The organism is Ruficoccus sp. ZRK36 (assembly GCF_019603315.1).
Classification (GTDB): Bacteria; Verrucomicrobiota; Verrucomicrobiia; order Opitutales; family Cerasicoccaceae; genus Ruficoccus.
Map to the genome: position 1 here is coordinate 2,966,576 of NZ_CP080649.1, position 114,431 is coordinate 3,081,006.

107 protein-coding genes and 4 tRNA genes (1 of these 111 cut by a window edge) are annotated in these 114,431 nt (G+C 57.7%); 51 read left to right on the forward strand and 60 right to left on the reverse strand.

What is annotated here, in order from left to right:
• Positions 1-46: 46 nt before the first annotated feature.
• The gene (locus tag K0V07_RS13030; RefSeq protein WP_220621824.1) at positions 47-1,090 is read left to right on the forward strand and encodes a LacI family DNA-binding transcriptional regulator; all 1,044 of its coding nucleotides are present in this window, start codon (positions 47-49) and stop codon (positions 1,088-1,090) included.
• 24 nt (positions 1,091-1,114) lie between these two features.
• Here K0V07_RS13030 and K0V07_RS13035 read toward each other — a convergent pair whose 3' ends face one another.
• From K0V07_RS13035 to K0V07_RS13045, 3 genes are all read right to left on the reverse strand, one after another.
• On the reverse strand, positions 1,115-1,666 hold the full coding sequence (locus K0V07_RS13035) for a hypothetical protein (protein WP_220621825.1): 552 nt from the start codon (positions 1,664-1,666) through the stop codon (positions 1,115-1,117).
• Positions 1,667-1,833: 167 nt separating this feature from the next.
• The gene (locus K0V07_RS13040) at positions 1,834-5,136 is read right to left on the reverse strand and encodes a hypothetical protein (protein WP_220621826.1); all 3,303 of its coding nucleotides are present in this window, start codon (positions 5,134-5,136) and stop codon (positions 1,834-1,836) included.
• Positions 5,137-5,447: 311 nt separating this feature from the next.
• On the reverse strand, positions 5,448-5,837 hold the full coding sequence (locus tag K0V07_RS13045; protein WP_220621827.1) for a DCC1-like thiol-disulfide oxidoreductase family protein: 390 nt from the start codon (positions 5,835-5,837) through the stop codon (positions 5,448-5,450).
• Positions 5,838-5,982: 145 nt separating this feature from the next.
• Here K0V07_RS13045 and K0V07_RS16560 point away from each other — a divergent pair, with 145 nt between their 5' ends.
• Positions 5,983-6,114 (forward strand): hypothetical protein, encoded by a 132-nt coding sequence (locus tag K0V07_RS16560; RefSeq protein WP_255567983.1) that lies wholly within the window; start codon positions 5,983-5,985, stop codon positions 6,112-6,114.
• 62 nt (positions 6,115-6,176) lie between these two features.
• Here the strand turns inward: K0V07_RS16560 and K0V07_RS13050 are convergent, their stop codons facing one another.
• Positions 6,177-6,980 carry an AraC family transcriptional regulator gene (locus K0V07_RS13050; protein WP_220621828.1) on the reverse strand — a complete coding sequence of 268 codons (804 nt, stop codon included), beginning with the start codon at positions 6,978-6,980 and terminating at the stop codon, positions 6,177-6,179.
• Between the two features lie 84 nt (positions 6,981-7,064).
• On the opposite strand from K0V07_RS13050, the gene K0V07_RS13055 reads away from it, so the two are divergent.
• From K0V07_RS13055 to K0V07_RS13070, 4 genes are all read left to right on the forward strand, one after another.
• Positions 7,065-9,539, forward strand: a complete 2,475-nt coding sequence (locus K0V07_RS13055) for a glycoside hydrolase family 2 protein (RefSeq protein WP_220621829.1) — start codon at positions 7,065-7,067, stop codon at positions 9,537-9,539.
• 215 nt (positions 9,540-9,754) lie between these two features.
• A complete protein-coding gene (locus K0V07_RS13060; protein WP_220621830.1) occupies positions 9,755-10,783 on the forward strand; it encodes a LacI family DNA-binding transcriptional regulator in 1,029 nt (342 codons plus the stop codon).
• A gap of 181 nt (positions 10,784-10,964) precedes the next feature.
• Complete coding sequence (locus K0V07_RS13065; RefSeq protein ID WP_220621831.1) at positions 10,965-13,130, forward strand: ABC transporter substrate-binding protein; 2,166 nt, start codon at positions 10,965-10,967, stop codon at positions 13,128-13,130.
• A 258-nt stretch (positions 13,131-13,388) separates the two neighbouring features.
• Entirely contained in the window at positions 13,389-13,874 is a 486-nt protein-coding gene (locus tag K0V07_RS13070; RefSeq protein ID WP_220621832.1) for an MgtC/SapB family protein, read from the forward strand.
• Positions 13,875-13,993: 119 nt separating this feature from the next.
• Here K0V07_RS13070 and K0V07_RS13075 read toward each other — a convergent pair.
• A tRNA-Pro gene (locus K0V07_RS13075) sits at positions 13,994-14,070 on the reverse strand.
• A 164-nt stretch (positions 14,071-14,234) separates the two neighbouring features.
• On the reverse strand, positions 14,235-16,187 hold the full coding sequence (locus K0V07_RS13080; protein WP_220621833.1) for an ABC-F family ATP-binding cassette domain-containing protein: 1,953 nt from the start codon (positions 16,185-16,187) through the stop codon (positions 14,235-14,237).
• A 195-nt stretch (positions 16,188-16,382) separates the two neighbouring features.
• Here K0V07_RS13080 and K0V07_RS13085 point away from each other — a divergent pair, with 195 nt between their 5' ends.
• Positions 16,383-17,486, forward strand: a complete 1,104-nt coding sequence (locus K0V07_RS13085; protein WP_220621834.1) for a glycosyltransferase family 4 protein — start codon at positions 16,383-16,385, stop codon at positions 17,484-17,486.
• Positions 17,487-17,513: 27 nt separating this feature from the next.
• Here the strand turns inward: K0V07_RS13085 and K0V07_RS13090 are convergent, their stop codons facing one another.
• Positions 17,514-18,962: a sulfatase-like hydrolase/transferase gene (locus tag K0V07_RS13090; protein ID WP_220621835.1), complete on the reverse strand. Its 1,449-nt coding sequence runs from the start codon at positions 18,960-18,962 to the stop codon at positions 17,514-17,516.
• A gap of 410 nt (positions 18,963-19,372) precedes the next feature.
• On the opposite strand from K0V07_RS13090, the gene K0V07_RS13095 reads away from it, so the two are divergent.
• The 4 genes from K0V07_RS13095 to K0V07_RS13110 all read left to right on the forward strand — a co-directional run bounded on the left by K0V07_RS13095 (position 19,373) and on the right by K0V07_RS13110 (position 28,383).
• Positions 19,373-21,448 carry a DUF4962 domain-containing protein gene (locus K0V07_RS13095; protein ID WP_220621836.1) on the forward strand — a complete coding sequence of 692 codons (2,076 nt, stop codon included), beginning with the start codon at positions 19,373-19,375 and terminating at the stop codon, positions 21,446-21,448.
• 302 nt (positions 21,449-21,750) lie between these two features.
• Positions 21,751-24,867: a hypothetical protein gene (locus K0V07_RS13100; RefSeq protein WP_220621837.1), complete on the forward strand. Its 3,117-nt coding sequence runs from the start codon at positions 21,751-21,753 to the stop codon at positions 24,865-24,867.
• A gap of 270 nt (positions 24,868-25,137) precedes the next feature.
• Complete coding sequence (locus K0V07_RS13105; RefSeq protein ID WP_220621838.1) at positions 25,138-27,168, forward strand: DUF6259 domain-containing protein; 2,031 nt, start codon at positions 25,138-25,140, stop codon at positions 27,166-27,168.
• 153 nt (positions 27,169-27,321) lie between these two features.
• Positions 27,322-28,383, forward strand: a complete 1,062-nt coding sequence (locus K0V07_RS13110) for a glycosyltransferase family 47 protein (RefSeq protein ID WP_220621839.1) — start codon at positions 27,322-27,324, stop codon at positions 28,381-28,383.
• A 26-nt stretch (positions 28,384-28,409) separates the two neighbouring features.
• Here K0V07_RS13110 and K0V07_RS13115 read toward each other — a convergent pair whose 3' ends face one another.
• The 6 genes from K0V07_RS13115 to K0V07_RS13140 form a co-directional block, all read right to left on the reverse strand.
• Positions 28,410-30,155 carry an arylsulfatase gene (locus K0V07_RS13115; protein WP_220621840.1) on the reverse strand — a complete coding sequence of 582 codons (1,746 nt, stop codon included), beginning with the start codon at positions 30,153-30,155 and terminating at the stop codon, positions 28,410-28,412.
• Positions 30,156-30,264: 109 nt separating this feature from the next.
• The gene (locus K0V07_RS13120; RefSeq protein ID WP_220621841.1) at positions 30,265-31,026 is read right to left on the reverse strand and encodes a DUF6250 domain-containing protein; all 762 of its coding nucleotides are present in this window, start codon (positions 31,024-31,026) and stop codon (positions 30,265-30,267) included.
• Between the two features lie 184 nt (positions 31,027-31,210).
• Complete coding sequence (locus K0V07_RS13125; RefSeq protein WP_220621842.1) at positions 31,211-32,068, reverse strand: hypothetical protein; 858 nt, start codon at positions 32,066-32,068, stop codon at positions 31,211-31,213.
• A gap of 101 nt (positions 32,069-32,169) precedes the next feature.
• Positions 32,170-32,922, reverse strand: coding sequence for a hypothetical protein (locus tag K0V07_RS13130; RefSeq protein ID WP_220621843.1), 753 nt, complete (start codon positions 32,920-32,922; stop codon positions 32,170-32,172).
• An 85-nt stretch (positions 32,923-33,007) separates the two neighbouring features.
• Positions 33,008-34,090 carry a hydroxyacid dehydrogenase gene (locus K0V07_RS13135; RefSeq protein ID WP_220621844.1) on the reverse strand — a complete coding sequence of 361 codons (1,083 nt, stop codon included), beginning with the start codon at positions 34,088-34,090 and terminating at the stop codon, positions 33,008-33,010.
• 92 nt (positions 34,091-34,182) lie between these two features.
• Positions 34,183-35,232, reverse strand: a complete 1,050-nt coding sequence (locus tag K0V07_RS13140; RefSeq protein WP_220621845.1) for a LacI family DNA-binding transcriptional regulator — start codon at positions 35,230-35,232, stop codon at positions 34,183-34,185.
• A gap of 76 nt (positions 35,233-35,308) precedes the next feature.
• Here K0V07_RS13140 and K0V07_RS13145 point away from each other — a divergent pair, with 76 nt between their 5' ends.
• Positions 35,309-35,989: a prepilin-type N-terminal cleavage/methylation domain-containing protein gene (locus K0V07_RS13145; RefSeq protein WP_220621846.1), complete on the forward strand. Its 681-nt coding sequence runs from the start codon at positions 35,309-35,311 to the stop codon at positions 35,987-35,989.
• Between the two features lie 63 nt (positions 35,990-36,052).
• Positions 36,053-38,929 (forward strand): DUF4962 domain-containing protein, encoded by a 2,877-nt coding sequence (locus K0V07_RS13150; protein ID WP_220621847.1) that lies wholly within the window; start codon positions 36,053-36,055, stop codon positions 38,927-38,929.
• A 268-nt stretch (positions 38,930-39,197) separates the two neighbouring features.
• Here the strand turns inward: K0V07_RS13150 and K0V07_RS13155 are convergent, their stop codons facing one another.
• Positions 39,198-39,944: a rhamnogalacturonan acetylesterase gene (locus K0V07_RS13155; protein ID WP_220621848.1), complete on the reverse strand. Its 747-nt coding sequence runs from the start codon at positions 39,942-39,944 to the stop codon at positions 39,198-39,200.
• 177 nt (positions 39,945-40,121) lie between these two features.
• Between K0V07_RS13155 and K0V07_RS13160 the strand changes: the two genes are divergently transcribed.
• From K0V07_RS13160 to K0V07_RS13170, 3 genes are all read left to right on the forward strand, one after another.
• Positions 40,122-41,102, forward strand: coding sequence for a LacI family DNA-binding transcriptional regulator (locus K0V07_RS13160; protein WP_220621849.1), 981 nt, complete (start codon positions 40,122-40,124; stop codon positions 41,100-41,102).
• Between the two features lie 43 nt (positions 41,103-41,145).
• Entirely contained in the window at positions 41,146-42,363 is a 1,218-nt protein-coding gene (locus tag K0V07_RS13165; protein WP_220621850.1) for a Gfo/Idh/MocA family oxidoreductase, read from the forward strand.
• Positions 42,364-42,454: 91 nt separating this feature from the next.
• Positions 42,455-43,873: an alkaline phosphatase gene (locus tag K0V07_RS13170; RefSeq protein WP_220621851.1), complete on the forward strand. Its 1,419-nt coding sequence runs from the start codon at positions 42,455-42,457 to the stop codon at positions 43,871-43,873.
• Between the two features lie 14 nt (positions 43,874-43,887).
• On the opposite strand, the gene K0V07_RS13175 is transcribed toward K0V07_RS13170, so the two are convergent.
• From K0V07_RS13175 to K0V07_RS13185, 3 genes are all read right to left on the reverse strand, one after another.
• A complete protein-coding gene (locus K0V07_RS13175) occupies positions 43,888-45,096 on the reverse strand; it encodes a LuxR C-terminal-related transcriptional regulator (protein ID WP_220621852.1) in 1,209 nt (402 codons plus the stop codon).
• Between the two features lie 239 nt (positions 45,097-45,335).
• On the reverse strand, positions 45,336-46,175 hold the full coding sequence (locus K0V07_RS13180) for a hypothetical protein (RefSeq protein WP_220621853.1): 840 nt from the start codon (positions 46,173-46,175) through the stop codon (positions 45,336-45,338).
• A 210-nt stretch (positions 46,176-46,385) separates the two neighbouring features.
• Entirely contained in the window at positions 46,386-47,405 is a 1,020-nt protein-coding gene (locus K0V07_RS13185) for a LacI family DNA-binding transcriptional regulator (protein WP_220621854.1), read from the reverse strand.
• A 94-nt stretch (positions 47,406-47,499) separates the two neighbouring features.
• On the opposite strand from K0V07_RS13185, the gene K0V07_RS13190 reads away from it, so the two are divergent.
• Entirely contained in the window at positions 47,500-49,497 is a 1,998-nt protein-coding gene (locus tag K0V07_RS13190; RefSeq protein ID WP_220621855.1) for a heparinase II/III family protein, read from the forward strand.
• An 18-nt stretch (positions 49,498-49,515) separates the two neighbouring features.
• Here the strand turns inward: K0V07_RS13190 and K0V07_RS13195 are convergent, their stop codons facing one another.
• The 4 genes from K0V07_RS13195 to K0V07_RS13210 all read right to left on the reverse strand — a co-directional run bounded on the left by K0V07_RS13195 (position 49,516) and on the right by K0V07_RS13210 (position 54,335).
• Positions 49,516-50,550 carry a LacI family DNA-binding transcriptional regulator gene (locus K0V07_RS13195; RefSeq protein WP_220621856.1) on the reverse strand — a complete coding sequence of 345 codons (1,035 nt, stop codon included), beginning with the start codon at positions 50,548-50,550 and terminating at the stop codon, positions 49,516-49,518.
• A gap of 87 nt (positions 50,551-50,637) precedes the next feature.
• On the reverse strand, positions 50,638-52,065 hold the full coding sequence (locus K0V07_RS13200) for a hypothetical protein (RefSeq protein WP_220621857.1): 1,428 nt from the start codon (positions 52,063-52,065) through the stop codon (positions 50,638-50,640).
• Between the two features lie 43 nt (positions 52,066-52,108).
• Complete coding sequence (locus K0V07_RS13205) at positions 52,109-53,518, reverse strand: hypothetical protein (protein WP_220621858.1); 1,410 nt, start codon at positions 53,516-53,518, stop codon at positions 52,109-52,111.
• A 73-nt stretch (positions 53,519-53,591) separates the two neighbouring features.
• Entirely contained in the window at positions 53,592-54,335 is a 744-nt protein-coding gene (locus tag K0V07_RS13210) for a hypothetical protein (RefSeq protein ID WP_220621859.1), read from the reverse strand.
• A 27-nt stretch (positions 54,336-54,362) separates the two neighbouring features.
• Between K0V07_RS13210 and K0V07_RS13215 the strand changes: the two genes are divergently transcribed.
• On the forward strand, positions 54,363-54,626 hold the full coding sequence (locus K0V07_RS13215) for a hypothetical protein (protein WP_220621860.1): 264 nt from the start codon (positions 54,363-54,365) through the stop codon (positions 54,624-54,626).
• A 70-nt stretch (positions 54,627-54,696) separates the two neighbouring features.
• Here K0V07_RS13215 and K0V07_RS13220 read toward each other — a convergent pair whose 3' ends face one another.
• The 9 genes from K0V07_RS13220 to K0V07_RS13260 all read right to left on the reverse strand — a co-directional run bounded on the left by K0V07_RS13220 (position 54,697) and on the right by K0V07_RS13260 (position 62,705).
• Positions 54,697-55,554 (reverse strand): PEP-CTERM sorting domain-containing protein, encoded by an 858-nt coding sequence (locus K0V07_RS13220; RefSeq protein ID WP_220621861.1) that lies wholly within the window; start codon positions 55,552-55,554, stop codon positions 54,697-54,699.
• A 137-nt stretch (positions 55,555-55,691) separates the two neighbouring features.
• A complete protein-coding gene (locus tag K0V07_RS13225) occupies positions 55,692-56,393 on the reverse strand; it encodes a prepilin-type N-terminal cleavage/methylation domain-containing protein (RefSeq protein ID WP_220621862.1) in 702 nt (233 codons plus the stop codon).
• Between the two features lie 220 nt (positions 56,394-56,613).
• Entirely contained in the window at positions 56,614-59,193 is a 2,580-nt protein-coding gene (locus tag K0V07_RS13230) for an alginate lyase family protein (RefSeq protein WP_220621863.1), read from the reverse strand.
• A 490-nt stretch (positions 59,194-59,683) separates the two neighbouring features.
• Positions 59,684-59,760: transfer RNA gene (locus tag K0V07_RS13235), tRNA-Val, on the reverse strand.
• A 129-nt stretch (positions 59,761-59,889) separates the two neighbouring features.
• A complete protein-coding gene (locus K0V07_RS13240; protein WP_220621864.1) occupies positions 59,890-60,486 on the reverse strand; it encodes a hypothetical protein in 597 nt (198 codons plus the stop codon).
• Positions 60,487-60,641: 155 nt separating this feature from the next.
• Positions 60,642-61,082 carry a single-stranded DNA-binding protein gene (gene ssb, locus K0V07_RS13245; protein WP_220621865.1) on the reverse strand — a complete coding sequence of 147 codons (441 nt, stop codon included), beginning with the start codon at positions 61,080-61,082 and terminating at the stop codon, positions 60,642-60,644.
• A 66-nt stretch (positions 61,083-61,148) separates the two neighbouring features.
• The gene (locus K0V07_RS13250; protein ID WP_220621866.1) at positions 61,149-61,454 is read right to left on the reverse strand and encodes a 30S ribosomal protein S6; all 306 of its coding nucleotides are present in this window, start codon (positions 61,452-61,454) and stop codon (positions 61,149-61,151) included.
• Complete coding sequence (pth, locus tag K0V07_RS13255) at positions 61,451-62,041, reverse strand: aminoacyl-tRNA hydrolase (protein WP_220621867.1); 591 nt, start codon at positions 62,039-62,041, stop codon at positions 61,451-61,453. The genes K0V07_RS13250 and pth overlap by 4 nt, the downstream gene beginning before the upstream one ends.
• 31 nt (positions 62,042-62,072) lie before the next feature.
• Complete coding sequence (locus tag K0V07_RS13260; protein WP_220621868.1) at positions 62,073-62,705, reverse strand: 50S ribosomal protein L25; 633 nt, start codon at positions 62,703-62,705, stop codon at positions 62,073-62,075.
• 242 nt (positions 62,706-62,947) lie between these two features.
• Between K0V07_RS13260 and K0V07_RS13265 the strand changes: the two genes are divergently transcribed.
• Positions 62,948-63,022: transfer RNA gene (locus tag K0V07_RS13265), tRNA-Asn, on the forward strand.
• Between the two features lie 1,263 nt (positions 63,023-64,285).
• On the opposite strand, the gene K0V07_RS13275 is transcribed toward K0V07_RS13265, so the two are convergent.
• From K0V07_RS13275 to K0V07_RS13345, 15 genes are all read right to left on the reverse strand, one after another.
• Positions 64,286-64,492: a helix-turn-helix domain-containing protein gene (locus tag K0V07_RS13275; RefSeq protein ID WP_220621869.1), complete on the reverse strand. Its 207-nt coding sequence runs from the start codon at positions 64,490-64,492 to the stop codon at positions 64,286-64,288.
• Positions 64,489-65,082 (reverse strand): hypothetical protein, encoded by a 594-nt coding sequence (locus K0V07_RS13280; protein WP_220621870.1) that lies wholly within the window; start codon positions 65,080-65,082, stop codon positions 64,489-64,491. The genes K0V07_RS13275 and K0V07_RS13280 overlap by 4 nt, the downstream gene beginning before the upstream one ends.
• 58 nt (positions 65,083-65,140) lie before the next feature.
• A complete protein-coding gene (locus K0V07_RS13285) occupies positions 65,141-65,824 on the reverse strand; it encodes an RloB family protein (RefSeq protein ID WP_220621871.1) in 684 nt (227 codons plus the stop codon).
• Positions 65,814-67,190, reverse strand: coding sequence for an ATP-binding protein (locus tag K0V07_RS13290; protein ID WP_220621872.1), 1,377 nt, complete (start codon positions 67,188-67,190; stop codon positions 65,814-65,816). Before K0V07_RS13290 ends, K0V07_RS13285 begins: the two co-directional genes overlap by 11 nt.
• A gap of 190 nt (positions 67,191-67,380) precedes the next feature.
• Positions 67,381-67,791 carry a putative toxin-antitoxin system toxin component, PIN family gene (locus K0V07_RS13295; protein WP_220621873.1) on the reverse strand — a complete coding sequence of 137 codons (411 nt, stop codon included), beginning with the start codon at positions 67,789-67,791 and terminating at the stop codon, positions 67,381-67,383.
• Entirely contained in the window at positions 67,788-68,102 is a 315-nt protein-coding gene (locus K0V07_RS13300) for a type II toxin-antitoxin system prevent-host-death family antitoxin (RefSeq protein ID WP_220621874.1), read from the reverse strand. Before K0V07_RS13300 ends, K0V07_RS13295 begins: the two co-directional genes overlap by 4 nt.
• Before the next feature lie 124 nt (positions 68,103-68,226).
• On the reverse strand, positions 68,227-68,673 hold the full coding sequence (locus K0V07_RS13305) for a hypothetical protein (protein ID WP_220621875.1): 447 nt from the start codon (positions 68,671-68,673) through the stop codon (positions 68,227-68,229).
• 56 nt (positions 68,674-68,729) lie between these two features.
• Positions 68,730-69,878, reverse strand: a complete 1,149-nt coding sequence (locus K0V07_RS13310) for a replication endonuclease (protein WP_220621876.1) — start codon at positions 69,876-69,878, stop codon at positions 68,730-68,732.
• A gap of 342 nt (positions 69,879-70,220) precedes the next feature.
• On the reverse strand, positions 70,221-71,561 hold the full coding sequence (locus K0V07_RS13315) for a site-specific integrase (protein WP_220621877.1): 1,341 nt from the start codon (positions 71,559-71,561) through the stop codon (positions 70,221-70,223).
• Complete coding sequence (locus K0V07_RS13320; RefSeq protein WP_220621878.1) at positions 71,558-71,746, reverse strand: helix-turn-helix domain-containing protein; 189 nt, start codon at positions 71,744-71,746, stop codon at positions 71,558-71,560. The genes K0V07_RS13315 and K0V07_RS13320 overlap by 4 nt, the downstream gene beginning before the upstream one ends.
• Complete coding sequence (locus tag K0V07_RS13325) at positions 71,743-72,072, reverse strand: hypothetical protein (RefSeq protein ID WP_220621879.1); 330 nt, start codon at positions 72,070-72,072, stop codon at positions 71,743-71,745. The genes K0V07_RS13320 and K0V07_RS13325 overlap by 4 nt, the downstream gene beginning before the upstream one ends.
• A 119-nt stretch (positions 72,073-72,191) precedes the next feature.
• Complete coding sequence (locus K0V07_RS13330; RefSeq protein WP_220621880.1) at positions 72,192-72,959, reverse strand: DUF1883 domain-containing protein; 768 nt, start codon at positions 72,957-72,959, stop codon at positions 72,192-72,194.
• A gap of 33 nt (positions 72,960-72,992) precedes the next feature.
• Positions 72,993-73,493, reverse strand: coding sequence for a hypothetical protein (locus K0V07_RS13335; protein ID WP_220621881.1), 501 nt, complete (start codon positions 73,491-73,493; stop codon positions 72,993-72,995).
• A gap of 483 nt (positions 73,494-73,976) precedes the next feature.
• Positions 73,977-74,321 (reverse strand): hypothetical protein, encoded by a 345-nt coding sequence (locus K0V07_RS13340; protein ID WP_220621882.1) that lies wholly within the window; start codon positions 74,319-74,321, stop codon positions 73,977-73,979.
• On the reverse strand, positions 74,318-75,139 hold the full coding sequence (locus K0V07_RS13345) for a hypothetical protein (protein ID WP_220621883.1): 822 nt from the start codon (positions 75,137-75,139) through the stop codon (positions 74,318-74,320). Before K0V07_RS13345 ends, K0V07_RS13340 begins: the two co-directional genes overlap by 4 nt.
• Before the next feature lie 614 nt (positions 75,140-75,753).
• On the opposite strand from K0V07_RS13345, the gene K0V07_RS13350 reads away from it, so the two are divergent.
• Both K0V07_RS13350 and K0V07_RS13355 read left to right on the forward strand, forming a co-directional pair.
• Positions 75,754-76,311, forward strand: a complete 558-nt coding sequence (locus tag K0V07_RS13350) for a sugar O-acetyltransferase (RefSeq protein ID WP_220621884.1) — start codon at positions 75,754-75,756, stop codon at positions 76,309-76,311.
• Positions 76,312-76,532: 221 nt separating this feature from the next.
• Positions 76,533-78,368: a BCCT family transporter gene (locus K0V07_RS13355; protein WP_220621885.1), complete on the forward strand. Its 1,836-nt coding sequence runs from the start codon at positions 76,533-76,535 to the stop codon at positions 78,366-78,368.
• A gap of 221 nt (positions 78,369-78,589) precedes the next feature.
• On the opposite strand, the gene K0V07_RS13360 is transcribed toward K0V07_RS13355, so the two are convergent.
• Positions 78,590-79,351 (reverse strand): AraC family transcriptional regulator, encoded by a 762-nt coding sequence (locus K0V07_RS13360; protein ID WP_220621886.1) that lies wholly within the window; start codon positions 79,349-79,351, stop codon positions 78,590-78,592.
• A 103-nt stretch (positions 79,352-79,454) separates the two neighbouring features.
• Here K0V07_RS13360 and K0V07_RS13365 point away from each other — a divergent pair, with 103 nt between their 5' ends.
• The gene (locus K0V07_RS13365) at positions 79,455-80,237 is read left to right on the forward strand and encodes a phytanoyl-CoA dioxygenase family protein (RefSeq protein ID WP_220621887.1); all 783 of its coding nucleotides are present in this window, start codon (positions 79,455-79,457) and stop codon (positions 80,235-80,237) included.
• A gap of 174 nt (positions 80,238-80,411) precedes the next feature.
• Here the strand turns inward: K0V07_RS13365 and K0V07_RS13370 are convergent, their stop codons facing one another.
• Together K0V07_RS13370 and K0V07_RS13375 are read right to left on the reverse strand one after the other, a co-directional pair.
• On the reverse strand, positions 80,412-81,452 hold the full coding sequence (locus tag K0V07_RS13370; protein ID WP_220621888.1) for a glycoside hydrolase family protein: 1,041 nt from the start codon (positions 81,450-81,452) through the stop codon (positions 80,412-80,414).
• Positions 81,453-81,495: 43 nt separating this feature from the next.
• The gene (locus K0V07_RS13375) at positions 81,496-82,821 is read right to left on the reverse strand and encodes a sulfatase (RefSeq protein ID WP_220621889.1); all 1,326 of its coding nucleotides are present in this window, start codon (positions 82,819-82,821) and stop codon (positions 81,496-81,498) included.
• Positions 82,822-82,977: 156 nt separating this feature from the next.
• On the opposite strand from K0V07_RS13375, the gene K0V07_RS13380 reads away from it, so the two are divergent.
• The 3 genes from K0V07_RS13380 to K0V07_RS13390 all read left to right on the forward strand — a co-directional run bounded on the left by K0V07_RS13380 (position 82,978) and on the right by K0V07_RS13390 (position 87,288).
• Complete coding sequence (locus K0V07_RS13380) at positions 82,978-84,009, forward strand: LacI family DNA-binding transcriptional regulator (protein WP_220621890.1); 1,032 nt, start codon at positions 82,978-82,980, stop codon at positions 84,007-84,009.
• 156 nt (positions 84,010-84,165) lie between these two features.
• The gene (locus K0V07_RS13385) at positions 84,166-86,124 is read left to right on the forward strand and encodes a PEP-CTERM sorting domain-containing protein (RefSeq protein ID WP_220621891.1); all 1,959 of its coding nucleotides are present in this window, start codon (positions 84,166-84,168) and stop codon (positions 86,122-86,124) included.
• A 330-nt stretch (positions 86,125-86,454) separates the two neighbouring features.
• On the forward strand, positions 86,455-87,288 hold the full coding sequence (locus K0V07_RS13390) for a heparin lyase I family protein (protein ID WP_220621892.1): 834 nt from the start codon (positions 86,455-86,457) through the stop codon (positions 87,286-87,288).
• Positions 87,289-87,613: 325 nt separating this feature from the next.
• Here the strand turns inward: K0V07_RS13390 and K0V07_RS13395 are convergent, their stop codons facing one another.
• Positions 87,614-88,225: a hypothetical protein gene (locus K0V07_RS13395; protein WP_220621893.1), complete on the reverse strand. Its 612-nt coding sequence runs from the start codon at positions 88,223-88,225 to the stop codon at positions 87,614-87,616.
• Positions 88,226-88,302: 77 nt separating this feature from the next.
• On the opposite strand from K0V07_RS13395, the gene K0V07_RS13400 reads away from it, so the two are divergent.
• Entirely contained in the window at positions 88,303-88,644 is a 342-nt protein-coding gene (locus K0V07_RS13400) for a thermonuclease family protein (RefSeq protein WP_220621894.1), read from the forward strand.
• Between the two features lie 7 nt (positions 88,645-88,651).
• Here K0V07_RS13400 and K0V07_RS13405 read toward each other — a convergent pair whose 3' ends face one another.
• From K0V07_RS13405 to K0V07_RS13450, 10 genes are all read right to left on the reverse strand, one after another.
• Positions 88,652-89,338 (reverse strand): hypothetical protein, encoded by a 687-nt coding sequence (locus tag K0V07_RS13405; RefSeq protein WP_220621895.1) that lies wholly within the window; start codon positions 89,336-89,338, stop codon positions 88,652-88,654.
• A 108-nt stretch (positions 89,339-89,446) separates the two neighbouring features.
• The gene (locus K0V07_RS13410; protein ID WP_220621896.1) at positions 89,447-90,091 is read right to left on the reverse strand and encodes a hypothetical protein; all 645 of its coding nucleotides are present in this window, start codon (positions 90,089-90,091) and stop codon (positions 89,447-89,449) included.
• Positions 90,088-90,327: a hypothetical protein gene (locus tag K0V07_RS13415; RefSeq protein ID WP_220621897.1), complete on the reverse strand. Its 240-nt coding sequence runs from the start codon at positions 90,325-90,327 to the stop codon at positions 90,088-90,090. Before K0V07_RS13415 ends, K0V07_RS13410 begins: the two co-directional genes overlap by 4 nt.
• On the reverse strand, positions 90,324-90,671 hold the full coding sequence (locus K0V07_RS13420) for a MazG nucleotide pyrophosphohydrolase domain-containing protein (protein ID WP_220621898.1): 348 nt from the start codon (positions 90,669-90,671) through the stop codon (positions 90,324-90,326). Before K0V07_RS13420 ends, K0V07_RS13415 begins: the two co-directional genes overlap by 4 nt.
• Positions 90,668-91,417: a class I SAM-dependent methyltransferase gene (locus tag K0V07_RS13425; RefSeq protein WP_220621899.1), complete on the reverse strand. Its 750-nt coding sequence runs from the start codon at positions 91,415-91,417 to the stop codon at positions 90,668-90,670. Before K0V07_RS13425 ends, K0V07_RS13420 begins: the two co-directional genes overlap by 4 nt.
• A gap of 50 nt (positions 91,418-91,467) precedes the next feature.
• The gene (locus tag K0V07_RS13430; RefSeq protein ID WP_220621900.1) at positions 91,468-91,674 is read right to left on the reverse strand and encodes a ribbon-helix-helix domain-containing protein; all 207 of its coding nucleotides are present in this window, start codon (positions 91,672-91,674) and stop codon (positions 91,468-91,470) included.
• A 65-nt stretch (positions 91,675-91,739) separates the two neighbouring features.
• On the reverse strand, positions 91,740-92,294 hold the full coding sequence (locus K0V07_RS13435; protein WP_220621901.1) for a hypothetical protein: 555 nt from the start codon (positions 92,292-92,294) through the stop codon (positions 91,740-91,742).
• 68 nt (positions 92,295-92,362) lie between these two features.
• Positions 92,363-92,884 (reverse strand): hypothetical protein, encoded by a 522-nt coding sequence (locus K0V07_RS13440; protein ID WP_220621902.1) that lies wholly within the window; start codon positions 92,882-92,884, stop codon positions 92,363-92,365.
• Between the two features lie 43 nt (positions 92,885-92,927).
• Positions 92,928-93,200 (reverse strand): hypothetical protein, encoded by a 273-nt coding sequence (locus K0V07_RS13445; RefSeq protein ID WP_220621903.1) that lies wholly within the window; start codon positions 93,198-93,200, stop codon positions 92,928-92,930.
• On the reverse strand, positions 93,197-93,682 hold the full coding sequence (locus K0V07_RS13450) for a hypothetical protein (RefSeq protein WP_220621904.1): 486 nt from the start codon (positions 93,680-93,682) through the stop codon (positions 93,197-93,199). The genes K0V07_RS13445 and K0V07_RS13450 overlap by 4 nt, the downstream gene beginning before the upstream one ends.
• 108 nt (positions 93,683-93,790) lie before the next feature.
• Here K0V07_RS13450 and K0V07_RS13455 point away from each other — a divergent pair, with 108 nt between their 5' ends.
• The 8 genes from K0V07_RS13455 to K0V07_RS13490 all read left to right on the forward strand — a co-directional run bounded on the left by K0V07_RS13455 (position 93,791) and on the right by K0V07_RS13490 (position 97,840).
• Positions 93,791-94,027: a hypothetical protein gene (locus K0V07_RS13455; protein ID WP_220621905.1), complete on the forward strand. Its 237-nt coding sequence runs from the start codon at positions 93,791-93,793 to the stop codon at positions 94,025-94,027.
• A gap of 258 nt (positions 94,028-94,285) precedes the next feature.
• Positions 94,286-94,361: transfer RNA gene (locus K0V07_RS13460), tRNA-Met, on the forward strand.
• 98 nt (positions 94,362-94,459) lie between these two features.
• Positions 94,460-94,654 (forward strand): hypothetical protein, encoded by a 195-nt coding sequence (locus K0V07_RS13465; RefSeq protein WP_220621906.1) that lies wholly within the window; start codon positions 94,460-94,462, stop codon positions 94,652-94,654.
• Positions 94,655-94,656: 2 nt separating this feature from the next.
• Complete coding sequence (locus tag K0V07_RS13470; RefSeq protein WP_220621907.1) at positions 94,657-94,893, forward strand: transposase family protein; 237 nt, start codon at positions 94,657-94,659, stop codon at positions 94,891-94,893.
• Between the two features lie 11 nt (positions 94,894-94,904).
• Entirely contained in the window at positions 94,905-95,609 is a 705-nt protein-coding gene (locus K0V07_RS13475; RefSeq protein WP_220621908.1) for a hypothetical protein, read from the forward strand.
• A gap of 285 nt (positions 95,610-95,894) precedes the next feature.
• The gene (locus K0V07_RS13480) at positions 95,895-96,398 is read left to right on the forward strand and encodes a hypothetical protein (RefSeq protein WP_220621909.1); all 504 of its coding nucleotides are present in this window, start codon (positions 95,895-95,897) and stop codon (positions 96,396-96,398) included.
• Positions 96,399-96,400: 2 nt separating this feature from the next.
• Complete coding sequence (locus K0V07_RS13485; RefSeq protein WP_220621910.1) at positions 96,401-97,300, forward strand: hypothetical protein; 900 nt, start codon at positions 96,401-96,403, stop codon at positions 97,298-97,300.
• Positions 97,301-97,480: 180 nt separating this feature from the next.
• Complete coding sequence (locus tag K0V07_RS13490) at positions 97,481-97,840, forward strand: hypothetical protein (protein WP_220621911.1); 360 nt, start codon at positions 97,481-97,483, stop codon at positions 97,838-97,840.
• Positions 97,841-97,842: 2 nt separating this feature from the next.
• Here the strand turns inward: K0V07_RS13490 and K0V07_RS13495 are convergent, their stop codons facing one another.
• A complete protein-coding gene (locus K0V07_RS13495; RefSeq protein WP_220621912.1) occupies positions 97,843-98,022 on the reverse strand; it encodes a hypothetical protein in 180 nt (59 codons plus the stop codon).
• A 146-nt stretch (positions 98,023-98,168) separates the two neighbouring features.
• On the opposite strand from K0V07_RS13495, the gene K0V07_RS13500 reads away from it, so the two are divergent.
• The 17 genes from K0V07_RS13500 to K0V07_RS13580 form a co-directional block, all read left to right on the forward strand.
• The gene (locus K0V07_RS13500; protein ID WP_220621913.1) at positions 98,169-100,130 is read left to right on the forward strand and encodes a toprim domain-containing protein; all 1,962 of its coding nucleotides are present in this window, start codon (positions 98,169-98,171) and stop codon (positions 100,128-100,130) included.
• Positions 100,131-100,134: 4 nt separating this feature from the next.
• On the forward strand, positions 100,135-101,019 hold the full coding sequence (locus K0V07_RS13505) for a DHHA1 domain-containing protein (RefSeq protein ID WP_220621914.1): 885 nt from the start codon (positions 100,135-100,137) through the stop codon (positions 101,017-101,019).
• The gene (locus tag K0V07_RS13510) at positions 101,019-102,953 is read left to right on the forward strand and encodes a hypothetical protein (RefSeq protein WP_220621915.1); all 1,935 of its coding nucleotides are present in this window, start codon (positions 101,019-101,021) and stop codon (positions 102,951-102,953) included. The genes K0V07_RS13505 and K0V07_RS13510 overlap by 1 nt, the downstream gene beginning before the upstream one ends.
• Positions 102,954-103,018: 65 nt before the next feature.
• Complete coding sequence (locus tag K0V07_RS13515) at positions 103,019-103,168, forward strand: hypothetical protein (protein WP_220621916.1); 150 nt, start codon at positions 103,019-103,021, stop codon at positions 103,166-103,168.
• Complete coding sequence (locus K0V07_RS13520) at positions 103,155-105,437, forward strand: hypothetical protein (RefSeq protein ID WP_220621917.1); 2,283 nt, start codon at positions 103,155-103,157, stop codon at positions 105,435-105,437. The genes K0V07_RS13515 and K0V07_RS13520 overlap by 14 nt, the downstream gene beginning before the upstream one ends.
• Before the next feature lie 26 nt (positions 105,438-105,463).
• Entirely contained in the window at positions 105,464-105,976 is a 513-nt protein-coding gene (locus K0V07_RS13525; protein ID WP_220621918.1) for a hypothetical protein, read from the forward strand.
• A 254-nt stretch (positions 105,977-106,230) separates the two neighbouring features.
• Positions 106,231-107,580 (forward strand): hypothetical protein, encoded by a 1,350-nt coding sequence (locus tag K0V07_RS13530; RefSeq protein ID WP_220621919.1) that lies wholly within the window; start codon positions 106,231-106,233, stop codon positions 107,578-107,580.
• 28 nt (positions 107,581-107,608) lie between these two features.
• Positions 107,609-108,625, forward strand: coding sequence for a DUF5309 family protein (locus K0V07_RS13535; protein WP_220621920.1), 1,017 nt, complete (start codon positions 107,609-107,611; stop codon positions 108,623-108,625).
• 45 nt (positions 108,626-108,670) lie between these two features.
• Positions 108,671-109,132 (forward strand): hypothetical protein, encoded by a 462-nt coding sequence (locus K0V07_RS13540; RefSeq protein ID WP_220621921.1) that lies wholly within the window; start codon positions 108,671-108,673, stop codon positions 109,130-109,132.
• 78 nt (positions 109,133-109,210) lie between these two features.
• Positions 109,211-109,726: a hypothetical protein gene (locus K0V07_RS13545; RefSeq protein ID WP_220621922.1), complete on the forward strand. Its 516-nt coding sequence runs from the start codon at positions 109,211-109,213 to the stop codon at positions 109,724-109,726.
• The gene (locus K0V07_RS13550) at positions 109,726-110,598 is read left to right on the forward strand and encodes a hypothetical protein (protein ID WP_220621923.1); all 873 of its coding nucleotides are present in this window, start codon (positions 109,726-109,728) and stop codon (positions 110,596-110,598) included. Before K0V07_RS13545 ends, K0V07_RS13550 begins: the two co-directional genes overlap by 1 nt.
• Positions 110,599-110,642: 44 nt before the next feature.
• A complete protein-coding gene (locus tag K0V07_RS13555; RefSeq protein ID WP_220621924.1) occupies positions 110,643-110,933 on the forward strand; it encodes a hypothetical protein in 291 nt (96 codons plus the stop codon).
• Complete coding sequence (locus tag K0V07_RS13560) at positions 110,933-112,633, forward strand: LamG domain-containing protein (RefSeq protein WP_220621925.1); 1,701 nt, start codon at positions 110,933-110,935, stop codon at positions 112,631-112,633. Before K0V07_RS13555 ends, K0V07_RS13560 begins: the two co-directional genes overlap by 1 nt.
• A gap of 3 nt (positions 112,634-112,636) precedes the next feature.
• On the forward strand, positions 112,637-112,849 hold the full coding sequence (locus K0V07_RS13565) for a hypothetical protein (protein WP_220621926.1): 213 nt from the start codon (positions 112,637-112,639) through the stop codon (positions 112,847-112,849).
• 34 nt (positions 112,850-112,883) lie between these two features.
• The gene (locus tag K0V07_RS13570) at positions 112,884-113,576 is read left to right on the forward strand and encodes a hypothetical protein (RefSeq protein ID WP_220621927.1); all 693 of its coding nucleotides are present in this window, start codon (positions 112,884-112,886) and stop codon (positions 113,574-113,576) included.
• Positions 113,577-113,638: 62 nt separating this feature from the next.
• Entirely contained in the window at positions 113,639-114,019 is a 381-nt protein-coding gene (locus tag K0V07_RS13575) for a hypothetical protein (RefSeq protein WP_220621928.1), read from the forward strand.
• Positions 114,020-114,199: 180 nt separating this feature from the next.
• Positions 114,200-114,431 carry the beginning of a hypothetical protein gene (locus K0V07_RS13580; RefSeq protein WP_220621929.1) on the forward strand. Its footprint extends 2,078 nt past the window's final position, so the window shows 232 of its 2,310 coding nt (coding positions 1-232); it begins with the start codon at positions 114,200-114,202; its stop codon lies beyond the right edge, outside the window.

Genomic DNA, 114,431 nt, shown 5'->3' on the forward strand with positions numbered 1-114,431 from the left:
ACATGTAAATGCCCGACTACTGTACCCACTTGATGCTCTCCCCCGAATGGATAAGCCACGTAGAAACCCGACCCTGAAAGATATCGCTGAGCACACCGGCTTTGGGCGTTCAACGATATCGCTGGCCCTGCGCGACTCTCCGTCTCTGCCGGAGAAGACGCGCCGAATCATCCAGAATGCGGCGAAGGAGCTTGGATATCGCCCCAACCCGCTTTTTTCGGCGTTGATGACCCGGGTCCGTCAGCGCAGCCAGTCCATAAAGGAGAATATAGCTCTGGTCACCCGTCTCTCTGAGCATCCTAGAAACAGCAGCAACAAGTTCTTTAGCATCCTCTATGAGGCCATCTCCACGCAGGCTGAGAGGCATGGCCTCGGGACCGAGGTTTTTACCTATGAGCCTGCCACGCCGCTACCGGATCAGCGCCTTTCTCAGATACTGCTCGCGCGCGGCATCCGCGGCCTCATCCTCTTCCCTGGAGGTAGTGGGAGCAGAAAAGAATACCCGGAGCTGAAGTGGGAGGAGTTCGCCACAGTCCTCGTCGGCTTCGGAACGCGCCGCGAGTCGATCCACCGGGTCGCCGCTGACTACATGTACGACATGGACTATGCGATCCGGAGATCTGAAGCGGTCGGTGGCAAGCGTATCGGCCTGGTCCTCCAGACGGCCACCGACAACCTGACCGATAACGCCTGGTTCTCACGCTACCTGTTCTACCAAAGCCAGCTACCCGCCAAACAACGCCTTAAGCCTTTTTTCAACAAAGAGAGCGTATCGGCGAGTAAGCAAAGCCTGCTACGCTGGTATAACCAGGAAAGACCGGATGTCGTTATCAGCTCGGACAGATACCTCATCGGGGCATTCCGTGATGTGGGCGTCCGCATCCCGCAGGACCTTCGCGCCATCAACCTCACGAAGCATGAGCAAGACGACTCCCTCGCGGGCATAGACCCGGTAACGCATGAGGTCGGCTACGCCGCCGTGGACCTGCTCCTGTCACTGATGCAGACCAACCAGATCGGCATCCCCCAGCACCCACGCACCCTCACCGTAAAAGGCGCCTGGTCCCCCGGCAAATCATTCCCGGAGTAAGGGGGGATAAGGCAATGGCCACACTCAGATAGACGCGTCTAATGTAGTGATGCGGTATTGGTTATTACGCGGTTCGTGCAATAAAATAATTAGGCGTCCGTTTTTATCCACGAGCATATCCTCATCGATCTTCTTCTTCCACTGCCCATTGTCATTCTTTACGGCCAGACGCACGTGGAGGAGACGGTCTTTTGCCTGTGACAGACGAACATCGCCAGACTGACCACGCTCGAGTAGCATCTGATCGGAACCCATCTCAACTGCTACAGGTTTCTGGCACATATTGATCACCAAGGCTTGCCCACGATTAATCTTCTCCGGGGAAGCTTCGATTGGCAAAATTCGATACTTTTCGCCGTTTCTGCCACCCGGGAAGAAAAGCAACAGGACCTGGCGCATCGACGGCTTAAGATTAATCGTTGCGAGAGTACTCCCACCCATTTTGTCCGTAAATGTAAGAGGATTTGGGCCGCGATAAGTATACCGGGGGGATATCTGCCCCTCGACAACATCCATCTCTCTGAAGCCTTCCTCCATATTAACATAGCCGATGGTGGGAGGGACATAATCAGGCAAGATCTCTGTCGAGCCGGGAACACTAACAGGAGTAGTAGATATCAACCTCCATAAGTATACTCGGAAGTTGACACGCAACATCTCCGGGGGAGTCACTTGGGCAGTGACAATACCAGGTAAAATAAAACCTATGAGAATCAGGAATCTAAAAGATAATCTGCGATATGTCATAATTCGCTTTCTTGAAGCCAACGGAATGCAACGACCTTAAAGCGTCGACCAAAAGTATCGTTATCGCCTGCCGCAGTGTCTTCGGGGTTTTGAGTGGCAGAAGGAGTTACGTACTCAGGAGTACGTTGTACAATCGCTTCGCACCAAGCCTCTCCGATGACTCTCTCAGTCATCGGGTCTGTGGCTTGTCCATAGGCACGTATGCGGAAGGTGTCCGAGCGAGCACTCAGCACACTACCGAAACGAGCCAGCAGGTCCGCTTGGGACAACCACCCAGGAACATTTTCAGCTTTCCAGTGGTTCGCATCTGATTCCACCGTCGTATTAAAGCCCGTGACACCGGATCGGTCTGTCGTCTGGTAGTTAGACTCCAGGTTACTGTTGATGCCTGAGTCAATGATCGCCTGAGCCAATAAACCACGCAGACGGTCATCCCGGGGGGTACCAGCATCATTTGTCAATGAGCGGTTCACAAAGTCAGCAAGCGATGTAAAAGGCCCACGCTGCCGGACCAAGGTCACGATAGCTATTGCCAAGTCAGCGATTTCGCCTGTCCCCGCAGCGGCATCGTAATCTAATGCTTTATAGCCGGTATACGCCTGGTCCGAGTCCGGGTTTCCGTCACCGACTTCTACGTCTGTCGGTTCTTTGAGGCGAGCGATGGGCGATTGAGTCGGGTTCAGATCATCATTCCCATCTGACATGGTAATACTTTTACCATAATAGGAAGCCAGCAAAGCTTTCCATGCTTCCACAGACGTGGAGTTCACATTGAAAGCACCGTCAATCATCATCTCACTGGCACTCGCCGTGTAGTCCGGATTGTTCAGGGAACTGCCATTCTGCAGAATAATGCGCGGATTTAACGTAGTCCCATTATCGAGGGTTGAGAAGAAGTATTCATCCCACAGAGCTTTATTGAGCAGGTATGAATAGTCATAGTGCAGACCATCGAAATTGAAATAGATGTCCCAAGTTGTGGGTTCATAGTCTGCCCAGTTCACATAGACATCATCGAGGTTTGTGATCGCTGGGTCGGCCAAAGAATTTCCAATCGCATAGGCCGGAACCAAGTTATCAAACCGCCCCCTGTCAGTGCGATTTTCTCTGCGTCCATAGTTCCCTGAACCCTCATCATTCCAGAAAAACAGAGAGGCGTGCATCAGATCACCAACAGAAAATAATTGCTCAGGGTCATCTGGCACATCGAAGAGAACAAGATTATCCGGCCCACCGCTTTCGCTCAGGCCAAGGCTTGCAGTACCACTAAACCCATTTGTAAAGCTGATGTCCGATATTTCAATCCCTCCGATAAATGAGGGATTGATAGACATATTTCTCCTATAGTCACTTTCGGGTTCAGTATAATACATCTGAATCGACCCAGAAGTTGCAGCACGGGGATTCGCATTGGCGAGCCACTTTGTCTGATACGTAGGGGTGATCGTCGTGTTATTTGTTACAAACGTACGAATAAATTTGAATCCAACTGCATTGGACGTGGACGAGTAGTTAGTCGGGTCAGATGGATTACTGTGGTTCCAAGTATCCATGATGCGCCATGGGGGTGAGGTCCCACTCGGAGTAATCGCATTCATGTAAAATGACTCGCTGAGGAATTCGCCACCCGCTGTGTACAGGCTGACAGAACAGCCTAGCTGGCGGCCTAATTGGAAGGCGTAACTATCCACATACTGCCGCTCCGTACTAGTGGGATCGGTCGGAGCGTAGTCAGGGTTGCGATATATAACACGTGGGTTGCCACTATACTCATGAAGAGCATAGAAGAAATTAGCAGTACTTGCGCTGTTCACTTCTGCCAAAGCATTCCCTGCAGAATTGTAAGCGGTAATGCCCCCAGCTGCAAAAATCTTCATTTCCCCCGGGGCAAAGCTAACGTTGGGAGTTGTAAATATATACGGTTTTCCGTTGATTGAGGAAAGTTCTTCTCCTGTAATGACTGTTGTCTTGTTGGCTTCAAGAGTCCTTAAATATGAGGATGTGATAAACTTATCGGTTGATGGGTTCAGTACGCGAGCAGCCTCTATACTATATGCGCTCCCCTCCAGCGCGTGATCATAGGGATTCCACAAAGCCACAACAGGCATAAAGTGCATATAGACCTTTGGGTTCCCATCGCTGTCTACGTCATTCAAATCATACGCGGGCAGATAATAAAGTTGAAATCCTGTAACAATAGGGAAGAACCCGGCCTGAGAATCCGTTGCGCTGCGTACGGGCAGGTCGGCCACATCATCCAGAGCATTTGCCCAAGAGCGCAATTGAGCCCAGAGTGGGCCACCGGGGTCCTGCGCTGTCGGGGCTCCACCACTAATTGGCTCGAAAATCTGCCCGCCAGGTACTGCCACTCCGCTCTGCAGGCCGGCGGTCAGGTCCTTGCGCAGTCCGCCCTGGACGGTGTTGCTGATCACCCCTTGGCTGTACGGAGTCAGGTCGTGGAAGCGGTTATCTCTGTTTGTACCGTCAGTTCCATTCCAGTTGTTTTCGAGTAAGGCGATCTGGCCGTCGTTGACGATGCGCTCGTCAAGATAATGGATTTGTCCGTTGATATTAACAGGGGCCCCCTCAGGATCGAACCAGCCCATATCGGTCATTTGCGAGATGCCGAATGCCTCGGGCACGAGAAGTGAAGCGTTGGTGAGATTGTTGGCCGCAGTGTCAATCGGCTTGCGGGTGACGTTGGCTTTCACGCCTTCATCGCCCACCCAGTAGGCGTAGGCTCCGGGGGCATTGGTTTCGGTCACTTCGACCAGAGGCACCCGCACTTCGTTGGTTCCATCCGGATCAACCAAGACCTTGTACTCATCCTCATTTGCGGGGTTATAGCTGTCCGCCTCATACTGAGTTTGATTACTGGAAGTATTCCCGCTGACCAGCCACGTGCGCAGCTGCCCAACGTTGCTGCGTTCTGTTGCATCAGTGGAGTCAGGGTCACCGGCATACCAGACGCCGGTCCAGTAGGGGTTTTGAATGTCATTCCCAGGATCATTCAGCATGTCGATAGTAGGGTCAGCACCGGGTGCCACCGTCACTGCTGCCGTCGCGCTGATGCGCTTATCCGGGCCCATCTCGGTCTGAAGGCGGCCCAGTGCCGTATACATGCCGATCATGGCATTCTGCCGGGCTGTCAGCAGTTTTTTGTCGGTGGTGGTACCGGCCGAATAGGTAGCCGTCGTCATGCTCAGGCTCAACACAAGCAGGAGCACAAAGCCCATCAGGGTAAGGGCGATAACGAGAGCAAAACCTGGCGCTTTTTTGATGCCGCTGTTTCGATGCATGGGTAAAAGTAGAATAACACTTAATATGGGTTAATGCACTGCCTCCTCTGCGGTCTCATGTGACCGAGGCTGAGGGGGCAACGCGCACATGACGGGCATCGGCGAGACGCAAACCGTCCGGGGCTGGATAGTTGCGGTATTCATTGAGCAAGAGCAGCACTATGACAATAGCAAAAGGGAGATTGTTTCACCATGTTTCTGGTGGATTCACGCCCTTAATCAGTCAAACAGCGTGTTCTCCACCGGATCGCATCTTAACCCAGACAAAAATCACTCAAGTGTATATATTATAATGATTTAAATACGATCAACTAAGGTGTATAGCGGGAGAGCCAGTGGCGGTTGCGAGCCACCCAACGGTAGATGACCTCGCTTATACGCCGAAAGATACCGCACACCCGATAGCAACGCCACCCCAGCGCCCAGACGCCACCGGCCTTTGACAGGGCCAGAAAAGCCGCACCCGCCCCCCGGTAGACGCTTCCGTCGGGCTCGATCAGGTGGACGGCTTCAGAAAAAGCCCCCTCTCCCACCTCTGCAAAGCGCCCACGCAGGTCTTGATAGGGAATGTAGATCATCCGCTTGCCCGTAAGGCGCTGGAGCCTGCCGACCCACCGTGCGCAGAAGCCGCACTCCCCGTCCCAGATCAGCAAGGGCTGACCGGGCGGATCACGGACGACGGGCGTTGAGGACATCTTCATGGCTGGATGTTTCTATTATCGACGTAAAATACCGTGAACGCAAAGCCGCGCGCCCGATCCACGGTCATAAAACTTCCAGAGCCACCCACAAAAATGGCGCTGGGCGTTGACTGCTGAGTAAACGGTTTATGTTTAGGCCTTTCCCATGAGTAAGAAGGCCTGCGACAAAAAAGACTACACCTCTCCCCCGGACGCCAAGTATATCTGCAAAAAATGCGGTGCGAAGGCGGACAAGGAGGGTAAGCTCTGCAAGCCCAAGAAGCGACACGGATTCTAGGATCCTGCTCTGCGCACGAGCGTGGGTAGCAGCTTCGGCGTCAGGCCTGCCGGGCAGAGCGTTCACACGTCGTCCAGTCCCAGCTTACGCCGCCGCCAGGCACGCGGCGTCTCACCTGTACGTTGTCTGAAGGTATGCCCAAAGGCCGCTGCGCTACTGTACCCACATGCCGCAGCGATCTCCTTCATCTGCATATCGGAGCCGGCGAGCATCTCCATCGCGGCTCGCAGGCGGCGACGCTGGACGATCTCGTACGGAGTTGTGCCGATCTGGCGCTTGAACTCGGCATGCAGGTGCGAGACCGACCACCCTACCCGCTGGGCCACCTCCGCCAGCGTATACGGACGGGCGTAGTTGGTCTCCAGCTCCATCAGGACCCGCTGAGTCGCCATCGGCAGCTTCTGGCGGCGGGCGATACCCACGCGCTGCCGGATCTGCATGAGCAGCGTACCGTAGACGGAGTGCAGCAGGCCCTGCCGATCAATCGACTCGTCCACATACCAGGCGATGACCTGTTCGCAGAACTGTCGTGCCGATGCGTCGTTCTCCCACTGCGAGAGATGCGGATGATAGCGGCGCGGGTGTCTGCTTGCTGACTCGAAGCGCAGGCACATACACCGGTAGGGGTCACCGGGATCGCTCCTGCAGACGGTCTGATCACCGGGGATATGCCAAATCAAATGACCAGCAGTGACCTCGACCAACTCCCCCTCATGGCGCAGCCATCCCCGCCCGCCAACCATGACCTCTACGCACTCCTCACCCGGTGGGATCGTGCGGTAGAGTGGATCACCACTGAGGCTATGGTAATACATGCCCGCGTAGGTGATGGCTCGCGGAAAGTGGCTGGAGGAATCGGCAAGCATTTAGAGGATTTTGATAGTGTATGAAATCGACCCCACGTCAACACCGCTAAAAACTGGCTCCGAACTATAGATATTTGAAAGACTATGCCCCAGATAAGACAATCCCTTGAATCGAACTGGACGTTCCTCGACACAAAATCCCGCAGCTGGCTCACCGCGCAGGTACCCGGCTGTATCCACACGGACCTGCTTACGCACAAGCTAATCCCGGAGCCCTTCTGGGGGCGCAATGAGGCGGACCTGCAGTATCTGGAAAATCTCGACTGGAGCTACCGGATGGAGTTCGAGCCCCAGGCTGAGCTGTTGGAGCACGAGCAGGTGGAGCTGGTAGCACTCGGGCTGGACACGGTGGCCACCGTCAGCCTGAACGGCACCGTCATCGCCGAAACGGATAATATGTTCATCGAGCACCGGCTGTCGGTGAAAAAGCTGCTCAAGCCCGGCAAGAACAAGCTGGAGATCCGCTTTACCGCTCCGATGAAGGCTATCGACGCCCGACGCGGTAAGGACGAACTGGTCGAGTGGTGCGATCCGGTCGGGGGCAGCTCGCTCCTGCGCAAGGAGGGTTGCTCCTTTGGTTGGGACTGGGGCCCGCGCTTCGCCACCAGCGGGATCTGGCAGCCTATTTACCTGCAAGGATGGTCCGGTAACCGCCTCACTTCCGTGCAGATCCGCCAGACCCATGACGAGGACGGCGTGCGCCTGGACTTCACCCCACACCTGGCCCGCAAACGCGCGGGCTCCCTCCGGGGGACGGTCAGCCTGCGTGGCGAGACCGTGGCCGAGTTCGAGGGCGACAGCGTGCTCATCGAAAAGCCCGAGCTGTGGTGGCCCAACGGCCACGGTGAGCAGCCCCTGTACACCGTACGGCTGGAGTGGCTGGACGCTCAGGGAAATGTACTCGACGCCTGGGAAAAACAGATCGGTCTGCGCACGATCGTACTGGACCGCCACCCCGACGAGTTCGGCGAGAGCTTCCAGTTTGTCGTCAATGGCCGCGCGATCTTCGCCAAGGGCGCCAACTGGATTCCGGCGGATGCGTTTGTCAACGAAACCGACCGCAAGCGTCTGGCCGGGCTGCTTGGCTCCGCCGCCGAGGCCCACATGAATATGATCCGCGTCTGGGGCGGTGGCATCTACGAGTCCGAAGACTTTTACGACCTCTGCGACGAGCTGGGCCTGCTTGTGTGGCAGGACTTCATGTTTGCCTGCAAGCAGTATCCCGGCGACCGCAAGTTCCTAAAAAGCGTCAGCGAGGAGGCCGCCTGTCAGGTCAAACGGATCGCTCACCGAGCCTGCCTCGCTCTGTGGTGCGGGAACAACGAGATCGAGCAGATGCCGGAGGAAATCCTCAAGAACAAGAAACGCACCCAGGCCTACGAGGCAGTCTTTTATGATGTCCTCCCCAAGGCCGTGACCGAGCACGACGGGGTGACGACGTATTGGCCCTCATCCCCGCATAATCCCACCGGCTACAGAAACGGCTACAACACCGAGGACTGCGGCGATGCGCACTTCTGGGATGTCTGGCACGCCCGCATGCCCGTCAGCCGCTACGAGGAGAAGTTCTTCCGCTTCTGCTCGGAGTTCGGTATGCAGTCCTACTCCTCTCCCGAGGTAGCGCGGACCTTTTGCCCGCCCGAGGAGATGAATGTTTTCAGCCCCACGATGGAGGCCCACCAGAAAAACGGAGCCGGTAACCTCATCATCCTCGACTACGTGTCGCGCCTGTTCCGTTTCCCGCTGGGCTACCGTGGGCTCAGCTACCTTTCCCAGCTCAATCAGGCTCATTGCATGAAGGTCGGCATCGAGCACTTCCGCCGCTGCATGCCGCGCACGATGGGGGCGCTGTACTGGCAGCTCAACGACTGCTGGCCGGTCGCCTCCTGGAGCAGTATCGAGTACACCGGGCGCTGGAAGGCCCTGCACTACGAGTGCCGGCGCATCTTCGCCCCTGCCCTGCTGAGCGTGCGCGTACCCGGCGAGCCCGAGCTGAAGGCCAACAACACCCGCATCAACACCAACTGCGAAGCCGAGCTGCACACGGTCTACGACGGCATCAAGCCGCAGATCAAGGCCACCCTCAGCTGGGCGCTGGAGACCATGAGCGGTGAAGTCATCAAAAAGGGCTCGCAAAAGGTCGTACTGCGCTACGGAGAGTCCGTCCTGCAGCGTAAGCTGGACTTCTCCCGCGAGCTAAAAAAGTACAGCCGTGAACAGGTCTATCTGCGCGCCGAGCTCGTACCCGAAGAGGGAGAGTCCTCCCGGCGTACCGCTTACTTCGAGGCCCCGCGCTTCCTGGACCTGCCCAGCGCTCCGATCAACTCGACCTGTGCTGCCGCCGGCCCGAGCGAGGTGGACGTCACCCTCACCTCAAAGGTCTTTCAGGCTTACGTACAGGTGGACTTCCCGGAGATGCCGCATGTCTGTTCGGACAACTACTTTGAGTTATATCCGGGCCAGCCCCGCACCGTACGCGTGCGCTTTGAGAAGCCAACCAAGGCGCAGGAGGCTGAGCGCAAGCTCGACCTCTACACGCTGGTGGACAGCTACCGCTGAGTCTTTGCGTCCAGGCCACGGATAAAACCGTGGCCTGGACAAGACGCGCCTACTCTCAAATCTCCGCCCTTATAAAACCTGAGGGCTCCATATGTATTGTCTGAATAGCAACGATCGCAGCTCGGAAAAGCTTGTCCCGGCACGATGAAAGGCCAATCGTAGAGGCTCTCTCGCGTGCCCGCGTATCCCGCCCCGAATACGGCTCTTTCCCCGCCATGGCTCCCCAGCGTCCCACCCAGAAAACGATCGCCGAGGCCACCGGCCTGACCCAGGCAACCGTATCCATGGCACTGGCGGGACACCCCAAAATCTCCGCCGAAACCCGGCAGCTCGTGCTCGATACCGCGGAGCGCCTCGGCTATCGCCCCGACCCTGTGCTCTCGGCCCTGTCCGCCTACCGCAAGCAGGTCGTCCCGGCAGGGTATCAGGCGACTCTGGCCTGGCTTGCCAATGAGGGGGAGGACCCGCGCTGGAAGCAATCGTCGACCTTTCGCCTGTACCATTCCGGCGCTCTTAAGCGGGCGCAAGAGCTGGGCTACAATCTGGAGGAGCATTACCTCCTGAGCGAGGGCATGACCCCCCGTCGGCTGGCCGAGTTGCTACAGGCCAGAAATATCCCCGGCATGCTGATCGCCCCACAGCCCGCGCCGGACATGCATATCGACTTTGACTTTACCCATTTCTCGGCGGTCACATTTGGCTACACCCTCTCCCGGCCCGCCCTGCACCTCGCCACCCTCCATCAGTTCCGCTCCATGAAAAAGCTGTTGGCGAACCTCATCGGACGCGGATACAAACGGCTGGGACTCGCTCTGGGGGAAGACAGCGACCGCCGCGCCGACTACAACTGGTCCGGCGCCTATATGAGCTTCCAGCGTCACCTGCCGAGCTGTGACCACGTACCTGTACACATGCCGGAGACTTTGGAGCAGCCTGCCTTCACGCGCTGGTTTAAGCAGCACCGGCCCGATGTCGTGATCAGCATCAACCGCCACGTGCATGCATGGTTGACCGAGGCCGGGGAGCGCATTCCCGAAACGACCGGCGTGGCCCTCCTGTCCGTCCCCGATGGAGGCGAGTTCTACTCTGGCATCTGGGAGAATCCTGAGCTGATCGGGGCGCGTGCGCTTGAGTTTCTGGTGGACCTGATTCACCGCCGCGAGTGTGGCGTACCCACGATTCCGCTCTCTCAACTGGTAGACGGCACATGGGTTGAAGGAACCACCCTACGTTCGCCCCAATAGACCGCTCATGACGCTATAATAACCGGCCATCGCAAAGGGTAATCTTTTGTATACTGGCATCGTGTGGCAGCATTCATGCTAGATGCACAAGCATCGCCCATCCCTCTGACGCCGCCAAAGTGCAACAAACAAAAATCGTTGTTGGCAACCTCTGCTAATTCATCCTACTTAAGCATCTACTATGTTTCGCCTCCTACGGATCGGGAGAATGCTGTTGGTGTGCATTCTCCTGGCAGCCTCTTCTCAGCTTTACGCCAAAAGAGACGGACAGGCTGCCTTGGAGCCGATACGCGTGCAGTTGAAGTGGCTGCATCAGTTTCAGTTCGCCGGTTATTACGCAGCCCTGGAAAAAGGTTTTTACGCCGAGCACGGGCTGGAGGTTGAGCTGTTGGAGGGGCGTCCAGAGCTGGACCCCGCGGAAGTCGTACTGGCAGGCGGCGCGCAGTACGGGGTGGGCACGCCGGAAATCCTGCTCGACTACGCTGGTGGAGAGCCACTGGTGGCGCTCGGAGTCATCTTCCAGCACTCCCCCTACGTATTTCTGGCGACCTTTGACTCGGGCATTTCCGATATTGGCCAACTGACCGGTAAGCGAATCATGATGGAGACGCAGGCCGCCGAGCTATACGCCTACCTCACGCGGGAGAGAATCCCCCTCAGCAGCCTGACCATCCTGCCCCATTCGTTTAATGCTGACGGCTTGATGGATGGCTCAGTGGATGCCATGTCCGCCTACGCCACCGACGAAGAGTTCGCGCTAAACGAACAAGCCGTACCCTACTCGGCCTTTTCTCCCCGCTCAGGTGGCGTTGATTTTTATGGGGATTTGTTTTTCACCACTCAGTCGGAGATAGAGAAACATCCAGACCGGGTGCGTGCCTTTTATGAGGCGACGATCGAGGGCTGGCAGTACGCCATGCAGCACCCCGAGGAGATCGTTGATCTGATCCTGGAGAAGTACCCCACCCAGAAAAGCCGGGATGCGCTGCTCTTTGAGGCCGACAAAATGAGCCAGCTCATGCACCCGGAGATCATACCGGTGGGCTACATGTACAAGGGCCGCTGGCAGCACATCGCCGAGACCTACCAGGAGCTCGGGATGCTGAAGACCATCCCCAAGCTCGATCCTTTCCTTTACGATCCGAACCCGCCCCCGAACTACACATGGGCGCTGTGGACCAGCGGGATCACCCTGGCCGTCGCGCTCGTTGCATTTGGCATCCTGCTGCCCGTGTGGCGTCTGAACGGGCGCCTGCGCCGAGAGATCGAGCATCGACGCCGTACAGAGGAAAAGCTCAAGGTTGCCAAACTGGCCGCTGAGCGGGCCAACCAGATCAAGGCACAGTTTCTGGCGAGCGTCACCCATGACCTGCGCACGCCGCTGAACGCGATCATCGGCTTGTCCGAAATCATGCTCCATGATGAGCGTGAGGACGAAGAGCGCGAACACCTGGAAAGCATCCACAAGGCCGGGGAGTCCCTACTCCGTATGGTCGACGAGCTCCTCGACCTCAACCGCATCGAATCGGGGCGCATCGGCCTGCGGGACGATCCGTTCATCCTCGACGATGTTCTGGACGAGGTGGCAAATCTCCTGCGCGTCCCAGCTCAGCGTAAGAGTCTGGAGCTGACCGTGCGCCTGGAGTCCGCCGAGTGCGCTTCCCTGCGGGGAGACCCCGAGCGCCTGCGCCAGATCCTTTTCAATCTGGGCGGGAACGCCGTAAAGTTCACCCATCATGGCTTTGTACGCATCAGCGCCAGCAAGGACAGCGAGGGCTGGCTGTGCCTGAGCATTGAAGATAGCGGTCCGGGTATCCCGGAGGAGATACGCGAGCAGCTCTTCGATCCCTTTGTGCGCTCCAAGGACGCACACGAAACAGAAGGCACAGGGCTGGGCCTGAGCATCGTCAGGCGAGTCGCAGAGGCCATGGGAGGCACAGCAGCCGTCGGTGACAAAGCTCATGGCGAGGGCGCACTGTTTCTGGTGCGTCTGCCCATTATCGACCCCGCCCCCAACGAAAAGGCCCTTGAATTGAGCACCTGCCTCGATGGCCTGCCCATCGCTGTGCGATTAAAAAGTAAAGAACGGATGGCAGCTGCCATGGTGAACCTCGCCTGTCTGGGGGCACGGCCAAGCCTTTTTGACGCAAGCCACATCAGCGAGTATACGCTCGTGCTGCTCGACCCCGCCTACGCGACGCCCGATATGACCGAAAGGCTTGATCAGGCCGGCTGCCCACGTCTCATCCTGACGCCCCGGCGCTCACTCATGACTCGCCGGACGCTCGCCCACCTGGTCAGGAGCAAGCTGTCGATGGGGCCCGTCCCGGGGATGGATCCGCATTGATAGATGGACAAACGACTGAGTCTAAATGCGAACGATATTTCGCGGTAGTTGGACACAAGAGGTAATTGTACCAAGCCCCCTCGCACATGCTGGTCCAATCCATTGATTCGTTAACGTGAGGACATAATACTATCATGCAGAAGCCTTCTCTGGAGAATCCGCTCCGCAACTTGCAGGAAGACATACTGTCGGTTAAAGTACTGCTGTATATCTCCTAAGGCCGAGCACACACGCTAACGGCCCACGGAAGAATCTATCATGCTTGATTTACGGCTCCCGATCTCCGTTCTCGACTTACCCAGCTACGAATGGTCAATGATGTGGCGAGTTGCCGTAGCCGCGATTCTTGCGGGACTACCGGGGCTTGAGCGCGAGTTTCGACGCAAGCCAGCGGGGTTTCGCACACACATGATTATAGGCGCATCGTGCGCACTCATGGTAATGCTCGGACGTGTCCTGTTGGAGCAATACAGTCATCTACCAAACCCTGAGCAGATTCGAACCGATCCTCTGCGTATTTTTGAAGCCATTGTGGTTGGCGTCAGTTTTATTGGCGCAGGCACGATTCTTAAGGTCGAGGACTCTATGCGTATCCGGTATTTGACAACCGCGGCCAGTCTGTTGTTTGCAGCCGCAATCGGCATCAGTGTAGCCCTTGACCTCTTTTTCCTCGCGGCGTTCGAATGTGTATTAATCCTCGTAATCAATCTTGGATTAGGACGACTCGAAAAAGAGATAAATTAACGAGTAGCCTTCTCTCCAAAACCCACTCAGCTATATACTCTGAAGCGGGTTAGCCAGACGCTGTTCCATACTATCTCAGCATCAAGAATAGCCCAATAAACACATATTGGGCAGAAAAGTGGTCGGGCTGAGAGGATTCGAACCTCCGGCCTCTTCGTCCCGAACGAAGCGCGCTACCAGACTGCGCTACAGCCCGTCCAAATAATCGGGAAAGAGGCGAAAATGGCAGACTCTGTGAATCAGGCAAGTTTTTTTCGCCGATTTATTTAAAAGTTTTAACCGTGGGCAGGCGTCAATGGGTGCCGCCCCTTCTCCGGCAGGTTTGGTCTCAATCAAGCATCAGCGCATACGGGCGGAGCATCACTCCTCAAGCTTATCGGCGGCTGCCATCCAGGCCTCGTTGAGGCGCTCCAGCTCGTCGTTGACAGCCATCAGGTCGCGGTTGATCTGCATGACCTTACCGCTGTCGCCGCCGTAAAGATCGGGATCCTCCATCTGTGCGCTCAGCTCGCGCTGCTTGTCCTCGAGTTTGCAGATCTGCTCCTCCAGCAGATCCACCTCGGCACGAATTTTAGCCCGTTCCTGGCGGGCAGCGGCCTCAGCGCGTTTCTGCTCCTTGGACTTAAAGCCTGCGGCGCTGGCCTCGGATGGGCCGTTACCGGAACCCGCATGGGCCACTTCGTCCGGGCGCTGGTTGGTCAGCTTCTCCCCGGCGGTGAGGGCTGCGCGCTCGTCCGCAGACTGGGACTTGAACAAATAGTAATCGTAGTCGCCGGCATATGCGGTCAGGTCCCCGGCACTGATATGCAGGACGCTGCGGGCGATCTTGCGGATAAAATACACGTCGTGGCTGATGAACACCAGCGTCCCGGTATAGTTTTCCAAGGCGGCGATGAGCGCATCGATACTGGCGATATCGAGGTGCGTCGTCGGCTCATCCATGAGCAGGAAGTTCGGCGGATCGAGCAGGAGCTTGATCAGGGCCAGGCGGGACTTTTCTCCCCCAGAGAGCACGGCCACCTTTTTAAAGACCGCATCCCCCCGAAACAGGAACGACCCGAGCACGGTGCGGGCTTCGGTCTCGTTGATCGCGCGGTTGATGCTCTGGACCTCCTCCAGCACCGTGTTCTCGGCATTGAGCACATCGAGGCGGCTCTGCGAGAAGTAGCCCGGCTTGGCGTTATGCCCGAGGGTGAACTCGCCCTGCTGGGGCGTAAGCACACCGGCTAAGAGCTTCAGCAGCGTGGACTTGCCTGCGCCATTGGGGCCGACCAGTACGATTCGCTCCCCGCGCTGCGCCTGGAAGTCGATCCCCTTGTACACCCGGTGCTCCCCGTAGGCGAAGTGAATATCCTCCAGCGTGATCACTGTCTGGCCACTGGGCGGGGGCTCTGGAAACTTCACCTTCAGCGTCTTGGCGCTCTCCAGCGGAGCATCGATCTTGTCCATGCGGTCGATCTGCTTCTGCTTGGACTTGGCCTGGGTAGCCTTGGTGTTCTTGGCCCCGAAACGCTCGATAAAGCGCTCCAGCTGAGCAATCTTGCCCTGCTGGTTCTTATAGGCGGCCATGTGCTGCGCGTCGCGTGCGGCGGCCTCCTCGACGTAGTCGTCGTAATTCCCCCGGTAGCTGTGGACCCGGTGGTGGCGGATCTCCAGCACGTGGTCCACCAGTGCATTGAGAAAGGCCCGGTCGTGCGAGATGAGAAAGATACCCCCCGGATAGCTTTTTAAATAGTTCTGAAACCAGCCGAGCGACTCCAGGTCGAGGTGGTTCGTCGGCTCGTCCAGCATGAGCAGGTCCGGCTCGGAGGTCAGCAGCCGCGCCAAGTGTGCGCGCATGACCCAGCCGCCACTGAGCACACGAGCCGGGCGGTCATAGTCACTGTCCCGGAACGACAGACCCGCGAGGATGCGCTTCGCTTTGGGCTCGGTCTGATACCCACCCAGCTCCGTATAGCGGGCCACGGCCTCGGCGTATTTATCCGAGGTCACATCCCCTGCCCGCTCACAGTCACCGATAATCTTGCGCACTCGCGCGTGCTCGGGGGTGATCCCGGCGGCAATCTCGATCACCGTCTGGTCACCCTCGGGCGCGGTTTCCTGTGGCAGGTAGCCGATGCGGGCACCCCGCTCGATATCGACCAGCCCACCGTCCGGCTCACCGGTGCCCAGAATGATGGAAAACAGAGTGGTCTTACCCGCGCCATTGGGGCCGACCAGCGCCACGCGATTCTCGCGGTTGATGCGAAACGTCACGTCCTCAAATAGGACCTGGCCCCCATAGGCCTTGCTGAGCTGTGAAACCTGAAGCATGCAGCCGCACACTCCATGACGAATCCGCCCCGGCGTGAAGCCTAAACTTTCAGGAGAAAGCCCTGAATCGGGCACCTGACCACAATCGACATTGATTATAAACTCCCAATCAGTCCCAGCGGAGGCGCCCACCCTGCGTGTGCTTGCTTGACGGTGCGGCACGACAGGAGCAGTTTTTCACAGTCCCTGCCCGCCATGAAGATTTTCACCATCAGCAATGTGCCTCTTGCCCCCACACAGGCGCACGGATGTGTGATTACGGGGTTCGTGGAGCGGCTACGCCAGCGTGGACACGAGGTCGATGTATGCTCCCCGGAGAACTACCAGCTCCTCCGAGGCCTGACGTTTGCCCCCCGGCTGCGGCTCCAGATCGGCTACACCGCGGCCTGCATGAAGGCCGTTCGCTCGGGCAAATACGACCTGATCCACGCCTTTGGCGGGGAGGCCTGGCAGACGATTTCTCGCTGCCAACTGCTGCGCAACCGCCCGCTGATGCTCGCCCACGCTAACGTTGTGGAGCCCCATGCCACCGAGCAACTCGCTCGTGATGGGAAAAAGCCGGGCACCTGGCTGAGCCGACAAGTGGACAGTTTTCTGCACTACGACTGGGCCTACAGCTGTGCGGACGGGGTTGTCACAGCTTCCCAATACGATGCCGACTACGTGCGGCAAAAAGGATGGCAAACAGCAGAGACGGTCTGCGCGATCACCCCTGCCCTGCCCGAGGATTTGCTGGGGCAGCCCTTCACCGCAGAGCGCGCACCCATCATCGGCTACTGCGGCCCCTGGTCGCACCGCAAGGGCAATGACCTTCTGGAAAAAGCTCTCCCGATTCTGGCCGAGCGTTTCCCGGAGGTGCGCTTTGAAATTGTCGGAACTCGCGGCCGCCTCGACGCGGAGAAGTCTTTCACGCCCCGCGTGCGCGAACGTCTGACCCACCTGGCCAACCTCACCCGCGAGGAGCTGCGTGAACGCTACCGCACCTGGTCGATCGCGCTCATGCCCTCGCGCTATGAAAGCTTTGGACTGGTCGCCGCCGAGGCCATGACCTGCGGGGCCGCGCTTGTCGCCACCCGCACGGGCTTCCCCGCCGGACTGGCCAATGGACAAGAGGCACTCATCCTCGAGCAGACCAACGGAGATGAACTTGCCGAGGCGGTCTCAACCCTGCTCACCGACGAGGCCAAGCGCCGCGCTATCGCGGCTGCTGGCTGGGAGCGCGTGCAGTCCCTGAGCTGGGAGCGGGCTGTGGACCGCTTCGAGGCTTTTGTCTACAGCCTCAAACACCGAGAGCTTTAGCGAGACCAAGTATCCCACTGGCTAGCATCACACCTTCGGCTCGCCGTTTTCCTCGGGGCGGTCCTTCAGGTAGTACCAGTCGCGGGAGAAGATGTCGGACTTGTCGGTGGTATCGAGCTGCCCCCGGCCAACGATCGGCAGGTAGGCTCCGTCGCGATCCTTTTCCACGTAGCGTGCGAACCAGCCGTCGAGCTCGTCCCGCATGCGGTCGATCTGCTCCACATACTCCGGCTCGTCGATCAGGTTTCGGGCTTCATCCGGGTCGGCGCACAGATCGTAAAACTCGTCCGGGTGGTCCGTCGTGCGCTGCACGTATTTGTATTTACGGCTGCGAATCATCCGGGTCGGCCCATACTCGTCGAAGACAACCAGCGGCGCCTCCGCAGGCTCCCCCTGCCCTGTCCAGACACCGGAGAGTGAACGCCCCGGCAGACCGCTCGGGGTCTCATCGCCACAGCCGACATACTCCAGCAGGCTGGGGAGAAAATCGTAGTGGCTAAATAATACATCGGAGACTTCACCGACCGGCACGCGCCCCGGCTGCGACAGCACGAAGGGCACTTTTACCGAGGTATCGAACATGTTCTGCGGGTAGGTGCCGTTGCCCTTACCGTAAATGCCGTGATGGCCCATGTTCATCCCGTTATCGCCGGTGAAGATTATCAACGTGTCTTCCAGGACTCCCTTTTCTTCCAACGTATCCAGCAGCTGGCCGATCCCGGCGTCCATCGCCGTGATGGATGCGTAGTAGCCACTGAGCAGCTCCCGTCGCAGCTCCGGAGTGGAGCCGTGCGGAGCGGTATTGATCTGCCAGGGGTGCATGGGAAGGTCCGGCACGGACGCAAAGGGACAGTCGTTGTAGTACGGGTCGTAGTATTCGGCCGGATGCTCCTCGCGCTCCCAGGGGCTATGCGGCGCGGTATAGTGCACGCCCAGATAAAAGGGTTCCTCGCCCTCGTAGCCATTCAGGAAATCCAGAGCGTTGTCCGTGATCACGTCCGTCACGTAGCGGGGCTCCTCGTACTCCTTACCCTCGCAAATCATCGGTGCATTGTAGTAAGGGCCACCGCCGCGAGCGTGGGTTTTCCAGTAGGTATGGCCTTTCTGCGGCTGAGGAGCGTTGCCGAGATGCCACTTACCGCTCAATGCGCAGGTATAGCCCTGCTCAGCCAAAATCTCTGTATAGGTGGTCTGTCCGGCCAGATAGTCGATGACGGCACGATCCATCGCCTCGCCGGGTGAGTTACCGCGCCGGATCCAGTCGTGCACACCGTGCTGGGAGGGGATCTTGCCGGTGATCAGCGACGCGCGCGCCGGGGAGCATACCGGCGATACACAGTAGGCACTGCTCAGCAGCAGCCCCTTGGCGGCAATGCGGTCGATGTTGGGCGTGCGCACCTCGGCATTACCGGCGCAGCCCAGCGCCCAGGAGCCCAGGTCATCAGCGAGGATAAAAAGAATATTCGGTTTTTTCATCGGATAAAATCACGCAGGCGGGATACAGAGCGTGTCAGGAAATGAAGATCTCCTGCCCAAGGGCATAGTCCACTACGAATCGTTTGACCAGTCTCGAAGCGAGCGTCCATCGAATTTTCATCACGATGGATTCTGCGATCCATCGCTCACGTCCGAACCCCAAGGCACAAGAGATTTCCCGGATGGTATCACGTCAGTCCGTGTCCACTTGCAACGCTCTGGTGACTGTACCCGTTTTATCTAACAGGTGTTGCCAAACATTCGTTGAACAGGTTCAATAAAACTGACTTTGATCCCGCTCTGGATGCGGACACGATCATTTAAAATAGCCCTATTTGTACGAGTTGTCCCATCTTCGCATCCGTGCGCAAGGAGCTGGACGTTTCTTGTCCGCAACCCATTACCTTTCCATGACGCATCGCTTACTAAAAGTTACCTCCCCCCTGTCCCTGATCTTCGTATTGGCCAATCTGTGCGCCTATACCAGCAGCCAGGCTGCTGAAGTCGATCTCCCCCCCATCACCAAGGCTGAGGCCCAGGCCTACGCGGACGAGCATATCGACGAGTGGAAGCTGTTGGCCGGAGACGAGCGCCCCCGCCTTTTCTACACCCCCGAGGAGTGGAAGGAGCTGCCCCAGCGCTATCAGGAGTCCGAGGGCCGCCAGCGCGAGCTCTTTGACATGACGATCGAGTTCGCCCGCGATCTTGCCGCTAAAAAGCCCGCCCCCGAGTACAAGCCACCGGAGGCCTACGTGAGCAAAAAGCTCGCTCTCATGTCCGCCCAGGCCGAGCTCTGGCAGCGCCCCATCGGCGACCGTATGAGTGTCCTCGCCCTGGCCTACCACCTGACTGGCGATGAAAAAATCGCCGAGCGCCTCCGCGACTACGTGCTGACCGCCTGCAGCTACCCGAACTGGGGCCTGCGCTCGAAGGGTATGCACCTGGCCTCCAGCCATTTGGCCCGCGGCATCGCCATCGCCTACGACTGGGTGCCCGAGCTCTTCAGCGAGGAAGAAAAAGAAACCATCCGCAAGGCGATCACCTACCACGTCACCGACATCGAAGAAGGGCTGTACGGTAAGGCCTTCTGGGCGGTCTCCCTCTCCAATAACCACAACCACGTCAGCGTGGCAGCTCTGGGCATATGTGGCGTTGCCTTCCTGAACGAGATCCCCCAAGCACCCACCTGGGCAGGCGGGACCATGCTGGATATGGAGCGTGTGGTCAAATACAACAACTCCGACGGCAGCACCCCCGAGAGCGCATCCTACTGGAACTACAGTTTCCGCTCGATCACGCAGTTTACCGGCGCCACCAAGAACATTCTCGACGTGGACAAGCTGTTCGACAGCGACTTCATGCGTAACGCCATCAACTACCGCCTCTACAGCGGCACGCCCGACTTCCAGGGGCTGCTGCCCTGGGGCGCCGTCGGTAGCTGGCCTCAGCCCCCTGCGGTGATGTACTTTCTGGCAGATCACTACGACAACCCCAACGGCCAGTTCCTCGGAGACCATACAGAGGTTACCGCGTGGGGCGTGGGCTTCTCCGCTGTCGCCTACAACCCCGACATCCCCAGCGAACCGCCGACGATCCTCGACTACCGCCTGAGCGATCTCGACATCATTACCTCGCGCAGTGGCTGGGGCCCCGACGACTATGTTTTCAGCTTCAAGGCAGGTAAAAACCGCCGCAACCACGGGCACCTCGATGCCGGTGCCATCGCTCTCGCCTATGGCGGCGAATGGCTCTTGACCGCCCCGCGCTATGGCCACGGTAAGACCGATAACACCGGCGGCTACTGGGACTACAACGAGCGCCGCTGGACCTACTTCTCCCCCAGCACCGAGGGCGAGACCACGCTTCTGATCAACGGCAAGAATCAGCGCTTCGATGAAGAGGCCTACTCCAAGACCGACACCTTTATCACGCAGGACGAGTGGTGCTGGATGAGCGTTAATATGGACGAGGCCTACAACGACGTGAAGCGCATCCACCGTAACGTGCTTCACCGCCGTGGGGACTACCTGCTGGTCTTTGACGAGGTGATCGCCGACGAGCCCGTCACCATCGAGTGGCTTGCCCAGGTGCTGGCTTCTGGCACCGCCGAGGGTGACCGCATCCAGGTTGACGGTGAGGATGGCTCACTCGTCGTGCAGGCGCTGATCCCCCGCGACGCTGTCTTCACCCACCGCGAGCATACTGTCGCGCACTACGATGTGCCGGAGGACCGCCTCAAGACCTTCGCCTATAAAGTCGAGGGCACCGAGGAGCATTTCGTCACCGTCCTGCTCCCCAACGCAAAGGGCGAGCTTAACCCCGTCCAGTCCATCCAGACCACCACGGCCACGGATGGCACCCAGACGATCATCGTCCAGGGTAACGGCTGGATCGACACCATCACCTACGGTAACGGCACAGTCCACGCCCAGCGCGCGGACGCTAATGGAAAGACCGAAGACGCGTTAACCGTGCCCCTCAAATAAACCCTACCGACGGGATCGGCGCGCTGCACCTCAGCACCCCATCCCGCCAGCGAACCACTTGCTGCCGCCGGAAACAATACCCTCACCCCTCCGCCTGAACGCTCTGGACCACTGGTCCGGGCGGCAGTTGGGTATCTATCGTCGGCAGCCGGTCTCCGTCGCCTCTCCCGAGAGGCTCTATACTTCATAAGCCATCCCTACCGTATTACTCGCCCCCTACTGCCCATTATTGATACTACTTTATCAAAGAAAACATAACCCCCAAGGCACCCCCTTGCCCCCAACCCCAACCATCGTTGCTTATGAAATTATGCCTATTGCTGGCCGCGTTTATCGTGGCCATATCCTCGGTGCGCGCTGAGCACCCGTTCATGGTCGTCACCGAGTCTGAGTACGCGAATCTCCAGGACCTCGCGAACTACGAGCCCTGGGCGACGATGAAGAGCGATGCCATCTATCAGGCCAACGCCATGACCTACTCGACGACGGCCAACTACCGTACGCGAGCCGGGTATCTGGCCAGAATCATGAGCTGTAACGCGCTGGCCTATATCCTCGACCCGGCCAACCGCGCCACCTATCGCGCCAAAATCATCGAACACATGCAGTATTGGGATACGTCGGTGGCGGCCAACCTGCGCGAAGAGCTCAACACAACGACCTGGGACGACACGGTCCCCGTCGGCGCGGCTTTTATGAACTCGGTGCTGGCTTTGGACATCATTTACGATGACCTCACCAGCACACAGATCAGCTACATCGAGGGCCTGCTCGACAGTGTAGGGGAATCCTACTACGCCTGCCCAAATACGGCCTGGAAACTCAGCGGCTATGCCTGCCGGGGCATCTGGGCGATCTACACCGGTAACACGACCGAGCGCGACGCCGCCATCGCCGGATATCGCGAGGTCATGGAGGGCCACCTGACCGATGACGGTGTCTTCATCGATGGTCCGGGCTACGCAGCCGCCCGCCTCACCAGCTATGGGCGCGAGCAGAAGCACTTCTTTATGGACATCCTCGAGTATCAGGGGCTGGACAGCTGGTACACGGAGGAAAAAGTCATTAACGCCTTTGAGTGGGTAGCCGGCTATGCGCAGGCCCCATCCGGCCACCGTTGGGTCATCTGTGACTCATCCTATGGCACCTCAGCCGGCACCGACACCAGTTGGGCGACCGGCTTTAATCGCTCAACGGCTCTCTCCGAGACAGCGGCCTCATACGCACGCAACCTGCAACCAGACGAAGATATGCCTGGGATGCTCAGCGCCTATCTCACTCTCTACAGTCAGCGCCCTGCGGCACGTGATCCGCGCAGCCGCCTGTTTATGGATGGTGGGGCCTTTTTCAAAGATCGCAGCAACACGGATCAAGCTCTGGGCGGAGTCCTCTGGAACTGCACCCGCAGCGGTGGACACAGCCGCTTCGAGGTCAACTCCGTATCGCTGGTCGGCTATGGTGCGTACCTGCTCGGGAACAGCGGCTACGCAGGCTGGGACGACCCCGTCCTCGGCTACAGCTGGACCTACCTGAAGCACCGCGCCGTCTCTGCCAATACGGTTCTCTTCGACTACACGGTCGTCGATGACTACACCCCCACCATCGTCAATAACCACGTGCACAAGTTCGGGTCTGGCCTGAGTGCAGGCTTTACCGCGCCGGGCTTCGATCTGGCCCAGGGCGTAGCGGGCCCGGCCATTGACAACGGCGAGCATGTGCGGAACTTCGGTTTCATCCATCCCCAGGACGGTATCGATGGTTACTTCGTCACCTGGGACCAGGTCGTTAACGATACCCCCGGTGGAGCCGCTAACGTCGTCTTCCACCCCTACTCGGACACCTACAGCACGATCACCTCTGCCCAGGAGTACCAGTGGAGCATCGACGGCGACAACAACCCCAAGCTCACGGTCTTCCTCGCCACACCGCCGGATTCGGTCGAGTTCCACGGGGGCGGTTTTGCCAGCTACAGCTCAGCGCTCTCTCTTGAAGGGCAGTACATCAAATCCAACTACAGCACCTCGGCCAGCGACGGCTCTGGAAATATCGTCACCGTGCTCTATCCCTCGGACGACTCTCACGCCAAGCCCACCATAACCCGCCTCACCGGCACCGGCTACACGGGCGCCCAGATCAGCCACAGTGCCACGGTGCTGGACTATGCGGTCGAGGCATCCTCGGCCGCGTCGAGTGTCAGCGTAGGCAGCGTTACCCTGGAGGCCGACAATGCGCTCTACCGGATGAGCAACGGCGTCCTCGATTGGTTTTACGCCGACGGCCTGAGCCTGAGCGATAACGCCTCCAGCCCCATCGGCTTCACTTCTAATCACCCGGCCATCGTCTACCTCAAGGACGGCGTAGGCACCCTCATCCTGGAAGAAGATAGCACGATGACGGTTTCCTTCCCCGGTGCAACCGGCGTGCAGATCGATGGTGAGCCGGTTGAGGCGCTTGCCCTCGGGGATGGCACTTTCAAGTTCGAAGTCACTGCCGGTACTCATAGCATCGCCCTGCCCTCCGGCGCTCCGGCCAGTCTGATTATCGACGACGGTAATGCCGGCTACTCGGACAGCGGAAATCTCTTAATCAGCCAATACTCCGGCACCGGCTACGACGGCGACTACCGCCACGACCAGAACACAGGCGGCAGCCCTGAAAAGTGGTCGATCTGGGACCCGACGGCTGCGGGCAGCCCACTGGATGGCACCTACACGATATCGATGTACTGGCGGGCCTACAGTAACCGAGCCTCAAACGCCACCCTCCGCGTTTATCATAAAAGCGGATCCCTCAGCGACGCGAGCGGCGCCTATGATGAGCTAACGCTCGACCAGACGGAGGGCGACGCTAACGGTGCCTGGACACAGATCAGCGGCACCTTTGACATGGATGCCACGGACTTCGTACAGCTCCTCAACACGGGCGCTGACGGCTACGTACTCGCCGACGCCGTGAAATTTGAGCGCACCTCAAACCCGGCGATCATCATCGACGATGGGAGCGCCGGCTACTCTGACAGCGGCGGGTTCATGGTCAGCCAATACTCCGGCACCGGCTACGACGGCGACTACCGCCACGACCAGAATACAGGCGGCAGCCCCGAAAGGTGGGCCATCTGGTATCCGGCCTCTGCTGGCACGCCTGTGGCCGGGGTCTACACGGTCTCCATGTACTGGAAAGCAGCCAGCAACCGCGCCTCTAACGCCACGGTCCGCATCTACCATCAAAACGGTGCCATCAGCGACACCAGCGGCGAGTACGACGAGTTCATCGTGGATCAGACCGAGGGCAGTTCGAGCGGCGCATGGACACAGATCGGCGACAGCTTTGTCATGGATGCCTCGGACTTCGTGCAAATCCTCAACACAGGCGCTGACGGCTACGTGCTCGCCGACGCGGTGAAATTCGAGCTGCAGTAATCGCCCCGACATCGTGCGATAAGCATTGAGTTAAGGCTTTATCGAGGCGCGCATGGCCAGTCCGTGCGCGCCTTTTTATATCTGCCGCGCCGACACAGTGTTATTTAAAATATAACACTGAAATTGTGTCCGCATCTCCGTCCGTCGCCTCAATCATTGGTTCTATGGTATCAGTAGATAGATGCGCGACCATGTGGCGCATTGCTGGTAGCGCGTTTTGATCGACGAGCGAAAAAATCTGTATTCAATTTAAACACAATACTACCCCCTATGAATCGACTCTTGCTCAATCAGCCTTCCGAGCACTGCGCGGTCTCGCTGGACCTGTCCCGGCTCTGGACACTGACCCTCGTGGATGCGGCCTCACCGGGGCACGTCCTTGCAACTCTCAGCAGCGATGATCCGCGCCTGGAGTGCTACGATAATAGTGAGAGCGCTTCCCGTACGCTCACCTGGCAGATGAGCAAACCCTTTGACCTGAAGGTACAGGTCGAGGTTCAACAGTGTGAGGATAACGTAACCGAACTGCGTGCCACGCTCGTCAACCGTACGGTAGATGCGACGCTCAAGGCCTTCCGCTGGGACGGTCTGCGCGTGCCGACGGAGAGCTCGGCGCTTCTTATCGCGAATGGGTCAGGGCGGCGCGTGACAGATTTCGAGCAGATGAACCTGCCTCCGCTGGCCTACCCCTCTGCGCAGTGTACGATGCCGTGGGTCGCGATGGATGGCCCCTCCGGCGGCGCCTATATCGGCATGCACGATCCGCAGGACGATGCCACGGAGTTCGGCTTCGAGTGGAGCTCCGCTTCGCAGGAGCTGACGCTATCACTCACGCGCTACCCGTGGTGTCCACCGGGCCTACGCGTGGACCTGCCACCTGTCGTGGTAAAAAACTACACCGGGCACTGGTCCGAGGCTGCGTTCTTCTACCGTCGCTTCTTCGATCAGCATGGAACCGTCGCCAAGCCTCCGGCCTGGGTCGAGACCAACTCCGGCTGGCTGCTGGCCATCATGCGGCAGCAGAACGAGTCGCTTAACTATGACTATACGCACGGCATCGACGAGCTGGCCGAGATCGCACTATCCCGAGGGCTGGACACACTTGGGCTCTTTGGCTGGACCGCCGGGGGCCATGACCACCTGTACCCCGACTACGACCCCGACCCCAGGATGGGTGGCCGCGAGGAGTTGAAGCAAGCCATCAAGCGCGCCCAGGCGCGGGGGCTGCGCGTCATCCTCTACAGCAACGGCGTCATCATGGATACGGGCACGGCCTACTACCGCGAACTGGGCAAGCATGCCTGTAGCGTAGATGCCAACTCCCACGTCAACCTGGTTCAGATCAACAAATTTAACGATGCCACGCCGGTGGTCTTCGCGGATGCCTGCCCCGGCTCCCCGCAGTGGCGCAGGCGCATGCTCGCACTGGCTGAGCAAGCGCTTGAGCTCGGTGCGGACGGGCTGCTCTACGACCAGATCGGCGTCTACGGGCCACACGAGTGCCACCATCCGGACCATGATCATGCGGAGAATCCGATGGGCGGATATACCACGGCACGCGTGCGCATGGTTGAGCAGATTGCCGCGCGTATGCATGAGCTTAACCCAGAGTTTGTCCTCGCCACGGAGTCGCTCATCGCCCCGGTGGCCCCGTACATGCACTTCATCCACGGCTATGGTTTCGGCTACGGGCTGACGACGAATGAGCAGGAACTGCGGGAGGCTTTCCCTGACATGATCCGGCTCACCTTCCCGGATGTCATCGCGACGAACCGTATCGGCCAGCCCCTTTTCAACCGCCACATCGGCCACTATGCATTCATGCATGGTCTGCGCCAGGAGCTCGAAATCCGCTATGCGGACGATGTCCGGCTCAATCGCGGCGAAACGCTCGACTGGGAGGAGGCCTATCGCAACCCACTGGGCACGCCCCCCGACAAAGCCACCCTCCGGCACTCCATCGCCACCGGAGAGAAGATCTACATGGCCAGCTTGATCGGCTTCTGTAAGCGCAATACCGACATCCTCTATCGCGGGCGCTTTCTGTCCGATCTGGGATTTGCCCTGCACACGCAGGAGCTACGAGCACGTGCCTTCCTCGCCGAGGATGGACGGCTCGGTATCGTGCTGTGGAATCCCACCGACAAGCCCCTCACCCCTGCCCTGACGGTGCCCGGTGGCACATGTCTGCATGCCGATTCCCCCGAAGGTGAGCCCGCCGAGCCCTTCGCAGAGATGGCTCCGGAGTCGATCCGACTGGTTATTTACGAGCTCGACCTGCCTATTCCCACCGGCGGCTGATCTCCGCCCGCGATGCGTTGGCAGGCCCTTGTTCACAAGGGGCGCAGTACGAGGCGCGCCATCCTTGGCTTGCCCATGGGCATGATTTGTGGGAGAGAACGTGCTGCTATTGGGCGATTCTCTGTTTACTAAGCCAGGCTTTAGCCAAGAACTATGCCTTCCTGCGTCATTTTCTCTCCATTCCTGACCAGCCGTGTTCTGCAGCTGAGCCGTGCTTTTTCTCTGGAGGGGTACGCGACACGTATCCTCACGCGCATACCAGGGCCTGACAACAACGCCGACGACGCTGTCTCGCGACGCCTTCAGGAGCAATTTCCAGACCCTCCCCTCGAAGACCTCTCCACGGTGCGCGTGGAGAGCTGCGATGTGCTCATCGTGCTGTGGAGCCAGTACCTGCCCATAGAGGAAGACGAGTGGACGCAGGCCACAGCCTGGGCACAGCAGAGCAAGCGAACGGTGCTGCTCGGTCTTAGCATCGACCGCCGTTACCCGCAGCGCTGCCGCTTCGAGCTGAAATCAATCGTGAGCCGTCGGCGCCTGCTAAAGAAGGCCAGCCGTGCCCTCAACGAGGATATCGCTCCCCTGCTCTCCCCCTTATCACTGCTGGTTAAACAGCGCTACTTCGGGCCGAGCATCCACCAGATGTTTCTCGCAGACCCAAGCCTGCGCCAGTTGATCTATTCGCCCGTAGCGCCGCCGGATCAGCGCGACCTGATCTTTAACTTTGTGGGTACCCGTGAGAACGGACCCCGCGTGGAAATCACCCCCCGCATTGAGGATTGGCTGACCCGTCAAGGCCATGACATTGACATGCTTAAAGGCGAGCCCGGCCAGCCCGGTTTTTACTGGTGGGCGTATCCCTCTGGCTCCAAGTCCCTGACTTCCCAGCAGTACATCCAGCTCCTCGACCGCAGCCGTTTCACACTGTGTCTGCCAGGGTTTGCGGGTACGACCGAGCGTGTATGCGAGTCGATCCTGCGCGGCAGCGTCCCTGTGCTCGAGGCCATCGAGGTGCCCTTTTATCGTCTGCCTCTGCGCGACGGGCAGAACGCCATCATCGTGAAGCGCCGGAGCGACTGGCTATCGACAGTGCAGCGGCTCCTGAGCATGAGCCCCAGTGAGGTCGCTAAGTGCCAGCAGGGGGTCGACGAGCTACGCCAAAGCCTGGACTGGCCGCAACTGTGTCGCCGCATCGTCGCGCACGTACTGGCGTAAGCGCAGGCCTGCGCGCCTGACTCGATCTAGCGCTTGCGCAGCTCGACAGCCTTCAGCTCCATACCCATCGGGCCGGGAATATCCGTCAGCCGTACACGGACCGTAGCCGGGCCGGGCTCAAGCTCGACCGTCCCAACCGGGAAGGTCTTCCACGGCTTGCGGGCGTACTTCTCAGCCTCACCTTTCAGACGGAAGGGCTGCGGGTAAACGTCCGGGTCAAAGGCCTCATCGAGTTTAAAGGCGACGCTCTGGCCGGCGACTTGCACCTCGCCCTGGACACCGACATCCTCGGCGGGCAGGCAGTACAGCAGCGCGACGTCGTAGGTGCCGCCTCCGACGACATTCAGGCTCCACTCAGGATAGGAGTCCATGGAGGTCCAGTTCGTGATCCAGTGGTGGGCGAAGCCCGCCGGGTAATTGTAGCCGATGCCCTCGCCGTTCTTCGGGTGCAGCAGTGCGTCGTGTGCCTCGATACGGACCAACGGGTGCCCCTCATAGCCGACTGGGATCGGGCGGGGATCGAGCCGGTAGTTGATCGCACCATGGCGTTTCTCGTAGGCAGCTTTCAGCTGTGCGAGCACGTCCGGGTATTGCGCAGCCACATTATGCTGCTGGGTCGGGTCCTTTAGCAGGTCGTAAAGCTCCCACTCGTTCTCCCGCTTCACCGCGAGCCACTCATCATTGCGGACTGAGCCGTAGCTCTCGATGCGGTCCTTGTTACCGACGGGCAAGGTGTAGAGCAGGCGATCTTCCCACGGGGCCTGCGGGTCCTTGAGGAGCGCGGCAAAGCTCTGCCCGTCGAGCGGGAGGGTCTTCGGCTGCTTCAGGTCACAGAGTTCAACCAGTGTGGGCAGGATGTCCACGTGGGCCAGGCGCTTTTCGAGCTTCTCGCCCTTGGTGATGTGGCCATCCCAGCGGATGAAGCACGGGACGCGCACCCCACCCTCGTCGTACCAGCCCTTCCATCCCTTGAGGTTGGCGTTGTAACGCTCCGGAATCGGGCCATTATCGGACATAAAGATGACGATCGTGTCCTTGAACAGATCCTCTTTCTGCATGTGCTCAAAGAGACGCGCGAGGTTATCGTCGAGCGCAGCAATCATGCCGTAGATGGCCGCTTCCTTATCCGTCAACCCCATCGCCTTAAAGCGGTCGTAGTACTCGTCCGAAACCAGCGCGGGTGTGTGGGGGGCATTGTAGGCCAGGTAACAGAAAAAGGGCTTACCGGCGGCCGACTCTTTGTCCATGAACTTCATGGCCTCGTCGGTGAGCAGGTCGGTGATGTAGCCGTGCTCCTGCTTCCAGACGCCGTTGTCCTCGATCTCGGGCTCGAAATAATGCGGGATGTGCCCGTAGGGGAAACCGTAGAACTCGTCAAAGCCCTGCCCGCGCGGCGTCTCCGGGTAGAAGCTGCCATTGTGCCACTTGCCGAAGGCACCGGTGGCGTAGCCATTGTCGCGGAAGATCTCAGCGAGCGTCGTCTCCTCGGGGTCCATGACCTCCAGGCGACGGGTGACGTGCGTCACACCGACCTCAGGATGGTAACGGCCGGTCAGCAGGCTGGCACGCGTCGGGGCACACAGCGGGCTGACGTAAAAGGTGTCGAGGTTTGCCCCCTCATCCGCGAGGGAATCCATGGCGGGAGTTTTCAGGTAGGGATTACCGTGCAGCGAGAGATCACCGAAGCCCTGGTCGTCTGTGACGATCAAGAGCACATTCGGGTGCTCGGTAGAGGACGTTTCAGCGGCATGCGCAGCAGTATGGGCACTCATCAAACAAAACGAAAAAAGCGTTAAACAAACCGGTCCAAGGCCCACAAACAGGCGGCGGCAGAAGGAGGTAGAAGTCAGGGTACTTAACATATCGAAATCTTATTGTGGGTTAAGACTCGGAAACAACGGCGGCAATCTCAACCTTTTCCCAAACAATGTCACTAGCCCATGTGCGTAAACCAAACTGCCCACCATCAAGCGGTTCGGGATCGGTCACATCGTGGATCAGCTGCCCATCGACCCAGTAGCGCAGGCGGCCGTCAACCTTGAGCACCGTGATCTGGTAGTCTTTACCGCGAGCCGTACGCGCATCGGACTCAGCGATTTTGTTAAAGCCAGGGTCGCGACGTACGCGGGCCCAACCCTTCATGTCGCCACCGACAAAGGTAAAGATGTAGTTCGGGATCTGGTGGTAGTCCGGGTATGCTCCGGAGCGCCCAAAGACGAGGTCCGAGCCGTCCGCTTCTTTGGCGTGCAGAAAGAGGTTCAGGTTGCAGGCGTTGAAGTCGCCGGTCGTCAGGGTCTTGACGTTGATGTGGATCAGCACATCGGCGGGGAGCTTTTCGTTGAGCCACACCGTGGTCCCCAGCTTTTTCGGGTTTTCCGGCGGCGTGGAAATCTTCAGCCCGCCCTCGGCGGTCTCGATCTGTGCCCCCTGGCTCTCGCTCGTCCAGCGCCCGCTCCACTCCCCTTTCGAGAAGTCCTCGTCCACCATCCACTTCAGGCTGAGGTGCTCATCCGCGAGGATGGGACGCACACAGGCGGGCGCCTCAGCATCACCGGAAGCCGGGCTAAGCGCATAGACGGGCGTGAACGAGAGCGCTGCGGCAAAGGCAGCGAGGATCAGGATCGAGGTTGTTTTTAGCATCATCTGTAAACGGGTAAAACGGCGCGGCGCACTTCGTCGGAGCTTCGCCAGAGGCAAAGTCCTGAAAGTGCACCGGGCCGGTTTTCAGCTCCTTCCGACAGTAGTCACTGCCGGAAGGACTCCAAACCTTAACCGATGCTGCACATCAGCACATGTTAAGAATATCTGTAAAAGGCTTTAGCTGTAATTAGCGGCGAAGCTTGCGGCGATACAGCACCGTCAGGACCAGGACACCCAGGCCGATGCCAGCAGCGGTCTCTGCGGGCTCAGGAATGCTGATCGAGTCGTTAAGGCTCAGCTCGTCGATATAGAGCGTGCTCGTAAACGGCTCCGACTGAGGCTTAGCGGTGAAGTTGATATTCTTGAGCTCAGTGGGACCAAGCACGCCCGTCTCAGGATCAACATAACCGATCGTTTTCTTGCCGGAACCCTCGAGATCGTTGCCAACCAGCACACCGTTGAGCCACACGTCCATCTTACCCGATGCGACATTGCCACCGTTGTAGTCGAGTGAGCCATTGTCGTTATTGAAGACGATGCTGAGGGTATTGACCGTATCCATCGCATAGGTCGTGATCGTGCCGCCTTTCGGCTCGACGCCGGTACCCGTGCTCAGGATGAGATCTCCGTCCTGAATGAAGACACCAAACGCGGTAACGCTGTTACCAGCATTCGTACCGATACGCATCGACCACCCGCTACCGGAGTGTGTAGCCGATGAGGGATCGTAGAAGGTCAGGTCAATTTGCCCCGTGGTCGTACCGTTACTATTTGTGATCGAAGCAACTACATTGTCGCTGGTATTATCAGCCTCCAGAACGCCGTACTGGTTAGCTCCCGGCGAGAAGATATGGGTGCTGTCGTCAGCGACGGTAAAGGTGACATATGGAGCGGTCTGGGGTGTGCCCCATTTGCCACCATCAGAGACAGGATCGCCCACCGTGTAGGAGTCAAAATCATCCTCATACAAGACGGTGGCATGCAGAGAGGAAACAGCAGCCAGCATGGCGCCAGCCGCGAGAAGTCGTGATGTTCGTCGATTCATGGGTAGTATTTTGGGTTAGGGTTTGAAGTTGAGAGAAGTGCTTGTCATGGAGTCTTCGCACCCGGCATTGACCAAACCAGATCAACGCCGGGAGTTGGGAGTTATTTCAAATCGGGTAAATCGGTAAGCGTACCAAAAGCCACGCGGTAGAGGCGCAGCGTGCCGACGAAGTCGATATTGGGCTTGGGATTTGATTTAGAGGTGAAATCGAAATCACGCAGCGGGACGCCTGCCTCAAGCCCTCCGCAGGACGGCAAGCCCTTGGCCACGCATTTCCCGTCCAACCACACATCCATCGTGCGCGAGGCCAGTGAGCCGTCCGCATAGGTGGTGCTGGATTCGCTGTTGTTAAAGACAACGGTCAGTGTGTGTTTATCGCCGAGCGAGTACGTGGCGACGGCCTCGTCAGCAGGCCCCACGTTTTTCCCCTCACAGGGCACCAGTCGACCATTTTGGATCGAGAGCGCAAAGGCCGTTTTGGTGTTACCGGGACTGCCTGCCAGGCGCAGGACAAAGCCGAGCCCCTGATGCGGAGCGTCCTTGGGATCAGAGAATGTACACTGGAAGAACCCGGTCTGTGTGGGCTCAAGCAGCTGCCCCTGCGGCCAGAAGAAAAAGGACTGGCTGTTGGTATTGCTCAGATCGGAAATCTCGAGGGCGTTCTTACCGTCTTCCTGCACCACCAGCGTCGTAAGCTGAGCGGCGGGATCGTGTGTCTGCCGCCCCCAGCGCTCCTTACCGGCAGGACTTTCCTGCAGCGATGCTCCAGCCTCATACGCGGAAAAATCATCCTCAAATACAGCCGCATTTAGCGTGGCCGCACCAAGGCTGGCAATAACAAGCAAGGTTCTCAATTTAACGTTGGGGTACATATTTAAGATATAAGGTCCGAAGGTTTTTATGAAGACATTTTTGGCACAAACTAGAGGCTTTACCTAACTACGTTGAGCGCAGGTAAGCGACCAGATCGACCTGTGATTTGAGAGGCTCATCGCGCAAATAGCGGCTGATGTTCTCCAGTGCAAACAGCCCGCAACGCGGGCGCACATCCTCAGTCGGCCCGGCGATATGGGGCGACAGGAGAACATCCTTCAGGCTGTGCAGCTGAGAGTCGAGTGGAAGCGGCTCTTCGCTGTAAACATCCAGGCCAACGCGGATATCCCCACGCTGTATCCGCTTCACCAGCGCATCTTCATCCACCACCGCGCCTCGCCCGACATTGACAAAGACGGACTTCGGCTGGAGCAGGTCCAGCAACTCAGCGCCGACAGAGCCCTGCGTTTCGGGAGTCAGCGCCTCACATTCGATGATCACTTCATTATTGGCAAACAACTCCTCGATCGAATCGGCAGGCTCGACGTCATGCTCGCGGAAGAACTCGGTCGGCACGCCAGCTGAATATGAGGAAATCTCCACTTCAAAGGGTTTGAGAAGACGCACAATCTCTCGCGCAACAAAACCAAAACCATGCAGGCCGACGCGTTTACCGATCAGGGTACGTGTGTGCAGGTCCGCCCTTTCCTTTATAAACTCGTCAAGCGGGAGTTTCATCACCGTTTTCCATGACGGCAGACGACGCAGGCAGGCCAGTGTGAGCAGCAGCGCATGCTCAGCCACCGGGGTGCTCGCCAACCTCCCCCAATTCGTCACCAGCATGCCTTTTTCGAAGGCACGGGCGGGCAGCGTATTTCGAACGGAACCGGTCAGGTGGCAGCAGTACTTCACCTTAAACCAGGGGCTATCAATGATCTCCTCCGTCAGTTTAGGAGTAGACCAGCCGCTTAGCAGGATTTCCGGCTCAAACTCACGCAGGGCTTCTACCCATGAGTCGTCATCAAGATGCTTGGTGTCCAGCACCTTCCAGCACAGGCGTTCATCATCCCCCGGTAGTCCGGCAGGAAAGAAAGTGTCCAGCTCGGCATCTCCCAGTCCGACCAGGATTCGCTTTTGGTCAGAGGTGCCATTTGTCCCGGAGGCATGGCTCCTGTCCTGGCCAGGATTCGCTACGTGCAAATTCCGCATGAACAGAAAGGTACATCGCCCTCAGGTAATAAGAAAGGCTCGCTCTACACGCACAGTCGCGTAAACGCACAAAAAAGCGTATCGCCTAACCGCTATTTGACGCCAGCGACACGATCTGCCAGCCGCGGGAGGCTTTTCCCCTCAACCCACTTGCCTTCGATGTGCGTACGCTGAACCATCTCTGGAATCCCCCGGTCTCCACGCATCACGAGATTGGTGAGACGGTCCACTGCGACCTCTCCGATGTGGTAGGAGTTTTCGATCACACCTGCGACATCGTCTCTATCTCCAGCCAGTACCGGGCAGGCAACAGCCACATCCTCCGGAACACGCACGCCACACTCCCTGAGCTCCGAGGCCAGTAAATGCGTACCCGTAACGACCGCCTGGACCTTGTTTTTCTTCAGCTGAGCTGGGAGTGTGCCGACGTTACGCCATTCATACTTCAACACGAGCGGTTGCTCGCCAAGCTGATGCTGGGCAGCCAGATAGCCAGCCAGAAAATTGTGATCCGTACGCTCGTCATGATCATCACCAAACACGAAGCCGATGCGGCGATACCCGTATTCGTGCATCTTGTTCATGGTCTGCACCATTGAGCGGTACTGGGTAGCCGTCACGGTGTGCAGCTCGGGCTTGCGCAGCGTATAGCCGAATGTCACAAAGGAGAAATCATCCCAGACAAAGTCCATCACGGTGTTTGAGCTGGGCTGCGGGCACAGTAGAATCCCGTTCACGTTACGAGCGCGCAGGATAGAGGCAATGCGCTGCGGAGATACCTTGCTGCCGTCAAAGTCAAAGACCTCGACCTGATACCCGTATTGCTCCGCCCGTTTGCGAGCCCCTGCAAAGTACTGGCTATAGGTTCGGTTTTCCTGCCAGCTGTTGTCATCGGCATAACGCTTAATATATAGCCAGCCGAGCACCCCCTTGAAGCGACTTTCGTGCTGACTGCTCCGGTACATGGCCAGAGCCGAGAGCATCGGGTCCGGTCGGTAGCCCAGCTCTTCTGCCGCCTGGAGAATCCGCTCTCTGGTCTTCTCCGGTATGCTCGGATGGTGCTTAAACGCTAGGGAAACAGTCCCCCGGTGTACGCCGACTTTGGCGGCAACATCCTGCTGAGTAACACGCTTTCCTTTCATACTCTACTGTGTAAGTAAACGAGTTGTTGCTAAAGTGGTCAAGGTGGAAGAAGCTATGGTCATTACCCTTATACCCATGCCCATGACTCGTAAACGCCCCGCCTTCAGCCTCGTTGAACTCCTAACTGTCATTGCCGTTATCGCGGTACTAGCGGGTATTTTAGTACCCATCGTCAGTACGATACGCGCTCGAGCCGACGTGCTGGAATGCTCCAGCAACCTACGGCAACTCGGGATAGGAACACGCCTCTATGTCAACGAACACAACGGCATCATGCCCGGCCCGCTTTGGGGCGGCCAGTCCAACATTTTTTACCAAAAGAACGCCGACAAAGGTAATTACGGAGGGCAGCTCATCTACTATCTGAGCGATTACCTGCCGGTGGATACCGTGGGCACGAATCCACCGCGCGCAGCACTCATGCTCTGCCCAGCGTATGTGGATGTTATTGGCATGGATGTCAGAGACATGCGCCCCTATGCCCTGCGTAATTCAAACGTAAAGATGGTCAATGGAAAGCTTGATAAACCCTTTGGCTACCCGGGCAGCGAGTCCCAAGGACGTGAAGATGACTCCCCGGCCAGCTACTTTCAGATCCTTGAACCTGAAAATGAGAAGATGATGATCGAGCTCGACGCAATCAGTGTCGCCCCGTATGCAGGCAAGGATAACTGCCCGGACACTCCCGTTCACGGCACCCTTCGCAACGTCCTTTTCCTGGACGGCCACGTCGAAGCAGAGCCTACCGACGTCTAATCCCGTTACTTCTGCGCGTCTGAATACAACTCGCACCCAAGAAATAGTATAAAAAAATTTATAATGATAAAAAGACTACTCCTCACTGCACTCATTTTACTCCAAACGAGCTTAGTATTTGCTGCCCACAAAAAGTGGCCCGAGGTCACGGAAGAAGTCGTCCAGCAATACCTAGCCGACCACGAAGCCACCTGGCAGGAGCGCATGCCCGAGACAGGCTCGCGTCTCTTCTACACCGAGACCCAATGGCCGGAAGTCATTGCCCAGCTCAATAATGACGAGGGCCTGCGCCCCGAGTACCGCGAGGAGATCTTCAAGATCGCAGACCGCCTGTCCTCGAAGCCCCCCCAGGCCTACTACCCGCCTAAGCAAAACAAAAGCGGGCGCACCCCTATCCAGAACGCCGCCGAGCTGTGGCAGCGTCGCGTCGGCGATGATATCGTCCTGCTCTGCCTCGCCGCCAAGATCAGTGACAACCCCGCCTATAAAAAGGCCGTCCGCGACGCCGTCGTCACCGGCTGCCAATACCCGCAGTGGGGCAATAAAGGCAAGGGCCGGAATATGGACCTGGCTGCCGGGCATATGGGCCGCGCGATCGCACTCGCCTGGGACTGGCACCGAGACCTCTTCTCGGAGGAAGATCAACAGATCATCCGTGAGGCCATGACCGAACGCATGAACGACATGTACGCGGCTCTTCAGGGCGCTTATTTCTGGTATCGCAGCTACACGGAAAACCACAACCACGTCAGCGTGACGGCCCTGGGCTTCGCCGGGTTGGCTTTTTACGGGGACATCCCCGAGGCCCGCAAGTGGCTCGCAGCTGCCTGCGCGAACTTCGATAATGTTGCCAAGTACAGCGCCGAAGACGGCAGCTCTGCCGAAGGCGTCCCCTACTGGACCTACTCGGTTTCCTTCATTCTTCAGTTTATCGAGGCCACCCGCACCGTCACTGATTCCGCAAATGCCTACCAGTCTCCCTTCCTGAAAAACTCGGCCAACTACCGTCTGGCTTGCGCGACTCCCGGCTTTCAGGGGACCCTGCCCTGGGGCGACGCCCCCCTCATCGACTTCTACGGGCCGCAGCATATGCTGGCCCGTCTGGCCGCCCAGTATGATGACCATCAGGCTCAGTACCTGATGGAGCATATGCCGTACGGCCCCAACGGCGGCTCGGATGCCGAGGCCCTGCTGCTCATGTGGTACGATCCGGCCGTGAAGCCCATCGCACCGACAGCCCTCGACTACCACGTCAATGTCTGGGACACGGTCACGACCCGCAGTGGCTGGGGTGACGGTGACTACCTGCTCACCATCAAATCCGGCTATACGCGCCGCAACCACAGTCACCTCGACGCCGGTGCGCTCGCTTTCGTATTCGGTAACCAGTGGATGCTGCTCGCCCCCGGCTACGGCAAGGGATCGGGCCAGCGGGAATTCTGGCAAAGCCATGGACCGCGCTGGGAGTTCTTCTCCAACGCCACCGAGTCGCACACCGCCCTGCTTATCAACGGCAAGAATCAGCTCTTTAGTGCAGAAGACCGCGCCACCATCGACGGCTATGCCTCCACACCCGGCGCCCTTTGGACCACTATTGATCTCTCCGGCGCCTATGAGGGTAACCCCGACATCCGCCGGAATATCGTGCACCAGCGCGGTGACTACTTCCTCGTCATTGACGAGGTCAGCACGCCCGAGCCGGTAGATGTTGACTGGCTCGCCCAGATACCTGCCAACGGCGTTGTCGATGACGGGCGCATCACCCTGGTCTCCCGCCCCGGTGACCTGCGGCTTAACCTGCTCTACCCCGAAGGTGGAACGTTTGAGACGCGCAAGCCCACCAGCAAGCACGTTGACAATCCAAACAAGAGCCAGCGTAGCTACACCGTCTCCCAAAACGGTCAGCAGGTCGGCTACACCATGCTCATGCAGCCGGTGTTCAGTGAAAAGCCTGTCGCCGACCTTGCAGCCAAAGTCGTGAGCCATGAATCCGGCCAGTGGAATATCTCCGTCGGTGCCGAGGAGTGGGATGACGTGGTCTGCGTCCTGCCCATGCGTGGCCCCATGGAGTTAACGGTCCCCGGCACCGAGGATGTCGTCAGTCTGGAAGCCCGCGCTGCGATTATCCGTGGATCCGACAAGAAGCTCGTTAATGTCTTCGCCTCGGAGGCTGAAGTCATCGACTGCAAGCCGATGTACCTGGAGTTGAATGCTCCTGCAGGCATCGAGTTAGCTGCCCACGACGGCGGCTGGGTGCTCGATCTTGACACGTCCGTGACTGCCACGATGACGCTGGCCAAGGGCCTCAAGCTTTATGATGCATCCTCGTCTCCGGTCAAAATCTCCGATGAGGGCGTATCGCTGGACAAAGGCAGCTACGTGCTGGCCGCCAATGCGGCAGATGCGGGCAAGCTGATCTCCTGGGCAGCCGAGCGCAACCCTGAGCATGATTTGCCGTCAATCCCTGTAGCCAAAAAGGTTAAGATGGGCCCTGCCCCGGCCGAAATATCACTGGGCTGGGAAGCCGAAGATGGCTACGTCATGTCTGACAGCGCCGTAGAGGTTACCGAAAAGATCGGTGCCTCCGCGGGTAAGGCCTTAAAAGGAGTCGGTAACGGCGGTGCCGGTGAGATGATTGAATGGACCGTCGACATCAAGCGCGCGGGCACCTACCACCTGAGCATGCGCTACTGCGCTGAAAAGCCCACGGGTCTAACACTCCTGGTCGATGGTTTCGCACCCACTGAAGAAGCCCTGCACATCCCGCTCAAGGGCACAGGAGGCTGGTCGAATACCAAGGACGACTGGCAGGAGGTCGTGCTCAAAGGCTCTGACGGCAAGGACCTCGAAATCCCGCTCACAATGGGCAAGCACACGATCAAGCTGATCATGCCCACGGCCCCCATCAATATCGATAGCTTTACGCTCAGCGGATACTGATCCCGCACCTGTCCGCTACAGCTAGACACCTTAAACATCACGCCGAGCTGCGAACCTTTTCGCGCTCGGCGTTTTTTTATGCCTACGGAGTACCTTAAGCTCCACGGTGTTTGATCACTAGCGTTGATGGCATCCATACCCACCCTGCTGCTTCGTCCACACACGCACGTTCCGCTGCTCGCGAAGCACCTATCCAGAGGCACAAAAATGCCCGAGGCGATACATCACCTCGGGCAGGGAGCCGATTCGGCTTTTATCGAGAAAGTGCTTATTTCTCCACGGGCTTGGGCAGCTCTCCGGCATCCGCGGGGACATCGAAGTCGGCGGCCAGCTCGGGAAGCTTCTCACGCATTAGCGTCACAACCCAGTCCGCAACGACACGTGCGCCATCGGTCGAGAAGTGCGTGTGATCCTTCAGGTTGTCCTGAGGCCCGAGGAGTGCCGCCTCTTGCGGCCCCATCTTCGTGAGCTGTTCGTAGCTGTAAGCATGCAGATCCAGATAAGGGGTGCCGGTCTCTTCGGCTACGATGCGCACAGCTTCAGCGTACGGCTCGAGCGAGTCCTTCAGCACATCACCGCGGTAGTTTCGGCGACAGACCGACGAAATCAGCACGGGCTCCGCGCCTATCTCACGGGCTTCTTTGATGTAGCGGCGCAGGTGGTCGCGGTAGTCGGTCTCTGCGGCACTCTCGCGCTCCGGTCCCTTGCCCTTCTGGTCATTGTGCCCAAACTGGATCAGGATCCAGTCAGGCTTGTGCTTCAGGGCCTTGTCCCAGCGCCCTTCGGTGCGAAAGCTGCGTGAGCTGCGCCCGCCGACCGCGGTATTGACAACCTTCACCCCCGGGCGTGTCCACTGCTGCAGGGCCCAGCCCCAGCCAGCCTGGTCACGGTCGCGGCTCTTACCGGTCACGGTAGAATCACCAACGAGCACGATAACCGTCTCGTCGGCAGCGTGAAGCCCGGGCATCATCAGACCGAGGGCAGCAAAGGCTAAAGTAATCAAACAGAATTTCATTTCATCAAAGGGTTAAGCCTGCATTCACATAACGTCAAGACATCCAGATTTACCGGTAACATATTTTTACGATTATCGGTAAAAAAGAACCAATTCATTATATATAGCTGAATAAAACTGACCCTCCATCCAACATTAAGAATTGAAAATACCGGTAATTTTAGACATTTCATCTTCATGCCCGTCAACCAAAAGCAGATCGCCGATGCGCTCAACCTGTCCATCAACACGGTGTCACGGGCTCTGCGCGACCACCCTGATCTGGCGGCGGCTACGAAGGCTCGCGTCCTCGCCAAAGCACGGGAGCTCGGCTACAGCAAATCTCTCTCTGCGCAGCCAACCCCCGAGCCCCAGCACCGGCGGGTTGGCATCATTCTATATGAGAGCCAGGACGACGACCACGAGGCACCCTTTGGCTCCGGCATCAAGCAGCGCATATTCGTGGCCCTTCAGCGCGAGTGCCAGCGCCGCCAGGTAGAGACCTTGATCGAGACGCCCGCTCCCGGAGAAACGCCGCTCATGGTCAAAAACCAGACTATCGAAGCCGCCTTTCTGTTCGGACGCTATCCTGCCGAGGCCATCGCCCACTATCAGGCAACTCCGGCCGTCGCCGTGAGCAGCTTTATCCCGGAGTCGCCCCTACCCCGCGTAACCGCTGACAATAGCGGCGGGATGCGAGCGATCACCGAGCACCTTATCGAATTGGGCCACCAGAGGATTCTGTTTCTAGGTAATGCCGATCCGCTCACGGGCGTATTCCGGGAGCGTGCTGCTGGCTATGCCGCCGCGATGCATAACCGCGGCCTTGATGCAAAGAGCCACTTCTGCACGGATTTCAGCTCATTGCCGTCCATCGACCAGCTCCGTAACTTTACCGCCATCGCATGCTCCAGCGACGGTCTCGCCTATGCCGTTCATGCTGCTCTGACATCGGCAGGGCTATCCGTACCCGCAGACTGCAGCGTCACGGGGTTTGACTGCCACCCGGAGAACTATCCCCTGCAGATCACCACCTATCGCCCGGACTGGGACCTCATGGGAACCCTCGCCGCCGACCTGCTGTTGTCACAGTCGCCGCACATCCTGAACAAGCCGGTAGGCATGACCGTCCCCGGCAAACTGATGGTAAGGGATACGACCTGCCCGCCAGCTCTTTGATAACACCAAGCACCCACACGCACCCCTCACATCCCATTTTTCCATGCAAACACCCACCTCTTCGCCAACTGCCACATCCAATCACGACTCCTCCCCGATTCGCCTGCTGTTTGCGGGTATCGGCGGCTATGCCGGAGTCTACCTCGACGCGCTTGAGCACACGCCGGGCATCACTATCGCAGCCGTCATCGACCCGATGGCCGAGAGCAGCCGCCACTGGCCCTGGCTCCAGTCGATGGGAGTCCAGCTAGTCGAGAGCATCGAGGAGTTCGCCCGCAGCGGCGGCCAGGCGGACCTGGCGATTATATGCTCGCCCATTGCCTTCCACGCCGACCAGACCTGCGCCGCCCTCTCAGCGGGCATGCATGTCCTGTGCGAAAAACCCATCGGCGCAACCCCTGCTGATGCCCTGCGTATGCAGCAGGCGGCCGAGTCCTCCGACCGCTTCCTGGAGATCGGCTATCAGTGGTCATTCAGTGCGCCCATCCAGCAGCTCAAAGCAGATATCCTCGCAGGTAAATATGGCGCGCTCCTCGAGCTAAGCACGCAGGTGCGCTGGCCTCGCAGCGAGGCCTACTACACCCGTAACAACTGGGCTGGTAAAATCAGAGACGCGCGCGGCAACCCGATCCACGACAGCCCGGTCAACAACGCCACCGCCCACTTCCTGCACAACATGCTCTTTCTCGCCGGGCCGGATCAAGCCAGCTCCGCCTCCCCCCGCAGCATCTCCGCCGAGTGCTATCGCGGGAACCGTATCGAAAATTATGATACATGCTGCTGCCGCATCGATACCCACGAGGGACCGCGCATTCACTTTTATACGACCCACTGCGTGGATGAGCAGGTCGGCCCCATCATCCGGGTGGAGTTCGAGCATACCGTAGTTGAGTACCAGAATGGCTCACCGATCGTCGCAACCTGCGATGATGGTCGTCGCCACTTTTACGCCAATCCTGTCCTCAGCCCGATGGATAAGCTGTGGACCTGCCTGAACCGCTGCCGTCTGCCCTCCACCCCTCCCCCGGTGTGTGGCGCTCGGGCAGCGACCCCGCATGCTCTGTGCGTGGACAAGCTCAAAGAGGTCCCGATCACCCCCTTCCCTGCTGAGCAGTTACAGATCAAAGCCGATGCCCAAGGCTCGCCACTCACCGTGATGCCCGGCCTGGGGGAAGCGTTTGAGCGGGCCTTCACCCAGAAAAAGCTCCTCAGCGAGCTCGGCATTCCCTGGGCAGCCCCCGCATGCGAACTGCACTTCTAGCAGTTCCGTCACAGAAGTGTAACCGTCCCCCCTGCAGGCGTCGTGTGAAATGCACTCGCCAACAACAGAAGGGAAATGCTAGGACGTTCTCATGGCGACACGACGCGAGTTCATCAAAACCGCTGCTCTGACCGGCGCCCTGTTCGGGGCAGGCGTCGAGCGCGCACTCTTTGCCGGAGAGACCCGCAAGGCCCAGGCAAACACCGCCCGCACCGGCACGCGCAATATCATCTTCATGGTCGCCGACGGGATGAACATCGGCTCGCTTTCGGCCACGCGGCATTTTCAGAAAAACCTCCTCGGGCAGGAGAACGTATGGCTGTCGCTGTATAACACGCACCCGATCGTGCGCAGCCTGATGGAGACCTCATCGGCCAACAGCATCGTGACGGACTCTGCGGCGGCATCCAGCTCATGGGGTTGCGGCCAGCGCATCAACAACGGGCAAATCAATATCTCTGCCCGTGACGGTAGCGACCTTGAGCCGATCTGCACCACAGTCCGCAAGCGTGGCATGGCCACAGGGCTTGTCACCACGGCAACCGTCACCCATGCGACCCCGGCCGGATTCGCCGCCAACAGCCCCAAGCGTGGCGACGAAGCGCTGATCGCGCACCAATATCTGGAGCGCCAGATCGATGTCGTCCTCGGCGGTGGCCAGAAATTTTTCGACGAGGAACTGCTCGCCAACTACCAGCAGGCCGGATACGGACTCGTCACCACACGCGAAGAGCTTCTCTCCGCCGAGGCCCCCTCCTCGCCGCTCCTGGGTCTTTTTGCCCACGGCCACCTCCCCTTCACCATCGACCGCAACGCCTTCGCCACCCTGCAGCAGGAGGTGCCGACCCTGGCCGAGATGACGACCGCCGCGCTGGATCGGCTCTCCAAAGCACCCGACGGTTTCCTGCTCCAGGTCGAGGGTGCGCGCGTCGACCACGCCGGTCATGCCAACGATGCCGCCAGCCTGATTCACGACCAGATCGCCTTTGACGACGCTATCGCCGTCGTTCGCGACTTCGCAGCCAGCCACCCGGACACGCTCGTCATCATCACGACTGACCACGGAACTGGCGGCATGAACCTCAACGGCAAGGGCCCCGGCTACCGGGACACGACGGCTGCCTTTGAAAAGATCGGCAAGTTCACCCGCTCCTACGGGCAGATGAAAAAAGATGCCAAGCCTCTGGGCACCGACGCACTGCGCCAGTACCTCGTTGACGTGACCGATATCAAGTTCGGTGGAGGCGAGCTGCAGGCCATGGCGCTCGCGCTGCAGGCCATCCAGGCCTACTCGCCCGACAGCATGGATGATGCGGCCCTTATCCAGATGGCTTCGCTGCCGGATATTTTCAAGACCGAGACGTCCATCGGATGGACCAGTGGCAACCACACCGGAGAGCTGGTGGAGCTGGCGGCCTTTGGCCCCGGCTCCGAGCGCATCTCCCCGCTCGTCCGCAATGAAGAGCTCCACGGCGTCATGCTGGAGGCGCTGGGCATCCAGCCAGCCTGAAGCAGGCACTGCCCCTAGAGCATACGCAGGGCAATCGCGGCCTGAGTGATTTCGGGGTGATCACGGAAGCGCAGAGCGATCACGATACGCTTGTCAAAGTCGCCGTCCGGGATACCCAGGTGGCTCTGCACGGTGTAGATATGCGACTCGACCGTTCGCCGGCTGATTTTGAGTTTCTGGGCGATGGTCTCGGTGTTGTACCCGAGCGTCAGCCCGGCGATGACTTCTTTCTGCCGCTTGCTCATACGGGAAACAACCGGGTCAAAATCGTTTAAGCTACTCACGGAAAACCTCCTGGTAAATCCGTCTCCGACGGATGTTTGATGCATGCGGACGAGACGGGAGATGCCCCCCGAAAGTGTGATGATGCGCTCGCTCTGGGCATAGCGCTGAATCTTCGTCAGATCTCCATGGTTGGACACGAGCAGGTTCAGCGACGCCCAACGGCTGATCTCGTTATTACCCGTCCCCTCGATCAGGCGCAGAAACTCCTGGTTGAAGTGGTCCCCGTCTGCCCAGCGGTCTTCTCCCAGCTCGTGAAGCCTGGCTGCCTGCTGCTGGATATACAGATCGCGGTGGAAGTTGGCCATCCGCGTACGCAGCCGGGGCCGACGCAGGACGAGCGCATCACAGGCGCGAAGGATACGCAGGTAGACCTCCTTGCTGTCTGCCGCTGAGTCATTCGAAAAGACGGCCTTGCCGCGGCAGAAGTTCATCGACGCCCAGACTGGGCAGCTGCTGTGGATGTCGAGCACATCGTCGTTGTGGACGACCATGCCGATCTGGTCCCGGCAGTCCAGCAGGCGGTAGGCTTCACGGTACAGGCTGGACTCCAGATAGTTCAGGCCGCGAGCCAGAAAGGCCTCCTCCTGATGGACGGGCTGCGTGGTGTAGCCATTGCGCTCGATGTGGGCCAGCATCTGCTGCTCGTGCAGCGTGGCGTCCAGCGCGGGCAGGGCCGTCGCGTAGTCGAAGTTGACAGTCGGGTGAACAACGGCCCCGATAAACTGCCGCTGTGTGGTAATCAGCGAGATCGAGCACCAGTCGCACGGGATTAAACGCTTCAGGTCCTGAAGCAGGATGTTGTAGATGTCGCCCGACTCGACTGCAGGGTCGTCCAGCTTATGATTAAGATCAAGCAGCGCCTCCGCAGAGGCGCTGCTGATCCCATATTGATTAGCTACACTGCAAAAAGTAGAGATGACCATCGATGCAGTGCTCATAATCTCGCAACCCCGCCGACCCAAGGCAATTCCGATAACAATATGAGGAGTTTTCCTTTACGTAAAACTACTGAGTGATCATGCGTACACGTCGGCAGGTCAAAAAAACGCCCAGACCAGTTTTTGGTCTGAGCGCAGACTTAAATCAAGGAGGCTTTCCGGGCAAACGCCCGGCACATGTTCATGCCGGGCGCCAGCCATTCTCGGGCCTCGTATCCGAGCACCGGAACCTCTCCCCCTCAAGAGCGGAAGCGGCGACGGCTCAGAAACAGTACCAGAGCCGCAGCCAGTCCGAGAATGGCGCACGACGAGCTCGGCTCAGGGATCGAAATCTCGCTATCGACGATGATGTTATCGAGCAACAACTCACCCTCAAACGCCGAGCTCCAGGTCTTTGCGGTTAGGTTGAAGTTTGAAACCTCAGAGCCAACCGTCACCGTGCTGTCAGCCGTCGTGATATTATCCCCGACGAGTTCGCCGTTGATGTAGATATCCATGCTCGTAGCAGCCACGGTAGATCCCGAGTAGTCGAGATCCGAGGCCGTGTAATTGTAGACGATATCAATCTGGTTCACCGTATCGAGCGAGTAGCTGGCAAACGCAGCTCCAAGGTTTCCCTGGTTGTTGCTGTAGCGTAGCTCACCATTGCGGATGTAAAAGGCCAGCGCTGTGCCCGAGTTACCGGCACTCGTCCCGAGGCGCAGCAAAAAGCCGTAGTTAGCCTCAGCGATTGCGCTGGTATCCACGAACTGAAAGCTCACCTGACCGGTTGAACTGCCACCGACAAAGCCGTACTCAGTCGCACGCGTGGTCAGCAGCGGGTCTTGCTCGCCAGCTGCTCCGTCGAAGTTCATGCTGCCGTACTGGTTCGCGTCTTGTGAAAAGATATGCGTCGTGTCGTCCACGGCGATAAATGTCCCGCCTGCTTCGCGAAACGTCCATTTGTCCTCGGTTCCGCCCTGCGGAATCGCGCCGAGATCATACTCTTCGAACGTCTCGGAGAACATTACCGCCGCATGGCTGGCTGCGGCGATACCGAGGATCGACAGGAAGGTGAGTTTGGATGCGATTTTATTCATGCTCATCATGGGGTTAGATTTTACGGGTACGAGTGTTTGAGAATGGAGCCCTTTAGCGGGGGCCTTCCGCGAACGGTCACTGCCTGGCAGGTGCGCCGTCTGCATGCAGAATACCCATATTCCAGCACCAAAACGAAGCCATTAATCGCTAACACAGGAGAGTGAAATATGCCACTCTAACTCAATCGCTTCCTGTTGTTTAATAGTCACTTATATCGTTCCACAGTCCACCCATACGCCATCCACTTGCGTATTGTGAGCATGCTTTGGAATGCCTTTTTCACCGCGAAAGATCATATCGGCCAGACGGTCGACGGCTACCGCCCCCACCTCTTCGGAATTTTCATCGAAGCCCGTCATCCTGTAAATCCCCGGACTCGCCAGCGGCGAAGCGATCCCCAAATCCCCGGGCACACTCAGGCCAAGCGCGCGTGCGAAATGCGCGAAGCGGGCATCGCCGGTGATGACCGCATCCGGCTTCTCCTTTTTATAGTAATCGAGAAACTCTTCGATATGGGTATCCGCCCAGACATAAGGGTAGATCATCGGCTGATCTCCGACCGACTTCTGAAACGCCAGATAGCCTGCCGAAAACTGATGTGCGACGCGGGCGTCATGCTGTTCGTCAAAGGCAAATGCAATCCGCCGGTAGCCTTTCTCGCGCATCCGCTCCATGAGCGCGAACGTCGAGTGATATTGCGAGGAGGTAACGACATTAAGCCTAGGTGACATCAGGCTGTAACCAAAGGATATAAGCGAAAAATCATCCCACATGAAGTCACGCACCGTGTAGGGGGCTGGCTGCGGAGACAGCAGAATGCCGTTGACGTTACGCGCACGCAGGATGGCGGCCATACGCTTGGCGCTCATCGCGCTGGTGTTGTATTCGAAAACTTCTACATTATAGCCATGCTCCTTCGCCTGCCTCTTCGCACCCTGATAGTAGACGTAGTAGATCATGCGATGCCAGTCTTTGGGCATCTTGTGGTAGTCGATCAGCAGCCAGGCCAGGGTCCCCTGATACTTGCGCGTCTTCAGGCGTGTACGGTACGAGGCCAGCGCCGAGAGCATCGGGTCGGGGGCATATCCCATGCGCTTGGCGATCTCTATGATGCGCTTGCGGGTCTCCGCGGGGATGCTCGGGTGGCGCTTGAAAGCCAGCGACACCGATGTGCGATGCACACCGGCTTCCTTTGCGACATCTGCCTGGGTGACTCGTTTCTCCGCCATGCTCTCCTGTGTTAGAGATATGTCCGTTGCTCTCTGAAACAAGAACAAAATAATTTGGCGCTATCACTCGCGCATTCCGTTGCTCCATTTTCCCATGTTAAAGCACCACCTCCTCCTCACCCTCCTGTTAACCCTCAGCCTGATTCTGCCTGCCATGGCGATGGAGGGCGTGCCAAAGGACTGCCCACCCACGGATAAGGCGCTGATGAGCGATCAGAAGGCCGCGCAGATGGAGCCGGTCAGCCAGGAGCCTGAGATCGTGATTGAGGCCTGGGACATCCCCGTCGCCACTGAAGATCATCCCCGGCTCATCCTGACAGACGAGCGACTGGATGAGCTCATGGAGCTAGAGATGTCCGACCCGATGCTGCAACGCTACATCGCCGAGGTTCTTAAAAATGCGGACAAGATGGTCGACGCCCCACCTCTGAAGTACGAGCTCTCTAAGAATAAATCCCTGCTCAAGGTCAGTCGCGAGTGCCTGAAACGTGTTTATGCCCTCGGGCTGGCCTACCGCTGGACGGGTGAAGAGAAGTACTACGACGCGCTACTGGGGAATCTGCGCACCGTCTGCGAGTTCGAAGACTGGAACCCCAGAAACTTCCTGAACACGGCCGAGATGATTCACGCCGTCGCGATCGGTTACGACTGGCTGTACTACGATTTGGATACGCAGGACCGGGACTTGATCCGCCAGGCTCTTATCGATAAGGGCCTCAAGGAAGGACTACAGGATTACGCCGGAGACAAAAGCGGCTGGTGGGTCGATTGTAACCACAACTGGAATCTGGTCTGCCACTCGAGCTTGATCATCGGCGCCATCGCTGTAGCCGACACCGACCCGCAGTACGAGGCGCAGATATTACCCGTCGCCCTGAAAAACCTGCCTATCGCCCTCAAGCAATACGGCCCGGACGGCGCCTGGGGCGAGGGTCCCGGCTACTGGGAGTACGCCACGCGGTACATGTGCTATGGCCTGGCGGCTCTGCGCACCGCCAAGGGGGACGACTACGCCCTGTCCGAGTATCCCGGACTGCCCCAGACGGGAGCCTTTCCCCTCTACAGCACAGGCCCCACAGATATGCCCCTCGGGTATGCTGACTGCTGGGCCGGGCTGAAGCGCTATCCCTCTTCTGCCCTGATGTGGCTGGCAGGTGCCTATGGGGATGGCTTTGTCGCCAACTACGAGCACTACCTGATCGAAAAAACCAACATCTACAGGCCGGAGGACATCATCTGGTACGTGCCCCAGACTGCCGCCGACCACGGGCTGCCGCCGCTGGACAAGTACTACCGCGGCCCCGTCGAGGTGGCCTTTATGCGCAGCGCCTGGAATGACCCCGACGCGCTCTTTCTCGGGATTAAAGCCGGGTATAAGCGCGTCAATCATGCCCACCTCGACCTCGGTAATTTCGAGCTTGATGCCCTCGGTGTACGCTGGGCCTGGGACATGGGCTCGGACCAATATCACTTGCCCGGATACTTCGACGCCAAGAGCGGCCGCCGCTGGCAGTACTACCGCATCAACTCCCACAGCCATAACATCCCCACCTTTGACGGCGAAAGCCAATCCCCCGACGGGAAAGCCTCCGTCTCCCGCTTCGTAGCCGGTCAGCACGAGGACGGCACACAGACCATGCCCTTTGCCGAGATCGACCTCTCCAACGCCTACGGCGAGCAAGTCGTGTCGTACTTCCGAGGGGCCGCCCTGGTCGAGGATCGCCGCGCCGCACTCATTCAGGACGAGATCGAGCTCCCCACCCCCACAGACCTGGTCTGGGGTTTTACCACAAAGGCCGATGTCACCATAGACGGCTCGACCGCCACGCTGACTGAGGATGGACAGAGCCTCACCGTCCGCGTCCTTGCTCCCGCTGATGTAGAGCTAGCAGTGGAGTCCGCCGAGCGGCCCAAGCCTGAAAACCCGAACAAGGGCTACCGCCGCGTCGTCTTTCATCTGAAAGCCCCCGCTGGTCCGCTGCAGATTGCCGTCCTCTTCGCTCCTCACTGGACGGACGGAGAAGCCCCCACTCCGGAGATCCAGCCACTGGCCGAATGGGGAGACAACGCAGCTCGCACGGATGCGCAGTAGAGGGAGAGTTCGCGCTCTTCACGGGTTTTGTCTGCGGACAGTCGTCCCCTCCACCCATGAGCCATCGACCATGAGGGTCGTCGGGACTTCTGGGACGCCATGCTCCCGGCGGTGGATGAGGTCGACCAGAAACTCCAGCGCACGCGCCCCGATCAAGCGCGAGTTTTCCATGATGCCCGAGTAGCCTTTTTGCCAGTCCCTGAGGGTAATAATCGCCAGGCCGATAGTTTCCGGAATGCTTTCACCGGCCTCAACCAGCCAGGCATGCCCGTACCGCTGCTCGGTCACGACCACATCCGGGCGGTTTTCTTTTAGCCACACCTTGAACACATTTGCTGACATCTCCTTAACCATCAGGATCGGCACGCGGTTTTCCGGCTTCAGCGTCTGCTGCACCCCCCAGAACGCTGAGGACCAGTTGTGCATGGTGCGGTTATCGCTTTGATGGGTGATGGCCAGCCCGGGGCGCTTGTAGCCCAGCTTCTGCAGCTCGTCCAGCAGCTTGAGCATGGACTTAGACTGATGGGACACCACGGTGTGGATGGCCGGACTAACCAGCGTATGACCGAAGGCCACCGCAGCAAAATGAGAAAAATCAAAAACCAGAGAAGCACCGGGCCTCGCCTGTGGTGCGAATAAAATACCCGGGATATTCCTCGCCCAGAGTAACTTTGAAAGGCGCTGGCCCGTCATCCCGCCCTTTACCAGATTATGCTCCTCGATCCGGTAGCCCAGCTCCCTGGCACGCTCGACAGCGCCCTCATAGTAGTGCCGGTAAAAGGGAGGGATCACGCTCCAGACTTCATTATCGGGATCGCTCCCCACCCATGCCAGCGTCGCCTGGTATTTGGCGCTGACAGAACGCTTCCGGTAGGCCGACAAGGCCGTCAGATACGGATCGGGCCGGTACTCGAGCTGGCCAGCGATCTCATGGACATACTTACGTGTCTTCTCCGACACGCGCGGGTTATTTGCCAGAGCCATGGAGACCGTCGACTGTGCCAGCCCTGTCAGTCGGGCGATCTCTTTCTGCGTCGGCCGAGCATCATCCATGGGCAATTCTAATAACAGCGAGGGTAACGAACTCAAGCCTATGTCATGAGACATAGGCTTCGTCAAACCCGTCGATAATCCCTTCCGTCAATCGTCCGCCGCATTAGCGCCATCCCGCTTTTCTGGCTGGGACTCCGAGAGGCTGACTTCCCAGAAGCCCTCCATGCTGTCGCGTGGCCGCTCCTGTCCGGCCAGCCAGTAAATCGCCTTCCACACGCGGTAGGCATTCGAGGTGCCGTTCATTTCGCTCTGGTCCCCCGCCTGCGCCGGGATGCTGTTTCTTCCCAGATAGAGATCATTCGGGCTGACGAATGAACCAAACGTGAAGCTGCGGAAACCGCCATCTGCCTGGCGGAAGCGTTTGAGCTGCGACACCGCAAACCGGGTGACCTGGATCAACTCTTCGTTGGTCAGCTTACGACCGGTGCTCCGGCACAGCTTGTCCATCATATCGCAGGCATTGCGGATGAAGAAGATGCGGTCGATCTCGGGCTCATCCGCGAACCACTCAAGCAGGGTCTGCTGGATCTGCGCAGCGCGAGGAATGGGGCGGCCGACATTCGAGCAGAACGACACAAACTTGAACGCCCCGGAAATACGCACCTGCAGGTCTCCGCCTCCGATCAACCCTGTCTCCGGGTCTTGGCGCGCCTCCACATTGCGCATAGCCTCGTCGATGATCACATCGCGATAGGATTGAGGCAGCGTATTGATCAGCTTGTACTGCGAGGAGAGGTTGTCGAGCGCCGTCCATGAGTGCTCCCAGGGGCGCTCATCGAGCCACGCCCGAAAGGCCTCAACCGAGGCCAAATGCGGAGGAAAACTAGAAGTATCCAGCCGCGAAAGGTCCTCTGCACTCGGCACCCGGTAAACATTCTGCGCAGCGGGCACATAGTAGACATTCGGATGCTCGCCCTGAGCGGGAGCGGATGGCGGGCTGCGCGTATCGACTCTGGCAGGACTCGGCAATGTCTCCGCTCTGGTGTCTTTTGCTGGAGCAGGAGCGCTCTTCTCCGGTCGACGGGAAGATGGCCGACGCGGCTGCCCTGGCAGCGGATAAAGGGGCTCGCTCCCAAGCATACGCAAAGAGCCAAGGGAGAAGCTGAGCGCCCGCCCGAGCACACGCTGATTCTCCACCATATCGGGATAGTCATGGTCGACGAAGTACCCCGTCTGCGGGTCCTGTCGGCTTTGGAAGTACCGGACCATCTGGCGTTTTATAGCCGGCGGCATCGTCTCCACCATGTCAGAGTTTGCCAGGATCACGATGGCGAAAAACGTGGACTGAATATCGGGACCGTAATCCTTGGGCTCCTTCCTCTCCTTCAGGCCGATAGATTCATAAAAGCCGCCGCTATCCGGGTCATACAACTGCGCCATCCACGGCAAGACATCCGCATACAGGGCGTCGAGCTCGGACAGAGCCTCCTGGAGTTCTGCGCGGGAGTCCTCCGCGTAGAGGTTACCGATAGCCAGCAACAGAGAGCAGCAGACAGCACTGATCAGGGACAGCATGGGGCGGTGGAACATCAGGAGCGGGTCGGGTGTGCGGACGACATTAATAGACAGGTGTATTCAGGCAGGCCTCCCAGAAGCCATCCATCTGCAGCTTGGGAGCTTTCTGCCCAGCCAGCCCATAGAGGGCGTCACGGGCAGCTATCGCCATGCGGGTACCGTTGACGTCACTTTGCGGACCTGCCGTGGCCGGGATGGAGTTCTTGCCCAGATACAGATCGTTGGGGCTGACGAAGTTACCATAGGTAAAGCTGCAAAAACCGCCGTCGTCCTGATGAAAACGACGGAGCTCACGCACCCCAAACTCGATGACGGATACGAGTTCCTCTTCGGTCAGTTCGTTCCCCGTCTGCTTGATCAGCATATTGAGCATGTCGCAGGCATTGCGGATAAAAAAGATCCTGTCAGTCGCTGAGCCGGACTGCAGCCACTCGATCACGGTTGCCTGAATCTTGTCTGCTGCCGGGATCGGGCGATTTACGGCGCGGCAGAACAGCACGAGCTTGAACGCCCCGGAGAGGCGCACGGCATCATTGCCACCGCCTACATATCCGGTATCGGCCTCCTGGCGCTCTGAAATGTACCGGATGACCTCATCGACGATCTGCGTTTGCAGCGGCTCGGGGAGCGTCTTGATCAGCGTCGACTGCGACTGGATGTTATCGACTGCCGTCCAGGCGTGGTCCCAGGGACGCTCATCCATCCACGCCCGCATCGCCTCTGCCGACACTAAATGAGGAGGCACACTCGACATGTCCAGATCCGCTACACTAGGGACCCGGTACACATTATCAGGCGTACTCGGCTCCGCTGCAGCACTCTCCGTGACGGTACTGGGGACACGGTAAATCTGCTTGGACGGCTGCGCGTTTACTTGAGCAGCCCCACCCTCTCCGTTGCCGGATGATTTGCTGCCGTTTTTTTGCGTAGCTGAGCTTCCCTGAGATTTAGCAGGAGCCGCGGATTCGCCGGGAAGCGGATACAGCGGCTTGGCACCGAGCACCCGAAGCGAGCCGGTGGAGAACGACAGCGCCCTCCCCAGTACGCGTTGGTTGTCCCACATGTCCGGATAGTCAGGATCGACGAAGTAGCCCGTCTCGGGGTCCTGCCGACTCTGGAAATAGTGGATCAGCTTTTCCCGGAACGACTCCGGCATCTTCGCATACTGGTCCGACTGGCGGATAAAAGAGAAGCAGTTATGCGTCGACTGGATGTCGGGGCCATAGTCCTTCGGCTCCAGTTTTTTCTTTAATCCCAGCGACTCGTAAAAGCCGCCGCTCTCGGGATCATACAGCTCGGCGACCCATGGCAACATACCATCATAGAGCACTTCGAGGCGGTTGAGCGCATCGTCCACTGGCTGACTATCCGATACCGCGTGAGCAGGTGCCGACACGAGAGCCGCCAGAGTCAGTAGTGTGAGCGGGAAGAGTTTAGAGGTCCGTTCTGTCATCGTTCTATGTCTTTTCTGGTCTGAGGTAATCCGGCACGCACTGGATCGCCGCCTGTTGGAGCTTCACGGAGCGTTACTTCGAGAGGGTCGGTTTAATCTTCAGGGAGTCGATGCTCAGGGCCTGATCGACACCCTTATTGTCCTCATCCACCCAGCGAATCCAGATGCTTTGCCCATCCTTGACATTCAGGCCCGTGATCTTGCCCGATACGTCTTCGCTCTGCACACTGCCGGAGAGCGACAGGCCAGCATAGTCTTCTGAGCCGGAGTCCTTGATGCTCTTAAAGGTCAAATCATCCACTGTGGTCCAGCTCCCTGTCGTGAGCGATGTCGCGTCGGTAGAGTACTGAAGTGTGAGCTGGTCGGCCCCGCCACTGTTCTGCTGCCACTGCTGCCCCTTGTACTTAATGGAAAACCCGGTCATGCTCGCGCCGGTATCGTTACCGATCTCGAGTCCGATGGCCGTCAGCCCGGTGGTGGAGGATTTCCGCAGCGTGCCCAATGCCCCATTCTTACCGTTCTTACGGAACAGATAGATGCCCTCGTCCCCCTTACGGTTGTTGCCATTCGTGGCCCCGTATTTCGACGCGCTCTTACCGTCCACAACAGCGTACCACCCGACAATCGTCGCGTTATCTGTCCAGGGGTAGGTACCCGAGGTATTAATGTCAGTCTCACTGCTCACACCATAGGCCTCCTCCTCGAAGGACTGGTAATACTCCGAAGCGTCGGAAAATACGACCTTGGCTTCAGTAACGGTGGCGGCAGTAACGGTCAGCGACGAGGCCAACACGATAAGGGTTTGGATCTTACTCATGGTTAAAAAACGGGTTTTATATTGGTTATGGAAATAGGCGGTGAGTTTCCAACTCTGGTTGGTTTTGCAGTCATCGCGAAGTCATACAAAATCGTTTTCAAGGCAGGCATCCATCCCGGAAAACACATCATCAAAAACAAGGGTTCCCTGTCCGAGAAAAACGATTTCAACTGGCTTCGACTCATCATCGGAGACTTCCTCATCCTCTGGCATGACCTGACACGCGGCCCACTACGAAGGCAAACACCTGCCCATCCGGGCCGAAAACTTGCGGCAAGCGGTAATTGTTGAGCAGGTCTATCCCTTTGGGCTTATTCATAGCCTACAAGCATGTGATTGGACTGGAAAGGAAGCGGATGTCTTAGCGATTGCGCTTGCGGCGCAGACACAGCACGCCGATCAAGGCGGTCACGCACAGCGCCACTGTCGAGGGCTCGGGCACCGCGGCGGTCACGTTCAGGTCATCGATCGCGAGTCCCTGCCCGTAGCCGGTCTCTCCGCTGAAGTTGTCCACCCACTTGATCCAGATATTTTCACTGTCGGCGACCGAGAGTCCGGTAATCGTCCCGGAGACTGCTACGTAGTTCAGAGCCCCTGGCCCGCCAGCCTCGCCAGCCGTCTTCTCGTCATATGAACTGCCATTGAAGATCGTGTCGCTGGTTCCGTCCAGGGCGGTGCCGGTACCATCGGCATAGAGGGCCGTGAAGCTCAGAGAGGAGGCCTCGGTCCAGTTGCCCGTGCTCAGGCTGGTCGCATCTGTCGAGTAGGAAAAGACGAGGGAGTTCAGCTGCGTACCAACGCCCCATGACCACTGCTCAGCGGAGTAGCTGATGCTCAAGCTGGTGATCGTTGAGCCGGTGTTGTTGGCAAACTGTGCCCCAAAGACGCCGTTGCTGGTCGTCGTGGACAGAGAGCCGAGCGTGCCATCCGTACTTGTTCTGCGGAAGGCGTAAACCGAAGAGCCCGATCCCGTCTGGTTATTGCCATTGGAGGCACGGTAGTGGGTGTTATCTGTGGTCACCTCACCGCCATCGTCAGTCACGGTCATGGAGTACCAGCCTTGAATCGTGCTGTTATCAGCCCAAGTCTGCAGGCCTGCATTAAGGTTCAGACTATCAAAGTCCTGGGTGTAGGTTTGCTCGGTGAGTGAGATTTGAGCATGGAGCGCATTCAGAAAGAACATGAAGAATGCGGCTATAATAACGTATTTTTTATTCATGGGATAGATGTGTGACAGGTTGTTTTTGATGAGAATGAAAGGCTAATTTGTTAGTTAAAGCACAGCAACAGACGCATAGTTTATACAGATATACTAAAGCTGGATTTGAAGGGACGGTGGCGTATCGCCCGGCAGGACTAGTCCTGCTGAATCGTCCACAAAGTCCGGTTATCGATGACTTCCTCGCGGCTGAGCATTTCTGCGCGTCCGTCAAAGTAAACGACCCCGGCGTAGCCATCATAGCGATACGCGATCGCAGAGTTAGCATTGATGTTTTCAACGGTTTCCTCGCCCACATAACGAGAGGCACCGTAAATCTGTATCTGCCAGTCGAGTGCATCGGCAAATGCCAATGTTTTGGCCGGATTGGTGACGGTCAGGGTTTTCGCATTGCGGGATGTCCCCGGCACACCGTAAGAGCCCAATCCGGTGTAGTTGTACCCATAGGAACGCTCGATCGAGCGGGTGCCATCACTCTCGTAGATATTTGCCCACGGAGATAGCAACTCGTCCGGCCAACGGTCCAAGTCCGAAACGCCTAGATAAACCGGCGCAAAATCCGGATTGCGGTGCCAAAACGTACCATAGGCTCCATCTTCATTAAACGAACCAACCGGCACATATTTACCCTCATGCTCGTTGGAGTAGAGGATGTTTGCGGCCTGTAAATGCCGCAAGTTGGAAAGGTCCTTGGAGATAGCCGCATGCTTCATGACCTCCTTGGAGACAGGAAAGAGCATCGCCGCCAAGACAGCTATCACAGCGATGGTGATCAGAAGCTCGACCAGAGAGAATCCTCGGGGATGGATTCGCGTTTGTCGACGAGGGGGGTAGAACATGCCTAATAATATAGCCGACCATACCTAAAGGTGCCCGCCAAATAAATTCGATACATATCGACAAGACTATCAAAGGGATAGAGGGCGCATGAAAAATGGCGTATATTTCCCTCTATACCCAACCCGGCGCACCGAGGGTATTTGAGGCCAAAAAACAGAGGACACTGAAATTCCTGCCGGGAGGCTTTTTGTCGGCCTCCCGGCAGGGTCAGCACGCAGCTCAAGGCACGACTTCGCCCCACGAATAGCCGACGCGAATATCATCCAACAGGTAGTAATTCGTCTCATCCACCGACCATGTGCGGCCCATTAGCCCGATAAACCCGTCCGAGCCAAGATCGGTCCCGGTCACGGTGCGGCTTGCCTTGATGGCTGGGTCGGTCGTGAATTGATCGGATGAGCTCGGGTTGAGCCAGACCGTGGCGGTCTGATAGTTACTGCCATCCCAGCCGGTATACTGGACCACCATGAAGTACGTCTGGCCGTACTCCAGCACCGTAGAGACCTTCGCATCGGAGTTAGCGACTCGCCCTCCGACCTGCGCGGACTTACCGATGATACCCGTCGTATCATTCGCGTAAGAAGGTGTCGCATCGAGAGCCTGCAAGCCGAAGAACGGCCCCGGCCCGCTGGTCGGCAGGGGGCCTTCCCCACCCTCCACGCGGAAGATAAAGCTGACGAAGTAGTCATGGCCGCTCAGGTCAACCGCGGGCAGCAGGTTACGGGAGAATGCGGTGTTGCTGGTACTCGCGAGCTTCATCGTATTGCCACCGCCGAGGGTCACTCCACCCGGCAGAGAATAGGTGATCTCCTCTTGGGAGACTGTCGCGCCGCTGACGGCAGACCAGTCACCGTCCCAGCCATGGTCATTACCCAGACCGTTGAGAGCTGTACCGGGCCAGTACATGTCAAAGCCATCCGTGCCCCCCTGCGGGACAGGCACCACCTCGCGCCAGGTGCGCCCCACACTCACATCGTCGAACAGATAGTACGCATCCTCACTCAGAGAGACAGTACGCACCTGCACGCCGATGAACCCATCCGATCCCTGACCGCTGACAGTGCTGGTCTTGGTCGCCTTCACAGACGTATCGGCCGTGAACTCGTCGTTGATATCCGGGTTGAGCCATACGGTGGCCGTCTGGTAGTTGCTGCCATCCCAGCCGCCATACTGGACCACCACGAAGTAAGTCTGGCCATACTCCAGAACGGTGGAGATGCGCTCATCGGCATTGGCAACGCGGGCACCTGCCTTGCCGGCCTTACCGGTGATGCCCACGGTATCGTTCGCTGGATCGGGGGAGCTGTCACGCGCCTGCCACCCGGCAAACGGATTATAGCCGCTGGTCGGCAGGGCTCCCGTGTCACCCTCGATGCGCATGAGAAAGCTGACATAGTAGTCTTGCCCGGTTGTATCGGGATTATCGAGGACATCGCGCGCGAATGCGTTAGCGCTGTTAACGTCCACCTTCAGAGACTTCCCGCCCCCGAGCTGAAGCTCTCCGAGTGTGTAGGTAATCGCCGTATTGGACACCTCGATCCCACTCACGCTGGACCAGGCGCCTTTCCAGCCGATGCCGCCGGATTGCCCATTGAGCGTAGAGCCGGTCGTGTAGCTGTCGAAGTCGTCAAAGGCGAACTGCACCTGCGTCGGTGTCGTCCCGAGCATGTGCACGATGCGATAATAGGAAGTATCGGATCCGTGGACATCAGCGAGGTGCTCAGCGGCCACGACCAGCGGCTGCTCGTAGTAGACCCTGGAAGCTAACCGCATGACCTGAATCGAATGCCATACCGAGCTACTGATACTGGGCCATGTCCATGCCAGCTCACCGCTCAGGTAGGGAGCGATGAAGTTGTAGGCCATATTCAGGTTGCGGCCATTCGGAGCTGTGTAATGCCAGAGATCCTCCCCGGCAAACTCGGCACAGCGGGCCAACGCCGTAAACGCCTGAAGACCGTAGATCGAGTACATGAAGGAATTCGAACGCGCCAGCTCCAGCGGTAGGCTGCCATCGGCAGCGATCTGCGACTCGATCAGGTCTTTCCCCAAATCCACCATGTCCAAAATCCGCGCTGGATGACCGGTGTACTTGGAGAAGGCCGCTACCTGCGCCGCGTACCAGGAGCCGTGGTTGTTGGCCATATTCCTTTCCAGGATCCCAAAGTCGCTCTCCAGCAACCAGGTCGTGTAGTCGTAGAACCAGCTTTTCAGCGCGTCGTTGTACGCCTCGGTCCAGCTATCCGAGAGTGTCAGCAACTGCACACTATCGAGCATGTCGATCAGCACGACCGTCTCGATGATGCCGTAGTAAACCCCTTCGGAAACCCCCGGCTGCCCGCCCGCGTAGTTCAGGCTCGGATTCATCCGGGTGGCCGGATCGATAAACCAGGTGTAGAGCAAGGTGGCAGCCTTGCTGGCATAAAGCTCATCGCCCGTGTAGAAGTAGGCCAACGCCAGCGTATCGACTTTGCTGACCATCGGGTTGTAGACCTTTTTGTCCCACTTGTCCGATTCCTTCGCCTCGGGGTTCTTGTAGCCATCGATGCGGATATACGGCATGCCGTCCGGCGTGTCTGGATTGGGCCAGGAGTAGTTGCCGATCGCGTAGTAATCGTGCTTGTCACCGGAGGGAGCCGTCAGCTGCTTGTCCATGACAGAGGCCGGCACATCATCGAGGTAACTGTCAGCTTTATTGATAAGAGCCTGATACGCATTCCACACGCCCGGGTCTGGGCTCGCGGAGCGGATCTCATTACGGATAGCCACCAGCTCTTCATAGTTCAGGTTGACCAGCATCGAAGGCGTCGCAGCCCGGGATGTTGTAGGGGAAAAACAACTACCGACCAGAAGGGCCAATATGAACACGGGTGTAGGAAGACACTTTAGGGATAACATCATGGGGTAATGGGTTGGGGTTAAAGAACATGCAACGTCCGCTGCACTTCACACCATAACCTTGATCCTCAAGACACCTAAACGATTTTCCTACTGCACTTGTTTAGTGAAATAATTTAAAATACTTAACATTATCCTTAAACATCCGCATGAGCAGTGAGTTTGCGCTACCGATAAATCACGACGTGAAATAAAATACGCGCTATACAGAATTTGGTATAGACACATAGCAATGTGAAGATAAGACAATCCGTCCTCATATCCCACACCTAGACTTATCATGAAGCTGGGCAAAAAACGCCTTAGCGAACACTGCCACACCGCATCCCCTTGCAAGCGTTCAGAGCCGCATCATTGCGGCCTTTTCCGGACAGGGCTCAAACCACCAAAATGGTGGTCGTTACTGGACTCGAACCAGTGACTTCCACAATGTGAATGTGGCGCTCTAACCAACTGAGCTAAACGACCGGAAAAAGGAGCATCTTGGGCGTTTGAGAGAGGAATTCAAGCCATGAATGCGCAAAAAAGTGCATTTACATGGACGGCTGCCAGAGATCAGCTCCAGCAGCACGGGGCGGCGTAGTCCGCCAGACTCGCCTACCTGCCTGGAGGCGGCACCGGATTGGCAGGCGGCTCCTGCTGCCCGGTCTGATTTGCAGTATTGGAGTCATTATTCGAGCGGATCAGCCGCCGACGCGGGATGATCGGCCCGGACTTGCGACCGGTGCTGCTCGTCGAGGCTTGCCTGACCATCGTGGCTGGTGAGGTCACCGCCTTTACACTGGGGGAGATGCTGTTGCTGATCTGCATCGGGCTGTCGTCGGGAGAGGCCATCGCGATCTCCTCTGTAGACCCGCCCGTACTGATCAGAATGCTCTTGCGCAGGTCGTCATAGCGCAGGATCTCAAAACCTCCACTCGTCTCATTGAGCTCGAGCCAGTAGCCTTCATTTTCCTTCTTGTCGAAGATACTGAAGCGCGTCACGCCGTTGATCTCGATCAGGCCCCGAAACTCCAACTGGCGGCTAATGGCGGGGGCCACTGGCGGGGGGCGTGTCGCGGTGGTGGCAGGCTTATCGCCCCACCCTGGCGGCAGAAAGGGCGAACTGGCGACCAGGTTGGTATCCGTGGCTGCTGCTGCACTCCCACAAAGCCCCGCACCCGCGAGGAGTAACCAGCGGGCGACTTGGAGCATACGGGACTGTGAAAACAGCATCATCTGTCGGATACCTATTATTTAACCCCTATTCCATGAAAAAGTATCGATCAATACGCAAATAATTGGCCCCAGACCAAAAAAACGGATCCACCCGTGGGTGGATCCGTTGTCAGAAAGAGTCTTCGAGTGGCTCAGAAGGGTACGTCTTCGTCCACATCCGGCTCGTTTCGCGGTGCTTGGCGCCCCGTGGTGCGAGGAGGAGGTGAGCTCTGGTCGTAACCACCGCCAGCGGAGTCTTCGCGCCCACCGACGAACTGGAAGTTCTCCAGCACGACACCGAGCTTACTGCGCTTCTCGCCGGTCGACTTGTCGTCCCACTGGTCCAGCCGCAGCCGCCCCTCGACGAAGACCGCACGGCCCTTGCTCAGGTACTTGGCAATGACTTCGGCCTGACGCCCGAAGGCGTCAATGTCGACGTAGGTGACTTCCTCGCGCTTCTCACCATCCTTGGTGTTGAAGGTACGGTTCACGGCGATCCCAAACTTACAGATGGACATGCCGCCCGGGGTGACACGCACCTCGGGGTCGCGCGTCAGGTTTCCCAGAAGAATGACTTTGTTAAATGAGGCCATAAGAGGAGCCTGTAGGCCCGTTCGCTACGGGTCAACTGTCATCCGGAGCTGCGGGGCGCTTTTCGCCTAGTCCTTGGACTGGAGGAGAATGCGGTTGACCTGCTTGTCGAGGCGGAACTTCTCGTGGATCTGCGTGGTGGCTTCGGCCGGGCCGCTCAGGGAGTACTGCACGTAGATGCCTGCCTGGAAGTGGCGGTCCGGCGTGCGGATGAATTCCTTCTGACCGAGGTTATCCACCTTGGTCACCTCAAAACCGAGGCTGGAGAAGGCGTCCTTGACCTTTTCGATCAGGGTCTCCACCGCTTCGGTGTAGTTACGGGTGTCAAGAATGACGGTGGCCAGATACTGGCGCTGGGTTGCTGTGTCGCTCATGCTGATTCGGAATGTGATCGTGTGTTAAGTTGATTCATGGCCGCATCCACGCCCCGGCTCAGGAGCAGGTGCAGGCCTTTGGTATAGTCGGGCATCCGGGTGGTCAGGACGGCATTTTCCGCCTCCGTGAACCGGCCCAGAACCCAGTCTTTTAAATCCATCGCCGGGTGGGTCTTACTGCCGATCCCGATGCGATACCGCAAAAAACCGGCTCCGGCATCACGCAGCAGACTGGCGATCCCGTTGTGGCCACCGGCGCTGCCGTTCACGCTGAGCTTGAGCCGTCCCAGATCGAGATTGATCTCGTCGTAGATGACCGCTGCAGCCGAGGGCGTGAGCCGGTGGAAACGTAGCCAGGCTCCGAGGGCTCGGCCGCTTTCGTTGACGTACGTCAGCGGCTTCATGAGCACGACGGGCTCCCCGGCGAGGCTGACCTTCGCAGTTTCGGCCTGGAACTTCTTTTCTTTCTTCCAGACCGCTCCCTGCTCGGTCGCCAACGCATCCACCACGGCAAAACCGATGTTGTGGCGTGTCCCGTTATACTCCGTCCCGGGGTTTCCCAGGCCGGCGATAACGGCGATGGACATGACTATTAAAGAACGTGAAAGGGAGAGAAGCTTAGGCCTCTTCCCCGGTTTTAGCTTCGGCGTCGTCGCCAGCAGCTTCGGCTTCATCCTCAGCAGGAGCTTCCTCAGCCATCGGAGCATTGCACATGACAACGACGGTTTCGGGGTCGCCCTGATAGGTGACGCCTTCGAGCTTCGGCAGAGCGGAGACGTGGATCATATCGCCGACATCGAGGCCGGAGACATCCAGATCGATCTGCTCGGGCAGGTTCTTCGGCAGGCAGGAAACCTCGACCTCGTGCAGGGCGATTTCCAGCGAGCCTCCGCCGGTCTTCACACCAACGGCTTCCCCGTGCGTGTGCACCGGAATCTGAGCGGTGATCTCCTGGTCGGCACTCACTTCGAGGAAGTCGATGTGCTCGAAGCGGTCGGTGCGCGGGTTGCGCTGGGTGTCCTGGATGAGGGTCGCGGTCTTGCCGCCCTTGTCATCCTCGAGGGTCACGATGGTGGCCGAGCCTCCAATTTCACGCATGAGCAGCATAAAGTCTTTCTCGGTCACGGCCAGCTTTTCGGAGCCGCTTTTTCCGTAGATGACTGCAGGGATGCTGCCCTGTGCGCGCAGGCGGCGGGAAAAGCCCCGGCCCTGACCTTCGCGTTTTGATACGGATAGGGTGTGTTCTGACATGGTATTCTATTAGGTTGGCCGGTACTTCCGGCGATGTGGAAAAGCGGGACAACGTAAGGGCTCGACCACGAAAGGCAAGGCTAAGTTTTATACACGCCAAACGCCCTCCCACCCTGTTGTCTTCGGGGGTTCCAGGTGCCTCACCCTCCCCCTTTTCGAATATTTTTGAAAAAAGCTTTAAATTCATGCTTGCCAAGCCCTGTCCAGTAACGTTTCTTTTGCCGCTTTCCGCTATGTAGAGTTGCCCGGTAGCTCAGCGGTAGAGCAGGTGACTGTTAATCACTTGGTCGCTGGTTCGATCCCAGCCCGGGCAGCCATTTTCAGGGATGAGTCCCTGTGTGACAAAGGGGGCCAGAGCGCGACTAACTGCGTCATTCACAATCGTTTGCAAATCTTGTAGCCCGCCGGACTTTGTGACAGGTTGTGACCGTAAAAGCCCTTCTTGGCCGCCCAATGGAGTGCAATTTGGAGTGCACCCCTCTGAACTGAAAACTTCCTCCAGCGTCTTGTTCACCGCCAGCTTGGCCATATTCATGTAATGTTTGGCTGTGGTTGAGGAATCCTTGTGTCGCAGGATGGACTGAATAACGAGCAGGGAGACGCCACGCACAGCCAGCCAGTGGCCAAACGAGTAACGGAGAGAATGAAAGTCGTGGTCTCCAAACTCATTGCGGTACACCAATCCGGCTCGTTTCTGGTCTGCCCGAAACTGTTCGGAGCCCGGCAGGCGGAACGCTAAAACCTTGTCCTCTGGCTTCCATTTCGTCGGCCGCATGGAGTGCAATTGCGCCACAACCTTGGGCATTAGGGGGATTTGCTCGCTGGTTCGGCCTTTTGAGTACTTGGCGCGGATGATGGCTTGTGCCTTCCCGTCATCGATGAACACGTCCCCCCAGCGCAGGTTTTGCAGCTCGTTTTTGCGCAGGCCGGTCCAGTGCAACAGCCATATTCCGATGCGATAGTCTGCCCGATGGGGAGGCTTGCCGTAGCGCATGAACGTTTCCAGCTCGTCGTCCGTCCACTCGCGGCGGTTCTTGGTCTCATTCCCCCGTGTCTCGCACTTCTCGATATACTCCAGCGGGTCCCGTTCAATGATTCCCTGCTTTTTCAGCCAGTTGAGAAAGGCCCGCATGCTCAGCAGGTACTCGTTTATCGTCTTGGCTGAAAGCACCCTACCCGTCCGCTGACAAACCGGAGCCTGTCCGCGCCACTGCTCGAAGCCGGTTGGCGCTATGTCACCCAGGTCTTCCCAGCTGCAGGACTCAGCCAGTGTTTTAATGCGCGTCACCGTGTCGTGAACGTGCTTCTGTCGCAGCCGCTTGGCTGTGTGTGAACGCTCGTAGTCGGCGACGAGGTCGAGGATTTTCCGCGTAGGTGCGCCAAACAGATGAGACGGGACCGGCAGGCCTTGCTCTTGCAGGGCAATCCCCTGCTTGAGTTCCTTCTCGTGCTTAAGGGCGCGGTCAAGATGGGTGGTACGTAGCGAGCGAGTTGTTTTCTTGCCGTTGATCCAGACTGAGCAGGAGTACGTTTTAGAGAACTTCCCGTTGCCGCGGGGTTGTCTGAAAACGCTCATTGGATCAGGCCATAGCGGTTTTGAGATGACGCGCGATGAACTTCTTCAAATCCCGCAGCCGGTAACGCACGTTACGCGGTCCAAAGACGATCTTTTTCAGCCCCCGGTCTACGTAGCGCGAGATCTCCCGCTCGGAGCATTTGCAAAAGGCAGCCGCTTCCTTGCGGTTAAGCAGGCTGTCGTCGTTCAGTGTTTCCTTGATTTCACTCATTGTTTTTTACCTTTCCCAGTTCGGATTGATTTTTTTGGTCGGATGGCGTCTGTCAGCCCACCGATTGATGCGCTGGCAAATTCTTTGAAAAAGTCCCAATAGCTCATGCCGTTTTGCTCCAGCACGACCCCAAGCGGAATGCGCTCATTACTTTTGCGCCACTCCAGAAAATCCCCTCTCCAATCCGGGTGCGCTCCTTCGAGCTCTTCGCGAGTCACCGTCCCCTTGATGATGGCGCGGTCTTCAATGTCCCTGCGCCACTGCTGCGCCTCAATTACAGGCACATACCCGTAAGGCGAATCCCGGTAAGTTTTCTTCTTGCCCCAAAGGTTTGTTGCCTGATGGGTCGTGTGAAAAAGGAAGATCGTCAAAGTGCCTTCCTTGATCTTCTTGTGAACCGCTGCCCGCGTGACGGGGCAATACATGCACACGCCACCGGGAGACACACAGGGGCCAACCAGCTCAGTCACCGCATTAAACCAAGCCCCGCACTCTTCGCTAGGCCCGTCTTTCCGGTAAATCCGCGTCCCCGGATCGGGCTCCCCAAGGACGGGATAAAGCGACTCTGGCACCTCGACGTAATCGATCATGGTGCGCAATTGTGTCCACTGGTTTATTTTCGTCAACCATTAAGCGTACAAAAAAATATTAGGCCAATTTCGCCTTAAGCTCTTGAAGCTCATCGGGCAACTGAGCTAATGATGCATTGCGGACTACTTCTTGCCACAATTGAAACACACGAGTAGTATTGCCATCGGGGATACTCCCTCCCTTTACGGCTGAGTCTAGCAGGCTAGCCGACAATACGGCCTGCGGAATAGACGAAAGGGGAAAATGCTCCATTTGCAGCCTACACTTATTATAATTACCAAGAATTGAGTCTAAAAGACTACATGCATCTTTTGCATTAGTTATTTGGTTAAATTTTCTATCATTATTATTAACATGATGAAGGAGTAGCCATAACTCAAAGCAGGGGCGACTCAATGCAACACGAATGCCCTCTTTGCCGGCACGAGACAATGCTTTCATGAATGATTTTCGATGCGTACCTTTAATATAGTGATCGGTATCTAGCAGCATCCACCGTTGATCTCCGGTCTCAATATTATAGTCCAAGAGCCGGTTTAAAACATGCTCCGCCGAAGATGTTCCATCCTCAGTGGGTATAACAACAACGTGCAAACGCGCACCAAGGAAGTGTTTTCGATAGGCTGAAAAATATTGCGAAGGAGCATAGCGATCATCGCAGGCCACAACATAAAGCCGATCATCACGATATTGTTGTTGGTCTCTCTTTAACGGTCGAGGTTTTCGCCGCTTAGAGTTCATTTAATGCATCCCCCCTTTTTCGTAAGCTATCAATGCCAGCCAAGAAAGGAATGGCCCCAAAGCGTCCTTCTAGATAATTTTTTTCGATTTTAAGATCTCTCCGAGGCTGAAAGTCCGATAGTGAATACATCTTACTAGCACCTCGCTGATCTTTTTCAGCAAACCAAACCTCATCCCGCCTAAGCAACTCTTGATCGAGCAAGTGCGACTCATGTGTTGTCACGATCATCTGGCTTCGGCCATCACAGCATCCACCGAGAAAATACTCCATAAACTTATGTATAAGCAATGGATGCATACTACGCTCGACTTCGTCGATAACAAATACTGCATTCTTTTGCTTCATATCGTGAAGTGCTGGCAATAAATTAAGTAATCGCTGCGTTCCATCAGACTCTTCCGAAAGGTCCATGGAGATGTCTTCTCCATTCTCATGACTATGAATTGACTCAATGTTAATTAAGGAAAATTTGATGCCATTTTTCTTATCTATGGATATTTCTTGAGTCGGTCCAATTTCAACAACTCCCCTACTGTCCTCAGGGAGGCTTTTAACGAATTTGTCTAAAAAATCATCCGATCTCAAGTAGATGCTGATTTCGTCATCCTTAATTTCCCTCTTTATTACATTAAGCCTGTCAATGCCAGTTGATGATGCATGCAAAAAATCACTAGAAAACGTTAAGAAATCGCTGTCCTCGCTTAATACATGCCCAATTGGCTTAAACTTACTGTCGGGCGTTACCAATGTAATGCCAGTGTCGAACCACTGAATGACATCACGAATAGAATCATTAAAACTATTCTGCTCCAAGGTTGCTCGTATTGTAGCCAAGAAAGATTGCTCCTTGATTCCACCGACATGCGTTAGTGCTCGAAGCTTTTTATCTGCAGACTTAAGCCCCTTTCCATCCACTGTCACATTGCCGTTCTTATCTGTCGATCGCTCGTAAATTACATGTTCTCGTTTGCCTTCTATGAGGATCAACCACTCATCTATAATTTTATCATCATCAACTGAAATCCCAAACCGATAAAGCTTATCATTGGAAATGAACTGAATATCAAAGCAACTATCTGTGCAATTTTCCTTGGAAAACCTAAACGGTTCTCTTCCGGTTCCACTGCCTTTTTCTTGAGCGTCTAAGGCTAATGACCTTAAATACTCTAATGCTTTGCAAAAATTAGACTTTCCAGAACCATTTGCTCCATAAATTACGCCAGCCCGTAATACAGACATGTCGCTATTTGGAATAGGCACTAAATGGTTTTTTTGGTCATTACCTGCTCTAGAACTGGCAACAAGAGAAAATGTAACTTCTTCGCTAAACGATCGGAAGTTAGAAACTGAAAACGTAACAATCATGACTTTTTGAGATTATTTCTCGGAAGGATATAGATTTGCCCTTGGTTTTACTAGAAAAAACGACCATTTTGCCGATTTTTTCGTAAAAAAAATGTCTTACATCTAGGTACACGAATCCAATGGCCACCATAGTGGGACTGCCGAAGGAGTTCATTTGCAACATCCCAAGTCAGTCGTATGAGTCGCTCTTTTAGCCTCCAGCTAGCAATCGAACGGCCTCCGCAGGCGTTAATATCTGGACCGGGGCGCAGGTTTTGGGCGGGAAATGGGCGGTGTTTCCAGTCACTAGAATTTGATCGGGAGTGCTCAGGGCCGTGCCCAAGAAAACTTCGTCGTCGGGGTCGGGAAGTTCGGGGGCTTCGGAGGGGGTAACCTGTGTGGCGGGGCCGAACGATGTAAGAATGGTGGCCACGATGGTAGGCGGCAGCTTGAATTTGGGGCGCGATAAAACCATTCGGTACTCAGCGAGTATTTGCGAGGACCACGCGAGGCGTATCTTTCCCTCGATGGCAGCGCGGAGGATCTTGTCGCAGTTGCCGCCCGGCGTGAGGACGGCAGACACTAAAACGTTGGTGTCAATGACCCATACGGGGACGTTCATGCCTGCTTGGTTTTCTGCTTGCGGGCTTTGCGTTCGCTGCGGGCAGCGGCGATTTCGGCGTCAATCTCGTCCATCGTCAGCTCACTGGCTCCGGTGCGGGCGGCTTCTGCCTGCGCGGCATCCAGTGCCCGACTCATGAGCAGGCGGCGCAGCGCGTCCAGATCAGACTCTATGCCGTTGCCGCTGGCCGGAACGAGGTAGGCCGCAGGCACCCCGTTCTGAGTGATGACCTGGGGGCCTTCGGCGTTGGCCTTGCGCATGACCCTGCCGGGCTGCTTGGAAAGCTCGCGAGTGGATATAAACGATACCATGCCGCTACCGTAGGACAATTGTCCGATTTCATCAACATAAAAGCCAAATCTAAACTACCGAAGAATTTGCATCCCTTCGGCCAGTAGGCTACAAGACGATATTGGCTAAGTGCTCAACGGATGATCAACTCTCAGATTCTGGAGGATCCTTGTACGCATAGACATCGCTTAAGTCTACATGGTCAACTTCTTCAGTGATGTAGTTTCCCGATTTATTGGCTACGATTCGATACGCTTTGCCCATTGGTAGAGGCGTCATCCAATGCCATGACAATGGCTTAATCCCATTTTTAGTTATCTCATACCACATGCCGTTTGCGTCGATTCCCGTGATCCCATCATCCGCCCTGATATAGTAGAATGATGCTCCGCCACCCGGGTCACTGTACAACTCTATGCTACCGATCGTATCGCCAGCTAGCGCGACTACTAGTATTCGCTTATGGTCCTTCAGGTATGGGTGTTGATCGGCCTTATGAATCTTGAGATCAAGTTTATCGTTATGTTCCCTGCCTGAAGGAGTGCAAGAGGAGACCAGCAGTAACAGCGACAAGCAATATACAAGCTTCATGGTGAATACCCTGATCCTAAAGCTATTGTATCTTAAAAATCAATATATCTGAATGCTTACGTCTCTATGGATGATGGCCTGCGAATTATTCCGCCCAAAACAACGGCCAGCTCAAGCGGTGTAGCGTCAGGGAAGGTCTTGAGGAGGTTCAGGGCGTGGTAGGCCCATTTCTTGCCGAGGCGTTCCTTGAGGGCGTCGAGTGAGTCGCAGCCGAGGATATGGGCGAGTTGGGCAACGAGCTTGCGCCACTCTCTGCCGGTATCCAGCCATGCAAACGTCTGAGTGACCGCACGCCAGCCCCGTGAGTAGCGGACCATGCGGGCACCTTTGAATTGCTCGCCCCGGAACTGGCTGCCCTTCTCCAGGTACTTACCGACGTACTTGGCAATGCCCTCAGCATTGGAGCGGATCGGCAGGAGTTCGCACCGGCCAAAGCCGTAGTGTCCGGCTACTTCTCGCAAGTGTGCCCAGAGGTGGCGCAGTTCAGGGGAAGCCGTGGTGGCGTATTGCTTGAGCAGGGCATAGAAACGCGCGGTCTTGCCGTTGGTGCGGTATTCGTTCTGACATTCCCGAAAGGCTGTGAAGTCAAAGCTCGTACGAATGTCCGACCGGCAGACAACGACCAGATGATAATGCACGGCCCCGCGCTTCTGTGGCTCGACCACAATCACCCACGCTTCAAAGTTCTTGCGCAGAATGTTTGTCGCCAGCGAATTGAAACGCCGTTGCGCTTCGCGGAAGTCTGTCACGTTATCGGCAAAGGTCAGCGTCAGGAAGCCCAGCCGCTCAATTCCAAAATGATTCGCCATGTACTCGATATTCTTTTCCAGCGCGAAGTTCTTCTTGAGTTCACCCTGAGTCGGAGGCCCGAAACGGCGTTGTGACCCGTCCGGCAGGTTGAGCCAGATTCTTGGCCCGTCCACCTTGTGAACCATCTCCGGCGGGTGTTGCCTCAGAGCATTGGCTGCCTCTGTTATTGAGTTGTTTTTCTTTAGACAAGGAAGGGCGGCTGCGCCGCCCTCGGGGCCGCCGGGCAGTGCGGGCACGCCCTCCGGCGTGCTCCGCGCTGCCTCGTCGTCCCTCGCGGGAGCTTGACAGCTACTCGTTGGCCGAATGTAATCAGCACCATTCGAGAGGTTTTCCGCTTCCGATGTTTGCCCTTCGCCGTGTTGCCGCATGGCGGGGGCTTTTTTGTGGGTGCTCATTGGGCACCTCCCCCGGTTGGCGGGTTAGCGTCATAGGCTGAGCCTAGAGCCAGTCCCGCCGCCTGTTTCCGCGCTTGAGCAAGCGAGCCAGAGGGCGCGCTGTCTTGCTCAGCACGGGGCGGCTCCCCTTCGACCCGACCAACCTCGACCAGTACGAGAATCACGCCTTACCCCCTTTCTGGTGGGAGCGCAGGACGTTGAGGATTCGCTTTTGGTGGCCGCGTGGCAGCTCAGGCCAAGCGGCAATGATCCGCGCTAATTCAGGCGGAAATCCCCCGTGTGGAGTGCAATCTGGAGTGCACTTGGCAGGGGTGCTTTCGTAACCCCCTGTCTGATGGCTGCTTAGTGAACGATTATCGCTGGTTCGATCCCAGCCCGGGCAGCCATTTTCAGGTTGATACCTATCGTGCCAGATAGCGCCTGAATGAGACTATCTACCTTTTCATCAAGCTTTTGCAAAAGGCCGCTTTCGTCCTTTCTTGTGTCACAATGTGACTGCAATTGCCCCTCTGAGCCGAAAGAGTTAGTCAAATCTTCAGTCAACGCTTTTGCCTCTTCTGTCGGACCGTCGAAGATTTCAGCGAGGGTCATCTTCTGGGCCAGCTTAGGCACGTTAACGTAGTGTTTCTCAGTGGTGCGGGAGTCTTTGTGCCTCAGGATCGCCTGAATCTTGGTCATGGAAACATCCCGTTCGGCCAACCAGTAGCCGAAGGTGTGGCGCAGGGCGTGGAAGTCCAAATCACCAAAATCATTGCGATATTGCAGCCCGCAACGCTTTAAATCCATCCGCAGTTGCTCAGAGCCGGGAATCCTGTAGTTCAAAATCCGGTCTTCGGGCTTGTAGTCGGCCGGGCGCATCTGACGGAGCTTTTCAACAACCTTGCGCATTAGAGGAACGCTTTCCTCCAGCCTGTTTTTGGAGTTCTTGGCGCGGACGATCAGGAACCGCTTGCGGCCATCGATAAACACGTCTCCCCAGCGGAGCGTTTGCATTTCGTTTTTGCGTAAACCGGTCCAGCGGATGATCCAAACCGCGTCCCGATAGTCGGCGCGTTTGGGTGGCTTGCCCAGTTCCATGAAGGTCTCAAACTCCTCATCGGACCACTCGCGCCGGAGCTTGCGTTCGTTGCCGCGCATTTCGCCCTTCTCGACGAACTCCAGCGGGTTTCTCTCAAGGTAGCCGAGGCTGCGCAGCCAGTTGCAGAAGGCCGAGAGGCTATTTTGATATTCGATCAGCGTTTTTACACCGAGCGGGATACCGCGCCGCTTGTCCATCGGGGTGCTTGAGCGCCAGTTCTCGAAGCCCACCGCCGAGATTTCGGAGATCGATTCCCACTTACAGTAATCGGTCACGGTCCTGATCCGGTTTACCGTGTCGCGGACATGCTTTTCGCTTCGATCTTTGCCGGTCAGGGTTGCGTTGTATTGGTCAAGCAGGGTCTCAACCGAGCGCGTAGGAGCACCCCAGAGGTGCGAGGGGATGGGTAAGCCCTCGTGGCGCAGTTCAAGGACCTTCTTGAACTCACGGAGCCGCTTTTCGGCGACTTCGTAGTCGGTGGTCTCCAGGGGGACGGCCTTGTAGCCTTTGCCTCCCTGCACACGGTAACGGCCATAGTAGTATTCGGATTCGACGACCTTGCCGTTTACGCGCCGTGTACGTTTGAAGATGGGGCGGCGCTTCATTTGCGGCCCCTTCGTATACTTTCGAGATACTGATCGACATCAGAACGCAACAGGCGGGCATGACCACGATCTTTAAGCGGCTTGGGTAACTTACCGTCGGCAATCAGCCGGTAAACGCTCCGGCGTGAAATCCCGAGAACCTTGGCGACTTGCTCAATCGAAATGGCGGTATCGGCAGCAATCATTGTTCGTCCTCCCGTTCAAGTTGGTCTTCGAGATCGGGTTTTGGAGCGGAGACGCCCCGACGTTGCAGCGTGATGTAGGCTTCATCCTGCGCCTGCTGGAAGTCGTTTGCCAGCTCTTCGTCTCGGCTGTACGAATCCAGAAAATTACGGACACTGGTATGGTTCGTTTCCAGTCCGTTTTCACTAAGCCATTTTGCAATTCCGCGATAGCTGAAACCGCGCTGGCGCAGAAGCACAAGCGTGCCACGATAGGGAAAAAGCATCGAGTCTTCTGTGACGCCGGATGCCTTGGAGAATAATTCTTCGGGTGATGGTAATCTACTCATGATTTCCACTATACATTTCCATTTCTAAATGTCAATTCATTTTGGAAATATATCATGGAAATCGGAATTGACCAAGTTTAGCCCATTTCGCTGTATCAACTTTAAGGGCTATAGTAGATTTAATGCCCTTGGATTAAGTCAATGATCTCGTCTGCAATCTCTTCAACGGTGTGAGTCGATGTGCTCCGCGCAAGACGATCTGCAAGGGACGGACTATATTCTATAATTTCTTTTTTAGTGACATTATGCCAAATAGGGAGGATTTCCTGTTCACCATTTACAGATCGAGTGACCAATCCATCTAGCTCATAGTTTGTCCATCCCTTAGAAAGAAATACTTTCGAAAAAACTACTATACCAAAGCGACTCTTTGCCAAACCGGTATCAATTTTCCGACGTAGACTATCACCAATTTTCAACTCAAACTCATCGTACCAGACTTTTAGGCCACCTGCCTGTAGAGCGAGAGCCAGCGGGCGAACTACTTCATCTTTGTCTTCAGACGCATGTGATATAAATACATCGAATTCTCTTGCATCGGCATCGGATGACTCATGGGGGAAGCCATGGACTAATGAAGGTACTGATGACAACGGAGCTTCATGCGCTGTGGGTAGAGCTTGTGGCAATTGTCTTATCGATGACCGAACGGTTCCTATGAGTCCAGCCATGTCAACGGTTATGTGCCATTGTCCTCCTCGGGGGACCTGAACTCGGTAGGGAGATCTCTTGACCAATCCGCCATAATAGGTATGTCGTCGTCCAGATTTATAAGCGTTGAAATTGCTAGAGTCCATCAAGCGCACATTTGCAGCACTTCCCTGAAGAGTGACCTCGATTATTTCCCCTCCCTTCATTTGACCCAGATTATAGTGTGTAAATTTCATAATTATGATATAGAAATAAATGGTTATGAAAGATTAGCTTCCCTGTTGTTGGCTCCTCTCATCATTTCCCCCTCCTTTGGTGTCTAAAAATGGGAGGTAGAGCTGCCCGGGAGCTTCAACTTCAGTGTTTTCCATTTCTCGAAGCTGACGAATTCGGCGATAAAGCATTTGCATTGCGGATCGTATATCTTCTCTAGTAACAACCGACGGATAGAGATCTGACGCCAATTCTTTAGGAGAACGTCGCCGTAATTTTAGTCGATAAGATTCTAAATCTCGAATACTTCTTTCGAGTGCGTCATGACGCTTTTGGGCGGACTCTAAACGTTTTTGTATTTCTTCGCGTTCTCGCTGTGCTTGAATGTTTTTTTGCTCTGCGAGATATGTCCTTAGCTCGGCAATTCTATTCTTTTCTTCAACCTCTCTTTGTTCCTGAAGTAATTCTCGGCGTCGGTGGAGGAATTCTGGCGTCGGTGGAGGAATTCTGGCGTCGGTGGAGGAATTCTGGCGTCGAACAATATAAAAAATATACAAATTTAGTCCATGGAGATAGTACCAAAAATGCGGATGCCGATATTAGTGGGATCCACAACAGGTGAAGTGTGCTCCAATATGACTGATGTATATAGGTAAGCCGCTCGACGATTGGACGTGGATCGAATAATAAGACAAGCAGTAGCTCCCAATTTGCGAATGGCCATACAAGTAAAAATGCACCTATAAACGGATGGGAAATCCTTTCTTTTAGTGGGCTTGTAATCGCATCGAAAGCTTTTTCAACATCCATGGCTTTTGTTTTGCGTTATTATTTGTTCCATATGGCGTAGCTTATCAATTCAGGTTGGTTTGACTCATACAGTTCGTCAAGTCTTGCGCATCCGTCTTATTGATTTCGTTATGTTATTCTATGGTAGATAGGTTTCTGCTTTTGGACAGTTATTGTTCATGTAAACAAGGAAAAGGGCGGGCGGCGCACGCTGAAGCGTGCATCCGCTCCGCCCTTGATCCTTTCTTTCCTCAGGCAACAAGCTCGGCCCGTGATAGGACCAGGATGTCGCCACGCATAGCCGTCTTGCTGGCCTTCAAGGTAATCGGCTCGTATTCCTTGGGCTTGGGGAAAGCGGTAACAGTGCCGTCTTTGAGCTGAATGTCGGTGCGCTGGACCGGGTCAAGGAACTGCTCCCAGAGGACAAGCCCCGGCTGGGTGGCAAGCTCGGTCGTGATGATCACGAATGAGCCTGAGCCGTCCTTTCTGCGCACAGCTCGGGCCGTCGTGGAAACGGGCACTCCGCGAACGAAGATTCCGTTGTTGTCGATTTTCACCTTATTGGTGGTCGGTTTGGTTTCTGTGTTGTTATTCATGATGTGTATGATTCGAGGGTTTCGAGTTGAAAGGGTTTGTTGATCTCGATCATGCCGCGACCGAGGTAACGCCCGGCCTGTACGAGCTTCAGGACTAACGAGCCTAGCAGCTCCCAATAAGGCACCTGAAGACGCAGCAACCGGTAGTGCTTATGGTCATCCTGAAAGAGTGCCCGGTGAGACCATCGGTCAATGCGCTCGCCAATGGTCAGGCGTTCCTTGCTTTCTTCTGCGTCCTGTTCCTCCGCTTCGAGATCATCCGCCGTTTCTTCGGTGGCTGGTTCATCCGCTTTGGCATCCGCTGGCGTATCCTTATAGAATCCTCGTGAGCTTTGAAAGATGCGCATGCTTTTTCGGTTGAGAACCCACTCAGGGATTTGCCCGCCCTTGCAGACGTATTTGAGCAGGTATTGAAAATCCTTGTTGTTGATCCGCTTGACGTTGGTTCGCCCGAGTCCCCAAAGCTGGTTGAGGAGTGCGCCGGGCAGGTGGCGCTTGGTCAGGAAAACAACATGGAAGTGTGCCCAGCCGTTTTTGTGAAACTCGACCTTCACGCAGTAAGGCGCGTCCATGCGGTAGCGTTTGCCTTCCCACTCGACCCCCTTGCGCAGCGCATAGAAGAGCTTCCGCAGGCGAGCGCGGGAGTAATCAAAGGCTGACTCCGGCCCGCCAAAGTAAAGTTGGTTGACAGTGAAGGTCAGGAAGAGACAGCCCGAGACATCGGGCAGGCGCGGAAGCAGTGCGGCCACGACCTTGAATATCCCGAGCGGGTGAAACCACGACTTGGGGATGTAGGGGGAGACGGTGCCCGAGATCATGCGTCCCCCTCAGTTGAGGTTTCCCGGGGGAGGTCATGGGCTGGGCCTAGAGCCAGTCCCGCCGCGCTTTTCCCGCATGGAGCAAGCGAGCTTGGGAACTCGCTGTCTTGCTCCCTGCGGCGCGGCTCGTCGTCGGCCCGGGAAACATGAATAATCGCCAGAACGGACCGCTTGGTTTCCCGCGAGAGATGCGGCCACGCCTTCAGGACTTCCGCCAAATCCCCAAACAGTTCGCCAGCTGTGACGGGGGACTTAGTCAATCTTTCAGTCAATCGGCTTTCGCCATTTTCGTAACTCTCAGGCTGCGAGTCGTTTAACCTGCCTTCTACATCTGGTTCGATCCCAGCCCGGGCAGCCATTTTAAATAAACACTTTGCGATGTGTTTGTGTGACTTAGCCGGCTAAGGCCAAGGTAACCCGCTAGCCAATCATGGTATTTCTGATGGCAGTATCCTTGATGCGCAGTAAAGAGCTTCTCGACTACACCCGTCTATATTATACATTTGGGAGTTAGCCTTACCGACGCCTGTGCAATGACGAAGCGCCCCACCCCTCTCAGCGTTTCCCGGCGATCCCCAAAGGCCCACTGATTACACTTTCAACCTTCATAAACCATGAGTGATATTTTCTGCCGACTTCGGAATGGCGAGACCGTCGCCTTCAACGACCCTGAATACCACAAGCTTCGCGACGCCTCGTTCGCCACAAAGAAGTTAATCGTCCAGCTCAATCAATCCTCCGATTCAGAAGAAATACGTGCCTTACTGAGCCAGATAACAGGCACGGAGATCGATCCAAGCACCGCCGTTTTCACTCCCTTTCAGATCAATTACGGCAAGCATACGAAAATCGGTAAGAACGTCTTCATCAACTTCGACTGCGTATTTCTGGATCTCGGAGGAATAACGATCGAAGACGGTGTTTTTATTGCGCCAAAAGTAAGCCTCCTCTCCGAAGGGCATCCCATATCCCCCAAAGAACGACACTCGCTCACTGTCGCGCCTATACTTATCAAGAAGAACGCCTGGATCGGTGCCAATGCGAGCATAATGCCCGGCGTGACGATCGGGGAAAACTCGATTGTTGCCGCAGGCGCGGTCGTCACGAAAGACGTCCCCGATAACTGTATCGTCGCAGGCGTCCCCGCCAAGATGATCCGCAGTATCGAATAAAGTCTGGTATGCGCGAGTGGCCATTCTAGAGCAAACATGGGCTTAGCTCGCTTAGAGCCTCAAACAACCTTCCGAAAGCCACTCCCATCGAGTGGCTTTTTTGTTGATCGGGACCCGTAAATGAGGGCGCATACGAGGGCGCTAAAAAATTCCTCTCTTGGTTAGACAAGTAGACTATGCTACCTTTCAGGGCCTCAACGCATTAATTCCGTTCCGAGCCCATGAGTATTGACCCGAAACCGAGTAAAGAATCTATCGCAAAGCGCAGTTTGGCTGAGAAACTGCGCAAGGCAGAGAAGGCTGCGCGTGAAAAAGCTATCCGCGAGCGAGAAAAATTTCGGGGCCTGCAGATACGTCCAACCGCTACCCTCCTGGACGGGGAAAAAGAAAGCCGGGAGCCCGGTGACCGGAACTGGAGCGGGCTGGGATTTGACATCCATCCGCACGTCACAGGCGCATCCGTCATCGTCCTGGTCTGCTTGATCGCATCCATCTTCTTCTTTGACGAAAAAGCCGACGAGGTTGCCGACGCCATGAAGGAATGGATCGCCACGACCTTCGGGTGGTTCTTTGTTTTTGCTGCAAATATTTTTGTTATCGCAGCGGCTTACTTTGCCTTCAGCCGCCTGGGACGCGTAAAGATCGGGGGAAAGAAAGCCCAACCGGAATTCTCGACCGTCGCGTGGTACGCCATGCTCTTAAGCGCAGGGATGGGCATCGGGCTGATGTTCTGGAGTGTCGGCGAGCCGATCTACCACTACGATTCGCCCTCCCCCATGTTCTCAAATGTCGAGGGCAACACCCCTGAGGCCGCCGAGGCTGCCATGGTGACGACCTTCTACCACTGGGGGCTGCACCCATGGGGCATCTATGCGATCGTCGGTCTCGGCTTGGCGTTTTTCGCCTATAACCGCGGGCTCCCGCTCACGATCCGATCCATCTTTTATCCCATTCTGGGCGACCGCATCTACGGGTTCTGGGGAAACGTCATCGACGTGCTCTCAGTCCTCGCGACACTGGCAGGGCTGGCTACGTCCCTCGGCCTCGGCGTTGCTCAGGTAAACGCGGGGCTCGATTATCTGTTCGGCATCGGCATCAGTGTCACTATCCAGATCATCCTCATCGTCGTGATCACGGGCATGGCCACCCTGTCTGTCGTAGCCGGGCTCGATGGCGGAGTGAAGCGACTCAGTGAGATCAATATGGGGCTGGCGGCTATTTTCATGGTTTTCCTGCTCCTGGCAGGCCCCACGATCTACATCCTCAGTGGATTCACGCAGAACATCGGTAGCTATTTAACCATTCTCCCTGAGCTAAGCTTCTGGACCGAGACCTATCGCGGCAGCGACTGGCAGGGCGGCTGGACCGTCTTTTACTGGGCCTGGTGGATCTCCTGGTCGCCCTTTGTCGGCATGTTTATCGCTCGCATCTCAAAGGGCAGAACCGTCCGCGAGTTTATCCTGGGCGTCGTGCTGATCCCCACCCTGCTCTCGTTTATCTGGATGTCGGTCTTTGGTGGGTCAGCGATCTGGCTACAGGCCGGAGGCATTGCAGACATCTACAGCGCAGTCTCCACCGATGTATCGACCGCGCTCTTTGCCATGCTGGAGTCGTTCCCCTTCACCACGGTCCTCTCGATCATCGGGATATTCCTGGTGACGGTGTTCTTTGTCACCTCGTCTGACTCGGGCTCGCTGGTCGTCGACCACTTGACATCAGGGGGCAAGCTCGACTCCCCCGTCCCGCAGCGTGTTTTCTGGGCGCTGATGGAGGGGGTTCTCGCAGCGGTGCTTCTGCTCGGCGGTGGACTGCAAACACTACAGACAGCTTCCATCACGACGGGGCTACCGTTCACGATGATCCTCCTGTGTATTATCTACACGCTCTACATCGGCCTCTCGCAAGAGGTGTATGTCGAGGAGGCCGTGAGCTCGAAGCTCAAGGAAGTCCGCGCTGACCACCGCCTCGACGAGGCGATCTCAACCGCCCAGCAGGAGATCATCGAAACCGTCTCCTCCGACACCAAGCCGGACACCGACAAGAGCGGAGACACCTAAGATGCGCTTTTAGAGTCTGCGCGCCTCAGGGCAGGTATCATCTACCTTACTCGTGTAACCGACAACAGGCACAGCGGATACGATCACGCCAAACAGGCTAGGTCTTTCTGAACAAGGCTCTGAGTCCGTCGTAAGCGAGTCGCACAATCGCTAGCTCAGCAGTCCCTGGCCGGCTCATCCAGATAGGCTTATCCTCTTAACGTCGACCAGTTCCGTTTTCCTTATGAAGACGGAGTTTGTCTCCCATGCCTTTTGCGATAGGCAGAAGGGGAAAGCCCATATGTCTTTTTAAATAGGCGCGAAAAGTAGAACTCGTTGTCAATGCCTACCTCCGAGCCGATGACACTCACCTTGTCTTCAGAATACCGGAGCAGCTCCGCTGCTCGCTCCATGCGCTTTCGGATGATGTAGTTGCAGAGCGACTCATCGAAGGCGTCACGAAAAAGCTGACGCAAATAATCCTTATGGACACATGCCATAGCCGCAAGCTCGTCGAGCTTGAGCGGCAGACCCAGATTATTGTCAATATAGTTTCGGATATGCTCTGGCCGAGTGAGTTTCTTGTGACTGCTTGATTCGTCAGCCAGGTCAAGAAGGTCGCAACAAATCAAACCGGCCAGCATATTCATGCGGTTGAGCTGCCATTTCTCGGTACGCTCGTGGTATTCGCGCACTTCCATAAAGTGACGACGCAGTTGAGGCACTGCCGTATACACCCCCGGTATCAGTAAATGCGACCACTCAGTTTCCAAAAGAACGCAGATATGATGGCCCGGTGTTTCATTTTCCACCCAGTGCGTCCCTCCTGGCTGGTAGACAAATACAGATTGGTCTTCGTACGGATAAACCCGACCGTCCTGAAACAGACGCCCACGAGCCAGGTCAGAATATACCACCTCCACATATTGGTGAGAATGTGGGCTGCAGCTTAGATTGGCCCGAACCGTACCATCCCAGGCGAAATGGCAGATGTTACGTTTCATGATAGATCAATGCTGGGGGTTAATTTCGGCTAATCTCCGGATTGTGCATTAACATCTCCACCCTGTCCATGGCCAATAACAAGCCTTATGATACTATAAACGGATGATTGGAACAAAAAAAAGTCACCCCTCCACTTTCACCCTAGATGCACCAAGCGAAGAACTGAGCAATTTCTTTAACGAGTTCGGCTATCTTATTTTTCCAGAATTTCTGAAAGCAGAGCACCTCGAAGCTATCAACAAAGAATTAGATGAGCACTTTAAGCCGTTTTGGGAGCACGCGCTTGAAGAGGCTCGTGGTAGCAACAGTAGAAAGACATTCGAATGCGACGTAATCCCCTGGCACCCTCTTGATGATGACAACCAGATTTTCATCGATCTGCTCCAAAATGCGGAGTTAAACAAAATCACCCGTGAGGTGCTTGGAGATGGCTTCATCGCCAAGGCATGTCTGGTCATGTACGCCGTGGGCGGCGGCAAAGGGCAAGCATGGCACCAGGACTGCCCGGACGAAGTTAAGGATGCGTTTAACCTGAACCGTCTTATATACACTCAAGACGTTCGTCACGAAGACGGCGCACTCGTCTTCGTTCCTGGTTCGCACAAGATGGGTCGCATACCGCCAGGTGAAGCCCAAGCCCCCATTGGGGGTGAAGTCGCGCTCTGCCCCAAAGCCGGCACCCTGGCCCTGCTGCACGGACATGTCTACCACCGCGTCACGCACAATCTCAACCAGAAGCCACGCACCTCCGTGAATTACCGTGCGTATCCGAAGGGTATCGACCCTTCGGTCAACTGCATCGGCGTTTATCGCAACGGGAGCGTGAACTTTTGCGACACGCCCAAGTACCACGACGGCACACCCGTGATGGACGGCAAGCTTTAGTGCATGCGCGTGCGTTTGAGCATCAGTTGACGGCCCGAATTTCGTTCGCCGTGGCTTGCTCTGGCATCAATCAGCCCGCCTGTGGAAACAGTGCTGTGTTATGAGTTCGTTTCATGGCCAGGCGTGCGGTGAACGAGGAGGTCTATCCTGTGTTTCACTACCCCAATCATGCATTCACTCACAAGAGATCGGGATCACAACATTCCATGAACGCTTGAGCATGCGAGAGCTTGAGGCGCCTGTCGCCGTGGCGGCGGTGAAGTAGCGCGGCCTGTTGTCGGGCCCCAAAATGAGCCCAGGCCGTTCCAGGAAATCCTGGACCGTTCTTGTACCATCCTGCCAGCGAATGGTGCGGGAGTAGGCATGGACGTCTTGGGTCAGGCGCCAGTTCACCCCATCATCAGACTGTACATAGATGCCTCCGCCGGGGTGTCCGCCGATGCCTCCTTTCACGTCTTTCATGATCGAGTGGTATCGGCCACCCTCAACCCAGACAAAGGGGTCTTCGACGTCGTCGCGCCCCCCAAAGGTCAGAATAGGCTCATCGCTCAGCCGCTGGTAGGGCCCGTGGTAGTCCTGAGCGCGACAGACACCGAGATGCATCTTGTCACCGCGGTAGAGCACAGACTTATAGAGCAATAAAAGACTACCGTCAGCCTCAACACACGGGGCGGGGTTGGTGACCATGAGACTGTCCCAGCAATCAAGGCGTGGCTCCAGGATGGGCTGGTTGAGGCGCGTCCACGGCCCAGTAATCTCCGGCGCAGTCGCCAATCCGATACGTTGGTTTCGGTGGGCTCGGGCCTCCCGTTCATCCGTTGAAATCTTGTCGAGCTTGATCGCTTCAGTGTTCTCGGCGACGCCTTCCCTGTGCTCTTTTTGTGTCCCCGTATAGTAGAGAAGCCACGTGCCGTCCTTTGCCCGAGCAATGGACGGATTATGGGTCATGCTGCCGTCCCAGTAGTCTGGTCCCCTGGCCGGCAGAACAACTTCCTGAAACACGTACGGGCCCTCAGCCGTATCTGAAACTGCGCGCACGACCTCAGAGTGCGTCAGCCAGCCAGGATTGAAAGGAACCTGTTTTGGCCAGCGGCTGGCAAACATGTGATAGCGGCCGTCGTCGTCACGGGCTACAGATGGACACCATACCCAGTAGTCCTCCATGGAGAATCCACTGTGTTTCGAAGCTGGCAGAAAGGAGTAGGTAGAAAACATAAGAGGTAAACCAGAAGGCGTTGAGGAACCGGCAAGTTTTAGCTTAATCCTCCGGCAGGGAGAAATCGTCACCGGTCTTCTCGATCCAATGCTGGAGGAGTGCTTTCATCGCGCAGCGCTTTTCATGAAAATGGGTATTGAACGCTAAGTTGTTCTGCTCGTAGGGATCCACATTCAGGTTGTAGAGCAACCATTCTCCGTACTGGACACAGGCATACTTCCAGCCATCGCGCGTCACCACGCAACGCCATGCGTAGCCCGACTCCTGATTTCCAATGAGCTGGAGATAGGCACTGTCTGGCTCCCGAGAGACACGCTCCTCATAGTCAACGCCTGTACGGCGGTGCGAGTAGTCAAAGCCCTCCATCCAGCTCGGCGTATCAATGCCACACAGGCCTAAACTGGTGGGAGCGACATCGACATGGTTGATCAAGCTTGGAGCGTTATCGCATTTCCAGTGGTCGTAGCGCATGGGCTGGCCACCCCCGATAAGAAACGGCACACGGACGGATTCTTCGTAGGGGACGCATTTCCCGAAGCGCCCCTGGCTCCCCATCTGGTCACCATGATCACTGAAGAACATCACATGCGTATGATTGATAATATCGTGATGCCTCAGGCAGTCCATGATGCGCCCGACGTTTGCGTCGATATTTTCGATTTGCGCATAGTAGCCGGAGAGGTCGAAGCGGGCACGAGCCTCTTCAGTCTGGGGCACATTTGGGCGGAGCGTCAATTGCTGGGCCTGATAGTGGCGATACTCCGCCGGAGCCAGAGAAGGGATGTGAGGCGGCTGCACGGATACGACCATAAAGAATGGGCGATCACCTTCCCTGCGCGCTTCGATCCGCTCCAGCGCCATGTCGGTCAGGCAATCCGTCTCATACCCGGGGAGTCGATAGTGGCTGACTTCCTTTTCGCCATCGTGGCCGTGCAGATAGCAGTCCCATTGGCTATTATTGTTGTCGTAGCCCAACCAGGTTTCGAAGCGCCCACGTTCATCGCGGGGGACAGTCATCAAGGCCGTTCGGCCCTCATATTCCTTAAGACCCGCGACATGCCATTTACCCAGGTAGATCGTCTCATAGCCTTCGGCGTTAAAGACATCCGTCACCATTTCATAGCTGGGATCGAGCCTGTCCTGGTGCCGTTTTACCGAGTGGTTATGCGCGTAGCGACTGGTCAACATACTCGCGCGATAAGGGCAGCATAGGGGGTAGCCGGACACGGCACCCGGAAAGTTTGCCCCCGCAATCGCCATGTTATCCAGATTCGGGGTGAAGACATTTGGGTCTCCATTGAAGCCAGTCGCCTGCCCGCGCATTTGATCAGCGATAAACCAGATGATGTTCGGTTGTTTTTTTTGCATGTATTCTCGGGTAAAATGACAGACGTAAAATATACCAGCGCCGGATGGGCTACCACAAACAGCTAGGCGCTCTAATTGTAGAGCACCCTTGACTCGACCTGAGCATGCGTTAGTAACCTGCATTGTTCAAGTTTGCTGCACCTGAGAGATTAAATCATGGAACGTCGCATCACCATCCGCGATATAGCCGAGGTCGCACAGGTACACTTTACAACGGTGTCAATGGCGCTGCGCGGTAACCCGCGCATACCGGAGAAAACGCGGCTCCGAATCCGCAAAATCGCCGACGAGATGGGCTACAGACCCGACGCAATGCTCAGTGCGCTCAGTAATTACCGCATAAACAGTAGCAAGCGTCAGCACCAGGCCACGGTTGCCTGGGTAAACAACTACCCCGAGCGTAGTGACCTGATGAAGATCGGTCTGTACCGCCAATATTTAGCGGGCGCCCAGACACGCGCAGAGGAGCTTGGCTTTCGGGTGGAAGAATTCTGGCTGCACCAACCCGACCTGACACGGGAACGCGTTACCACGATCCTGCGGACACGTAACATACGGGGCGTCTTGGTGGCTCCGATTGTTGCCGTGGATACCGACTTCGACCTTCTGCCCTGGGATGAGTTAGCTGCGGTTACTTTTGGCCACAGCTTGAAGAGCCCGATGATCAATCGTGTCATCCCCCACCAATACCACTCGATGTCGATGATCCTGCGTGAAGTACGCGCACTTGGCTACCGTCGGCTGGGTTTGGCGATCGATAGCGAGTTCGATCAGCGGTGCGACCAAAACTGGCAGGCAGCCTATTGGGTCTATTATCATGCGCAGCCCCTGGAAAATCGCGTAGAGCCATTTTGGTATTTTTCGAAAAAATTCAACACCTCCGATTTCAGTACGTGGCTAAAAACGCAAAAGCCTGAGGTCATTTTACCGATGGGCAGGCAGCTGCTGCCTCACTTGCGCGAACTCGGCTATCGTGTGCCTGAGGATATCGGAGTCGTCCACCACAATACAACGCCGGACGATTTTATCTCGGGGGTCGATCAGAACGGACTGCATACGGGAAAAGTTGCGCTGGAAACGCTGGTAGCGATGCTCGGCCGACAAGAATTTGGGGTGCCTGAAATCCCTCAGGAAATCGCGATCGAGGGTAATTGGATACCAGGCAGCACGCTGAGGAAGCAGGCCTGAACGCCTCCCCGCTTCGCAAGGTCGAGGCAGGCCTAAACTTCAGGCCATTTTAAGGCAGCCCCATTCGTTTGTGTCAGCAGGGTTCTGTAATCACGTAAACTGCTCACTGATAGTTGCTCTACTTGTATAGCAATGAAACCATTGTGACTCTGAATAATGTCTGTTCTTATGGTGGCCGAGCATCCCAACAGCTTCTGTATGGGTTCTGTCGTGGCCATCAATAACCCCCAAGAAATCATCGTTATGCATCACACCCCGAAACTTGTTCATTTACTCCCTCTGATCGCCCTTCCACTCGCATTCTCAGCGCTACACGCACAAGAAACCGTCTGGATCGGTGGCACAGATTTACTCTGGTCCACCGACGCAAACTGGGACACCGGAACCGCACCGGTCGGAGTTAACACAGCGCTGTTGAACGATACGACCACTGATCGCACAATCATCTACGACGCCGGAGCAAATTCGACGGTCGATGCGATCGAGATGACCCAGACCTCTGCTTTCACCAACAAGGTGAGCTTTCAACGGTTTACCGTCGTCAACCAAGCCATTACCTTATCCGCATCAGGCGGAGGGACGACCATCATGGCACTCGATTCGGACAGCGCAGGAGCTAACCAAACTCTTCGTGCCAACGGCGGTATCGACCTTCAAAGTGGTGGGGTCCTTGAGCTGAACTTTGGTGCAAACACATCATCCAGCTCCTACGTCCCCAAGGTCGTAGGCGATGTTGATGTATCCGGTGGCACTTTATCAGTCGGTGCCTTACCGTCCATTCAAACCAGTGGCAGTGGGCTGGCCACCGTGGACGGAAGCCTGTCCATTTCAAGCGGGACAATCTACATCGATAATAGCACAGACAACGGCAGCAACGGAGATATCCGCCTGACCGTGACGGGTAACTTCAACGCGACAGGCGGTTCCCTCGTCACCAGTGGCAGCGGCAAAGGACTTCTCCTGCTGGGGGGCACCTCGAATAGCTGGAGTGATTTCACATTTGATCCCAGCTATGGCGTCCAGCTCGGCGCTGAAGCCGATCAGAGCCTAACCGGGCTATCGACAACCAATGGCCTCATCTACCTGCGTGGCTCCGGCATCAAGACGATTGCCACAGCGACTGGCGCAACCATCGGTGATTTACAATTCATCAACAGCAAGTCAACCCTCCCCACAGCTATCAGCCTTAAGCTGGGCTCCGACATGACCCAATCCGCAGGCTCCCAGCTCATCCAGGAAGTCACGAACAGCCATGCAGGCGTCGCAGAACTGGGCATTGATGTGGATGGCCATGTCTTTGACATGACGCCGGCCACAGGGACCAGCTCCTCAAAAGGCACCGATGGCGTCTGGAGGCCCAATACAACGACGAGCTATGGAAGTAACTGGACGCTCTCTTCCACGACATCGGGTGGTCAGATCAAGGCGCTTGGCTTTGATTTCAGCGCACCAGACGTAACTGTGTCCGTCGGCTCGGGTCTCACCCTGAATGCCGCTGGCGGCGATGGCACCGCCAATAACCTGGGCTCGGGCTCGGCCTTAGACTCAGCTTCCGTGTTCCAGTACTCGGGTGGCGCCTCAACCGCCAATAAGGCTACCCTCACCTCCGGCCGCTCAATAGGCGAACTCTATGTCGAGAACGGCGCCCTCGCCATTATCGGCACCACCTTTAACGCAGCGGGTGGCATCCGGGTGGATGATGGCGGCGTGCTGGATCTCACCACGACGACCGTCTCCACCGACACCATAACCATCGAGGCGACCAGCACGGGCTCTGGCCAGATTGCGGTGGCAAGCGGCTACACCTATCAGGGAGACTTGCTGATTAATTTCACATCCCATGACGGCTCTACCGATGTATACACTATTTTCGGTCTGTCTGGAGGCACCAACGGCGACTTCAGCACGGTAACGCTCACGGGCCTTTATGACCTGTCATTGACTCTCGATGGCACGGATTGGACGGGCTCGAATGGCGAGTACAGTTTTGATTTCTCGCAGGCAACCGGCTTGCTCACGATTTCCGCGATTCCTGAGCCCTCAACGATGGCCCTCCTGGCTGGAGTCGCTGGACTAGGCCTCGCAGTCGCTCGCCGCTTCCGCAGGGCCGACTAAGAGCATCTGGACGCGCCCCGCGCCCCTTCACCATCATTGGGTCGTGTTGCACACAGCACACGGCACTCGATAACCTATCCGCCAGGATATGTACGGATCAGCCATCCCCGGGTGCATGCATGATTTGCGTCAATGCGTGCCGGGCACCTGCTTACCTTGAGTTACACTTGATCAGCCATGCCGCGCAGCCTCTTCAATCGTTATGTGCATGCCCTACCCGATCCCAGAGCCCGACAGAGAAAGCTCATGCCCATAGAAGCCCGAGTGCCATTAAAAAAACAAAAACCCAACATCCTTCGCTTCAAATAAAACCATACCCAAACTCAGCCCATGAAAGCTCATTTATACAGAATACCTATACTTGTCGCTCTTGTCGTAGCAGCACTCATTACCCCCATGTCGGAATCCAATGCCTATCGCTACGCTGACATCGACCTGGAGTTTGCCACCGTGGATAATGAGTCATGGAACCTGACCGACAGTGGCGTGCTGTTTAAAGAAAAACAGATCGATCACAACAACGTATCCAAACCGTACCTATCCAGCTGGACTCCACACGAGCCGGGGCGCAGTTTAAAATTTCAAATCAATCCACTCTCGCCCGATACGGGGCTTAAACAGAGAGTCGAATACTACGCGTACCGCAGCGCGCCCTTTGAGCAAACGATACACATCGGGTTCAGCTTCTCCGTGCACTCGGACCCCAGTGAGATTAAAAGCTGGGTGTTGATTTCTCAAATCCAGCAGATGGGGTACTTTGTCTCTCCATTCGTCGGGCTGGAGCTAAGGAACAATAATGGTCAAATGGAGCTCGTCCTGATCGCCCGCAACACAAGCTACTACTGGATAGACGGCTCAAATGGTCCGAATGGAGGGCGCATCGAGCTGGGCAGCTTCCCGATCGAAAAGGATGACTGGTATGATGTCGTGTTAAAGGCACACCCTGATCCTGATGGAGATGGCGTGATCGCCCTGTATCTGGATGGTGAATTAGTCGTCGATTGGACGGGGGCTTTGGGATTCCCGGAGGGTTTCCTGGGCAGGCCGTTCATTGAGACTTTCCAGAATGCCTTTGGAATCTACAGAAAAGCTCAAGAGGGAGAATTGATCGTATACATCGACAATTATCGAGTATCAGATGTCATATTCTCAGCAGTACCATAAACGGACAATACGCGGAGAGATGATGTGCGCAGCAAACAACGGTGTGGCCGACAAGTCTAGGTATGTGTGCGCTTAGAGTTGTACAAGATGTCCGCGATTGTCACCCTCTGACACGCTTATATTTCCCCTAGCAACTGGCCAATCCCGCATGAACAAAGGGACAATCGGGCTACAACCCGCATAAACAAAGTGGTGGGCGCTGCAGGGCTCGAACCTGCGACCTACTGGGTGTAAACCAAATATTTATTATTTATAGACAACATAAGGCATTGCATTTCACACCCTTACGACTTTACAAAAATCCGTGTGCGCTTTTGTGTGTGCTTTAGAAATTTCCAAGAGCCAATTCCGAAGCTCGGCGGATGTCGAAAATATTATTGAGGGCGTAGATCAGGGCGTCGTCGGGGTGGATGCCGGTCATGGTCAGGTTTGTGGTAACGTAAAGGGGCGAGTCGATCAGGTCGGGATGCCAGCCTGCGAGCACAGAAGCGGCGTTGACTTGGTCGGAGGCGGGATCCGTTTTTACAATGAGGATCTGAAAGCTGTAGGCAAATTGCTGATCGAGGAGCGGGAAGGTGCGAGGCTCGAAGCGAGGATCCGCGTCGAGGACGATATTCGCCTGCTGACGCAGCCGCTCGGCCAAGGCTCTATTCTCGGCGGTGTCGGGGGCGACGTCGATCTGGTAGTACACGGGAACGCGGCCGGCCGGTGGGAGCCTGCGGAGTTGGATTTCATCGTCCATCTCTACGATGAGGCCCTCCCTGCCGTTCTGCCAGCCGTCGCTGTATCCGTCATTGTACCCCGGCTTCCAGTCGGGTTTAAGGGAGAATGCGGCCGCGAAGATGCCACCGATGACAAGGGCACTCACAGCTACCGGGACAATGACAGCCCCCAAAGTGAGCACGAGAGCGGATGCAGAGGAAATGAGCTTTTTCATAGCGAAAATGCTTGAAGGTTTTAAGGCTTTGAAATATACCGTATCACATGAAGAATGCCCTGGCAATACTCGTTTTGATGCTCCCCTTTACGGTGTGGGGGTGGCCAGCCAAGGCGGTGCGGGTGATTGACGGGGACACGTTGCTCGTGCAACGGCTGGAGGTGGACGAGCCGGAGCCGGCCGTGCGAGTGCGTCTGGCCGGGATAGATGCCCCTGAGCTGAAAAACGACGGGGGCGAAGCGGCCAAGGAGGCACTGGAAAAGCTGGTAAAGGGGCGCGTGCTGGAGGTCCACCCTATCGAATACGGGAAGTACGGGCGACTTATCGCGGACCTGACCTTTCCGGATAAAAAGGGAAAGCCAGTCCATATCCCCGCCGTCCTGGTGAAAACCGGGCATGCGGTGTTGGTGGACTGGTGAGCGGGGCTCATGTCTCGATAGTGAGAGAGTAGCCTGCCCGAGTGAGGCGCTCCAGGAGGACGTCCCGGCGGGCCGTGGGGTGCTCGATCAGTAATGCATCAAGCTCTGTGGTGGTGATTGGCCGGGGGCTTGGGAACTGCTTCAGGAATGCCTCCCATGTCTGTTTCTCAGCCTCGGTCAGGTTGAATGATTTCGCGCGAAAAGCGTGATCGAAGCTCTTGCCCTCGGCGGCAGTGGGCTCGTGGAATGCTTCCGGGGAGGGCGGCTCCTCCGGCGGCTCGAATCGAATCGGGCGGTCCTTGTCGGGCGCGTCGGCCCACAGGATGGTGAGGAATGCGTCGATAAGTGTGTCCGCGTCCTCCCCTGCCCCACGAATGGCCTCGATGAGCTTGTGCTCGCCGGCGCTGAGCGAGGCCTCGGTCGGGCCGGGGATGAAGGGGGTGATGACGTGCGGGGGCAGCTCGTACTCCTCGGCCAGGTCGTCGATGAGGGCGCGAAAAAGCTCTTTAGCCTCGGCGGCATGCCCGGCACTATCGAGTGCTCCAGCGATGCGGCAGGCCGTCTTGACGGAGCAGGACGGCCTGAGAGCCCCGTTGATGGTGGGCACGGACACGGCGGCCATATCGGCCAGCTCCTGGACGGTGAGGCCGAGGCGGGTTTTGATCGTGTTAAGGGTGAGTGCGGTGAGCTGCATTCGCGAATGGATATACTGTAATTTAACGCAATTAAAAAAGCAAGACGAGAGGTCTTGCTTCGAGGTGCGAGCGTCCGGGCATGGCGATTAATCCTTGTGAAACAGGGGCTAGTTGTCAACGTCCGGGGGTGGCGGCAAATCCCGCCAGTGGGTGACGAAGACGACTCGGCCGTTGGGGACAATCCAGTCCTCGCCGTCGAACCTTGCAAGCCAGCGAGCGGGCTCGTCGCCGGTCGGCCATGATATATCGATGGCGAGCTTGACAGAGTCGTCGGCGGGGACCTCGACAGCGGCGACCATCCAGCCCTTTAGGTCGGCGCAGGCCGAGCAGAGATCCTCCTCGACCCAGTGGCAGGGCTCGCTGGTGCGGGCTACGCAACCGGAGCAATCGTTGTCCGTGCAGCCACACTCCCGGCAGCGGCGCTCGTCGGGGTCGGGGTCGCCCTCGCCAGCTTTTACGCGCTGCGTGCGGTCGATGTCGGCGGCGAGGAGCGCCCCGGCCTTTTCGCGGAGGCGGTCGTCGTCGGGGGATGGGAAGCTGTCGGCGTCCCAAGGCCAAACACCATCTGCTAAGATCAATATCTTTCGGCGAATCCTCAAGGGGGTGCGTTTGTGGACGTAGGCCAGCGCGTACACGGCAGCAGCGCGGACCAGTTCGTCCTTGTCGTGGGTGTCGTCGTGCTCGGGAGTCCAGCCTTCTTCGGAGATCTGGCGTGCCCGCTCGGCGGCGATGAGTTCGATTCCTGTTTTCATGATGGTGTAGGGGTGGGGTTAATATCGGTGGGGAGCCGGTCGGCGGGTAGCCAGACCAGGAGGCCCACGTGTTTTGCGCGGCCAATCCCTCCCAGGTTCATGACCTTTGCCTGGTCGGTTGCTATTGTGAGTTCGCCCATGCCTTTTTTAACCTTTGCGGAAATGAGCGACTGGCTGACGATTTGGCACTCGACGTTCTCGTCGCCGACATGCTGGATGAGGTCGGATAGTTTCATGATAGTCGGGTTTTGAAGCCGTGCTTCTCGCTGGTTTGGTTGAATTTGTTGCGGACGCATTCGCCCAGGTCGAGGCCGAGAGAGTCGGCCACGCGCTCGGCGCAGATGACAACGTCGGCCAGCTCCTCGCCGATGGCGCGGAGGGCCTGGACGCCTTCAATCCCGCCCTTCATTCCGCGCTGAGCGCGGAGAAACTTTTTCACGGCGTCGGCGACCTCTCCGGCCTCTCCACACATTTCGATGGTGGAGAACTCCAGCTCGGCCCGGTTTTTGCCGGTCCACTCAAGCCCGCGTTCAAGGTTGGCGGCGGCCAACTGTGAGAATGTCAGTGGTTGTGTACTCATGATTTTAGATTTTTTTTGTGAATGATTATAAGTAATGTTCTTGCTGATGTTCCTGCTTCTTTAAATGAGCCATCGGGAAGCATGGATATTGTAACTTCGTCGTCTCCCATGTCATCCGTCATGGCCGTGAATGACTTGCGCTCAGCATTTCCCGCCATGATGGCGACGAGCCGCCCGCCGGGTCGGACGAACTGGATGGCATGGCGAACATGATCAATGTCTTGGTTTTTCGTGAATGGTGGATTCATCACGACCCGGTCGTAATAGGGTTCAGGCGTAAGGCTCAGGAAGTCTCTTATGACAAAGTTGTCGCAGGCCTGAACCAGATGCTTTGCGCAATCGCGATTGATTTCGACTGCATCTACACTGCGGGCTCCCTGAGCTTTGCACTCTTTTGCCAGTGCTCCAGCCCCGGCACTCGGTTCAAGCACCGTGCAGCCGCTGACGCAGGCCAGTTTCACCACGCGGGCGGCCACTGCGGCAGGCGTGTAGAACGCCTGTAGTTCCTGCTTCTCGCTGGTGATCCTACTCGACGCAAGCGCGAGCTCAAGGCGTTGGCGTGGATCTGACTCGAAGATATGGGCCTTTGCCTTGCGGTTCCACTTCCCGCCCGCCGCCACGAGTACCTTGTTGACCGCTTCATATAGTTTGCGGTCCAACTGTTCAGGCGGAAGCGTCAGGCTATCTGCGGTAATGGTTGAGCGTTCGAGGACGGACCGAACATCGTCTGTGAGAGTGATTGGCATGATCAGAGTGGGTGAAATAAGTATATAGATTTACCCGGCCCGGAGGCCCGCTAGGAGCGGGGCCGGGCAGGCGCTGCGTTGTTTTTCCGGGTAGCCGAGCTATCGGCGAGCCGCTCAAGGTGGGTGGCGATGAAGTTGGACCGGTTGCGGTTTTCCTCCTCGGCGAGTTGGTCGATGCGCTCCACGAGGGACTGAGGGAGACTGATCGAGATTTGGGTTTTTCCGGGAGCCCGGCCCGTGTTGGATACTGTAACCATGATATATTTTTGGGTTGATGTTAGTTTTTGCGGCCTCATTTGAGGCGGGAAAATGCGACCCGCGCCTAGTCGTGGGCGTCGGACTTTAGATAGACCTGCCAGGGCGAGCCGTCCGGAGCGGGGACCAGGGTGTAGGTTCCAAGTGGGGCGATTTTCTTCAGGGCCCCCAGTGAGCCCTTGAGCTGGCCTTTGTTTTCGGTCAGGGCAAAGTCATCCCCGGCCCGCAGGGCGATGACGACGTGGGCGGTGCTGAAAGCGGCTTCGACTTTCTTTGTCTTCAGGATCTCGGGTGCCAACTCGACCAGACGGGCCACACCTCGCGGGGTGAGCACAAGGTTGGTTTTGGTGAGGGATGCCTCGTAGTCGGCGCAACGGGTGCGGGGCTCGATCGGTGAAAAGTCGTCGATCTCGGCCAATTCATCGGCTGTATCCAGGCGGGCGAGGTAGGCGCGGATCTTGTCGCGCTCAGGGTGGGCGGCATTGGTGCCGGCAGCGTGCAGGGTGGCGGCCAGCTCGCCGGCGGGCACCTTGTACTTAGGGGCTGCGGAGGATGGCGTCCGGCAGGTGCCATCAGCCAAGGCCTCAAGGGCCTGGCGTAAGTTTTCGGGCATTTCACTCATTGTTGGTTTTGGGTTGGTAGTTAAGGTTCAATGGGCTCGCCGTGGGGTGGCGGCGGGCCGGTTGAGCCTTAGAGGTTGTCGGAGAGGAGGATGCCGTGGAGGGTCTTCAGCTCGCCCTCGATGGCTCGGGTGTACTGGACGGCGTCGTAGAACTTCGTAAACTCGGCGGCCTGGATGCCGTGGAAGGTGAAGGGCGGCTGTTCCATTTTCCGGAGTGCTTTCTCGAAGGCCTTCTGGACGGCCTCGGGGGTCGGGTTCTCCATTTCGATGATCTGGAGGCTGCTAGAGGGTCCGGATACCGGTGTGCGCAGAGCAAGGCCAACGGCGTAATGGGAGCGTCCGTTTTTCCGGTAGCTGATGAGGTTGATATCCAGTCGGTGGGCGGACTCCTCGCCGGGTAGGTCAGCGGCAGAGATATAGCCGGTTTCAGCTCGTCGGATGCTCTGGTACTGATCCCAGGGGAGCGGCTCGCCATCGAACTCACGCACGGGGGTGCGCGGGGTGAAGTGGCGGGTAAGGTTGGCGATTTCGGCCTTCAGCTTTTCGGCGTGGGAGGCGGAAACCGGGTCGTTTTCGGATTCGTGATTCATGGTTGGATCTTTCGTTTGGGTGGTCGTGGTGGTGGAGAGGTGTTCAGGCGCGAGCCATTTCCCGGCGGGTGTGGTCGAAGCCGGTGAACCAGTCGCGTCTCTGAAGCGGGAGGACGTAAGGGTTTGCGGCCCGGGGGAGGCCGAGGCGGGCAGCCTGCGCGCCATCGAGGAGGGGCTGCGGGTGGACGCGACGCTCGTAAGGCGAAGCCTCCTCGCGGCGGGTCTTCGTCGTCTCGATGCGCTGAGCGACGGGAACAGGGAGGGTGCGGACACGGGTGTGAACCGTCTGCACGGTGAGGATGCGCTCAGTGCTCATTCTTTGGCGGGATTGGGGGTATTGATCGTGTCCAGGATAAAGCTGCCGTTCCCGGTTTGGAGGGCGCGGGCAAGCGTTACCAGGGCTCGGGTGTTCTCGTGGTCGAGCCCGAGCCCACCGTCGAGGATGAGGGCCTTGAAGTTTGATAAGGCACGCTGGCCGCGCTCGGATCTCCGGAGTTGGGAGACGGCGGCGGTGATGTCGGGTCGGGTGAGCGAGCGTCGGCACTCAGCCTTTTGCCCTTCGGCGCGTTCGTCCTTGTGGCACCGATGCACCTCTGCGCAGAGAAAACCGTAGGCGAAGCGGTAAAACTGATAGGAGCTGATGCCCTTGCGGTGCGGGTTGTTGACTGGCCACGCAACATTGTATCCGGCGACGGCTTTACGATCAATGTCGGCCAGTTGCGGGAAGTTCTGCCCGAGGGTGGTTAGATCCTCCGGCGCGGGCGCCGGGGATGGTGAGGGAGTGTTTTCGTCAATCATGATTTGGCAGGGATACAGGCGGGGATGAGGGTGAGTCAACTTAAAATTATACGATGTTTGTATAAATTTAAGTTGACGGGACATTAAAAAGCGGGTTGTGGTGGGGGCATGAACACTTTTCACGTCAAGAAGCTGGGTAAGGGGTTTCGGCGGCAGGCCGATGTCTCTGTGCGGCTCGCACGGACCCCAGACGAGCGGGCAGCAGCCCTGTACTGGCGCGAGCAGATCACGCGGCTGACCGAGCGTGACCCCGCCATCGTGGCCGAGGAGCTGCGGGAGACGCGGGAACATCTGCGGGCGGCTGAGCCGGCGGGCACCTTTAAGCCCGGAGGCGAGGCGCAATGATCGCCCTGGGGTGGATCGCGCAGGCGGTGTGCGTGGCGGCCGTCCTGGCGGCAGCGGCGAACGGGGCGTTCTTTTTGCTGGAACCGGTCGTGCGCGTGCTGGCGCTGAGGCGTCGGCGTAGCCGTGCCCGACTGGAGGCGCTGCGGGCCTCGGGCAACTTAATCCATTTCAAGGGGACTGGCTGGACGATGGGTCCTGGCGGCGGTCAAGAGAGAGTGGCGATGCCGAGCGATGTGCAGCCGGTTACCTCGCCTTTCGAGCACTGTGGCGCAGAGGTCAGCGCGTCGGACTCATTATCCGAAGGGCGTCGGTTCGAATCCGACCAGTGCCTCCACTTTTTGGCAGGCGAAACCAAGCAAACCCGGCGGGCTGAGCGCACAAGCGAGCTCTAACCCGCCGGGCCAACTTTAACCACGAACGACAGGACGCACCATGAATACCGCAGAGCCGAGCCCCGAGCGGGCGCGTTTTTACCAGCAAGTGAGTCAGCGCCGGTGGCAACTGGCCGATGAGGCCGCGCAGGAGGGCAACCTCCCGGCGATGATCCGGCACCGAGCAGTGGCGATGAAGGCTGACCAGCGGTGCGAAGCCCTGAGAGCAAACGAGCGGGAGGCAGTCGCCCTGTAGTCATGGCTAAACGATCTCCAGGAAGGCTGACGCAGCGGTGGATCCCGGCGAGGGACGTCGCCGAGCGGTTCGGGGTGAGCCAGCGGACCGTTTCGCGGTGGACCCGCGAGCAAGGACGCTTTGGCGAGTACCTGCTCCTCGAAGGCGGGGAGCTGAGGCTGCACAAGGGGCGCGTCGAAGCCTGGGAGGCCCGGCACACCGTGTCACCCGTCAACACACCGGCGTCCGTGGGGGCGTGATTTTTTTTGCGATGAACCCCCCACCCCATCGACCGCCCACGCAGCCGGACCTGTTATCCCTTGAGCAGGGGGGCGAGTCTTTTTTTGCGCGAAAAGAGCCCGGTAACTACACAGCCGAGCGGCTGGAACGGCAGGAGCCGAGGACATTCGAGCAGATTATCACCATGCTCGCCGAGGGCAGGAGCTTCACGGCGATCCGGCGGGCGACTGGGAGCCACTTTTACACCATCAAGGCGGTCCATAAAGCAGCCGCCGAGCGGGGTCTCATCGAACCGGAAAAAGAAAGACTGGCTGGACTGGCACAGCTCGGGGCACGGCTCGGCGCCGAGGCTGTGATCGAGGCCGCGCAGGAGGGACGGCTCGCCGTCGAGAACTGGAGCGATGCTCAGCGGGCCGCGACCGTGACCGGGATCCTGACCGAGAAGTCGGAACTGCTCTCAGGCGGTGCCACTCAGCGCGTCGAGCATGCCGGTGAGGTGTCCGTCGTCGATGTGCGCAAGGCACTGGAGCAGGACGGATACCTCGGGGCCGGGCCCGTCATCGACGCCGAGACCCTTGACTCGCCACCCCCCGAAAAAACGGGTTTGGCGGGCACAGCGCGCGGGACAAAAGAGGGGCTTCCCGGGCCGACAGGCGACTTTGTGGAGCTCCCGGCACAGCCGGACCCCACTCCCACCCCAACCGCTCCCGACCAGGCGCAGGAGGGCTCAGAATGACACACAACTGGTCAGTACGCAGTTGCGAAACACCCCGCAACCCCTGCAAACAAGCCACCTCGCATATCCGTGTGCGCTTTTGTGTGCGCAGAGAGGCATTCCCGGAGGTCCGGAGACGGGTTCGTGATGCCCGTCAACTGCGAGTGGTAACCCAAGGCATGGGGATCCACGAGAAGGCACTGGAGTCCGCCCAGAGGGGGGGGAGGGGGTCTGTAAAAGCGCGGGGGGCCCCACGAGCCCTTATGCATCCCACCCCCGGAAAATTTTTAATCAAAAGGAGGTCTTATGAGCACCGTTAAAGAGGTCGTGCTGGCCGAACGTCTCGGGCTACCGCGGTCACAACTGAAAGCATTGCGGGACAATGAAACGCTGAAATCGCCGGCCCACTGGCACCTAGAGCACAGTCACATCGTCTACACGACGGCAGGAGTTGAAGCCCTGCAAGAGGCCCTGAAGATTGGGGAGCCCTCCCCGGCCCCAACCGCCGAGGATCCGGCAGAGGCAACCGCTTCGCATAACGAACCCGTCAAAGAAGCCCGACGGCAGTGGCTCTCTACTCATGTTTTGATGGCCGAGGAGACACTAACCGAGCTGATCGTGACCAAGGTCTACCCGCGCAACCCGCGATGCCTCCAGGCCCGCCTCGATGGGGATCCCCATCCGCATACCGTGCGCGTGCGCGACAACCGCAATTTTGTACCGGGAATGAAGCTCATGGCCGTCAAGGGGCCGACCAGCGGCGTCTGGAATCACCGGGGCCGCTGCCCCCGCCGGAAAGGACATTGGTAATCATGGTAATACGATCAGACTTTCTCAATCACTACAAAACGCGGATCCTCCGGCGAAAACTCGGGGCTGAGGGGGTGCTTGCCCTTCTAAACCTGTGGGCTCACTGCGAAGCCCGGCAGGCATGGCATTTCAAAAACACCCCGCCGGAGATATTCGCGGCCATCTGCGACTACGCCGAGGATCCCGTTGAGCTTCACGAAACAATGAAAGAGCTCAAGTGGATTGAAGTCATCGACCAAGAGGTCCGCGTTCACCAGTGGGATCAGTACAACCGGCAGCTCATCCAACGCTGGACGAATGGCAACAAGCGCAAAGGCCTCATCGTCACCCCCTATGGGCTTCAGGAAGACCCAAACGCCGACGACGGCGAGGGCGATGAAGACGCGACCGAAGGGCGACCGCCAAGCGACCGACCCACCCCCGCCAAGGGCGACCGCCAAGCGACCGCAGAGCCCCCGCCCGACGATCTCGCGTGTGATGAGGTGAGGTGTGATGAGGTGAGGTGTGATGAGGTGAGTAAGGATAAGCCTATATCCGCGCGTGGTAGCGCGGGGAGACATGCAAAGGGGCAATCCCCTTTTCAGGTACGACTCAAGGCCGTCTTTGGACACCAACCGGCCACATGGCCGGATGCGGTAGACCGCGCCTGGAAAAAACTCGCCAAGAGCAGGCCGGACCATCCCCACGTCGTCACGCAGGAAGAAGTCGAGTTGGTCGAAGCGTGGTATGCAAAAAAAGACACCCCCCCGGTTGGGCAGTTTTACTGGACCCGTTCGTCGCTCTCTACGCTCCTGAACAACTTCGATGAGGACGTGGCAACCATCCGAAAAAACCTCAAAAAAGACACCCCCCTGAGCGCGGCTGAGCCGGGCTTAAATATGCGGGAAGGGTTTGGGCTCTAAGGCTATGGGTAAGTATACCGTAGAGCGATTGAGCCGGGAGAATGCGTCCCTGCGGGAGCGGTTGGAGATTTGTGAGCGGCAGTACCGTGAGGCGAAACAACTCTGCCTGATTCAGTGTGCCCGCGCCCAGGCCGACGCTCGGCGCATCCATGAACTTGAACAACAACTCAAGGAGGTATCATGAAAAATAATCAAAAAAAAGAAGCCCCCCGGCGGCTGGCTAAGCCGAAGCTGAAGGGCTATGTCGTATTCTCTCACGAGGTCGGTAAGCCCCTCGCGCAGGCTGACGCCGATGGGATAACAGTGGGCCGAAAACCCCGGTTCACATTGGGGGGGGGCGAGGCCGCACGCTTCGCGCGCAAAAGTGCGGCCCGGGAGTTCTACTCGGGGACCGTAGAGCTGCATTCGCGGCTCGTCCACGATCTGCCGGACTGGCCCCACACCGATCATGCTGTCGGCGAGCTGGATCCGGAAAGCTTTCAGGTGATTCCGGTGTACGATCCGGAGGAACTGAAAGCCTACGTGGAGGGTGTGGAGTGAACCTACTCCAAGAAATATCCGGAGTTGGAGACGGGCTGAATGTGGCCGGAAAGGCTATGCTCGGCCATGAATGCGGCAGCTTCGCGGTAGTCCGTGAATCTTCGAGCGTAAACGTGGTCCTGGGTTGTCGTTACGGCGGCAACCCAGCGGCTCCCGCCGTAGATGCCGGTATAAGTAGGCACTCGGTCCAGTCGGCACCAACCGACCGGCTTTCCGGCGGAATTGAGGATTTGAATAATAAAGCACACATGAACTTATGTTCACCAATAAAGACCTTTCGTCAAGCACCGGCAGTGGATTCTAGTAGGCCTGCTGGGGAGGTGGCGGCGTGATTGATGCGGCTGAAGTCAACCGCCTGATGGCGGTAAATATGCGGGCGTTTTGTGAGACGTTCTTCCCGCAGGGAATCCTGCGCGGGAAGGAGTGGTGTGTCGGTAACGTACAGGGAGACAGGGGTGACTCGATGAGTATCTGCCTGGAGGGCTCCCGGGCGGGAACCTACATCGACAATAACCCGGCCTCGGACCTCAAGCCGGGGACGCCTATCGACCTGTACATGCAGCACAAGGGCATTGTCGATTTCCGGAAGGCCTTTGTGGACTGCAAAGACTGGCTCGGCCGAATCGGGGTGCTGCGGGAAGATGTTATCCCCCGGCATGTGGCTGGGATCCCCGCGCACCACAAGGTCGCGCGCGAGGCGGTCAAGGTGGCCTGTGACTGGAACCCGCTGCGTGAAGGCTCGGTCGCGTGGAAGTATTTGACCGAGGAACGCTTTATCTCTCCCGATGCGCTGAAGGCGTGGAAGGTTGGCGAGAGCCCGGTCTGGTTTGCCGAGGCGAAGAAGAAGGTGTCGGCCATAGCCTTTCCGGCCTACTCGGCCGACGGCGAGGAACTGCTGATGGCAAAGTATCTCGGGGTTGAGCGGCCGGACGGCAAGAAGCTGGTGCGGTCCAATAAGGCGGCCGAGTATCACCTGCTCGGGATGCACGCCTGCGACCCGGCTAAGAAAACGCTTGTCATCTGCGAGGGAGAAATTGACGCGCTCACCTTCATCACTGAAGGCATCAATGCCGTGTCGGTGCCCTTCGGGGCGAAGGGTGACAATAAGGGTAATGCCTGGGTAGAAAACGACTGGGAATGGCTGGAGCCGTGGCAGGACATCGTGCTGGCCATGGACGGGGATGAAGCCGGGCGGGTGGCCGAGGCCGCCCTGCTCGCTCGAATCGGCAAAGAACGCTGCCGAGCCCTGCGGTGGCCGTCGGGCATCAAGGATGCAAACGACGCGGCCCTGAACACTGAGCCGCTCGGGCCACTGGTGGACGCGGCCGAGGCCTTCGACCCGGAGGATCTGAAGCGAGCCCGTGATTTCGAGAAAGCGATCTATGAGGAATTTTACCCACCCAATGATGAGCTCCCCGGGCTGCCGGTGCCATGGAAGGGAGACCACTTTCCTTTCCGGTTTCGGTGGGGAGAGACGACGCTGTGGACCGGCTACTCGAAGCACGGGAAAACGGTATGCCAGACCTTTTGCGCAGTCCATCAGGCGGCGGCATTTGGGGAACGGGTGGCTATCGCTTCGCTGGAAATGCCGGCGAAGAAGACACTCAAAAATGCCCTGCGCATGGTGATGGGTCGATCAAAGCCAGAGGTGCAGGGCGAGTTCTCCCCTGCCCTGTGGCGCGAGGGAATCTCGTGGCTCAATGATCACTTTTTCATCTATGACCGCGTCGGTGAGGTGAAGGTGGACGATGTGCTGGCGACGTTCGCCTACTGTGTGCGGCGGTACGGGGTGCGGGTATTCATCATCGACTCGCTGATGAAGCTCGACGTGCAGGAGGACGACCACGAGGGACAGAAGCAGGCCATGAATAAAATCACGGCCTTTGCCAAAGACTACGGGGCGCACGTCCACATCGTCGCCCACTGTAAAAAATCGACCGAGAAGCGTCCGGAGGAAAAGCATTGGCCGAGAAAGCACGACGTCAACGGCTCGGTCCACCTGACGAACCTCCCGGACAACATCGTCGCGGTGTGGCGAAACCGCCTGAAGGAAATGGATCTGGCAAGGCTAGAGGCCATGCCCGACCACACGGCGGGGCAGGAGGCCGAGAAGCGCGTCGAAATGGAAAATCTGATGAAGAAGGAAGATGCGATCTTTCTTGTGCTCGGCCAGCGCGACGGGGACGGCGAGGAGCCGGTCTTGCGCCTGTTCTTCGACGTGGGCGCGAGCTGGCAATACGGCGACGAGCCGAACTTCGACCCCCGAAATTTTCTATCAACCGCAAAATAATACCATGAAAAACACTGTAGTTCTCTACCATGACGATCTTGACGGCTTCGCGGGCGCGTTTGCGGCCTGGCTCAAGCTGCGCGACACGGCCGAGTATCGGCCGATTCAGTATCACGAAACTGAACCCGATCTCGACACGCTGCCGACGGGGCCGGAGGCGAGCGTCATCTACATCGACATTTGCCCTTCTCTTCCCTTTTTGGAGCAGCTCGACCAGGTGGTCGGCCAAGTGCTGGTGCTCGATCACCATGTTACCCGCAAAGAGGACATCGAGCGATTCGGGGTCTACGGGGACGACCTGTCAGGATGCGGGGTGGCCTGGAGGCACTTTCATCCGGGCGAGCCGCTGCCGTGGGTTATCGAATGTGCGCAGGCCTACGACCTGTGGCAGTGGACCGAGGAGCAGCGAGCGCTGGCCGAGTACGTGAAGATCTGGGATCGTAAATTCAGCGTCTGGGAGTTCGCGATGGCATCTTCACGCAGTGAGGCTGGCCGGGTCGGCTCATTTTTCCTCGGGCATCTTCGCTGGCTGGCAGGACAACAGGCTGAAAAGGCGGTGCGCGGGCGGCTGAAGCTGACCAAGCCTGAGGCGATTGTGTACGCAGTCGAGTGCTCCTCGGTTGAAATGATCAACGCGGTCGGAGAAGCGATCCTTGAAAAGTATCCCGATGCGGACATTGCGATGATGTATCGCTTCGCGGTGGACGGTGCCGAAAGCTACTCTTTCCGGTCGCGGGTTTCGGATGAGGACGTGGATGTGGGTGAGCTGGCTAAGCAATTTGGCGGCGGCGGGCACAAATGCGCGGCCGGGTGTAGGAATGATAGCTACCAGTTCGGGCCGCTTGGCGACTTCATCGAGCTATCCGATCAGGAGGAGTCCGAAGGTTGATGGAACTGGAGATTCCAGAGCATGCGCGGATCGTGCTTCCGGTGGAGGAGGACTACCCGATCCTGCCGGCACCGACAAAGGAGCAAATCCGAGCGATGATATGCCCGGGTGGGGCCTTCAGTGAGGAAGGCCTTGCCCGGCACAACCGGCTGATGCAGGAGCGTAACGCGGCGGTTGAGCGGGCGATCAGAAACCCCTACCTCTACGGGTGGGAGCCCCCGCTGTGGAAACTGGTGGACGCGCTGGTCGGCTTCATCACCGTCGATCAGTTTCGAGCTGATTTGAGTATCCCGGAGCGGTGGCGCAAGTGCGCGCGGTTGCTGGAGTTTCTGGCGCAGAAGTTCATTTTCATCCTGCTGATGGGCGGCAATCGCTCGGGTAAGACCGAATACATCTGCAAGCGGCAGGTTCGCTGCGGACTCACCTACCCGAAGGCCGACTTGTGGACATTTCACGAAAATATCGACATGAGCGTGGACTGGCACCAGCGCGTCGTGAAGCGGTACTTGCCCCCTGAATGGGGGTCGTCGATGAAGGACACAAAGACGGGAGCCTACATCTCGTACACAGTGAAGAACGGGTTCTCCGATAACCGACTGGTGTACCCGGGAGAAGCGATCCAGACCTTTAAGACCTACGAGCAATTTGAGGCCAAGGAAACCTCGGTCGAAGGGTCGGAGCTGGGCGACCCTCGCAAGCGGCCGTGCATTGGCTACGCCGCCGACGAAAACATGCCGCTGGCCCTGAAGACTACCCTGAAGGGCCGGTTGGCCACGCGCGATGCGGTCGGGATCCAGGCCTACACCCCGATTAAGGGAACGGACGAAGTCGTCGGTCAGACCATTGAAGGGGCGACGGACATCCTGACCATCTACGCCGATGATGTGCCGGCCCCGAAGGAAGGGCCGTTGGTGCAGGCCTCCGGGCAGGAGGGTGAGGCCGTGGTGTACTTCCCTAGCCGCTTCAATGCGTTTGGTAATTATAAAGGCCTGCGCGAGCAGTGGAAGTCGGCGACAGATCGAGAGCAAAAGGTGCGTTACTACGGTTGGCCCTTTCGGCAGAAGATGGCTCGCTTCCCTCGCTACGTTGACAAACCGCTGGAACAGGGCGCTCATTTGTTCGCCCTCGATGGCCTGCCGGTGGAGGGTACGCACTACATGATCGTGGACCCGGCAGGGTCAAAGAACTGGTTTATGGGCTGGGTGCTGGTGGATCCCTGGGACCGTCGCTGGGTCTGGCGTGAGTGGCCGTGTAAGCGGTATCACATCCCCGGTATTGGCTTTCCGGGGCCGTGGGCTGAGCTGGGCAAGGAAAAAGGCCACGACCACGGCGGAGTCCCCGGCGAGGGGGCGAAGGGCTTCGGCTTCGGGCTGCTTGACTACAAGAACGAAATTGCCCGTATCGAAGGTTGGGATGATCTGAAAAGCTCAAAGCGGATCGAGGAGTGGAAGGACACCAACGGAGCTGCCGTCCACATTCGCGGCCGCACGATGGATAGCCGTTTTGCCAATGCCCCGAGCTATACCTCCGGCGAGAATACCACGCTGCTTGAGACGGCCGGGGATGTGAACCTGTTCTTCGAGCCGACGCCGGGGGGCCAGATCGACGAAGGCGTAGACCTGATCAATGATGCGCTCTCATTCGAGGAGGGTTGGCAGAAACCGGAGGACGGGCCGAAGCTTTTTATCTGTGAGGAGTGTGAGAATATCCGCTTCGCCTTGAAGACGTGGACCGGCGAAGGGGGCAACAAAGAGGCCACTAAAGACCCTATCGACATCCTTCGATACATCCTGACGGATCCGGGCATCTGCTACCGCGAGCCTGTTTCGCGGGGTCGATACCGGGGGGGCGGTTACGGCTCTCGTGCAGGAGGGGCTGGTCGCTCGGCCGCTACAACCAAGGCTGAAAAATTAAAAAGGAAAGGTCGCAAGTGAACGAAGTGCGAGAACCCGCTACCCCTTTTATTCGGCGTGGGGAGCTTACGGACTGGCTCGGCCGGATGGGCATATCCCGGCAGGCCGTGCGGGAGCTGATCGAGGCCGATGTGATCAAGGGCGAACATTTTAAACCGGGAGGTCGGGCTTTCTACCGAGTCTCGGCCATCAAGGAACAACTGAAAATTGGAGACAACAGCAATGGAACTGACTGAATACGATGAGAGCTGGAAGCAGCTCGAACAGGCCGACCTGGACCGGCCTCACCTAGTGGCGATCCGGGATGAGCTGAGCGACAGCATCAGCGCCGGCGAGTGCTGGCACAAGCGTGCGGTTCAGGCTGAGGACACGACCTGGTGTCAATGGGCCGGCCAGAGCGACGACGGCCTCAAGCATCGCCAAAGCGAGGACGACGACGCGCCGTTCCCGTGGGAGGGTGCCAGCGATACCCGGATCCGGCTCGTTGATGAAAAGATCCGTGAGGCCGACCGCATCGAGGACCGGGCTTTCCGGGCTGGCCGGTGGAGGCTCGACGGCATCGAGGGGATGGACGTCAGGCAGGCAAAGGTCGCAACTGTCCTCCTGCGCTGGATGGTGATGAAAAAGATGCGACCGGAGGGAGAGCGCCAGCGGCGTCTGGCCCGCCGGTGGCGTAATATGTACGGCCTGAGCTTCACGCTGGTTGAGTGGGAGCGCGAGCAACAGCTCGAAATGGTGCAGGTGAGTCTCGACGATCTGGCGGGGGCCTTCGGGCTCGACAAGATTATGGGCACGTTTAAGGGGACTCCCGTGGTGATGCTTCCGGGTAAGCTCGATCAAATCGCGTCGGCTTTACCCAAAGGCGATAAAATGAGGCTGGAACTTGAGAATGCCTCCGACGAGTTAAAGAACTTGCTAGACATCGTGATGGACGAAGAGCGGGCCGACGAGTTCCTGTCCGGCCTCAAGCTCCTGTATCCGAAAACCGATACCAAGATTCTGAGAAAGGCGATGGTGGATCTTCGCACGACGGGCGCGACTGAGTTGCCCGCGCCCTACTGGTTCAGGAATCAGCCCCGTCGGCGGGCCCTGAAGCCCTTTACGGATATTTTCTTCCCGGAGAATACGACAGACATCCAGCGCGCGCGCTGGTTTGCAGTGCGCGAGCAGTACACAGCGGCCGACCTTGACGCGCTGGTGGACGCTGAGGGCTGGGATAGTGATTTCGTCGAGGCCGTGAAGGAAAAGGCCGAAGGTAAAACCTCCCTCGACCGCTACCGGCGTGCGCGGCGGGACTCCGCAAGGTGGCGCAATGGGGGCGGCAGTTGGGAGTCTGAGGAGGAGTCCAATAAAGGGCTGCATGAGGTCTTCGTCGTCTACTACCGGGCAACCGACAAGGCCGGAATCCCCGGCATCTTCAAGACCGTGATCTGCCTGCACCTTGAGGAAGGCGACAAACCCGAGGATGGCCTCTACGGATGGCACGGCCTTTCTGGTCACAAGCACGGGAAGTACCCGCTGGTGGCTCACACCTTTACGGTGGAGGAGGATGAGCTTATGTCGAGTGTCGGTATCGCCGGGCTGATCTACACCTACCAGAACGAAATCAAGTCCAGCCGCGATTACGCCATCGACGCAATCGGCATTTCCATTTTGCCGCCGGTCAAACGACACGCGCGCGATATGGACGCGCCTTTGGAACTTGGACCACACGCGGCCGTAGGGGAAAGTGTTCGCGGAACTACGGAGTTTATGACTCCGCCCCGGAGCAACTTCGGAGCTGGTCGGGATCTTCAGCGACAGGTCCGGACGGACGTCGGCCGCTTGCTTGGATCCTTTGATGAGGACGTACCGGCCCCGCTGGTGCAGCTTCACCAGGGCGAGCTTGCCGGCGATTACCTGTCCGAGGAGGAGGAAGTCCTCTCGCAGATCTTCGAGCTGATGCAGCAATATATGCAGCCGGAGACGGTCGGCCGGGTGACTGGCTACAAGATGAAGAACTTCCCTGTTACCCGAGAGGAGATTCAGGGCAAGTTTGACTTCGGGATCGTCTTCGACGCGCGGGAACTCGATTCGGAGTTTCAGAAGCAGAAGTTTGAAATGCTGATAAAGGTCAAGTCGCTCGACCACGGCAACATCATCCCCAACAACAAAATGATCGAGCTGCTCATGAACGGGCTCGATCCCTCGTGGGCCGACTACCTCATCGGGAGTCCGCAGGAGGCCACGCTCGACGAGATCAAGCAGACGCAGGCCGACGTCGCCACGATCATGTCCGGACAGGAACCGCTCAAGGCTGAAGGGGGGCGCAACTTCCAGGTGGCCGCGGGTTACATGAAAAAAATTCAGCAGGCGTCGCCGGTTATCCAGCAAAGGCTCCAGGCGGACCCGGCCGTCGCGATGCTGTGGGAGAATCACCTCAAGCATCTGACCTTTATGGATGAGCAGCGGCGGGTGAATGCGAATACCGGCCGGCTCGGCTCCCCTAACCTGCTCAACGGTTAATCAATCTCAACGAAAGAAAAATGATCATGGAAATATCAATGTTTGGATTACTCTCCCTCGTTGGCTTATCAGGCGGCCTGGCTATCTGGCTTCGACTTGAAATCGTTCGCCGGGCCGCCTATCAAAAGGAGTGGGCTCGGCTTGAGGGTGAGCGACTGGAGATCTGGGGTCAGCTCGATGATGCCAAGAAGGAAATTGACGACCTCCTCAACTACCAAGGGATTTATGACGGGCTGCTCCCGGCTGCGCGGGAGGATGTGAAGCAACTCCTCAAGGGCCTGAGTGAAGAAGATCCGGGCCTGAAAGCCTGCCGGGCATTCCTGCGGTCGCTCGCCGTGGATCTCAGCATCACCGCGCGGGCCTACCAAGGGGTTGATGCCGAGGAGATGGTCCGGAATCAGGTCGCATGGGCAACGGCGCTCGATGCCGAGCGGCTCTTTGTCAAGCTGCTCGCCGAGGCAAAGGCCGAGTTCCTGCGTGCCAAGCGACGGGCCGAAAAGAAGGAAGGGGGTGAGGCCGTTGACGGGAGTTCCTCCTGACACGACTCACCGGGGGCCGCGCATCCGGTAGCTAACACGCGAAATACTAATTTGGAAGCAATTAGTAGAACACCTAAGGGGCGTCTAATGGCGTCCCTTTTTTGTGGCTTCGTGCGAAGTTGTGTGGGCTTGGGTTGGGTCTGCGTGGGCAGGGTTGCCGCGCGCGCGTAGGAGCGGCAAAGGTGGCAACAACTTCGGCCGCAACGACGCCGGTCTGTAAACAAAGCGTCGCCACCCTGAGGAGGATAAACCTTATGTCAAAATATCTGTTCCAGATCTTACGCGGAGTATTGCGCGCGCCGGCCAATGAGGAAGGCGCGGGCGGAGGGGCCGCCGTTCCCCCGTCGCAAGACGAACCGGCCGAGGAGGTATCCGTGACTCCGACCTCAGAGCAGGCAGAGGATATGATTGCCCGCAGACTCGCAGAAAACACCGAACTCTCAGAGGAGGACGAAGGAGCGCCGACCGGCGAAGAAGCGGCCTCCTCCGAGGATCAACCCAAACAGACAGACGCACAAGACGATGCGCTCCCGGTCGCCGAGGAGCAGCGGGAAGCCTTTGAGGCAATGAGCGCGGAGGGCCAGCAGGCTGTCCGCGACATCATGGCCGAGTTGGCAGACCGCGCCGAGGACGACGTGCTGGCGCTGACCGATGCACAGAAAAAGGCACTGGATGAGCTTTCCGACGAGGATCGTGCAGCCGTTGAGGACATGCTCGACCCTTACCTGGGGGCTCGCGAGGAGGCCGAGGAGGGGGAGGACGAAGACCCCGAGAAGTCGGACTTCAAGAACCTCCCGAAGTGGGCGAAGAAAGAAATCTCCGACCACCGCAAGCGCAGCCGCGAGGCACAGTCCAAGGTCGCTGAGGCCGAGGAGCAAGTGGCCACCGCCAACAAATCGCTGAAGGCCGTGCAGGCCGAGCTGGATGAGGTCCGCGCGAAGCGGATCGTGCCGGCACCGACTGCGCAGAATCCGCTCTCGGCCGTCGAGGACATCGACGCTTACGAGGAGGACATCTTTCGCCTTCAGGTATGGCTGGAGCGACACCCCGAGGGCGGCGAGTACACGCACCCCGGAGCCGACCAGCCGACCACCTACACCGATGAGCAGATCCCGGAGCTGAAGGCTTTGGTTCAAAAGGATCTCCTGCGCAACATCCCGCGCCGGCGTGAATACATCGCGGCCGAGCAAAAGTTTGAGGGGCAGACCCGGCAGGCCTTCCCTCAGCTTGATAAGGAGGGGCACTGGCTCGCGAAGGACGTGAATATGCTCTACGGCAAGCTGCCCGAGGTGAAGCGGTACCCCGCCCACCGGGGGGCGCTGGTACGGCAGGCCGTCGGCGGTAAGTTGATCGAGCTTTTCGGGCCGAAGGCGGTCGAGCAGCTCGACAAGTGGATCGAGCAGGCGGCGCAGGGCAAGGCCAACCCGAAGGGGAAAGGCGGCCGTCCGGACCTGAGTGTGTCCACCAAGCCGAAGGTGCGCAAACCGCTCCCCATCGTGCGCGGGTCGAAGCCACGGCCGGCTCCTCGCCGGTCTGTGCAGTCTGCAATGGAAAAGGGAGGATCTTTGGAGGAGGCCGAAGCGTTGCTGGCAGAGCGACTTTAGCGCCACCCCTGACAACTCTTTATGTAATATGCCTAAACTTATACAGCCGAATATCACCGGGGCGCGCAAAGACATTTCCGACGCCCTGTTTTTCGTCGATGCGGAGGAGACTCCGTATCTCTCCCTTGTTCCCAAGGGCGACCAGATCACTAATGGCGATGACGTCTCCTGGCCGGCGGATCTTCCGGGCCACGTCTCCGGTCGCGGTAAAAAGGACGGCTCGCCCGCCAAGCCCATCACCGGGCAGAGCGACGACTATAACCTCGTCAAGACCCGGCCTCACTGGTTTCAGGAGACGGTCGGCGTCGGTAAGAAAGCCGAAAATCTGACCGACCGGGCCGGGGTGGGCCACAAGAAACTCATGGCGCGCGAGGTCATGAAGGCACTCAAGGCCCTCAAGACGACCGCCGACCGCGTGTGCTGCGACGACACGGACAGTCGCGCGGAAGGGGCCGACGGCTCGGAGACGCGCGGCCTTGGCTCGTGGTTCTCGACCGCCGCACAGGCCGACCTGCCTGTGCCTGAGAAATATCGGCCGGAGTCGGACGCCGTTAAAACCACCGCCTGGGGGGACATTGTCGAGGAGACTATTCAGGATCTCGTCGATGCCATCTACCTTTCCACGGGCACCAGTGGGAAGTTCCTCGGCCTCGCCGGCATCAAGATGAAGCGCAAGATCTCCTCGTGGAGTGTCTACTCGCCGGATAAGGCCAGTACGACTCAGCTTCGCCAGGTCAATCAGGGCGTGAAGGATCGCATCCTGACCAGCGTGGTTGATCTGCTCGAATGCGACAGTGGCACGGTCGAGCTCCGCAAGAGCCGTAACCTCGGCTGGGACCGCGACTTCGACAAGGACACGAAGCCCTCGGTCGCGAGCACGCGCCGCCTCTACATCCTCGACACCAAGGCCTGCAAACTTCGCCAGGGCTGGGGACCGGTCCATGAGCCGCTGCCCAATGACGGCGGCGGTAAGGCCGGCATCGTCGAGTGGTGTGTGGCGCACTGTGTCACCCCGAAGACCGGCGGCGTTATCAAGCCCTCCTGATCCTGCGGGCCGATCACCAACCTAACGAATAACGAAAGAGAAACCATGTACGACATGTCTCGCATTATCGCCCGCGCGCTGGCTGAGTCCTCCGTCAAGATCCTCTCGACCTTTATCACGGCCGAAGACCTGACCGAGGAAACCGCCAATACCGCGCAGGTTATCGCGGCCTTTCAGGCCAAACCGGGGGATATGGTCCTCGGCGTCGGCTACTCGCTGGAGACTCCCTTTGCGGATGCCAGCGACGCGGCCTTTAACACGAACACGATCCAGGTCGGCGACGGTGTGGACCCGGATCGCCTGCTCGCCAGCCTTCAGGCTAACGCCAACGGCTCCTTCGTCAAATACGGCTCTAGTGCCGGCGGCGCGATGCCCTTCACCTACACGGCCGAGGATACCATCGACGTGACGGTTGGGGCAATGAGCGGGAAGTCCCTCGTGAACATCGACACGGGTAAGCTCTGGCTGCACCTGTTTTACCACAATCTCAAAGACTTGAGCCAGTAAGGCTCCCGGCGGATACGCCAATCATGATACCGGGCGGCCCTGCCGCACCCCCGTGGCCGGGTCGCCCACCTTATTTTTATGACTCCCATCGTACAGACCGAAACGACGCAGGAACGGCGGCAGCGCCGGATGAATGAGCTTGCTACGCAAACCTCTCAGGGGGATCGCGTGGCTCTGGGTCTTGAGCGCGTTGTGATCTGCGGGGTGGACATCACCGATGAGATACTGGAGATTGCTCGCGAGGAGCAGGCTCAACGCCTCCGAAGGGCAGTCGAAGATCAGCGCCTCCTGGCGCAGCTTGGCGGCACCGTTGTGCGCCACACTCGCAAGTTCAAGATTGGATCTGTCCGGCCGATGCCGGGCGTTTACCAGTATTGGGTCGACCGGGAAAACCGGGAGAATAACCACTGGGGAAAAGAGGAGATCAACCCGTGGGACCATGAGGAATTTCGCCGGGATCTCGCGCGGGACAATCCGGAGATCCGGACGGTCTACGCCAAACCGACCGACCGCGTGAGTATGTCCGGGGTGGCCGATGGCCTCTTTACCGGTGCAGGTTGGTCGAATAAACGCTCTACCCAGACATACGGCTGATGCGGTCCATTGCCTACAGTGATTTGCTCAACCGTGTAGCCGTGAAGGTGGGCATCGCCCCCTCCGAGCTGAATGACGACGACCGGGCCATGCTCGGTCCCATTATTCAGGAGCAATACGAATACTGCTACGGCGAGCATCCTTGGCCTGAGTTGATGGCGATTGAGGAGCGCGCAACGGGCAAGGCCCCGTGGGAGGAGAGCGAGACCTACCCGGCCGGCACGATTATTACCTACGAGGGAAATTTCTACGAAGCGGCCGTCTTGACAACTGGGGCGACCCCCGCCGGCAGCGAAGACTGGACCAAGCTCGAAAACTACTGGCCGAGGATCTCGTGGGAAGCAGAGGGGAAAAACGCTCTTGGCGACCCGCTCGGCGTTTACCTGGTAGATCCTCGCGTCTACGGGAACCCGCGCCGATACGATCCCGATATTTACCCCGAGGGGCTGCGTGTACCGGACAGGGCAGGAGCGACGGTCTTCGTTAGATACCGTCCTGAGCCGCTGAAGTTTAGCGGGCCCGACTACGACAACAGTGCAACCTACGAGGTTGATCAACAGATTTACTTTTCCACTGACTTTTACCGGTGCCTGAGTCCGACGTCGGCCGGGCAGTCTCCCACGACCACCCCGGCGAAGTGGGCGAAGGTAGAAATGCCCCGGGCGTTCGGAAAGGCCATCGCCCTACTCTCCCGTGCCGGCTGGCTCGAAAGTGATGGGCAGGACGGCAACGGCGAGCGTTCGCGGCGACTCGGTGAGGACGCGCTCGATGCCGAGATCCTTAAAGTCGTGAAGCAGATGCGCCAGCGGCCGAGCGTGTCATTCGCAAGCATGCCTCGGCCTCAATCCACTTACTGCGGGAGTGCCCGCTAACCTACGTAGCAATGAGTCAATTCGTCAGCAACCTACCACACAACATGATCTGTCGCTCCTATGAGCAGATCACGGCCGGGAGTACGGCACAGAGCCTGGCCGACGTCGGCGTCGAGATCGACGAACGGATCAACTATGTCCTTTTCACTTTTGAGGGGCCGGGACCGGTGCGCTATCGTGGCGACGGAGGCGTCCCCACGGCCGACGTTGGCGTCCCCTACTACGAAGGCGGGCAGCGCATGGTCAGTGCGGCCGAGGCGCGCGCATCGCAGTTCTACGCAGCTGCTGATACCGTCGTGAATGTCGAGCTGCTCAATACTGGAGGTAGCCGCTAATGCCGGCATCTAAGACAGGCCTTGGCCGCTTCCTCTCGAAGCTGCGCACTCTCAGCCCAAACTGGAGCAGCCCCTCGAAGTTTGTCCGCGAAGACGGGGCACTGATCGAGCTCCCCGGCGGCGGGGATATGCTCGGGGCAAATAACCTTGCCGAGCTTACCGACGCTGCGGCCTCGCGGGCCAACCTGGGCGTCTACAGTAAGGTTGAGGCTGAGGTTCTCGCTGCCAAGCCCTTCGGCTCTGCGTTGTATTTGGATGGATCGACGGGGGTTGTTCAAGCGGCGGTGACGGGTACTGGGGTTGCACTTGCGGGGCACACCCGTACGGTGCTTGCCTGGGTCAAGTGCGTGGACGATGGGTCAACGACGCTTGAGAGCATCATATCCGCTGGCGGGTCAGCATCAGGCGGTTGGCATTTAGGGGTCGAGGGAGCCGACCGGTCAACGCTCGCGTTTGGAACTAAAGAGGATTCGGCGAATTCTAACTACAAGACATGGCGGTGGACTAACGCTCTCACCGCAGACCGTTGGCACTCGATCTGCATGGTCCTCAATTTTGAGACACCGGGAGCTGAGGTTGTTACGGCTTATGTTGACGGGGTCGCCCTCCCCTCCCCATCTGTGAGCATAGAAGGGACAACCTATGGCGATTCGACCGAGCCGTTGCGTTTCGGTGTTCGCGGTCCCTCAACGTCGCCGTGGCAAGGATTTATGACCGCTGCCGCTTTTTACAATTATGGTCTTACTGCCCCGATTGCCGCTGCCCGTTTTGGCAATCAGCCCACGGAGCCGATTGCATCGGCAACTGACCTGCGCGGCTGGCTCGACCTGCTGGATAGCGCTTCGGCATGGCAAGACACGACGCACCCTTATTCGACGTTTACGGGAGATGGTGTGGATGGCTTCGAGGCCACTGTAGCCAGCTCATCCGACCGCCGTGCTTACCTGCTCACAAACACCAAGCTGTCGGCTGGGGACCGCGTGCGCGTAGAATTTGATATTGCTTGCGACATCCCCGGCGCGATTCAGGGCAGCCTGTATAATCCGGTTTCGACGGCTGGCAGTGGCTCCGGTATCGCTTTCATGGATGAAGAATGGGGCGGCATAGCAGAGCCCACGGGCGGCTTAGATCAGGGCTTTGTGGAGTTTACCGGCAACGGTCATGCCACCTATGAAGGCACAATCACAGCGACCATTTCAAATATGGTTGCGTTCCGTTTTGCTACAACTTCGACGGGGCCGCTCACGTTGACCGTGTCCAATTTCTCCATCCGCCGCATTGGTGCCTCGGTATATTCCGCCTCGCAAGCGGGCCGAGCCGGCTACCAGCTCAATGACCTAAGTAGTAATGGATACCATGGTCTGATCTCTGCCACCGGTGGCTTCTGGACTGAGCCGACACTGAGCGACAGCTACCGGGCAACTGGCGTCGATGCTTCCTCGCCGTCAGGCATGTACCTGGGGCGGGCTGGGGATCTGATGCCCGCCAATGCCATCGTCACCTCCGTCGTGGTCGATGGGACCGTCTACGCCATCACCGCCGCACAGGACGTTGCCGAGCGCCGCATTCAGCTTTTACCCAACGGGAGCGATTTGGACGTACGCCGTAGTGACGGCTCCAATACGACGACTCTCGTTTCCGCTGCTGCCGTCTCCGACCTCAGCGACGTGAGCATCATCATCAACTTCCAGACCTTTTAAACCATGACTTTTGAGCGCGCCCAAATCGAGCCCGACGGCACCGCCAAGCTTATTTACAGCGTCGCTGGTGGGGAGACGCCGCGTCCCATGCCTGCCGGTAAGGACGCACCCGCAAACACACTCTCTGCCGACTGGGACCACGATACTCTCACGCTGACCTGCCACCTCGACGACGATTCCACGCACCCGATAACCCTCACCGAGGCCGAAATCTAGGCCGCTAGTCTTTAACACCCAACCACACACCAACATGAAGAAGCTTATTCTTATTCTCGGGCTGGCTGCTGCCGCCCTGTCCTTCGGCGGTTGCGATACCGTAAGGAACGCTGTCTACGATGAAGTCCGAACTCCGACCGGTGAAGTCAAGTCCGGCGATGGCGTTCTCGTTTCCGCGCTTCCGGCCGACGTGCAGGAGGTTGCTATTGCTCAAGGCTATGACATGACGGACGTGATCTTCCTGGATGAAATGGATGCTGCTACAGTGGCAAAGATCCGGGCCGAAAATCCGGCGATCATCACTCCGAAGACGCGCGAATATTACACCGTTGAGTACAAGCTGACGCCTGCCGCCGAAGCGGCGCGGCAAGCCACTGGCGCAATCCCTATTCCTGGGGCAAACTACATCCCGATTATCCTTGGCACGATTGGGGGTGTCGTGGCGACGTGGATGAAAACCAAGAAGACGGTAGCGAAGGCGCAAAAGGAAGTGAGTATCAAGGATAAGGCCATTGATACGTTCGCAGAAGTCGATGATGGCGTTCAGAACTTCATGGATCTCCACGCGGATGAAAACCCGGAGCTTGTTAAGAAGTATTATGCTTGGCGCGGTGAGGCGCTGCGCGTCATCGGCGGTGCCAAAGGCGTGCTGACCGAAGTCGAGGATGCGGTTAATCGTAACGCCACCCCGACGCAGATCACAGCGAAGAACCTTAGCTCCGACTAGCCCTCTCGCCCGCCGGGGAAGGACATGCTCGGGCGGGCTTCACCTTCGCGCACTGAACGCATATGAAACCCACGGCCTTTTCTACGCTCATCCTCACCATCATTATCACCTTTGTCTTAGGGCAGGTGCTCGACTTCCTGAAGGAGAGCCCGGTTCGTTCCGCACAGGTTGAGCAGTTGGCCGAGGATATGGCCGCGATGAAAACCGGCACCGAGGAGGCACTGGAAGAGGTGAAGGCCGACTCCAAAGAGGCTTCGCTCGCGCGGGCTGAAATCAAGGCCTCTATCGTCGGCCTGCAAATGCAGTTTGTCGGGCTCGACCTGTGGTCCCGCTCTCAGCACGACGATTACGCGCGGGAGCGTTCCGACTGGGAGCGTAAGAAGGATCTAAAAGACCTGGAGCAGGACAAGCGCATGGAGCGGATCGAGGGAGGTGGGCCCTAGTGGACCAGCTCGTATCCGAGATAAGCGGGCACGAGCAAGCCTGCCACCACATGGACTGTGCCCGGGCGCATGGATCCTTGATGGACTGGCACCTGAAGATGGCGGCCGCCGCCTTGCGCGGGCAACCACACACAACGGTCGGGCCGATGCCCGACATTTCCCTTAACGACAAAACTTCCCATGCCTCGCGGATACAACAAAGAGCAGAAGCAGGACGGTGACGTAAGCTTTACCGGGCTGGCGACGCGGCCGCAGGCTGAACTCCTGCCGGCGGGGATGGTTGCGCGCTCCGAGAATGGCAGAATGGAGAGCCTTGAGTGGGTACCGCGGCTTGGTGCGAAACGTATCAACGGAGAGATCCAGCTTGAGCGGCCGCCCGTAATCCTACCCTGTACCCTACTCCCGGATGTGC

Excerpts from the sequence above, each read along its gene's own strand:
- K0V07_RS13345 (WP_220621883.1), bottom strand. The coding sequence starts at position 75,139 with ATGATCTCGGGCACCGTCTCCCCCTACATCCCCAAGTCGTGGTTTCAC.
- K0V07_RS13540 (WP_220621921.1), top strand. The coding sequence starts at position 108,671 with ATGTACGACATGTCTCGCATTATCGCCCGCGCGCTGGCTGAGTCCTCC.
- K0V07_RS13095 (WP_220621836.1), top strand. The coding sequence starts at position 19,373 with ATGACGCATCGCTTACTAAAAGTTACCTCCCCCCTGTCCCTGATCTTC.
- K0V07_RS13530 (WP_220621919.1), top strand. The coding sequence starts at position 106,231 with ATGTCAAAATATCTGTTCCAGATCTTACGCGGAGTATTGCGCGCGCCG.
- K0V07_RS13190 (WP_220621855.1), top strand. The coding sequence starts at position 47,500 with ATGTTAAAGCACCACCTCCTCCTCACCCTCCTGTTAACCCTCAGCCTG.
- K0V07_RS13560 (WP_220621925.1), top strand. The coding sequence starts at position 110,933 with ATGCCGGCATCTAAGACAGGCCTTGGCCGCTTCCTCTCGAAGCTGCGC.
- K0V07_RS13535 (WP_220621920.1), top strand. The coding sequence starts at position 107,609 with ATGCCTAAACTTATACAGCCGAATATCACCGGGGCGCGCAAAGACATT.
- K0V07_RS13400 (WP_220621894.1), top strand. The coding sequence starts at position 88,303 with ATGCTCCCCTTTACGGTGTGGGGGTGGCCAGCCAAGGCGGTGCGGGTG.
- K0V07_RS13425 (WP_220621899.1), bottom strand. The coding sequence starts at position 91,417 with ATGCCAATCACTCTCACAGACGATGTTCGGTCCGTCCTCGAACGCTCA.
- K0V07_RS13080 (WP_220621833.1), bottom strand. The coding sequence starts at position 16,187 with ATGCTTCAGGTTTCACAGCTCAGCAAGGCCTATGGGGGCCAGGTCCTA.
- K0V07_RS13450 (WP_220621904.1), bottom strand. The coding sequence starts at position 93,682 with ATGATTGACGAAAACACTCCCTCACCATCCCCGGCGCCCGCGCCGGAG.
- K0V07_RS13545 (WP_220621922.1), top strand. The coding sequence starts at position 109,211 with ATGACTCCCATCGTACAGACCGAAACGACGCAGGAACGGCGGCAGCGC.
- K0V07_RS13180 (WP_220621853.1), bottom strand. The coding sequence starts at position 46,175 with ATGAATAAAATCGCATCCAAACTCACCTTCCTGTCGATCCTCGGTATC.
- K0V07_RS13395 (WP_220621893.1), bottom strand. The coding sequence starts at position 88,225 with ATGAAAAAGCTCATTTCCTCTGCATCCGCTCTCGTGCTCACTTTGGGG.
- K0V07_RS13575 (WP_220621928.1), top strand. The coding sequence starts at position 113,639 with ATGAAACCCACGGCCTTTTCTACGCTCATCCTCACCATCATTATCACC.
- K0V07_RS13485 (WP_220621910.1), top strand. The coding sequence starts at position 96,401 with ATGGTAATACGATCAGACTTTCTCAATCACTACAAAACGCGGATCCTC.
- K0V07_RS13090 (WP_220621835.1), bottom strand. The coding sequence starts at position 18,962 with ATGAAAAAACCGAATATTCTTTTTATCCTCGCTGATGACCTGGGCTCC.
- K0V07_RS13200 (WP_220621857.1), bottom strand. The coding sequence starts at position 52,065 with ATGCTGTCCCTGATCAGTGCTGTCTGCTGCTCTCTGTTGCTGGCTATC.
- K0V07_RS13250 (WP_220621866.1), bottom strand. The coding sequence starts at position 61,454 with ATGAGCGACACAGCAACCCAGCGCCAGTATCTGGCCACCGTCATTCTT.
- K0V07_RS13310 (WP_220621876.1), bottom strand. The coding sequence starts at position 69,878 with ATGAGCACCCACAAAAAAGCCCCCGCCATGCGGCAACACGGCGAAGGG.
- K0V07_RS13115 (WP_220621840.1), bottom strand. The coding sequence starts at position 30,155 with ATGAGTGCCCATACTGCTGCGCATGCCGCTGAAACGTCCTCTACCGAG.
- K0V07_RS13330 (WP_220621880.1), bottom strand. The coding sequence starts at position 72,959 with ATGAAATTTACACACTATAATCTGGGTCAAATGAAGGGAGGGGAAATA.
- K0V07_RS13440 (WP_220621902.1), bottom strand. The coding sequence starts at position 92,884 with ATGAATCACGAATCCGAAAACGACCCGGTTTCCGCCTCCCACGCCGAA.
- K0V07_RS13355 (WP_220621885.1), top strand. The coding sequence starts at position 76,533 with ATGAGTATTGACCCGAAACCGAGTAAAGAATCTATCGCAAAGCGCAGT.
- K0V07_RS13565 (WP_220621926.1), top strand. The coding sequence starts at position 112,637 with ATGACTTTTGAGCGCGCCCAAATCGAGCCCGACGGCACCGCCAAGCTT.
- K0V07_RS13290 (WP_220621872.1), bottom strand. The coding sequence starts at position 67,190 with ATGATTGTTACGTTTTCAGTTTCTAACTTCCGATCGTTTAGCGAAGAA.
- K0V07_RS13030 (WP_220621824.1), top strand. The coding sequence starts at position 47 with ATGGATAAGCCACGTAGAAACCCGACCCTGAAAGATATCGCTGAGCAC.
- K0V07_RS13155 (WP_220621848.1), bottom strand. The coding sequence starts at position 39,944 with ATGAAATTCTGTTTGATTACTTTAGCCTTTGCTGCCCTCGGTCTGATG.
- K0V07_RS13370 (WP_220621888.1), bottom strand. The coding sequence starts at position 81,452 with ATGTTTTCTACCTACTCCTTTCTGCCAGCTTCGAAACACAGTGGATTC.
- K0V07_RS13455 (WP_220621905.1), top strand. The coding sequence starts at position 93,791 with ATGAACACTTTTCACGTCAAGAAGCTGGGTAAGGGGTTTCGGCGGCAG.
- K0V07_RS13285 (WP_220621871.1), bottom strand. The coding sequence starts at position 65,824 with ATGAACTCTAAGCGGCGAAAACCTCGACCGTTAAAGAGAGACCAACAA.
- K0V07_RS13055 (WP_220621829.1), top strand. The coding sequence starts at position 7,065 with ATGCCCCAGATAAGACAATCCCTTGAATCGAACTGGACGTTCCTCGAC.
- K0V07_RS13300 (WP_220621874.1), bottom strand. The coding sequence starts at position 68,102 with ATGGTATCGTTTATATCCACTCGCGAGCTTTCCAAGCAGCCCGGCAGG.
- K0V07_RS13515 (WP_220621916.1), top strand. The coding sequence starts at position 103,019 with ATGGGCATATCCCGGCAGGCCGTGCGGGAGCTGATCGAGGCCGATGTG.
- K0V07_RS13230 (WP_220621863.1), bottom strand. The coding sequence starts at position 59,193 with ATGCTGGTCAACCTGAACTATGAAGAGCTGGTGGCTATCCGTAATGAG.
- K0V07_RS13060 (WP_220621830.1), top strand. The coding sequence starts at position 9,755 with ATGGCTCCCCAGCGTCCCACCCAGAAAACGATCGCCGAGGCCACCGGC.
- K0V07_RS13350 (WP_220621884.1), top strand. The coding sequence starts at position 75,754 with ATGAGTGATATTTTCTGCCGACTTCGGAATGGCGAGACCGTCGCCTTC.
- K0V07_RS13475 (WP_220621908.1), top strand. The coding sequence starts at position 94,905 with ATGAACCCCCCACCCCATCGACCGCCCACGCAGCCGGACCTGTTATCC.
- K0V07_RS13105 (WP_220621838.1), top strand. The coding sequence starts at position 25,138 with ATGAATCGACTCTTGCTCAATCAGCCTTCCGAGCACTGCGCGGTCTCG.
- K0V07_RS13165 (WP_220621850.1), top strand. The coding sequence starts at position 41,146 with ATGCAAACACCCACCTCTTCGCCAACTGCCACATCCAATCACGACTCC.
- K0V07_RS13315 (WP_220621877.1), bottom strand. The coding sequence starts at position 71,561 with ATGAAGCGCCGCCCCATCTTCAAACGTACACGGCGCGTAAACGGCAAG.
- K0V07_RS13550 (WP_220621923.1), top strand. The coding sequence starts at position 109,726 with ATGCGGTCCATTGCCTACAGTGATTTGCTCAACCGTGTAGCCGTGAAG.
- K0V07_RS13065 (WP_220621831.1), top strand. The coding sequence starts at position 10,965 with ATGTTTCGCCTCCTACGGATCGGGAGAATGCTGTTGGTGTGCATTCTC.
- K0V07_RS13490 (WP_220621911.1), top strand. The coding sequence starts at position 97,481 with ATGAAAAATAATCAAAAAAAAGAAGCCCCCCGGCGGCTGGCTAAGCCG.
- K0V07_RS13135 (WP_220621844.1), bottom strand. The coding sequence starts at position 34,090 with ATGCGGAATTTGCACGTAGCGAATCCTGGCCAGGACAGGAGCCATGCC.
- pth (WP_220621867.1), bottom strand. The coding sequence starts at position 62,041 with ATGTCCATCGCCGTTATCGCCGGCCTGGGAAACCCCGGGACGGAGTAT.
- K0V07_RS13305 (WP_220621875.1), bottom strand. The coding sequence starts at position 68,673 with ATGAAGCTTGTATATTGCTTGTCGCTGTTACTGCTGGTCTCCTCTTGC.
- K0V07_RS13295 (WP_220621873.1), bottom strand. The coding sequence starts at position 67,791 with ATGAACGTCCCCGTATGGGTCATTGACACCAACGTTTTAGTGTCTGCC.
- K0V07_RS13430 (WP_220621900.1), bottom strand. The coding sequence starts at position 91,674 with ATGGTTACAGTATCCAACACGGGCCGGGCTCCCGGAAAAACCCAAATC.
- K0V07_RS13070 (WP_220621832.1), top strand. The coding sequence starts at position 13,389 with ATGCTTGATTTACGGCTCCCGATCTCCGTTCTCGACTTACCCAGCTAC.
- K0V07_RS13210 (WP_220621859.1), bottom strand. The coding sequence starts at position 54,335 with ATGAGTAAGATCCAAACCCTTATCGTGTTGGCCTCGTCGCTGACCGTT.
- K0V07_RS13160 (WP_220621849.1), top strand. The coding sequence starts at position 40,122 with ATGCCCGTCAACCAAAAGCAGATCGCCGATGCGCTCAACCTGTCCATC.
- K0V07_RS13525 (WP_220621918.1), top strand. The coding sequence starts at position 105,464 with ATGGAAATATCAATGTTTGGATTACTCTCCCTCGTTGGCTTATCAGGC.
- K0V07_RS13185 (WP_220621854.1), bottom strand. The coding sequence starts at position 47,405 with ATGGCGGAGAAACGAGTCACCCAGGCAGATGTCGCAAAGGAAGCCGGT.
- K0V07_RS13085 (WP_220621834.1), top strand. The coding sequence starts at position 16,383 with ATGAAGATTTTCACCATCAGCAATGTGCCTCTTGCCCCCACACAGGCG.
- K0V07_RS13465 (WP_220621906.1), top strand. The coding sequence starts at position 94,460 with ATGAATACCGCAGAGCCGAGCCCCGAGCGGGCGCGTTTTTACCAGCAA.
- K0V07_RS13415 (WP_220621897.1), bottom strand. The coding sequence starts at position 90,327 with ATGAAACTATCCGACCTCATCCAGCATGTCGGCGACGAGAACGTCGAG.
- K0V07_RS13555 (WP_220621924.1), top strand. The coding sequence starts at position 110,643 with ATGATCTGTCGCTCCTATGAGCAGATCACGGCCGGGAGTACGGCACAG.
- K0V07_RS13390 (WP_220621892.1), top strand. The coding sequence starts at position 86,455 with ATGAAAGCTCATTTATACAGAATACCTATACTTGTCGCTCTTGTCGTA.
- K0V07_RS13445 (WP_220621903.1), bottom strand. The coding sequence starts at position 93,200 with ATGAGCACTGAGCGCATCCTCACCGTGCAGACGGTTCACACCCGTGTC.
- K0V07_RS13275 (WP_220621869.1), bottom strand. The coding sequence starts at position 64,492 with ATGAGTGAAATCAAGGAAACACTGAACGACGACAGCCTGCTTAACCGC.
- K0V07_RS13195 (WP_220621856.1), bottom strand. The coding sequence starts at position 50,550 with ATGGATGATGCTCGGCCGACGCAGAAAGAGATCGCCCGACTGACAGGG.
- K0V07_RS13325 (WP_220621879.1), bottom strand. The coding sequence starts at position 72,072 with ATGAGTAGATTACCATCACCCGAAGAATTATTCTCCAAGGCATCCGGC.
- K0V07_RS13045 (WP_220621827.1), bottom strand. The coding sequence starts at position 5,837 with ATGAAGATGTCCTCAACGCCCGTCGTCCGTGATCCGCCCGGTCAGCCC.
- K0V07_RS13505 (WP_220621914.1), top strand. The coding sequence starts at position 100,135 with ATGAAAAACACTGTAGTTCTCTACCATGACGATCTTGACGGCTTCGCG.
- K0V07_RS13205 (WP_220621858.1), bottom strand. The coding sequence starts at position 53,518 with ATGACAGAACGGACCTCTAAACTCTTCCCGCTCACACTACTGACTCTG.
- ssb (WP_220621865.1), bottom strand. The coding sequence starts at position 61,082 with ATGGCCTCATTTAACAAAGTCATTCTTCTGGGAAACCTGACGCGCGAC.
- K0V07_RS13040 (WP_220621826.1), bottom strand. The coding sequence starts at position 5,136 with ATGCATCGAAACAGCGGCATCAAAAAAGCGCCAGGTTTTGCTCTCGTT.
- K0V07_RS16560 (WP_255567983.1), top strand. The coding sequence starts at position 5,983 with ATGAGTAAGAAGGCCTGCGACAAAAAAGACTACACCTCTCCCCCGGAC.
- K0V07_RS13175 (WP_220621852.1), bottom strand. The coding sequence starts at position 45,096 with ATGAGCACTGCATCGATGGTCATCTCTACTTTTTGCAGTGTAGCTAAT.
- K0V07_RS13410 (WP_220621896.1), bottom strand. The coding sequence starts at position 90,091 with ATGAAAACAGGAATCGAACTCATCGCCGCCGAGCGGGCACGCCAGATC.
- K0V07_RS13435 (WP_220621901.1), bottom strand. The coding sequence starts at position 92,294 with ATGAGTGAAATGCCCGAAAACTTACGCCAGGCCCTTGAGGCCTTGGCT.
- K0V07_RS13420 (WP_220621898.1), bottom strand. The coding sequence starts at position 90,671 with ATGAGTACACAACCACTGACATTCTCACAGTTGGCCGCCGCCAACCTT.
- K0V07_RS13125 (WP_220621842.1), bottom strand. The coding sequence starts at position 32,068 with ATGAATCGACGAACATCACGACTTCTCGCGGCTGGCGCCATGCTGGCT.
- K0V07_RS13380 (WP_220621890.1), top strand. The coding sequence starts at position 82,978 with ATGGAACGTCGCATCACCATCCGCGATATAGCCGAGGTCGCACAGGTA.
- K0V07_RS13520 (WP_220621917.1), top strand. The coding sequence starts at position 103,155 with ATGGAACTGACTGAATACGATGAGAGCTGGAAGCAGCTCGAACAGGCC.
- K0V07_RS13240 (WP_220621864.1), bottom strand. The coding sequence starts at position 60,486 with ATGCTCCAAGTCGCCCGCTGGTTACTCCTCGCGGGTGCGGGGCTTTGT.
- K0V07_RS13220 (WP_220621861.1), bottom strand. The coding sequence starts at position 55,554 with ATGAATAAAAAATACGTTATTATAGCCGCATTCTTCATGTTCTTTCTG.
- K0V07_RS13225 (WP_220621862.1), bottom strand. The coding sequence starts at position 56,393 with ATGTTCTACCCCCCTCGTCGACAAACGCGAATCCATCCCCGAGGATTC.
- K0V07_RS13280 (WP_220621870.1), bottom strand. The coding sequence starts at position 65,082 with ATGATCGATTACGTCGAGGTGCCAGAGTCGCTTTATCCCGTCCTTGGG.
- K0V07_RS13385 (WP_220621891.1), top strand. The coding sequence starts at position 84,166 with ATGTCTGTTCTTATGGTGGCCGAGCATCCCAACAGCTTCTGTATGGGT.
- K0V07_RS13110 (WP_220621839.1), top strand. The coding sequence starts at position 27,322 with ATGCCTTCCTGCGTCATTTTCTCTCCATTCCTGACCAGCCGTGTTCTG.
- K0V07_RS13340 (WP_220621882.1), bottom strand. The coding sequence starts at position 74,321 with ATGAATAACAACACAGAAACCAAACCGACCACCAATAAGGTGAAAATC.
- K0V07_RS13140 (WP_220621845.1), bottom strand. The coding sequence starts at position 35,232 with ATGAAAGGAAAGCGTGTTACTCAGCAGGATGTTGCCGCCAAAGTCGGC.
- K0V07_RS13480 (WP_220621909.1), top strand. The coding sequence starts at position 95,895 with ATGAGCACCGTTAAAGAGGTCGTGCTGGCCGAACGTCTCGGGCTACCG.
- K0V07_RS13360 (WP_220621886.1), bottom strand. The coding sequence starts at position 79,351 with ATGAAACGTAACATCTGCCATTTCGCCTGGGATGGTACGGTTCGGGCC.
- K0V07_RS13375 (WP_220621889.1), bottom strand. The coding sequence starts at position 82,821 with ATGCAAAAAAAACAACCGAACATCATCTGGTTTATCGCTGATCAAATG.
- K0V07_RS13215 (WP_220621860.1), top strand. The coding sequence starts at position 54,363 with ATGGAAATAGGCGGTGAGTTTCCAACTCTGGTTGGTTTTGCAGTCATC.
- K0V07_RS13120 (WP_220621841.1), bottom strand. The coding sequence starts at position 31,026 with ATGATGCTAAAAACAACCTCGATCCTGATCCTCGCTGCCTTTGCCGCA.
- K0V07_RS13170 (WP_220621851.1), top strand. The coding sequence starts at position 42,455 with ATGGCGACACGACGCGAGTTCATCAAAACCGCTGCTCTGACCGGCGCC.
- K0V07_RS13150 (WP_220621847.1), top strand. The coding sequence starts at position 36,053 with ATGATAAAAAGACTACTCCTCACTGCACTCATTTTACTCCAAACGAGC.
- K0V07_RS13260 (WP_220621868.1), bottom strand. The coding sequence starts at position 62,705 with ATGTCAGAACACACCCTATCCGTATCAAAACGCGAAGGTCAGGGCCGG.
- K0V07_RS13050 (WP_220621828.1), bottom strand. The coding sequence starts at position 6,980 with ATGCTTGCCGATTCCTCCAGCCACTTTCCGCGAGCCATCACCTACGCG.
- K0V07_RS13405 (WP_220621895.1), bottom strand. The coding sequence starts at position 89,338 with ATGCAGCTCACCGCACTCACCCTTAACACGATCAAAACCCGCCTCGGC.
- K0V07_RS13470 (WP_220621907.1), top strand. The coding sequence starts at position 94,657 with ATGGCTAAACGATCTCCAGGAAGGCTGACGCAGCGGTGGATCCCGGCG.
- K0V07_RS13510 (WP_220621915.1), top strand. The coding sequence starts at position 101,019 with ATGGAACTGGAGATTCCAGAGCATGCGCGGATCGTGCTTCCGGTGGAG.
- K0V07_RS13365 (WP_220621887.1), top strand. The coding sequence starts at position 79,455 with ATGATTGGAACAAAAAAAAGTCACCCCTCCACTTTCACCCTAGATGCA.
- K0V07_RS13570 (WP_220621927.1), top strand. The coding sequence starts at position 112,884 with ATGAAGAAGCTTATTCTTATTCTCGGGCTGGCTGCTGCCGCCCTGTCC.
- K0V07_RS13100 (WP_220621837.1), top strand. The coding sequence starts at position 21,751 with ATGAAATTATGCCTATTGCTGGCCGCGTTTATCGTGGCCATATCCTCG.
- K0V07_RS13145 (WP_220621846.1), top strand. The coding sequence starts at position 35,309 with ATGCCCATGACTCGTAAACGCCCCGCCTTCAGCCTCGTTGAACTCCTA.
- K0V07_RS13320 (WP_220621878.1), bottom strand. The coding sequence starts at position 71,746 with ATGATTGCTGCCGATACCGCCATTTCGATTGAGCAAGTCGCCAAGGTT.